This window comes from Corynebacterium auris (assembly GCF_030408575.1).
In the GTDB taxonomy this organism is placed as follows: Bacteria; Actinomycetota; Actinomycetes; order Mycobacteriales; family Mycobacteriaceae; genus Corynebacterium; species Corynebacterium auris.
In genome coordinates this window covers 54729-167920 of record NZ_CP047047.1, presented here as the reverse complement: position 1 = coordinate 167920, position 113192 = coordinate 54729, and the positions used below count along the sequence as shown (strand labels likewise).

Genomic DNA, 113192 nt, shown 5'->3' with positions numbered 1-113192 from the left:
ACGCCGTCGCGCACCGCGGTCAGGGCAGCAGTGAGCCTATCGACGTCCTCGGGGTCCGTTGCGAGCAAATGGAAGGCGATCCGTTGGGCGCTTTTGGGGCCGACCCCGGGCAGCCTGGACAGCTCGTCGATGAGGTCCTGCAGCGGTCCTTCGAACATTCGGGTGCCCTCCTTTAACGTTGAAAAAGCCCGGCCGCTTCCGGCCGGGCGGGTGCGCGTTGCGCTAGATGATGCCGCCGAAGGGGATCTCGCCGGGGCCCGGCTGCGGGGCGCCGCCCTGCTGCAGGTTGGTCAGCGGGCCGATCTTCTGCTGCGCCAGCTGGCCTGCCTTGGTGTGGGCGTCGCGGTACGCCGCGAGGATGAGGTCCTGCAGGGTCTCCACGTCCTCCGGGTCGACCGCCTCGGGCTTGATGGTCAGGTCGGTGATTTCCGCGCCGCCCGTCATGGTGACGGTGACGAGCTCGCCGCCGGCGCTGCCGGTGACGGTCGCGGCGAGGAGCTCCTCCTGCGCCTTCTGCAGTGCGGCCTGCACCTCGGCGGCCTGGCGCATCAGTTCCTGCATGTCCGGGGGCAGGTTCGGGGTGGTCATGGCAGATGGAGCCCTTTCTTTGTTGGCCGTAGACGTTCGCCGCCCATTGTAGCGGGCGCGCGGACACGCCTCAGAGCGGCTTGGCCCCCAGTTCGGCGGCGAGGAGGTCCATCGCCACGGCAGTCGCGTCTCGCCGGTCCCGCTCCCCCGCCTCCTGCGCTTGGTGCGCCATGTCGCGCTCCTCGTCCTCCCGGGTGTACTCCGGGGTGTGTTCCTCGGGCGGGGGCGGGGGGTCGTACTCGTCGTCGGCGGGCTCGGGCGGAAGCGTTATCTCCTCGGCCTCCCGGCGCGCCCGCTGGGCTGCCCTTTCACTCGCCGCGGCTGCGGCCGCCTGCCAGCCGTTGGCGGGCTCGGGGCGTTTCCGCTCGGGGGCCGGCGCAGGCTCCTCGGGCTCGGGCTCTGACTTTTCCGTCGGGTTCGAGCGCGGGTTCCACACCTGGCGCGGCTGCGCCGCGGGAACAACGCCGGCCTTGGCGGGGTCGGTGCCCACGACGCAGCGCACCTTGATGGTGGCCTCGAGGTGCTCGGAGAAGACCGCCGCGATGTCGCGGTTGTGTTCGAGGGCGTTGATCCGCTGCGCCAGCGCGCCGGTGTTGTGGCCGACCACAAGCGTGTCCTCGTCGAAACCGAGCGGCGTAGCCTCGGTGAGCATGATTTCGGCGGTCTTGTTGCGTGCGCCCACGGATTGACGCAGCGTGGTCCACTCGCGGCGCACCCTGTCGAATAGGTCGCCGGTATCCGGCTGCTGCGTGGGCTGTTCGCTTTGCTGCGGCTCGGGCGCCGTGCGCGGGGCGGGCGTGGAGGAGCTGCGCACCTCGCGGTTGGCTGCTGCGGCGGCAGCAGCGGCGGCTGCCGCCGCGCCGGTGCGCGGCTGGGTGACGGGGGCGGGGGCGTCGGGGGCGAGCTGCGGCTCGGCAGCGGGGCGCTGCGGGCCCGGCGCCTCGGCGGCAACTTCGGGGGCTGTGATGAGGTGGGCCATCATGACCTCCAGCAGCAGCCGGGGGCTGGTGGCGCCGCGCAGGGAGGACATGCGCTCGTTGACCTGGGAGGCGAGCTCCGCCAGCTCGTGGCCGCTGAAGCGCTCCGCCTGCTCGCGCAGGATCTCGGCGCGCTCGACGGGGGCGTTGACCAGCCCCTGGGAGATCGCGTCGGGAACGGTGCGCAGCACCATCAGGTCGCGCAGCCGGTCCAGCAGGTCGAGCGCGAACTTGCGCGGCTCATGGCCGGCCTCGATGATTTCATCGACGGTGCGAAACATCAGGGAGGCGTCGCGGGTGGCCAGGGCGTCCACGATGGCGTCGACAAGCGTGAGGTCCGTCACCCCAAGGAGCGGGAGAGCGGCCTGGTAGGTGAGTCCTTCGGGCCCTGCCCCCGACAGCAGCTGGTCGAGGATGGACAGGGTGTCGCGGGGCGAGCCGCCGCCGGCCCGGATGACCAGCGGGTAGACGCTGTCTTCGACGTGAGCGCCCTCCTCGGCGACGACACCCGTCAAAAGTCCGTGCATCGCCTGCGGGGTGAGCAGGCGGAACGGGTAGTTGTGGGTGCGGGAGCGGATCGTGTTCAGCATCTTCTCCGGCGCGGTGGTGGCGAAGATGAAGATGAGGTGCTCCGGCGGCTCCTCCACGATCTTGAGCAGCGCGTTGTTGCCCTCCTTGGAGATCATGTGGGCCTCGTCGATGATGAACACGCGGTAGCGCGACTCCGCCGGGGCGAAAAGGGCGCGCTCGCGCAACTCGCGCATCTCCTCAACGCCGCCGTTCGACGCCGCGTCCAGCTCCATCACATCCAGGTTGCCCGCACCGCCCGGCGCAAGCGAGACGCAGGAGGCGCACTCCCCGCACGGGGTGGAGGTGGGCCCGTGGACGCAGTTGAGCGAGCGCGCCAGGATGCGCGCCGAGGAAGTCTTACCGCACCCGCGCGGGCCCGAAAACAGGTACGCGTGGTTGATCCGCCCGTTGTCCAGAGCGGCGGACAAAGGGCGCGTGACCTGCTCTTGGCCGATCACTTCACCGAAAGTTGCGGGGCGATACTTCCTGTACAAAGCCACGGCGACAAGCTTAGCCCATCGCCCGGACACGACTTACGGGTACATGAAGTGCGCCGCTAGCTTGCTTCTGCAGCACGGATGAGCTCTTCCACAAGCTTTGGCACCGCCGTACTGGGAGCGGGGCCGATCTCATTCCAGTTAGCTGTGCTGACGTTGCGGGACGCCGTTTCATACTCTTCCACTGGAAAATCGGCGGCGAGGTGTTTATCCGACCCCGCTTGGAGCGCTCCATGTTCGCGAAGCCCGGCGGTAAGAGCGCCGACCTCCATTTCACGCCCCCGAATATCCGCAAAATGGGCGAGTAGCCACACCTCGAAGCACCGATTCGACACTGCAAACAAGCACTTTGTGCCGCCCGTGGTGCTCTTGCGCGCTTTATTGAATCCTTGCTGAAACTGCTGCGGGCTCGAGTCATCGACGTCGACAACAAAGCAGACTCGGTCGTACGGGGCAGCCTTGTCGTTGGCCATGTTATACCTAACTTTGTCAACGATTTTTTCGGGTGAGTGCGGTTCGACAACGAGGTTCACACCGGGGATTCGAAACGTGCTTTTTAGACGTTTGAAGTAATCGAGCTCGGTAGCCTGACCTTGCACCACTATGAGGTACGACGGCTGTGTAGGACGGCTTCCCTTGGGCCTTCTCCTTTTCCGCATATGCTACTGCCCCCTTGCTTCACTTGTGCCGTACTTACGCCGCAGCGCAGCGAGGGCCTCCACGAGCTCACTGCTGCCAGGGATGGGTACGGCCCCATAGACTCCCTGGAGGTAGCGCTTCTCGACGTTATGGGCCTCGCGCACAGCAAACTCGTCAAGCGCGACAAGCTCCGAGCGGGATTCGCTCTTGGTGGCAAACCACACTTCGCCGTGGTGGAGGGCGGCCTGTGGGTGTCGGCCGATGAGCGAGGTGTCATGCGAACCGAAAAGTAGTTGGGCGCCGAGGGGGTTAAGGTCGGAATTATCGAAGTAGGAGACAAGCTCACGCACGAGCAGCGGGTGGAGTGAGGAATCGATCTCGTCGATAGCCAGCACACCGCCGACCGCCAGCGCGAACAGCGCTGGTACGGCGAGATCAAGCCACGTGCGTGTGCCCAGGGATTCGTCCGCCTCATCAAGGTAGAAACTCTGGTCGCATCCGTGATGCTCGAAGCGGAGGTACTGCAAATACTCGATAATGTCGTCCGCCTTCACCACCTCTGCGTCATGGGAGTCGCCGCCACCCTGCAACAGCTCCTGAATACGCCGCACCTCCGGAGGCACTTCGGCTTCTTCAATGCCCACGTCACGCACGCCAACATCCGCGACGCGGATGACCGTCTTCACAACTCCCAGCCAGTGGGGGTCGCGGTGGGCAAGCTCGATGAGCCATTGGTGCCTGTTGTGACGATCGTTCTCCCCCGTGATCAGGGGCAGCATCCTTCCCCACCAGTCGATGGCCGCCGCGTGTCTCCCCGGATTTTTAACCGTGGCCCACGCGGAAAATACGAGCGACCAGCTGCGCAGAAACTGCTCAATGTTTTCCTTCGCGGCTTGGTGCAGGCCCGCGCGCTGGCCGAAGGTAATCTCGTTGCGCTCGCGGTTGAAGATGCTGCTGAACCTTCCCCGTTCGTTGGCGTCAAGGCTCTCCGAGACAACTCCGCCGTTGTCCACGACCAGGATCCAGCGGTACCTGACATCATTGGCCACGTACTCGACATCGAATCGGGTCGGGCTCGCCTGCTGCAGCATGTGGGGATCACGCAACCGCCGTACGTGAGCTTCGCTGGTGAGCGAATGGATGATGGCGGTGCGCAGCAGGGACAGCGGCAGGAGGATGTTCGATTTTCCAGACGCGTTAGGGCCGAAGATGCCCGCCCTGCGCCAGGTGTTCTCAGTCCAGGATTCGCCTTTGCGGGGACGCAGCGTCTTAAAGCTGCGGCGCTGCATGTCGAGGACAGCCTCCTTGCCGAAAGAGCGGTAATTCTCGACCGCCAGAGAGAGCAACATGGCTCGATGGTACATTTCGCGCGGAGATCCTGCACAAGAAGTGCAAAATGCGCTCGTAAAATTACTCCTCGCGATACCAGTCCCCCACCCGCACGCCGCGGCGGCGCAGGCGGCGCTCCAGCACGGCCGCGCCCTGGGCGGCGGCAATCTGGCGCTCCTCCTCCGTCAGGGCCACGAGCTCGAGCAGCAGCGTGAGCTGGCCCGGCTCGGTGTAGGTGGGGGTGCCGCGCTCGAAAAGCTGGGGCTCGCGCAAAAAGCCGTGGCGCACCGTCGGCTCCCCCGCCACGGCGAGGTCGTCGATGAGGCCCTCCAGCAGCACGCCGGGCTGGGCGGCAAGCCCCTTATCCACCAGCTCGCGCGCGGCGGCGGCGACGGCCCTGGCCTGCACGAACGGCGGCTGCGCGGCGGCGCACACCAGCTCGCAGCGCACCGCGGTGGACGGGTCGGAGTCGAGCGTCAGCCCGGTGTCGACGCCGCTGAAGCCCACCGTCATCGCCGCCGGCCGGCCCGCGAGGGTGGCCGAGGCGGTGGGGGTGGCGTCGATAAGCGAAAGGCTGAAGCCCTCGCCGAGCGAGGCGAGCCATGCGACGGCCTCGTCGCCCGTCACTTAGGCACCAAGCTTCTCGACGCCCGCCAGCAGCACACAGGTGGCAACGCCGTCCATGGCCTCGGTGACCTCCTCGAGCGGCGGCATCGAGGGGGCAAGCCGGATGTGGCGGTCGCGCGGGTCCTTGCCGTGCGGGAACGCCGCGCCCGCCTTGGTCAGCGTGATGCCCGCCTCCTTCGCCAGCTCCCACACGCGCGTGGCGGTGCCGTCGAGAACGTCGAGCGAGATGAAGTAGCCGCCCTCCGGGGTGGTCCAGGAGGCGACGTTGTACCCGCCTAGGCGGTTTTCCAGCACCTCGATGACCGCCGCGAACTTCGGCGCGAGCGAGTCCGCGTGCTTGCGCATGAGCGCGCGCACGCCCTCCGCGTCGCGGAAGTAGGCGGCGTGGGCGAGCTGGTTGGCCTTGTTCGGGCCGATCCCGCGGATCCCGGCGATGGAGGCGTACCAGTCCAGGTTCTCCTTCGAGGAGGCGAAGAATGACACGCCGGAGCCCGCGTGCGTGATCTTGGAGGTGGAGCTCATGTACCAGAAGCGGTTCGGGTTGCCCTTCTCCGCCGCGAGCGCAACGACGTCCGGGTTGTCCGGGAACTCGTCGGTGAGCGTGTGCACGGCGTAGGCGTTGTCCCACACGACGCGGAAGTCGGGGGCTGCCGTTTCCATCGCGGCGAGGCGCTCCGTGATTTCGCGGGAGTAGTTCACACCCGTGGGGTTGCCAAAGATGGGCACCGCCCACATGCCCTTGACCTGCGGGTCCTGCGCGAGGTTCTCGATGGCGGCGATGTCCGGGCCGTCCTCGAGCACCGGCACGGAGACCATCTCGAAGCCGAACCTTTCGGTGATGGAGAAGTGGCGGTCGTAGCCCGGCACCGGGCAGATCCACTTCACCGCCTCCTCCTCGCTCCAGGGCCGCTGCGAGTCGTTGTTGCCGAAGGCGTAGGACCAGGAAATCAGGTCGAACATGATGTTCAGCGAGGAGGCATCCGCCGCGACGAGGTTGTCGGCCGACACGCCGAGCACCTCCGCCCAGATGTCGCGGATGTCGGCGATTCCGACCAGGTTGCCGTAGTTGCGCACGTCCGCGCCGGTTTTATCGCGGTAGTTCTCCCGGCCCGGCAGCTCGAGGATCTCGTTGCTGAAATCGAGCTGTACGCTCGAGGGCTTTCCGCGGGTCAGGTCGAGGTCGAGGTTCCTCGCCTTGAGGTCCTCGTAGCGGGCGCGGACGTCGGCGGCGAGCTGCTCCAGCTCATTGGGCTCAAGGTCAAGCAGGGACATGGGGCATCACTTCCGTCTGGTGGGTTGCGTGAAAAAGGTCGCCTATATAACTGTCCCATGTATGCTACCCGCCGCGCGCGCACCTTTGCGGCCCCCGCAGGGCTCGCTTTTCGACGCCCAGCCCACCGCCCTACGCGGCTACGCCGACGGTGTGCCGCTCCAGCGCGCGGGCGCATGCAGCCGGGTCATCCACCGTAAAGCGCAGCGGCTTTTCCGCCCGCGGTGCGCGAGAACGTTGGCCGGGCCGGCATGGATCGGCAGCGCGCCGTCCAGGAAGTGGACGCCGAATGTCCGGGCTTCCTGCGTGGGCGCGGACTGCAGGATTTTCACGCCGGTCACAGATTCCGCGCTGACGGTCTTGATCGGGGGCCCCAGAACGGAAACCCGCAGGCTGTCGCCGTCAACCCGGGCCCCGACGTTGAACAGGGCCAGCACGGCCACGATGAGGGCGCACACGATGAAGGCTCCGCGCTCGTTAGTGGTGAGGAAGTAGATGCACAGCGCAAGCGCCACGAGGGCGATCGCGACTCGGCTAGGGGTGTATCCGAATACTGTTGAGCGGTACGTATTTGCGGCCATGGGTCCCACCCACTTTCCTTTCGGCTTCTATCCAGGAGCGTTTGTTCCAGTGTGCTGAACAATTCCCTCGCAGTGCCGAGATCGCGCAGGCATATATTCATCGCGGGCGAAGAGCCGCCGCGCGCCGGGGAAAAATAAAGGGACCCCACGCACCTGCCAGAGCTCGCTGACCCTTGCTGCGTTCCCGCCCTGGGGGAGTTCACAAGATAAGCACCGCGTGGGATCCTGCCCCACACTCTAGCGGCTCGCCGGAGGGCACACAAAAAGCTCGCCGGCTAACGGGCGGAGCAGCGATTTTGTTTCCGCTCGGCGTGTGCAGTAGAGTAATCCCCCGACGCCAACGGCGTTTCTCATGGAGGATTCGACTAGCGGCCTATGTCACACGCCTGGAACGCGTGCGGGTAGCAATACCCTCGTGGGTTCAAATCCCACATCCTCCGCCCCTGCCCCGCCCCGGTTTTCGCCGGGGCGGGATTGTTTGTTTTAGCGCCGGTCAGAGCAGGAAATACGTGGTCCGCTTTCCACGCCCGCCGTCCATGCCCACCAACCCGGCGTCGAGGAGCGAGTTGACGGCGTAGCGCACCTGGTTTTCGGACAGGGTCGTGGCCGAGTGCATCTCCGTGATGCTCTGCTGCCCGCCCGACTTGAGCAGCCGAATGACCTGCGGGACGTTTTTGCCCAGTTTTTCCAGCTCGGCGTCATCGGCGGTGAAAACGGCGGCGAAGGGGGCCTCGCCGGTTGTGGCGCCCTTGGGCAAAAGCCCCTTCTCGGCAAGGCCGCTCACGCTTTCCTCCAATGCCTTGTCCGCGCACCACGGAAACTTCGTGCGCAGCTGCTGCAGCGAGATGTCCTCCCCGCGGCGCGCCATGACGAGGATGTCCTCCTGCACGCGTGTGAACGGACCAGGCAGGCCATCCACCCAGTCGCGGTCCTCGCGGCTCAGCCTGGGCGCGCGGGGGAAGACAACCCGGAAGGCCGTCCCCTCGTCAACGAAGCGCGGCCTGGCCAGCCCGGCCTCGTGCACGGCCCGGAGCATGTCGACAATTCCCCCGCCCGCGGCCCCCACCAGGGGCGCACCGTCGTCTGTGCCCAGCAGGCGCGCGATACCGTACAAGCGCTGGTTGACGGGGGCTTTTGCCCGATCCGCCTCCTCCAGCTGGCGCGTGGTCAGGTTCTTCAGGCCCCCGGGGCTCGTGATGGTGAGCTCGTTGTCGCTCAGGCGAATCTCCACCTGCCTGCCGGCGTCGAGGGAGACGCCCAGGTCTCGGTGGATGAAGGCGTTGGACAGCGCCTCCCGGACGGCGGACAGCGGCAGCTCCAACTCAGCGTGCGGCTGCTCCCCGGCGCCCGGGCCGGTGTTGCTGCGCACCCACTCGAGGCTTTCTTCCACCAGTTCCGGCAGCGGGCCGACGAAGCGGGCGGGGTGATCCGCCCCGCCGGTCACGTGCGCCGTTGCCCCCAGCGCCGGAAATGCCGATTGCGGGAGGAAACCCACGGCGTAGAGCCCGGCGCGGCGAACGCTTCCGCCGCTTGCGGTGACGCTGAGCACCTCGAGAACCCGCGCGTCCTCCTCGACGCCACCGAGCCGGCGGACTCCCTGCCTGGCGCTGGCGAGGAGGGCGTCGGTCAGTGCGTCGTCAAGCGCCCCGCGTCCCAGGCCCTCTACAACGACCGCGTCTGCCGGCTGCCGCTCCGCGGTGGTGCGCTTTGCCAGCTCCATCATCCGCAGGTCGTCCGTGCTCATGGCGCAATCTTTGCCCGCCTGCCGGTTGTACGCCCTGCCCTGGTACAGCGCGGGCTTGAGCGCGTCTATGAGGGGAACCACGGTGACGACGAGCACCGTCGAGCCATCGACCACCACCGAGTGGAAAAGAAGGTGCGGCGCAGGCTCCACCGCCTTTCGGCACAAGGCGTCTACAGCTTCCTGCGCCGCGTTGCCGTCGTGAACGCCGGTGACCTCGAAGTTCGCTTCCTCATCGACCCCGAGCACGATCGTGCCCCCGCTCGGCGTATTCGCGAACGCGCACAGCGTTCGCCCCAGCGATTCGGGCAGTCCCCCCGCCACCCGCTTGCACGCAATCGGGGTGGTACTCGCCCCGAAGGCACGCAGATCCTCCAACGTTGCAGCGACCGTAGCGCTATTCCACTTTTCCGCGACCATAATGTGAATATTACAAACCGAAGTAAGGCCCTGCAATCGTTTTTCACACTTTAACGAACCGTTATCGAAGCAAGGGCGCGGGTATCCGGTCGCGCTTGTCCGCTGGACTCAACGCTGATCATCGGTACAACTTGCTTGTCGACGCCCCTCCCATGCGTTCCGGCCCTAAGGTCGACGCCGCACCACTTTGAATCAATGCCGTCGAAATCCGCACCATACCCAACCATGACCAAGGACGAACGTCGCGCCACTTCTATGAATCTGTATCTTGGCCGTCTGGATAGAGACGTAGCTCACTTAGGTTAGCCGGCTGTCCGACTAGAGGGACATCCAAATACCTTATGCCCACGTCTACTAACACGTGCCCTTCAAAAATCTACACAAGTCCTAGACAGATTCCGCTGAAACAGGGGACCTTTTCTCGACGTGAACATCAGCGCAGTGCGACTCGGATGAGCTCTTGGATTGGAGGTGCCAAAGCTACGTGACCCAGGACCCCTGCAACCGTGCCAACAACAGCAATCAGGACCGCGAGGACCAGGCCGGCCCCTGTGAAGAATGCGGAGCCTTGCGCAGCTTGGGAAGAAGTATCGAGCGATGACGACCCCGACGACCCCAGAGAAGACTGTCGCGTCGGCGCTGGGGCAATCACAATCCTCTCGCCGTTTGAGAATTCGACCACCGTATTGCCTTCCGCATCCAGGTACTGACGCTCGATGGAGAGTGACGCGCTCGGAATCGTAACAACGGTGCCGTCCGAAAACTTGAGTATTGTATTACCAGCATCGTCTTTATACTGGTCGACTATTTTCGCTGGCTCACCAGGCTCACCCTTGGGTCCCCGTTCACCAGGCTCACCCTTGGGCCCCTTGGGTATTTCGATACGCGACCCATCATTGAACTCAATGACTACGGCGTTTTCGGTTTCCTCTACCGCAGCAATCTTCCTATTAGGGGGAACTACGATCTCTTGCCCAGTCGATAGCTTTATCGTCGTTGAACCGTCTTCATTCTCGGTAACCGAAAGAATCTCGATTGTTTCGGTATCCGCGAGCGCTTCTAGCATGAGTTCTCGCGCGTCGGCCAACTCGTCGGCAGACGGGATGCTCTGCCCTGCATCAGGCAAGCAGGCTTTCAACTCTTCATACAGGTAGAAGTAGTCGAACTCCTCACTAATAGGCCTGCAGGAACGCCCGAAATGGACAGCCCGCTCATTATGCTGCAACCGAACCAGCCGGGTCCCATTCTCATGCTCAAAGACGTTCCATTCGATGTTTCCCATCATCGGATCCGACTGCGCTTGATTCAGCAGCGGATACGTCTCGTAGTTAAACAATTCACCGGGCCGAAACTTTTGGTTTGCTCCGATCTCTGGTATTGCCAAAACCGCGTTAAACGGCGTGAGAATCTCGTTGTGACTGAACAGCAGCTGCCCAATCTCGTCATTGTTCGCAGACGCGTCGATACCTGCAAAAATTTGCCGGAGAAGGGGTAGCCCATTGGCATTCGAGTGATCCTGCCCCTCGAGCCCAACACCCCGTTTATAGAATTCATCAATGGCAGTGCATTGCTGAACCGACCGATACATTTCCTCGGCTCCTGGAATCGCGGGGAACTCTCCCACTCCAGCAGCTTCGCGCTCGACAGACATCAATTCTGCGAATGCGCGCGCTTCGAAAAGGTCCCGCGCTTGCCCACCGCAGTATCCATAAAGGGAGGGTTTTCGGGAGCCGTGGAGCTGCTCAAATACCTGGTCCGCATGTGGTGCGACCTGCGCTGTCCAGTTTTCCGGTATATCCTTTACCGCCTGATAACCCGGATCAGTTCGCAGATAGGTTTGGCGACGCTGCTCCGCAGGCGATTCGGGTACATCCTGATTTTGCAGCACTTCCTTATTTTGCGCCACTACATCCGGGATTTGGGCAGCGACAAGATCACTAGATGAGAGCTGCCCCGCGAAAATCTCGGCTGTTTCTATCGAGCGCGCTTTCGTTGAAGCCTCCAACCGCATCGACGCCTCAGGCCTTGAGAGTAGCTCTTTATTCCTTGTAGCAAATCGGTTTGCGAGCTCCCGCGACTCCTGCCTGCCAAGTTCAGTTAGATCCCCGCCCCCGATCTGGTTATGAATTGCTCGGAGCTGCCGAAGGTAATTTTCGACTTCTTTCCCCAGCTCGGTTTGCGTCGCGTCGGACCACGGAGTAGATCGCCCCGCAGATTCGAGGCTGCTTATCAGCCTGTCATAGTAGCCCGTGTCGCTTGCTGTACGGGATCCATGTCGAGCAAATAGGACCGAATAGGACGGGGAAAAGTTACCAGGCTCTTCCTGCAACTCCGTTGGGAGACTCGAAGCGGCGTTAGAGTTCTCATAGGATGTATTGGACCCGGTAAAGGACGGGTCAGTTCGTGCAGAAAACTCGCCCGAGTAATCATTAGCTTGCGCCGGCGCGGCAGTTAAGTGCTGTAAAGCGATCGCGGTACCGAGAAAAATCGCAAGTGATACTTTACCCCTACCCATGCTTCTCCCATCATACAGGCAGTTTTTCTATACTCGAAGCCAAGGAATCTTGTTGGCTTTTTTCACTGTGTCCGCAGTCAGTATAAGAGCCCCCCGCTGATCTGCATCCCGAGCAGTGGTAACCGTGCAATATTTAACTTAGTATTCACCGTTTGTTGGGCGCTTCTAGAACCGGCTAAGAGCAACTATCGAGAAACGAGCGTGGCCTTTCATTGAGGGGTACTCGGTTTCGTGGAAAGCCCCGCGCTTCCCGCTTTGCCACGCTGCCCCTAAAAGCAGCGTTCCACGTGAAACCTCTAGCTGTACTTCCCCGTGACGTTGTGAACGCGTTGTGCGGGGGTGAGGCCTCCGATAGCGGTGTGGGCTCGATGGTAGTTGTACTCGTGGATAAACTCCGCGTGCGTCTGCTGTCGGGCCTTTTCGCTGGCGTATGGGCGGATGTAGGCCCATTCCTGCATCAGGATGCGGTTGAACCGTTCTACTTTGCCGTTGGTCTGTGGCCGGTACGGCTTGGTGTAGACATGCTTAATCGTGCCCAGGGCAGCGTTGAACGCCGTGGAACGGTAGCAGGCACCGTTATCCGTCATCACCCGGGTCACGTCGATGCCTTGCTCGGTGAAGAACTGGCAGGCGCGCCGCATAAACCCGGCGGCGGTGTGCTTCTTCTCGTCAGGAAGGATCTCCGAGTACACCATCCGTGAGTAGTCATCCACGGCGTGATGCAGGTAGGAATATCCCCGCCCCGCGGGCGCACCAGCCTGTCTTTGTGCGTTGCGGGCGCGACCTGCCCGGCGATCCTGTTCAGAGCCACGCCCGTGCACGCGCCAGCCGCCACCGTCGGGGATGCGGCCGAGCTTTGTGATGTCTGCATGGATCATGTCCCCGGGTTGGCTGCGTTCATAGTGCACTGGTGGTGCTGTGCGCACCGGCAGGCCGGTGGCCTGGTCGATGCAGGCTCGTTTCGGCATGTTGTAGCGTGCCAGCACTCGACCAACCGTGGAACGGGGAATTCCCAGGTGGTAGCCAATACGGTGTGGGCCCCACTGGCGGGTAAACCGCAGTGTGATGATGCGGCGCTGGGTGCGCACCGGCAGCTGGTGCGGGCACGTGCGGGGACGGTGTGACCGGTCAGTGAGCACTTCGCCACGGCGTGCCCGGCTCACCCACCTGTTGACGGTGGCTGGTCAGACCTGGAAGCGTTCAGCGACTCGGCGCTGCGTCCATCCGTGGGTGATGGCCAGCTCAACCATCCTTGCTCTGCCGGTCGGGGTCAAAGGTGCGTTACGGTGTGTCATGGAAGCCTTCCGGATCGGTGTTCGTGTGGATACCTACACCTCTACCGGAGGCTTCCCCTTTTCGTTCACACCGTTCACAACCTCCCGAGGAAGTACATCTAGCGCCACACCCACGGCTCGCGCGGCAGGCCCTTCGGCTCGAACACCTCGAGCAGCTCAGCGGCCGAACCGACGCCTTCGCACCCGATGGAGCGCACGATCTCGGCCCACGCCGCCCCCAGCCCCATCTCGCGCAGGGTCACCGCCCCGTCGCGCTTGGCCAGGCGCTGACCCAAGGCGTTGACCACCAGCGGCACGTGCACATACGCGGGCTCTACGTAGCCCAACAGGTGCGCCAGGTACGCTTGGGCGGGCGCGGAGCTGAGCAGGTCGTCGCCGCGTACTACCTGGTCCACGCCCTGCTCGCCGTCGTCGACCACGACGGCGAGGTTGTAGGCCCAGTCGCCGGCCTGGGCCTGGTTGAGGTTGCCGCCGCGGCGCAGGATCACGTCGTCGACGGGGCCCGTGACCTCGCCGTGGTAGACGTCCCGCACGGTCCACTCCCGCGCGGAGGCCCGCAGGCGCAGCGCTGGCATGCGGCCGGCTTCGGCGAGCTCGTGGCGTCGTAAAGCTCTCTGCTCCTCCGTCAGGTCCCTGCAGGTCCCGGGGTACATGCCGGGCCGGGCGTGTGGGGCGCTGGCGGCCTCGCGGATGTCGCGGCGCGTGCAGTAGCACTCGTAGACGGGCAGGCGGGCGAGGGCCTCCTCGTAGAGAGCGCCCCGCTCGGACTGGTAGACCACCGGCGGGTCGTAATCGAGCCCCAGCGAGGAAAGGTCGGTGATCTGGCGCCGGGCCGACTCCGGCGAGGAGCGCTCCGAGTCGATGTCCTCCACGCGCAGGTAGAAGTCGCGGCCGGATCGCCGGGCGAACAGCCACGCCAACACCGCGGTGCGCAGGTTGCCAAGGTGGAGGTCGCCGCTGGGCGAGGGGGCGTATCTGCCTGCTGCCATGGGCCTAGGATATTACGGGTGACTCCTACCTCAACCCGCTCCCCGTACCCCGTGCTCGTCGCGGTGTTCTGCTCGGTGTTCCTCATCTCCAACATCACGGCCCAAAAGGGCGTGGAAATCGGCCCGCTCATCACCGACGGCGCCTTCTTCCTCTTCCCCCTGTCCTACGTCATCGGCGACATCATCGCCGAGGTGTACGGCTTCCGCGCGGCCCGGCGCGCCGTGTTCACGGGCTTCGGCATCGCGGTGCTGGGCGTCGTGTCCTTCTACATCGCCATCTGGCTGCCGCCCGCCGACTTCTACGACGGGCAGGAGGCCTTCGCCGCCGTGCTCGGCCTGCTGCCGCGCATCGTGGTGGCCTCGCTGGCCGGCTACGTGGTGGGACAGCTGCTCAACGCGTGGGTGCTGCAGAAGATGAAGGAGCGCTTCGGCACCAACAATCTGTGGGCGCGGCTGCTCGGCTCCACCGTCGTCGGCGAGTTCGCGGACACGCTCATCTTCTGCGCCATCGCCGCGGGGGTGATCGGGGTTGAAACGCCCGGGCAGTTCGCCAACTACGTCCTCGTGGGCTTCGTGTGGAAGACGCTCATGGAGGTCGTGGTCATGCCCCTGACCTACGCCGCCGTCGCCTGGGTGCGCCGCGCGGAGGCTCAGGCCGCGTAGTAGCGGCCGAGGAACTCGTCGCGGAACTCGGCGTAGCGCCCGGCGTCGATGGCCGCGCGGATGTTGTCCACCAGCCGCACCATGAACTCCAGGTTGTGCAGGGTGCACAGGGTGCCTGCCAGGTATTCCTTCGCCTTGAGCAGGTGGTGGATGTAGGCGCGCGAGTAATTCTCGGAGACGTAGCCGCCGAACTCCTCGTCCACCCCCGAAAAGTCGCGGCGGAAGCGCGCCGCGGTGAGGTTCATCCGCCCGTGAAGCGTGTACACGCCGCCGCGCCGGCCCAGCCGGGTCGGTGCCACGCAGTCGAAGGTGTCGGCGCCCGCCTCGATGGCGGTGAAGATGTCGTCGGGCTCGGAGATGCCAAGAAGGTGCCGGGGCTTATCGACGGGCAACTCGTCCGTCACCCAGCCCACGATGGTGCCCAGGTTCTCCTTCTCCAGGGCACCGCCGATGCCAAAGCCGCCGAAGCCGCGCCGACCCTCGGCGCGCGCGGCCTCGTCGAGGGCGAGCAACCCGCGCGCGGCTGCGCGCCGCAGGTCCTCGTACTGCGCGCCCTGCACCACGCCCCACAGCGACTGCTTCGGCTTACCCGCGCGCAGGGCGGTTAACCGGTCGTGCTCGGCCAGGCAGCGCTCGGCCCAGCGGCGCGTGCGCTCCACGGAGTGCTCCTGGTAGGAGCGCGTGTCGGCCAGGGTGGTCAGCTCGTCGAAGGCGAACATGATGTCAGCGCCGAGCTGGTGCTGGATCTGCATGGAGATCTCGGGGGTGAAGCGGTGGGCCGAGCCGTCGATGACGCTTTTGAAATCCACGCCGTCGTCATCAACGCGAGCCATGCGGTCCTTCTTCGCCGCCCGGATGTCGGCGTCCGCCAGCCCCGCCGTGTCCATGGCCAGGACCTTCTTGAAGCCGACGCCGAGGCTCATCACCTGGAAGCCGCCGGAGTCCGTGTACGTCGGGCCCCGCCAGTTTTCGAAGGCGGCCACTCCCCCGGCCTCGTCGACGATGTCGGCCCCCGGCTGCAGGTAGAGGTGGTAGGCGTTGGAGAGGATCGCCTGGGCCCCGGTGGAGCGCACCTGCTCCGGGGTGAGCGTTTTCACCGTCGCCTTCGTGGCCACGGGGATAAAGGCGGGCGTGGCGATGTCGCCGTGCGGCGTGTGGATCACGCCGGTGCGCCCGTGCCTGCCCGGCTCGTCCGCCAGGGTGGTGCTCACTTCGAAGCTCAGGTCCTCCATTTAGACCTTCGCCTCTTCCTTCTCGTCCTTGTCCTGCTTCTGCCCGTCCGGCTCGTCCCCGTCCTGCGAGTCCCCGTCCGGGTTGTCGCTGCGGCGGTCCTCGAACTCCCGCTCCAGCTCCGTGCCCTCGACGTCCAGGTCGGGCAGGATGCGGTCGAGCCACTTCGGCATCCACCAGGTGGCGCGGCCGAGGATGTACATCGAGGCGGGCACGAGTGCCATGCGCACGAAGAAGGCGTCGAAAAGCACTGCGGCGCCGAGCGCGAAGCCGAAGATCTGGATGAACGGCAGGGGCTGGTCGATGAAGGCCACGAACACCGCGATCATGATGATCGCCGCCGCGGTGACCACGCGCGCGCCCTGGGAGAAGCCCTCGACCGTGGAGGTCTCCACCGCCGCCACCGGGTCTTTCTCGCCGCGGTTGCGGGCCTCGAGGTACTGCTCGCGGATGCGCGTGACCAAAAAGACCTGGTAGTCCATGGCGAGGCCGAAGGTGACGCCGATGAGGAAGATCGGCATGAAGGACAGGATCGGGCCCGGGGTGTCCACCAAACCGGCGAAGCCCTCCTGGAACACCGCCACCGTCACGCCGAAGGCGGCGCCGACTGAGAGCAGGAAGCCCAGGCCGGCGACCAGCGGCACCATGATCGAGCGGAAGACCACGATGAGCAGGATGATCGCCAGGCCCACCACGATGGCCAAGTAGAGCGGCATCGCCGCGGCGAGCTCGTCAGTGATGTCCATCTGCACCGCCGTCAGGCCGGTCAGGCCGACCTCCACGCCGGTCGCGTCCTCCACCTGTGCCGCCGTCTCGCGCAGCGCCTCGGCGACGCCGAGGGTGTACTCGTCCTCCGGGCCGGCGACCGGGGTGGCCACCACCATCGCAGCGGTAACGTCCTCGTTGACGTTGACCAGCTGGGCGTGGCGCACGCCGTTGACGCTGCCGACCTCGCTGACCGCGTAGAGGAAGGAGGCCAGGGAGGCCTGGGTGGCCTGCCCGCCGACGTCGTCCGGGATGACGTCCATGTAGGGCTGGATGATCTCCGCGTCCGGGTTCACCCCGTCCGCGTCGACGATGACCAGGAACTGGGCGTTGACGCCCTCACCGAAGCCCTCCGCCAGCAGGTCGGCGGACTTGCGCTGGGTGGAGTCGCTCTCTGCGGTCGTGTCGGAGGGCAGGGCCATCTCGAGGTTGAGCACCGGCAGCGCCAGGGCGCCGAGGCCAAGCACCACCACGGTCAGCACCAGCGCCGGGAAGCGGCGCACGAAGCGGGCCCAGCTGCGGCCCAGCGACTTCTCGTCCAGGTCCTTCGCCGGGCGCTTGCCCGGCCCGGGGTTGCCGGCCAGCCCGGGGATGCGCACGGCGAAGGAGCGCTCGCCCCAGGCGCCGAGGAGCGCCGGGATGAGGGTGATGGCGATGAGCACCGCGATCGCCACGGTGCCGGCAGCCGCCAGGCCCATCCACGTGAGGAACTCGATCTGGGCGAGCGAGAGCGCGACGAGCGCGGTGAACACCGTCGCACCCGCGAAGACGACCGAGGAGCCCGCCGTGCCCGCCGCCAGGCCGGCGGCCTCGGGGGCGGGCAGTGTCTTCCTCTCCTGGCGGAAGCGCGAGAGGATGAACAGGGCGTAGTCAATGCCCACGGCCAAGCCGAGCATGACGGCCAGCACCGGGGTGACGTTGTTGAGCTCCACCCACTGGGTGGCCACGAGGATCAGCAGGGCGCCGATGCCCACGCCGATCACGGCCGTAACCACGGGCATGGTGGCCGCGACCAGGGAGCCGAAGGTAATCAGCAGGACAACAAACGCCACGGCGAGGCCGATCGCCTCGCTGCCGGTGTTGATCTCGATGGGCCCGCCGAAGCCGGGCCCGCCGGCCTCGACCTGCAGACCGGCCTCGCGGCCGATATCCATCGCTTCGTCGACGACGGCGCGCTCCTCTTCGGACACCGTCATGGCGGTCTCGGCGCCGAAGTCGAAGACGGTGTAGCCGATGCGCTTGTCATCGGAAAGCATGCGCACGTTGTAGGCGTCCGCGCGCGCGGTCTCCTCCGGCACGCCCAGCGCGGTCATCTGGCCGATCAGGCCCTGCGTGACCTTCTCGTTGACCTCGACGGGGTTGCCGAAGCGAATGGTGTTCTCAATGTCGTCGAGGTTGTCCTCGATGTACGCGATCGTCTCGTCGATCGCCTGCATATTCTCCGGGCTGTCGAGGGTCTCGCCCTCCTCCGCCGCAAAGACGAGGTTGACCGTCGGCGCCGTCGCCAACTCCCCCGCTCCCGGGAAGTTTTCGTCCAGGGTGATGAGGGCGTCGATGGACGGCGTACCAGAAATGGCGAACTCTGAGGTGAACGGCTTTGCCAGCGTGGCGGCGCCCGTCCCGGCCGCGACCAGCAGCAGGAGCCAGGTGACAATCACGCGCCACTTGTGTAGGTATGACCAGCGTCCAAGCCGGAAGAGAAGTTTCGCCATAAGTTTCCAATGTTAGTTAGGGTGAATTATTGCGTTCTGCCCTATTATATAGGGAGGCACAACAAAGCCCCCGCCGTACTGGTCGGGGGCTATGTTCCGTCTGTGGCGGTAGCGGCGGGATTTGAACCCGCGGTGGTTTTACCCACACTCGCTTTCGAGGCGAGCACCTTCGGCCGCTCGGACACGCTACCGCGTATCAGACTAACGGCTGGGCGGCCGAGGAACCAAATTTACTGGTCGTCGCGGCTGTCCTGGATCTTGCCGGCGACTTCGTTCGCCTTGTCCTTGACGGCGTCACGTGCGTCGCTCAACTTGTCCTTGACATCGCCGACAAGCTGGTTGGCCTTGCCCTCGTTCTCGAGGTTCTTGTCGTCGACGACGTTACCGGCGGCTTCCTTAGCCTTGCCCTTCAGCTGGTCGCCTGCACCTTCAAGAGCCATGATAATTCTCCTTTTCTCATCGGCTTTCGCGTTAACAGATACAACGATAGTCACTTCCGTCCACCCGCAAGTAACAATTTTATCTCAGTTCGCGCAGCTCCCCGAAGAAACCTGTGATAAGCTGCGCATTTTCTTCTTCAAGAACCCCGCCGCGCACCTCGACGCGGTGGAGGTGGCGGGGATCGCGCAGGGCGTCGAAAAGCGAGCCGACGGCCCCCGTCTTGGGCTCCCACGCGCCGAAGACCAGGCTTTTTACCCGCGCCCCGAGGATCGCGCCCGCGCACATCGTGCACGGCTCCAGGGTGACCACCAGCTCGCAGCCGTCGAGGCGCCACGCCCCCAGCGCCCGCGCCGCCTCGCGGATCGCCTCGACCTCGGCGTGGGCCGTGGGGTCGCAGTTCGCTTCACGACGGTTCACCCCGCGCCCCACCACACGCCCGGACGCGTCGAAGACGAGGGCGCCCACGGGGACGTCGTCGGGCGGAGTGCTTTTGGCGAACTCAATCGCGGCCGCCATCCGCGCCTGCGCGCGCCGTGTCGGCTCGTCGGCCCGGCTCAGTCCAGGCACTGTGCGAGCTCGTCGGAAAAGCCGATCTCCTCGGCGATGCGCTCGATGGCCACGTACGGATCGTCGTCGCCGTCGAGGAGGACGCTCAAGACCTGCTCGGACAGGCCGAGGTCGGCGAAGATGTCGAAGTCTCCGTCCGCCCAGCCGTCGATGTCGTCGAGCGTTTCCGGCTCGATGTCCGGGATGTCGATTCCCGCCTCGTCGAGCACGTCCGCCGCGAAGTCATCGTCAACGGCCATCGTGGCGTCCGAGATGAGCAGGCGGGTGCGCGAGGGGCCGGGCCGGACCACAACGAAGTAGTCCTCCTCCACGTTCAGGATGGCGAAGGCCGGCCCCTCGCTACGCAGCGCCCGCACCGCCGAAACAGAGGTGGACAGCGAGGTGAAATCGTCCTCGAACTCACGCACCACCCAGCGGCCGTCGCGGGCGGCGACGGTGACGGCGAATCCGTCCTCGTAATCCTGGCTCATGCCTAGTGAGGATAGCCGGGGTGTGCAAGACTTGTCACCGTGACTGAACAGTACCCGCAACCACTCCGGCCCCTCTGCATCATCGGACTCGGCCTCATCGGCGGGTCCCTCATGCGCGACGCCGCCGCGGCCGACGCCGCAGCGTTCGGGCACACCCTCTCGCGCTCCGGCGCGCGCCAGGCCGAGCGCGACGGCTTCGACGTCTCCACAGACCTAGCCGCAACTCTCCAGCGCGCTGCGGCGGACGACGCCCTCATCGTCATCGCCACCCCCATGAACTCCGTCGCCGAGGTCCTCGACGCCATCGCCGAGCACGCCCCGGAGTGTGGCATCACCGACGTGGTCAGCGTCAAGCGCCCCGTCTACGACCTCGTTGTCGAACGCGGACTGCAGAGCCGCTACGTCGGCGGACACCCCATGGCCGGCACCGAAAACTCCGGGTGGAGCGCCTCCCAATCCGGCTTGTTTCGCCGCGCCGCCTGGGCGGTGACCTACGACTGGGCCGCCGAACTCGACGAGGCGGGCCAGCCCGTCCCCGCCGAGTGGGCCGAGCTGTTTACCCAGGTCTGCCAGCTTGCCGCGCTCGCCGGCGCCGAGGCCGTCCCCGTCTCCGGGGCGCGCCACGACGAGGCCGTCGCCCGTGTCTCGCACCTGCCCCACGTCATCGCGGAGGCCCTGTCCATCGTCGGCGACAAGGGCGACACCCTCGCGCAGTCCCTCGCCGCGGGCTCCTTCAAGGGCGCGACCCGCGTCGCCGGCACCGACCCACAGCTGGTGCGCAACATGGTGGAAACCAACGCGGCGGCGCTCGTGCCCACCATCGACGAGCTGATCGAGCTGCTCCGCAGCGCCCGCGACGGCCTCGCCACAGGGCACCCCGACATGAAGCAACTCGCCGAGTCCGGCCACCGCGCCTACACGCGCTTCAACGCCCGCTCCGGGGCGCGCCGCGAATCCGTCTCCCCGGTGCGCATCTCCTCCCGCCCCGTCATGCGGGTCCACCCCGGCTCGCCCAACTGGGTGCGCGACCTCAAGCAGATCGAGTCCTTAGGCGCCCGGATCGAGGTGTTCTAAAGCCCGACAAACTTAAAGCCCCCGAGCGACACTTCGCTCGGGGGCCAAACGTGCGCCCGGAGGGATTCGAACCCCCAACCTTCTGATCCGTAGTCAGATGCTCTATCCGTTGAGCTACGGGCGCGGTGTGGTCGTTATCTTTGCCGACAACGAAAAGAACTCTACACCGGCCCCCAACGTCTACCAAAACGCCTGCTTGATCCTAGATTTGCAGGATGGCGCGCGCGATCAGGAAGTAGATGATAAGACCCGTCGCGTCGCAGAAGGTGGAAATGAAGGGGTTCGAAAACACGGCCGGGTCCGCCCCGACCGCCTTGGCCACGATCGGCATCATCCCGCCCACCGTCGCGGAAACCGTGCAGATCATGAACAGCGTCGCCCCGATGGTCAGGCCGATCGGCGTGGTGTAGACGAGGCTTGCGATGAGAACGCCGAGCAGGCCGAGCACGGCACCGAGCATCATCCCCACGCGCAGCTCGCGCCACATGACGTGGAAGACGTCGCGCTTTCGGACGTCGTCAAGCGCGAGCGCGCGGGTGACGGTCGTGGCTGCCTGGTTGCCCGTGTTGCCGCCTGTGCCCGTGAGCAGCGGGATAAACGCGGCTAAGACGACGGCCTGCTCGAGGGTTTCCTCGAAAACGTCGAGGACCTTCACTGTCAGCGTCGCGGAGATCGCCAGCACCAGCAGCCACACCACGCGGCTGCGCACCAACTGGGTCACCGGCGTGGACAGGTACGGCTTGCCCAGCGGCTCCGAGGCGCCGACGCGGGCGGAATCCTCGGTGTCCGCGAGCTCGACGACGTCCTGCGCCTCGTCGTAGGTGAAGATGCCCACGAGCCGGTTGTCCTCGTCGACCACAGGAACCGCAAGCAGGTCCGTGGACATCAGCCAACGCGCGGCGCCCTCGTCCTCGTCGGTGGCCTGAACCGACTCCGGCTCGTACATGACCTCGCCGACCGTTTGCTCCCCGCGGGCGCGGAAGAGGCGGCGCAGGCTGACCATGCCCACGAGCTCGCGGTCGTCGTCGATGACCGGGATGGTGTAGATCGTCTCCAGCTCCTCGACGTCGGCGCGCAGCATCTCCACGACCTCGCGCACCGACATCTGCGGCGTGACGTCCGGCACGGCGGGCGACATGGTGCGCCCCACGGTGCCCTTGCCGTAGCCGAGGACGACGTTGGTCACGCGCTGGTCGTCCTCGTCGAGGTCCAGAAGCAGCCGCTCCGCGATCTGCGCCGGCAGGTTATCGAGCAGGGCGACACGGTCCTCGGCGCCCATCGAATCGAAGTAGGCGACCACCCTGTCGTCGCCAAGCGCCGACACGAGCTCCGCCTGGTGGCCGGGATCGAGCACGTCGAACACAGCCAGGGAACGGTCCGGCGGCAGCATCCGCAGCACCTTCGCCCCGTCGACCGAGGGCATTCGCTCCACCAGGTTGGTGATGTCCCGCAGCGCCATCTCATCGAGCTGGTGCTGCATCTGCGCCAGCTCTTCCGCGCTGACATCATCGCGCCGGCCCAGGCGTCGGAACTTTTTCAAGCGCATAATTAGCGTGCTCCCTCCGGGTGCCGGGCCCCGGCAGCGCGGGGCCCGGCGATAGATCGCGGTGGTCGTCTGGTGTCGGCCCGAAGGGCCGAGCGGCGTGGGCAACCTCGCAGGGCGCACACCCTACTCATCTTTGCAGACGCGGACCCCGAAGGCGCAGCGGCCTAACCCTTCACGCCGGTGAGCGCATCGGCGTCACGCTTGCGCTGCTGGCCGACGATGATGGCCACGCCCAGCCCGCCGACGGCGATGGCCAGATACAACCACAGGTGCTCGCTGGCCACCTGGGGCACAACGGCCGGCTTCGGTGTGGTCTCCGCGGTGAGCACGGACTGCGTGTCGCGCCCGCTGATCACGCCTTCGATCCAGTCCTTGGTGCCGGCCAAGGCGGTAATCGCCGCGCTCGGCGAGGGCAGGTCCGGGTCGCCGTTCGCGGTGCCCGCGGTCGCCAGCCCGGCAAGCTTGCCGTCCAGGAAGAACGGGGCGCCCGAGTCTCCTCCCTGCATACCGGCACCGGAGGTCGAGTGGGCGTCGAGGATGGCGTTTTCGATCATCGGCACTGCCCCACCCGGCGCACCCAAACCCGGCACTGCCTCGCTGGCGGGCACGCTCAGGGTGCCCTCGGGGACCTCCATATCCGGCACTGCCTCACCCGGCGCACCCAAACCCGACACATCCAAACCCGGCATAGCCTCGCTGGCGGGCACGCTCAGGGTGCCCTCGGGGACCTCGGCCTCGTCGACAGGGATGGGAGGCCCGCCGAGCATCTCCACGATCTCCATCTCCGCCATCGGCAGCTGTCCCTTTCGCGCCATGGAGGAGCTGCTGCTCCACCCGTAGAGCGTGCCCCGGTCCCCGGGTTCGGGGACGGTGTCGGCGATTTCGGCCGGTTCGACGTCCGTGACCGGGGTGGTCAGGTGGGCCAGGCCTGCGTCGGAGACCGGGGAGAGCGCCCAGGAGTCGACGTCGTAGGTGCGGCCGCCGATGCGCGCCTGGGTGCCCTCGTTGTTGACTGATTCGAGGCAGTGGCGGGCGGTGAGCACCCACTGCTCGGCGACGAGGGTGCCCGTGCAGTCGCCGAAGTTGCCCACGCGGCCGATCCGCATGGACGCGACGGTGCGGGACTCGGCGTTGTCGGGGGCGGGTTCGCCGAACTCCAGGGCCCCCGCCGGGGCGGCGCTCAGGGCGATGATGCCTGCGCTAATTAGGCCGGCGGCGCTTTTCTTGTGCAACATGTTAAACCCTCTCTACTGCGGGCTGGGCGGTCGGCGTGACAGTCGGTGCTGCCGTCGACTTCGCGGCGGGCGCGACTGCCGGAACGGCCAGGTTGATGGCGCGGGAGACGAGCCGCTCGACGGGGCCCTGACCTGCCACTTTCCGCCACAGCGTGGCCAAAACGAGGAAGAGCACGATGAAGGCCACGGCCCACGGCGTGGAGTGCAGCGAGACGTTCTGCTGCCAAAAGAACGCTGTGATCACGTGCAGGATGTAGACGCTGAGCGACATCGCTCCCATCGCCTGCAGCGGGTAGGTCAGCGCGCCAGCGTGGCGCCCGAGGAGGAGGCACAGGTGCAGCACCACTGCGGCCACCGCGACGGAGAGCATGATCTCGCCGAGCACACCCGTGTGGCCGGTAAAACGCAGCCAGTTCGGGATGTCGGTGGTGAAGCGGAAGTAGGTGCCTGCCACGGCGACCACTGCGCCGACGGCGGTGGCCGCCCACTGCACCGCGGTCCGTTCGGTGCGGATGTAGACCTCGAAGAGCAGCATGCCGGCCAGGAAGTAGGCGATCCACGTCAGCATCGGATAGACCTGCGGCAGCGTGAACGGCGCGTAGCGCACCGTCGCGGCCGCGGCGGCCAAGGCGAACAGGCCGAGCTTCCACCACACGTTCAGCGGCGGCACCCAGGAGACGATGATCATCGTGATGCCCATGGCCACCAGGACCACCTGGATGCTGCCGCCGAGGGGCAGCAGCGCCAGCCCGATGAGCGCGATGATGCCGCCGCGGGCGACGATGCGCAGAAAGGTCGTGGTGGTGTAGGAGCGCCCGATGATCATGAGGGTCACGCCCGCGAGGATCGCAAACAGCGCGGCCGGAAGCCCGGACAAGATGACCTTGGTGCTCCACAGCAGCGAGGCCATGTGCAGGATTATCATTCCGATAATCGCTAGTGCGCGGGCGATGTCGAGGCCCGCAATGCGCAAAGGTGTGGACACCTAGCACTCTCCTTCTTAAAGCGGTGGGGCGCGGCGCGCGCGCCCCGTCGAATAGCGACCCTCTTTATGTACTCAGCCTCGCTGCCAGGGCACTGTGCTAGGTGTTGGGCATGCCTGAATTTAAATAAGTGTTTGCATAGCCTCGGTGAGTGTTAGCCGTGAAAACGCTCCACCAATTCCGCGACGTACTGTCCGGCCTCGGGCCCCTCGTAGGCCTCGACCACATCGGCGACGAGGCCCGCCTGGCGGATCTCCCCCTTATCCACCCACAAGGCGGTGGTGCACAGCTGGGCGAGGAAATCGTTGGAGTGGGAGGCGAAGACGAGGATGCCGGAGCGCTCCACCATCTCGGCAAGGCGCACGCGGGCCTTGGCCATAAAGGCGGCGTCGACGGCGCCGATCCCTTCGTCGAGAAGCAAAATCTCGGGCTCGATCGACGTGACCACGCCGAGGGCGAGCCGCACGCGCATGCCGGTGGAGTAGGTGCGCAGCGGCATGTCGAGGTAGTCGCCGAGCTCGGAGAACTCCGCGATCTCGTCGATCTTGGCCTTCATCTGCTTGCGGGTCTGGCCGAGGAAGAGCCCGCGGATGATGATGTTTTCGTACCCGGAGATCTCCGGGTCCATGCCCACGCCGAGGTCGAAGACCGGCGCGACGCGGCCGCGCACGTCGGCGACGCCCCGGGTGGGCTCGTAGATGCCGGAGAGCAGCCGCAGCAGGGTGGATTTGCCCGCCCCGTTGTGCCCGACGAGCCCGACGCGGTCCCCCTCCCGGAGGTGGAGGTTGACGTCGCGCAGCGCCTCGACGACGACGGTGTTGGAGTCGTTTCTGCCGATCGCGCCCCCAGCCGTGGACATCACGGCCTTCTTCAGCGACCGGGACTTTGCGTCGAAGATGGGAAAGTCGACGCAGGCGTTGTACGTGTCAATGGAAACCACAGTGAAATCCTTTACACCCAGTACGGCACGCGGAAGCGCCACTGGCGCATGACCACGAGCGCGAGGATCAGGCCGACGACGGTGCACGCCCCGACGATGCCCCAGTGGTAGGCGGCGAGGGGTTCGTCGATAAGCGGGGCCCTGATGATCTCGAGGTAATGGTAGAGCGGGTTGATCTCTGCGATGCGGGCGCGTTCGGCGACCTCGCCGCCCTGCTCGCGGAGGGTGGCCGTCGTCCACACGATCGGGGTGACGTAGAACAGCAACTGCACCAGCGCCTCCAGCAGCGGCGCGACGTCGCGGAACCGGGTGGCCACGATGCCAAAGAGCATGGCCACCCACACGCCGTTGATGACCAGCAGCGCGAGCGCCGGCACCGCCAGGAGCGTCTCCCAGGACAGGCGGATGCGGAAGATGATGACCAGGATCACCCAGATGACCATGTTGTGCGCCAAAAAGAGCAGCTGGCGCCACACGAGCCGGTAGACGTGCACCGACAGCGCCGAGGGCAGCTGCTTGATCAGCCCCTCGTTCTCGATGAAGACGTTCGCGCCTTCCTTGATGCAGCCGGCGAGGAAGCCCCAGATGATGAACCCGACGGTGACGTGCGGCAGGAAATCGCGCACCGGGATCTGGAAGAGCATGGAGTAGAGCAGGCCGAGCGCCAGCGCCATCACGCCGGTGGCGATGGTGATCCACAGCGGGCCGAGCGTCGAGCGGCGGTAGCGCTGCTTGATGTCCTGCCACCCGAGCTGCAGCCACAGCTCGTGCTGGCCCCAGCCGTGAGTGAGGTCGGCCCACGCCCGCCCGAGGGTCCGCGAGCGCGAGCGCGGGGTGTCCTCGGCGGCCGCCGAGGTCATCCGGGAAACGTCGGCGCGCAATTGTTTCTTGTCCTGCACGTGGCTAACCCTATCGTGTAGGCCCGCGAGAGCCGTAGCGGCGGCGCGCGGCGGGGCGCGCACCCGTCGCGGGAGCACCCTAGCAGGGGGTGTGCATCGCGGCGGACGCCCGTGCATAATTGGATTCGTTGTTTTTGCAGGGGCTTTCTCGGCATCAGTGGGAGGTGCGATCCGTGGCCTACGACGTCGCCAGCGTGCGCGGCCTCTACACCTCCCTGTCGGATGGCTGGACGTACCTCAACGCGCACGCCTGCCCCCAGATCCCGGAACGGGTCTCGGCGGCGGTCTCCCGCTCCTTCCGCATGTCGCCTGCGGTCGCGCGCCCGGAACCGGCGGGAGGTTCGCACTCGCGCCCGTTCGCGGGCCAGCCCGAGGGGCTCGCATTGCTTGACGACGCCCGAACGGCCGTCGCCGACCTCGTCGGCACCACCCCGCGCCGCGTGGCCCTCGGCCCGAGCCTCAACGCGCTGTACGCCGCGCTCGCCGCCGCAATGCGCCCAATGTTTCGCCACAACTCCACCGTGGTGCTCAACAACGCGGACAGGACCGAGCTCACGGCGGCGCTGCTGCGCACCGACGCATCCCCCCGCTGGGCGCAGGCGGACCTGGGCACCGGCGAGCTGCCCGCCTGGCAGTACGACACCCTCGTCGACGGCACGACGCGGCTCGTGTCCATCCCCGCGGCCAACGGCCTTTTGGGCAACGTCACCGCCGTCGCCGACATCGTCGACCGCGTCCGCAGCCGCTCCCGCGCATGGGTCCTCGTGGACGCCTCCTCCTACGCGCCCTACCGTCCGATTGCTGTCGACGACTGGGGCGCCGACGCCGTGGCCATCGACATCGCGGAGATGGGCGGGCCGCAGATCGCCGCGCTCGTCGTGCGCGACGAAGCCATGTTCGGGCGCCTCGACGCCCTCGGCCGCCCCGAGGCCACGGGCGCGGCGAAGCTGGCCCAGCAGGTTTCCTCCGGCCTCGCCGGCGGGGTGTCCGCTCTTGTCGAGCACTACGCCGCCCTCTCCGCGTCGGCCCCGGCCGGCCGCACCACCCGGCGCGGCCGCCTTCTGACCTCCATGGCGGACACGGCCGCCTACCTCAACGGCCTGCGCGACGACATGCACACGTTTTTGGGCACCCTGCCCGCCGTGCACATCGTCGGGGTGTCCGGCGAGGCCGCCGACGGCGCGACGATCGACCGCATCCCCCGCCTCAGCTTCGGCGTCCGCGGCGTGCCCTCGGCGACCGTCAACCAGCGGCTGTTTGCCAACGGCATCGTCGCCACACAGACCCCGACCAGCCCGCTCTTCGAGGACATGGGCGTGCCCGAGATGGGCGGCGCCGTGACCATCGGCCTCGGCCCCTTCAACACCACGGGCGACGTCGACCACCTCATCCGCGCCGTCGCCTCGCTGGCGTAGCTCGTTTTACACGGTGAGCACGATCTTGCCGGTGCGCGAGTCGGTGTCGAGGTACTTGTGCGCCTCGGCGGCCTCCGCGAGCGGGAACGTGCGCGTCACGTTCGCCGTGATACTGCCGTCCTCCAGCAGCGGCCAGACGTTTTTGACCGTGTCGGCGACAATCCGCGCCTTCATCTCCACCGGGCGCGCCCGCAGCGTCGTCGCATGCACGGATTGACGCCGCGGCATCATCCGCCCCAGGCTCAGCGTCCCCTTCGGCCCGCCTTGCAGGGCAATGACCACCAGGCGCCCGTCCAGGTCGAGGCACTTGATGTTGCGCTCGAGGTAGTCGCCGCCCACGACGTCCAAAATGATGTCGCGGCTGCCCTCGAGCTCCTCGAGGAAGTCCTTCTCCTTGTAGTTGATGAGGATGTCCGCCCCCAGCTCCCGGCAGTAATCCAGCTTCTCCTGGCTGCCGGCGGTGACGGCGACCTCGCAGCCGAGCGCCTTGCACAGCTGGATGGCGAAAGACCCGATGCCGCCGGAGCCGCCGTGGATGAGGACGCGGTCTCCCTTCTGGATCCCCGCCACCATTCCGAGGTTAGACCACACCGTCGCCGCCACCTCGACGATTCCGGCCGTGTGCTCCAGGCTGAAGCCCTCCGGCACCGGCGTGAGCTGACCCTCCGGCACGGCGACGTATTCGGCGTAACCGCCGCCGGCCAGCAGGCACCCCACCTCTTCGTCGACGCTGCGGCCGGTATCTCCCGCATCGGCGATGACCCCGGCGCACTCCAGGCCGATGATCTCGGAGGCACCCTTGGGCGGCGGGTAGTTGCCCTGCGCCTGCACGAGGTCGGCGCGGTTCACGCCCGCCGCCCTAACCTCCACGAGCACCTCACCGGGGCGCAGCTGGGGGGTGCTCACCTCGGTCAGCGCGAGGGAGCCTGGATCGTTGGGATCTGTCAGAGTGATAGCCTTCATGCCGCCCCAGATTATCGGAGTTTCGCCCGCCCGGGCTAAGATCGGGGCGCTGGAGACGTGGCAGAGCGGCCGAATGCACCGGTCTTGAAAACCGGCGAGGGTCACACCTCCGCGGGTTCAAATCCCGCCGTCTCCGCACAGTAAAGGGGTGGCCCCGCTGGCTTTGGGGGCCACCCCTTCTTCCCGCCTACTTCACCTGGTCTTCACCTGGACCCCACCTGGTCCAGCGCCTCGATGAAGCGCTCCGCCGCAGCCTCCGGGTCCGCCCACTTGTCCAGGCCGAACAGGCCGACGCGGAAGGTGGCGAAGTCCGCTCCCTCGTCGATCTTCAGCGGCACGCCCGCCGCGATCTGCAGACCCTGGGCCTTGAAAGCGGCGCCCGACTGCAGCTCAGGCGAGGTGGCGTAGAGCACCACCACGCCGTTGGACTCGTAGCCTTCCGCGGCGACGGAAACGAACCCGCGCTCGTAGGCGGCCTCGCGCACGAGGCGCCCGAGCTTGCGCTGCCGCGCGGCCAACACGTCGAGGCCAACGCGCGTGGATTCCTTCATCGCTTCCAGGTTGTGCAGGATCGTGTCCGTCGGCAGCGTCGAGTGGTACCCCGCCTTGCCCTCGCGGTACCCATCGAAGATCTCCAGCCACTTCTTCAGGTCAAGCGTGAAAGAGCTGCTTGTCGACGCCTCAACGGCCGCCCTCCCCTGCTCCCCGAGCAGGACGTAGCCCGTCGCGGGAGAGCCGGACCACGACTTCTGCGGGGCCGAGACCAGCACGTCCACCCCCGTCTCTTTCATATTCGTGAAGGAGGCACCGGCGGCGATGCAGTCGAGGACGAACAGCGCACCGCTGTCCCTGGCGATTTCACCCAAACCGCGCAGGTAGTCCTCGGGCAGGGTCAGCCCCGCGGCGGTCTCGGTGTGTGCGGTGACGATCACGTCGGGGGAGAATGCGGCTGCGGCCTCGCGCACGCTGTCCAGCTCGGGCGGGGCGAAGGAGGGGGTGGCGGACCCCGAGGTCGGCTGGGCGTTGAGGACCTTGACGTCGTTAGTAATAGAGCCGGCCTCGATGATCTGCGACCAGCGGAACGTGAAAAGCCCCGAGCGGAGGATGAGGACCTTTTTACCGCCGAATAGCTGGCGCGCCACGGCCTCCATCGCGCCGGTCCCGCCGCCCGGCACGAGGGCTGCAGACTCCGCGTTGTAGGTGGACGTCAAAAGCTGCAGTATTTCCTGCGCCGCCGCGATGAATTTCTGCGACATGTGGTTCAGGGAGCGATCGGTGAAGACCACCGAGTACTCGAGCAGGCCGTCCGGGTCAATGTCAGTGCGAGGCAGATCAGTCATACAGCCAGAGAGTAGCCCGAATCCGACCGCCCGGCAGGTGTTTCACCGCCCCAGGCCCCACGAACGGGGCGTTTTGTCACAGGCAGGCGCGTTGGGTAATATGCAACAAGGTTTGGAGACGTGCCAGAGCGGCCGAATGGGGCTCCCTGCTAAGGAGTTGCCCTCTTTGCGGAGGGCCGCAGGTTCAAATCCTGTCGTCTCCGCCACGCGCCCGTAGCTCAACGGATAGAGCATCTGACTACGGATCAGAAGGTTGGGGGTTCGAATCCCTCCGGGCGCACGCTTGCCGCTGTCATGGCTGGTTGTTTGACAGCTCTCTTCGGTCGGCCAGGGCCTCCTACGAACCCCGGGCGCAAAGTCCAATCCCTGCAAGAACTCGGCACCGCGTTTTGTCCTTAGCAGTGCAGCACGGGGAGCAGCAGATACCAGACCTCGCGCAGCCCCCCCTTTGCGCAAGCGCAGTGTGCGGGCCTCTCGGCCCTCTGCCAAACGTAGCCGGGTGAGACCAGCCACGCCCCCCCCGGGCCATAGGGCTACTTGATTAACCGCGAAAGTCCGCAATGCGGACGATCGCGAACACCACCAAGGCCGAGCCGGTCCGCAATGCGGACTTTTCCCCGCAGCTGCCGCCAGCAACAGTCCGCAATGCAGACTCACCCTAGCAATGGCCCCACTGTTAGCGGCACTTGAAAAGCAGCCCACCGCGCGAAAATTTCTCAACACCGTGGTGCGCGCCCCGCTTGAAAGCCACCCCGACAGCGCACACGGTTTTAACGAAGCAATAGCTTTGCTTCGTTGCTGAAGAGTGCCTCGCGCGATAAGTGAGCACCGCCAGGAAACCTGGCGTATCTCTAGTGGCAGTAAGAACAACGGCGACTGCCACCTGATTTCCCAAGTGGCGCCCCTTCCGCTCGGACTTGGAACCAGTCATATCCGGCCTGGAAAATAACGCTCGCCAGGATCTACGCGCCCCTAACGGTATGACGAGGATCTCCACAGTAGTGCCCGGGGAAAAACAGCACGGCACCCGGCGCCATGATGACAATTCCAGCGGCAAACGCTCTTTCCACGAGAGCGCCCCCTAGCAACGCTTGAGCTTTGGCTCACGGGGATTCGGCGACCTGCTCTCACCGTGGCGCGGTGTCCACGGTTGGGCGCGCCGGGGGCTGGTGCACAATGGAGCCCATGACTGCCCCACTGAACCCGCGCGGGACGACCGCGGCTGTGATTGTCACCCATAACCGCGTCGAGCTGCTGCGTCGCTCTTTGGAGCAGGTTGTGCGGCAGACGCACCCGGCGGAGTGGGTCATCGTAGTCGATAACGCGGCGCAGGATGAGGTCCGCGCGCTGGTGGAGGAACTCGCTGGCCAGAGGGCTGTGTACCTCGCGTCGCAGACGAACTTGGGCGGGGCGGGCGGTTTCGCGTACGGCTTTTTGCACGCCCTGGCGCTGGGCGCGGACGCTGTGTGGTGCGCGGATGATGACGGCCACCCGGCGGACGAGCACGTCCTGGCCACCCTCTACGCCGCGGCCACGCAGCACGGGCTGCACGAGGTGAGCCCGCTGGTGCTCAACCTCGAGGACCCCACGCGGCTCGCTTTCCCCCTTCGCCAGGGCCTGACCTGGAAGCGCTCCACCGCGGAGCTGGACGGCGAGTTCCTGCCGCAGTACGCCTCCTTGTTCAACGGGGCTTTGATCAGCGCGTCCGCGATGGAGAGGATCGGCGTGCCGGACTACCGGCTGTTCATCCGGGGCGATGAGGTGGAGTACCACCGCCGGCTGGCCCAGTCGGGCCTGCGCTACGGTACGGCTCTCAACACGGCCTACCTGCACCCGGACGGCTCGGGGGAATTCGTGCCCATCATGGGTGGGCGCGCGCACGCCCAGTGGCCGGACAACGAGGTGAAGCGCTTTTTCACCTACCGCAACCGCGGTTACCTCATGAATCAGCGGGGCATGCGGAAGATGAAGCTGCAGGAGGTGGTGCGCTTCGGGTGGTTTTTCCTGGTGCAGGAAAAGAACCCGCGCGGGTTTGCGCAGTGGATCAGGCTCCTGCGGCGGGGGGCGCGGGAGGATTTCCGTCGCCCGGAATAGTCGGGCGCGGGGTGATGTCCTGCTCCATCACAATCTTCGACTCTTCCCGGAAGATCACGCGGCGCTGCAGCACGAAGTTGGTCACGGTGGCCACCCCCTGGGCGATGATGAAGGAGACGGTGTCCTTGAACGGGTTGACGAGGCCGAGGGCCTGCAGCGGGGCGTCGGTGATTTGGTAGAGAAACCACTGCACCCCAAAGGTGACGGCGTACAGCATGAACACCGCGCCTGCCTTCTTCACGTTAATTTGCGCCTGGAAGGCGAACTTGGAGTTCAGTAGGTAGGCGACGATGGTGCCAAAGACCCAGCCCACGGCTTTGGCGGCGCCGCGCGACAGGGGGCTGAGTTCCGTGAGCGTGTAGGTGATGCCGAAGTCGATGATGGCGCAACCAACGCCGATGATGACGAACGGCACGAGCTGGCGCTGGACGGATTGCCGGTACTCCTTGGACACGGGCGATCAGTTTACCCCCGCATGAGCTCGCGGAAGACATCCAAACGCTCCACCGGCGCGGACTCCGCGGGCCCGTAGACCCCCAACCCAGCCAGCCTGACCAGGGAGCCGGCGCACAGAGCGCGCACCTTGTCAGCGGGGCACGGCTCCCAGCCGAGGGCCGCGAAGGTCGACTCGATGATCGCGTCCGTGGTTTCCTCGTCCGCGAAACACGCCAGGCCCAGCAGCACGCACCAGTACGCATCGCGCCCCTTCGCGGTCTGTTCCCGGGGCAGGCGGGCCGCCGTGTTTCGCGCCTGCTTGTCGACGCCCCCGCGGCGCACATCCAGGGCCTGCAAAAGCAGGACATAGTCGAACATGCGGGAGCGGGTGACCACCTCCCGCAGTTCTGGGCGCACAGAGCGCAGGACATCGGCGGCGCGGTCCTCGCCGATGAGGCGACGGTTGACCTCCGCAATGTCGAAGGGCGCGGCGCCGAAGTCGCCGGACCCGGCGATGCACACGGCGGGCGGGGTCGCCCGGTCGCGCGGGTAGAGCTCCACCAGCTGGAAGGTAAAGCGCCACAGGCCCCAGCTGTAGAACAGGGGCTCGCTGTGTCCGCGGAGGACCTCCCCGATCGTGTGGCCGGCGCGGCTGAAGTGGGTGGGGGCCGGTGGGGCGTCGTCAAGCGAAAATGCTGTGGCGAGGATGCGTTGGACGTCGCTTAGCGGCGTGGCCTCGTCGAAGCCGATGTAGCGGAAGATTTCTTCGTCCGCCACCATCGCGGACACGCGGGCGACCAGGGTGGAGCGCGCGCGCCTCGTGGCGTCGCGGCGAGCGCGGGCGAGCGCCAGGTTGATGACGGGCGCGCGGGTGCGACCTATCGCAGTGCTCATGACTACCGCCGGGAGGGGATCGCCTTCACCGCGAGGTAGCCGCCGGCGGCGAGGGCCCCTATCAGCGTCCACGGCGCCCCCACGCCGCGGCGCGCCAGCGCCCGGGCAGCGGCCCGGTGTGCCCGGGCTGCCAGAGCCGCCGCACCCAGGCCCGCCCCGGCGAGGCCGCCGATAAGAGCCCACGTCGCGGCGGGCCCGCCGGCTCTCGAGCCGCGCTCGCTGACAACCGCGGTGAGGTCGTTGGCCGGATCCTCGTCGAACGCGTTGAACACGCCGATGGCCGCGATGTTGCCAGCCACCAGCCCGGCGCGGGTAAGCCCCGTGCGCCGCGGCAGGTCGCCGGCGGCGTAGATGGCGAGGATGAAACCGGCCTGGATGAGCTGCCCGCCGAACGTGTTGTCCAGCGCGTTGTAGTCGATCTTTTCGGGTGCGTCCATACCGGCCCATCGTAGACACGCATTAGGCTGTGCGTTTATGAGAAAGCACTACAAGGGCGACGACCCCGACGCGATCCACGAGGCGGCGCAGCGCATTGAGGCCCCGTTGTCGGACTTCATGGCGCGCGTGTTCGCGGAGGAGCTGCCCTTCCTCGATTCCGCGTCCCGCACCCGCGTCTACGAGCTCCTCCGCGAGCACAAAGCGGCAGGTCGGCCGGTGATTTCCTCGCAGGAGGAACTGCCCGTGGAGATTCGGGAATTGATGGACCTGTAGGAGCGCGCCGGGGCCTCGGACTAGGCTGGGGCGCGCTGCTCATGCCCGTGCGGCGGCCCAGCCGCGAAAGCGCGGCACGCCGGGGACACACCACGCGAAGGACGCACCATGCGAAGGACTAACCAAGGAGAACGCTGAAGCACCATGCAACTTCACACAACCGTTGAATCGCTCCACGGCTGGGGCCGGACCGCCCCGTCGACGGCCCACGTCCTGTCCACCCCGGACGTCGAGGTGATCAAGAAGGCCGTCGCGCAGGTCGCCGCAGACAACGAGGCTCTTCCCGCGCACCGCCGCCGCGGCGTCATCGCCCGCGGCATGGGCCGCTCCTACGGCGACCCGGCCCAGAACGGCGGCGGCTTGGTCGTCGATATGCAAGCTTTGAACCAGATCCACTCGATCGACCCTGAGAGCGCGCTTGTCGACGTCGACGCGGGCGTGACCCTCGACCAGCTGATGAAGGCCGCGCTGCCCTACGGTCTGTGGGTGCCCGTGCTGCCCGGCACGCGCCAGGTCACCATCGGCGGAGCCATCGGGCCGGACATCCACGGCAAGAACCACCACACCGCCGGTTCCTTCGGCAACCACGTCGTCTCCCTCGAGCTCCTCGTCGCGGACGGCCGCGTGCTCCACCTCACGCCCGAGGGCAGCGAGGACGACCCCGAGGGCACCCTGTTCTGGGCCACCGTCGGCGGCATGGGCCTGACCGGCATCATCCTGCGCGCACGCATCCGCATGACCAAGACGGAGACCGCCTACTTCATCGCGGACACCGACCGCACCGACACCCTCGACGAGACCATCGCCGCGCATTCCGACGGCTCCGAGGTCAACTACGAGTACTCCTCGGCCTGGTTCGACGCCATCTCCGGCCCGCCGAAGACCGGCCGCTCCACCATCTCCCGCGGCTCCCTGGCAACCCTGGCGCAGCTGGAGGAGTTCGCCCCCAAGCTGGCGAAGGACCCGCTGAAGTTCAACGCCCCGCAGCTCATGACGGTGCCGGACATCTTCCCCTCCTGGACCATGAACAAGCTCTCGCTCATGGCCATCGGCGAGGCGTACTACCTGATGGGCGCCCCGGCCCGTAACCAGGTGAAAAACCTGACGCAGTTCTACCAACCGCTCGACCTCATCGGCGAGTGGAACCGCGGCTACGGTTCGGCCGGTTTCCTCCAGTACCAGTTCGTGGTGCCCACCGACGCCGTGGAACCGTTCAAGGACATCATCTACCAAATCCAGGCCAGCGGGCACTACTCCGCGCTCAACGTGTTCAAGCTGTTCGGGGAGGGCAACCGCGCCCCGCTGTCCTACCCGATGAAGGGGTGGAACGTGTGCGTGGACTTCCCCATCCGCTCCGGCTTGGGCGATTTCCTCGACCGCCTCGACGAGCAGGTCATGGAGTTCGGCGGGCGCCTTTACCTGGCCAAGGAGTCCCGCACCTCGGCGGAGAAGTTCCACGCCATGTACCCCGGCATGCAGGGGTGGCTTGAGACCCGCCGCGCCATCGACCCGACAGGCGTTTTCGCCTCCGACATGTCCCGCCGCCTCGAGCTCAGCTAGCGGCTGCGCCCGGCATTGAACAGCCCCGAACCCCAAGGAGAAACCACATGCTCAACGCAGTAGGCCAAGCCCAGCACATCCTGCTCATCGGCGGCACATCCGAGATCGGACTCGCGACGGTGCGCGAGCTCATCTCCCGCGGCGCCTCGCCCGACGTCACCCTGGCGCTGCGCACGCAGTCCCCGCGCACCGAGGCCGCCGTCGAGGAGCTCACCCGCGCCGGCGCCGGCGAGGTGCGCGTGGTGGACTTCCAGGCCACCGACTTCGCCTCCCACCCCGACATCATCAAGGAAGCCTTCGCGGTCAAGGATGTCGACGTCGCCGTGGTGGCCTTTGGCACCCTGGGCGACCAGGAGGCCCTGTGGCAGGATCAATCCCTCGCGGTGGAGTCCGCCCAGACGAACTACACCGCCTACGTCTCCGTCGGGGTGCTTCTGGGCCAGGCGATGCGCCGCCAGGGGCACGGCACGATCATCGCGCTGAGCTCCGTGGCCGGGCAGAAGGTGCGCCGCTCCAACTTCGTCTACGGCTCGGCAAAGGCCGGCATGGACGGGTTCTACCTGCAGCTCGGCGAGGCCCTCCGGGGCGATGGGGTCCACGTGACCGTGGTGCGCCCCGGGCAGGTGCGCACCAAGATGACCGCCGGTCTGAAAGAGGCGCCCCTGACGGTAAACAAGGAGGAGGTCGCCGAGGCCGCCGTGGAGGCCGCGCTTCAGGGTGAGCGCACGGTGTTCGTGCACAAGCTGTTCGGGCCGATCTCCTTCGTGCTGCAGCACATCCCCGCCCCCATCATGCGGCGCCTGAGCTTCTAAGGCGGCGATGTCCGGGCCGTGTGACACACTGTTATCCATGCAGTTTTCTCACACGGAAGCAGCGCCCCCGCTTCGCCCGGGCTCCGGCGCCCCGGACGCGCTGGGCTCCGGTGCCACGGCGTGGCGGATGGCCGCCGCTGTGGTCGGCGCGGGCGTTGTCTCCCTCGCGGCGTGGTTCGCCCTGCGGGTGACGTCCCTGCCCGCGTTCAACACGTCGATGGTGGCCAGGGCGCTGGCCACCGCGGGGGCGTTCGCGGTTGTCCTCCTCACGGCGCTTCTTTTGTGGCTGTGGCACCGCGACACGCCCGGCTCCCGCCCCGCCTGGCGGCGGTGGCTCACCGAGGTCGTCGCCGTGCTCTCCCCGGCCGGGCTCGTGGTGGCCTCGCTCGGCGTGCCGCTGAGCGCGACCCGGCTCTACCTCGACGGAATCCAGGTTGACCAGGGTTTTCGCACCCAGTTCCTTTCCCGCATGGCGGCGGAGCTGGGCTACCACGACATGAACTACCTGGACCTGCCCTCCTTCTACCCGTTGGGCTGGTTCTGGCTTGGCGGGCGAATGGCCGACCTGCTGGGTATGCCCGGGTGGGAGGTCTACCAGCCCTGGGCGATCGTGTCCCTCGCGGCGGGGGCGGCGGCACTGGTTCCGCTGTGGCAGAAACTCACTGGCTCCCTGCCGCTTGCCACGGCCATCGCCGCTGTGACCACGGCCGTCGTTCTCACCCTGACGCCCGACGAGCCCTACGCCGCCCTCGTCGCGCTGTTCGTGCCCGCGGCCGCCGCGATGTCCTCGCGGGCGCTGCGCGGCTCCTGGCCGGCGACGGTGGCACTCGCCGTCTACCTGGGTATTTCCGCGACGTTCTACACCCTGTTCACCGCCATTTCCGCCCTGAGCGTCGTGGTGTTCGCCCTGGTGCTCTGGGCCCGCCGGTGGCGGGACTTGACGGCCCTGGCGCACCTCGCGGTCATCGGCGTCGGCGCCTGCCTCATCGCGCTTGTCTCGTGGGGGCCGTACCTGTACAACCTGGTCTTCGGCGACTACGTGGTCAACAGCACCGCGAACCGCTTCCTGCCGGTCGAGGGCACGGTCTTCCCCCTGCCCTTCTTCGCCTTCTCCCTCGTGGGACTGCTCAGCCTGGTGGGCCTGGTCTTCGTGCTGCTGCGCTTCCGCAACCTCAACTACACGGGCCTGTTCATCGCCGCGGTGGTGTCCTACGTGTGGGCGCTGGCCTCCATGCTCGCCACCCTGGCGGGGACCTCGCTGCTGGGCTTCCGCCTCGAGGTCATCATCACGCTCATCTTCGTCACCGCGGGTGTCCTCGCGCTGCCGGAGATCCGGCTCTGGGCGGCCGACGTCGCCTTCCCCGCCCGGGAAAAGCCCGCCGCGCGCTCGATCGCCGCGACCGTCGTGGCCATCGTGATGGGCACGGCCACGCTGGCGATGGTGCAGCAGATCCCGAAGGAAAACGAGCCGCACATCGACCAAGCCTACGCCGATACCGACGGCTACGGCGAGCGCGCCGACAGGTTCCCGCCGGACCCGGGCCAGTACTACGGGGACATCGTGGACTTTCTCAGCGAGCACGGCCACGCGCCCACCGAGACCGTGGTCTACACCGACGAGATCAACTTCATGGCGTACAACCCCTTTTACGGCTTCAACGCGTTCACCAGCCACTACGCCAACCCGCTGGGTGAGTTCGACCTGCGCAACGAGGCGCTGTCGGCCTGGTCGGAGGGCTCCTTCGCCGAGCTGGCACACCCGGACGCGTTCCTCGCGGCGCTCGATGACGCACAGTGGCGCGCGCCCGAGGCCTTCATCTTCCGCGGCGACCTGGACACCCCGGAGGAGCCGTGGAAGACCCACATCGCCCACGACATCTTCCCGAGCGAGCCGAACGTGCGCTACGAGGCCCTGTTCTTCAACCCCGAATCCTTCGACTCCCCGGCCTGGGCCGTGGAGCAGATTGGGCCCTTCGTGGTCGCGGTTCGGAACTAGTGAGACGGAAAGTAGAGTTACACGACGTGACAGCACCTGAAACAGACCACCAGCCGAAGCCGGGCGGGGCCACGAAGGCGGGCGGGAGGGCGTCGTCAAGCTTTGCGGGCCTTGCCGCGATCTCCGGGCTCCTTGCGTTCCTCTGCTTCGTGCTCACCCCCCTGCTCCCCGTCAACCAGGTCCAATCCTCGCTGAGCTGGCCGCAGGGCGGCACCCTGAACTCGGTGAACGCGCCGCTGATCTCGCTGGCGCCCGACGAGATCGAGGTCACCGTCCCCCTCTCCGCGATCGACTCGCTGCGCGAGGGGCAAAGCATGATCGTGGGCACCCTGCCGGAGACCTCCACCGAGGCCTTCGACCGCGGGATGTTCATCACCTCACCCGACGGCGGGATCGTGGTCAACTCCGTCAACGAGGTGCTCTTCGAGCTCACCCCGGAACAAGTCGCCGAACTCCCCGACGACGCCGAGGTCGTGGTCACCGCCACCAGCGAGGGCACCGCCGTCGAAGTCCCCGGCACCTCGTACTCGGAGGAGGGCGAGGAGGACCTGCGTCCCCAGGTCACAGGCATCTACACCGAGCTCGAGGGGGACGCAGCCGCGCTTATCGACGGCGGACTCAGCGCCCAGGTCCAGATCAACTCCCGGTTTACCTCGACCCCCACCGCCGCGAAGATCGCCGCGATGGTGCTCGGCGCCATCTCCGCTCTTGTCGCCCTCTACAGCCTGTGGCGCCTCGACCGGCTCGACGGGCGCCGCTGGCGCTTCTTCCCCCGCACCTGGCGCACCTTCACCCCCCTCGACGCCGTGGTGCTGGCGGTGCTCGGCTTCTGGCACGTGTTCGGCGCCAACACCTCGGACGACGGTTACCTGTTCACCATGGCGCGGGTGGCCAACGAGTCCGACTACATGGCCAACTATTACCGCTGGTACGGCGTGCCGGAATCGCCCTTCGGCTCCCCCTTCTACGACCTTCTGGCGCTGTTGGCCAAGGTGTCCGGGGCGTCGGTGTGGATGCGCCTGCCCACCCTCATCGCAGGCATTTTGATCTGGTGGATCCTCTCGCGCGAGATCCTGCCGCGCCTGGGGGAGGCCATCGGGCAGCGCCGGATGGCGTACTGGACCGCCGCCTTCGTGTTCCTCGCTTTCTGGCTGCCCTACAACAACGGCACGCGCCCGGAGCCGATCATCGCCCTCGGGCTCATCGCCACCTGGGCCGCCTTCGAGCGCGCCATCGCCGCCCAGCGCCTCTTCCCCGCGGCGGTGGGCACGCTGCTCGCCGCGTTCACCCTGGCCTGCGGGCCGACGGGCCTGGCCGCGGTGGGTGTCTTCCTCATCTGCCTGCCGGCGATTTTCCGCACGATGCACCGCCGGTTGATCTACGCGCCCTGGGTGTCCTACATCGGCGTGTTCCTCGGGGTGGGCACAGCCGTGATGATCCCGGTCTTCCACGATCAGACCCTCGCCGCCGTCATCGAAGCCACCGCCGTGCGCGCCGAGGTCGGCCCCGCCCTCGAGTGGTACGCGGAGCCGGCGCGCTACTACACCCTCTTCCAGGAATCGGTCGACGGCTCGATGACGCGCCGCTTCCCGGTATTCATCCTGCTGTTTGCCCTCGCGCTGATCCTGTGGGCGCTGGCTCGCTTCGGGCGCGTGCCCGGCGCCACGCGCGCACCGGTTCAGCGGCTCGTGGCCATCATCGTCCTGAGCGCCTTCTTCTTCATGTTCACCCCGACGAAGTGGACCCACCACTTCGGCATCTTCGCCGGCGTCGGTGGCGCGGCCGCGGCGGTCGGCGCGGTGGTGCTCAGCGCCGTGGCGCTGCGCTCGGCGCGCAACCGCACCCTCGCGATCGCCGCCGTGCTGTTCCTCATGGCCTTCACCCTGGGCGGCTGGAACGCCTGGTGGTACGTGTCCTCCTTCGGCGTGCCGTGGTGGGACCGCACGGTGCAGCTGCGCGGCATCGAGGCGAACACGGTCATGCTCGCCATCGCTCTCGTGGTGCTCATGATCGGGGTGGTCCAGGGCCTGCGCCGCGACGGCGCGCTCAGCCCCGGCGAGCGCAGCCGCTGGGCGGGTGTTATGTCCGCCCCGATTGCCGTGATGTCCATCCTCATGGTGGCGTTTTCGTGCCTGACCTTCCTCAAGGCCTTCATCGACCAGGCCCCCGCGTACTCGGTGGGGATGGGCAACGTCGCATCCTTCGGCGGCAACGTGTGCGCCCTCGGCGGTGACGTCGTTTTGGAGACGGACACGAACGATTCCTTCCTCACCCCCGTCCGCGGCGTCCCCCTCGGGCGCTCGCTGGACGCCGGGGAGCAGCGCGGTTTTACCCCGGACGGCGTGCCCGCCTACATCGTCTCGGAGGCGGACAACGTGGCCACCTCCGACCCCCGCACCACCGTCGACGACGGCGCAGCCGCTGCGGTCGCGCCCGCGGATAACACCGCGACGGGCCCCGGTGACGGCGGCGGACAGGCCGACAACGCGGCCCAGCCCTCGGACGCCTCCGAGCAGGAGCAGTCCACCACCCGCACGAACACCCAGGGCAACAGGCCCGAGCACCTGCGCGGTGTCAACGGCTCGACCGTGCGGCTGCCGTTCAACCTGGACTACACGCGCGTGCCGGTGCTGGGTACCTTCTCCGACGATCCGATGGGCTCCGCCTACATCGAGACCTCCTGGTACGAGCTGCCCGCGGCCCGCGACAACGCCCCGCTGCTGGTTACCTCCGTGGCCGGGCGCATCGCCCACCACGACATCAACGGGGTGGAGCAGGACGGCAACGAGCTCATGCTCGAGTACGGCACGCGCTCCGGCGACGGCACCGTCGAGGTTCTCGGCGAGGTGGAGATGCTCGACCAGGGCCCGACCCCCTCGTGGCGCAACCTGCGCTACCCGCTCGCCGACCTTCCGGCGGAGGCCGACGTGGTGCGCCTCGTCGCCGAGGACACCTCCCTCAAGCGGGAGGACTGGCTGGCGCTGACGCCGCTGCGCATTCCCACCCTGGCCCCGCTCGGCGAGGTTCTCCCGAGCGACGAGCCCGGCCTGCTCGACTGGGCCGTGGCCTTCCAGTACCCCTGCCAGCGCACCTTCAACCACTTCGCCGGCGTGACCGAGATCCCCGAGTACCGCATCATGCCGGACGCCCCCGGTAAGGAGCAGCTCTCCGGGTTCATGGACTTCCTCGGCGGCGGCGCCCTGGCCACCGCCGAGGCCGTGAGCCACTCGTACGAGATCCCGGGCTACCTCGTAGGTGACTGGCAGCGCGACTGGGGTTCCGTGGCCCGCTACGAGCGTCGCCCGAACTCCGTGGGAGAGGAGCCGGAGGTGGCGACCATCGACCACGAGGAGGTGACCCGCACCGGCTGGTGGACCCCCGGCCCGATGAAGATCCGCGACCCCAACGCGCCCTAACCCGCGCGCGCGGCGCTCAACCCGCCACGGCGGTGTCGGGCGCCGCGTTAGAGTGGTGGGCATGAAAGACCTTTTTGAGTTTGTCAACGGCCGCTGGGTCGAGAGCCACACCATTCCCGCTGACCGTGGCATCGACGGTGCCTTCTACGCACTGCGGGACCAGGCGGAAAAGGACGTCCACGCCCTGCTGCAGGACGGCGTCGGCCGCGGCGGCGACCTTTTCTTGTCCTTCATGGACACCGAGGGCGTCAACGGCGCCGGGCTGGCCCCACTCGAGGAGGACCTGGCCCGCCTTGCCGCCAAGGATGTGGAGGAGTTCGCGGCTAACCTCGGCACGCTCGAACGCGAGGGGGTCGGCGCGCCGCTGACCTACTGGGTGGAGAAGGACTCGCAGGGGGAGAACTCCGTGGCCTACCTCGTGCAAAGCGGGCTGGGGCTGCCCGACGAGGCCTACTACCACTCCCCCGAGCACGCCGAGACGCTGGAGAAATACGGCCACCACGTGGAGCGGATGCTCGGGTTCCTCGACCCCTCGCACCTGTTCGGGTTGAGCCCAGAGATCGCGGCTAAGCGCATCGTGTCCCTGGAGACGCAGCTGGCGCACAGCCACTGGGACGTCGTGGCAGCGCGCGACGCGGTGGCCACATACAACCCGGTGGAGTTTAAGGAGCTGCCGCCGATCATCCAGACGCTGCTCGGCGCCTCGGGGTTGCAGGAGGGCCGGGTAATCAACATGATGCCCACGTTCACCGACGAGCTCGCGGGCATGCTGCGCCCCGAGGCGCTGGCGGACTGGCAGTTGTGGGGCGCGTGGAACATCCTGCGCGCGCGCGCCGGCGTGCTGCCGGAGGAGGTCGGCCGGGCCAACTTCGAGTTTTACGGCACCGTGCTCTCGGGCGCGACCCAGCAGCGCGACCGCTGGAAGCGCGGCGTGGGGCTGGCGGAGTCGCTGGTGGGTGAGGAGATCGGCCAGGGCTACGTCGACAAGCACTTCCCCCCTGCCTCCAAGCAGCACATGCTTGAGCTGGTGGACTACCTGGTGCGCGCCTACCACGAGCGCATCTCCGCGCTGGAGTGGATGGGCACCGGCACGCGCGAGCGCGCGCTGGCGAAGCTGGGGCAGTTCAACGCCAAGATCGGCTACCCCGACCGGTGGCGCGACTACTCGGGGCTGGAGTTTTCCCCCGAGGGCGCGGACCTGTTGAGCAACGTGCGCCGCGGCGCGGCCTTCGAGCACGCCTACCAGATTGACAAGATTGGTCGGCCCGCCAACCGCGACGAGTGGGTGACCACCCCGCAGACGGTCAACGCCTTCTACAACCCGGTGGTCAACGACATCACCTTCCCGGCTGCGATCCTCCAGCCGCCGTTTTTCAACCCGGAGGCGGACGCGGCCGAGAACTTCGGCGGCATCGGCGCTGTGATCGGCCACGAGATCGGCCACGGCTTCGATGACCAGGGCTCGCGTTACGACGGCCTGGGTAACCTCAACTCCTGGTGGACCGACGAGGACCGCGATCGCTTCGACGAGCTGACCGCGAAGCTGGTGGAGCAGTTCGACGGCCTCATCCCCACCGTCCTCGAGGGGCGCGAGGACATCGGCGGGGTCAACGGCAAGTTCACGCTCGGCGAGAACATCGGCGACCTGGGCGGGCTCGGTATCGCGGTGGTGGCCTACAAGCTCTACCTGAAGGACAAGGGCCTTGACGACGGCCCGGCGCTGCCCGTCGCCGATGTCGAGGGCGAGTACACCGGCTTCCAGCGCCTCTTTTTGTCCTGGGCGCGGGTGTGGCGCTCGAAGGTGCGCCCGGAGATGGCCGCGCAGCTGCTGGCCATCGACCCGCACTCGCCGAACGAGTTCCGCTGCAACGTCATCGCCGCCAACGTGCCGGAGTTTTACCAGGCGTTTGACGTCGAGGAGGGCTCGCGCGTGTGGGTCGCCCCCGCAGACAGGGTGACCATCTGGTGAGAAAGCCGCTGGAAAAGGGAGCGCCCGACGCGGCCTACCCGGAGAACGTCCAGGGCGACGCCGCCTTCAACGTCGGCGGCGTCGAGCGTCTGCTCCCCGATGCCCTGCAGCTGGAGCAGATCTGGTCGTACATGCAGGCCACGTACCCGGTCGAGGGCGAGCCCTCCGATACGTACCTGGCTCTTCTGCCCGACCGGCTGACGCACGCCGCGATGCTCATGCTCGGCTCGGCGGTGGACCACGCGATGCCGGGCGTGGCCTTCCCCGGCGACGTCCGCGTCGAGGAGACGGACCTGGGCGTGGTGTTCACGCCCTCGACACCGAGCGGGGCGTGGGCCGTCTCCTGCGCCCCCGAGCTGGGGCCGAAGGCGCGCGAGCACGCCTGGCGCCCCGAGGTCGCCGGCGCGGCGGAGTTGTCCGGGGCGCGGATTATAGACGTCGATACGCCTGGCGGCGCCGCAGCCGCCGTCGCCTCCGCCCGCGAGCACGGTGCGACCCGCGTCACGCTGTGGGGGCTCGGCTGGCTTGCCGCGGCCGACGCCGACGCGACCGTGCTCACCTTCCCCTCGCGGGGCGGCGGCGCTGACTACGTGCAGCACCGCGAGGACTACTTCACCCGCGGCTTCGTCTCCACACCCGAGCAGGCGCGGCGCCGGGTGCGCGACGTCGCGGAGTTTTTGCGGCGCGGGGCCTCACCCCGCGGGCCCCACTAGAGGTCCAGGATCGAGTCGGCCTCGCTGAACTCCTCGGGCGCGGGCTCCTCGACCTCGCAGAGGGTGAGCTTCGCGCCGGTCGCGTCGGCGGCGAAGAGGAGCGGGCCGAAGGGGCTGGCCGCAGGACCGGCGGTGACGGTGCCGCCGAGGCCCTGCACGCGGCTTGCGGCTGCGGCGACGTCGGGCACGCCGAGGAAGGCGTCCCAGTAGCCGGCCATATCCCGGAAGCGTTCCTCGTTGGACAGGTCGCGCAGGCCGAGGAAGGGGGCGCCGTCGCGCAGCGCGATGTAGTAGTCGGCGCTGTAGCGGACCTCCCAGTCGAGCAGCTCCCCGTAGAAGTCGATGCACTCCTTCGCGCTGCCGGCAGCGACGTACTCGTGCCACACAGCCGTACCGGGCTCACCGGCGGCGATGAACTGCTCCTCGCCCGCTGGGCGGATCAGTCCGAACATGGCGCCGGAGGGGTCCGCGCACAGGCTCATCTCGCCGAGGGCGACCTCGGAGCTGGCCAGCACGGTTCCGCCGAGCCTCTCCACGGCCGCGCGGTCGCGCGCCAAGTCCCGGGTGAAGAAGTAGACGACCCAGGTGTCGGTGGCGGTGGCGGTGGCGCCGTCGCGCTGCGGAATGAACCCGGCGACCGGCAGCCCCTCTTTGCGGGCGATGCGGTAGGCGTCCTCGGAAATGTCCCACCCGAGCAGGCGGGAGTAAAAGTAGGTGGACTTCAGCGGCTGGGAGGTGGCCAGGTCTATCCAGTAGGGCATGCCTTCCACGGCCTCGAATGCGGGCATTTACAGGTTCCTCCACTTTTCCGGGTCGAAGTCGTCGTTGGCTGTCCGTTCGTCGAAGTAGTCCTCCCCATCAGCGCCCGCCACCACGATGACGGTGGCGCCGGAGACGGTGACCGTGTCGGCGTCGTGAAGCGAAAAGCCCCGGGAGGTGACCACCTCCCCGTTGACCGCAACCTCGCCGGCGCTGATGAGCTCCTTGGCGTGGCCGCCGGTCTCGGCGAGGTTGGCGAGTTTGAGGAACTGGCCGAGCTTGATCGACTCTCCGCTGATGGCAACGTCCATGCGCACCAGCTTAGCGGGCAGGTAAAGTCGCCCCCATGTATCCCGCCGGACGCTGGTACCTGCCCGACAACCACCCGGAGGCCGACGCGCGGCACCTGGCGACCTGGGGTCTGGTGCGCGAGTTCAACGCGCTGGCGAACACGGACCCGGCGCGCTCGCGCGAGCTGCTGTGCGGGATGTTTCCCGCCAGCGAGTCCCTCCCCGAGGTGTGGGCTCCACTGCACCTCGAGTTCGGCGTGAACACGCGCTTCGGCGCGGGCTGCTACATGAACTTCAACTGCACCATCCTGGACATCGCGCCGGTCACCATCGGCGCGCGCTGCCTGTTCGGCCCGGGCTGCCAGCTCATCACCGTCGACCACCCGGTCGCCGACCACGTCAAGCGCGCCGAGGGCTGGGAGAAGGCGGAGCCCATCACCATCGGCGACGACTGCTGGTTCGGCGCGGGCGCGATGGTCATGCCCGGGGTGAACGTGGGTGAGCGCTGCGTCGTCGCGGCGGGCGCGGTGGTCACGCGCGACCTGCCGGCGGGTTCGCTGGCCGCGGGGGTGCCCGCCGTGGTCAAGCGCGCGCTCTCCCCGGAAGGCTAGCGTTCCGCCTGGTCAACGGGCATAATGTTGAGCGTATCGATGTTGACGTGCCCCGGCAGGCTGGCCACCCAGCGGATCGCCTCCGCGACGTCGTCCGCCGTGAGGTTGAGCTTGCCCTCGTAGACGGCGCTGGCGCGCGCCGCATCGCCGGAAAAGCGGTTGAGGGAGAAGTCGGTTTTCACCCGGCCCGGGTCGATCTCCGTGACGCGGATGCCGTTGTCCGCCTCCTCCCGGCGCAGCGCGCGGGTGAGCCCCCGCAGCCCGTACTTCGCGGCGTTGTAGCCGGAGCCGCCTTTGTACGCGTCGGTGCCAGCGACGGAGCCGATGTTGATCACCAGCCCCCGCGACGCCTTGAGCTGCGGGTACAGTGCCTTGATCACGCGCGCGGTGCCGAAGACGTTGGTCTGGTACATCCACTCCCAGTCGGCCTCGCTGGCGTCGCGCAAAAAGTCCAGCCCCTTCGCGCCGCCCGCGTTGTTGACCAGGAGATCGACGCGGTCGAGCTTTTTCGCAAGCTTGTCGACGCTCCCCTGGTCCGTCACGTCAAGCTCCACCGCAACTCCCCCGATCGCGCTGGCGACCCTTTCGCAGAGCTCCAGCCTCCGCGCCGCCACGTACACCGTCCACCCGTCCTGCGCCAGCGCCCGCGCGGCCGCCTCCCCGATGCCCGCCGAACCGCCGGTGACTACTGCAACTTTGCTCATGCCCTGCGAGTCTACGACGGATACACCTGCCGCATGGTGATGTTGATGCGTCCTTCCGCCACCCCCGTGTGCTCCGGTCCTGTGCCGGGGCGCGGCGCGCTCACGCCGTGCTTTGCCCGGCGCGCCGGCCCGCCGAACACGAGCGCGTCGCCGGACATGAGCACCACTTTGTGGCCCTCGATGCGGAAGGTGGTTTCCTCGCCGATCGAGAGGCTCACCACCGGGTTTTCCGCCTCCTCCTGGGCGTCGACGTGGTCCCCCATCCCCGCGCCCGGCGGGTAGAAGTTCACCAGGGCGGTCTCCACCGTCATGGGGGTCAGCACAGGGTCGAGCTTGCGCGCCTCGGCGATCACCGCGTCCGCGATCGCCTGGTAGTTCTCCGGGATGGGCGGGACCTGCGCGCCGTCCACGTTCTGGGTCAGGCGGTACGGGTTGGTGGCCCAGAACCAGCCCAATGACATCAGGTAGGCCTTCATCTGGTGCTGGCCCACCTGGGGGCGGCGCATGGCAACCGGGGTGCCGGCGACGCCGCGGGCAATCGAGCGCGCCTGCTCCACCAGCTGCGCCTGGGTGTCCGGGGAGAGGAAGGAGGGCAGGTGGACGACGCCTTCGGCTAAGCGGCTCGGGGGTCGGGGGAGGTCTGTGGCGTCGAAAAGCATGCTCACAGGCTACCCTCGGTGCCATGGAGAACAAGGTAAACATCGTCGCGGTCGTGGCCACGATCGCCGCCGTCGTGGCCGCGGCTTTCCTGCTTTCCGAGGGCAACTGGCTGGGCCCGCTCGTGGCCCTGGCGGCGTGCCTTGTGGCGCTCTTCGCCGCCCTCCGCGGCAGCAATTACCGCAGGTAGAACGTGTCCACCACCTCGTAGCGCGGCCCGCCGCCGCGGCCCTGGCCCAGGTGCGACTCCACGAGCGCGACTTCGTCCGCGGTGAAATCGGGGCCGCGGTAGACACTCAGGGCGTGGGCGTGGTCGGCCATGAGCCAGCCGTCGCGGCCCCGGGCGACGGTCACGTGCGCGCGCTGGCGGTGGCGCTCGGCGGGATCGAGCAGGCAGTCCGCCATCAGATCACGCAGGTGCTCCTTGTCCCCGCCCACGCCGACCCACAGGGTCCGGCTGTTGAAGCACCCCGCCCCGGCAAGGTGCAGGGTGAGCGGGCGGCGGAAGGCGGTGGCCTGCGCCAGGGCGTTGCTGACGCGGCCCGCGTCGTTCGGCTGGTCGCCGTAAAAGGCCAGCGTGATGTGCCAGTTATCGGGCTCCGTCCAGCGCAGCTCTCGGCCACGCAGGGGACGCAGGGCTGTGACCAGGTGCTCCCGTGCGGCGTCGGGAAGCAAAATCGCCGCGAACAACCTTTTCATGCCTAGCGAGGCTACCCCACGGCACACAAGCCGCATTTCCCCAGGAAGTTGTTTGAGGCGCCGGAAAACACCCGCCGCAACAACTCTGCAACAACTATTGTTGCCGGGGGTGCCAAAAAGCGCCATACCTGCACCTCAGCGAGTTGTTTGGAGTTGTTTTACCGCCCAACTACTCCGATCCACTTCGTCCGCGGGCCGCGTTGAGGACCCGAAGGATCAATCCGCGCCACTCCGTCCTGGCGCAACTGCCTGAGCAGCTGAGTGACAGTGGAGCGTTCAAGCCCAAGCGCCTCTGCTGCATCTGCGGCGTACACCGGCTCCCCCTGGGCGAGCTTGGAACGCAGCCACTCGATCGCGGGAACACTCGGCAGGTCATCATCCGCAGTTGACTCGGCGGGTGTGGCCACCGCCGCCCCCGCCGCCCATTCGTGAGAACCGCCCAGTCGCTTCACAATCCCGTGTTCCTGGAGGGTTTCCATCAGCTCGGCGGCCTCGGGAGCCGACACTTGGGTGAGCGATTCCACCTGCGCTCGGGTAATGCGAGGCGCATCCCACAGACGCTTCAGCACAATGAGCGTATTGACGTTTGACACCACTTCCGCTGGCACAGTTGCCTCCAGCTTGTGCAGCATAGTGATGAACCCGACGTCCGGCGTGCCAGCGGACAGGATGACCTCCACAAAAGTATCCTCGGCGCGCACCACTGGGACGTCGCGCCCAGAACCGATCATCGCCGACCACATTCGGTCGAACCCACGGGAGGATTCTTCCGCCAGACCCAAAGCACGCATCGCTGCCATCAGGCGGCTATTGCGGGGTACGGATTGCGTCGTCAGCAAGTGCTCTTTGTCCACACCTGGCGGAAGCGATCCCGGCGACCAGATCTTGAGCGTTCGCGGAGACTGGTCAACGACCACAGGACGGCTGAGCTGCCAATCCCGGTGAATGAACGCGTTGGTGACAGCCTCATCGATCGCCTGAGCGGGAAAGCGCGGGATTGCTGTTTCCTGCCCATCGGCAAAATGCACCCGCTCAATCTCTTGCGAGGCGCGCTCCCCGATCAATCGGCGCAACTGCGGTAAGGCCACGATGAGAGGCTGGCTGATCTCCGTCACTTGCGGGTCCGCCCCAACAATGGGGCGCCACAGGTACTGAACCGTCAGGGACGGAGGCTCCGCCGCCCGCAGGAGAATGTCGGCCGCCCGTTTCAGACTTTGTCCGTCCCCATGCACCAAACCCAGCTCGCGGAGCAACCCAATAGTTGTGCTCGGGGCGAAGGAGGTGCCGTCGGTACGGCTTCGCTTCGCCCTGACCAGACGTCGCGCTTCATCGATGACCGCCAGCTCCAGGTCCTCGACCGCAAAAGGCGATGCGCCGTTGGAGTAATCGGGGTTTGCTCGCTCGCGGGCGATAGCTGTGCGTTCTTGCTCGCTGAGCGTCTCGCAGTCTGTGTGCCGCCTTCGCTTTGCGCGGCCATCGGTGCGCGTATACAGGCTCAAGGCCTCCGGTACGCGGATGACCACGAGCCGTTTGCCGCGGAAATCGACGGCCGACGCTTCCACTCTGAGATTCGGTCTCGTTCCCCCGAAGATCTTTCTCTCGATCCAGTCGGTGTCGAGGTCGGTGCCGGTAAAACCATCGGGGCCGCCCACCTTGTCACTGATGCCCACGACGATATGCCCCGTTGCAGCTTCGCCGTTCGCGAGGCATATCGCCTCGTCGATAAGCTTCTCCGTAAGTGCCGCGGCGGGGTTTCCTCCGATTTTTTTGCCGTGGGAGCTGTGCACCGTGCGGCTCGGGTCCTCTTTGATCTCAACTGTTTCGGACTCAACCTCGCCTGCCGGGCTCCCCAGCCAGATCGTCTCGAGTGCCTCCTCGAGTTCTGGCGGTAGCTGCGCCCTGTAGCGGCTGCCCGCTGCGTACTCCATGGCGCAAAGTCTACAGACCACAGCCTGCATTTCCCCAGGAAGTTGTTTGAGGCGCCGGAAAACACCCGCCGCAACAACTCTGCAACAACTATTGTGGCCGGGGGGTGCCAAAAAGCGCCATACCTGCACCTCAGCGAGTTGTTTGGAGTTGTTGGCGCTACCCTGTCATTGATGCTTCCCTTCGGCCTCGCCGCCATTGGAGATGACCTACCCGTCTCCGCGGCGAGCGGCGATCTGGCTGCCCTGAGCCCCTGGTCATCGAGGGCCCCTGGCCGTCGGGGCCCCGCCCGGCACCGGCCGCAGCCGCGTAACCCACAACGGCGGGATTCACGCATCCAATCTCCGTCGGTGGGCTACTTCTCAAGCGGGCCTAACAACACGAATAGCGCCAGGCCTCGCCCCCCATAGCCTGCCACCTTCCCACTACGGACGACCCCTGCGCGAAATGGAGACTCCATGCAAAAACGATGGACAGCAATAATCGCAACGATCGCACTGGCCGTCCACATCCCCATCACCAGCGCCGCGCAAACACAAACAGCGACACTGACGGTCTCGAATTCTTCCACCGAGACCCTCACCATGACTGGACATGCTCTCGGCACTGATCCATCCGGTGCCGTAGAAGGGAGCTCATCGTGAAAGGCATTCGTCTGTCCGTATTTGTGCTGGTCCTCGTCGTCAGCTGCCTTGTGATCGCGTATTCCGAGTCCCCCGGTCATCCCGGCGCCCTCATTGGTTTTGCTGGTCTTGTCGTCGCAGGAGTTTTGGCGGTTCTCCACTTTCTGCCCAAGCGGGACACCGAAGTAGCGCCCCGCCTGACGGCCTCGGAAGTTGATGCACTGCGAAACGTCGCCGACCGCGAAGGTGAAGCGAGCGCCATGAGACAACTGCGCGAAAACCACCCGCACGTCAGCGTCGTACCCGCCAGGGCTGCTGTGCGCGGGTTCGTCCGTTAGCGTGATGCATCCGTGACTTCCGACGTGGGGCCTCACGATTGTGTGAGGCGGCCCGCCTACCTTGATGAGCGGCTCGCACAAGCCTCGCCGGATCCTTCTCTCCCCCGGCAGGGCCGTACCAGCCCACCGACTACCCTGTTCCCCATGCACCCTTTCAACCTGGACGCCATCGGCGCGGGTTTGCCGGTCAGCCGGGTCATCGGTGACCTGCCCAAAGAGGGCCCCCTGGTCGTCGAGGCCCCGCCCGGCACCGGCAAGACCACGCTCATCCCCCCGGCGGTGAGCAACCTGAAGGGGAAAACACTGGTCACGGCCCCCCGGAGGGTGGCGGTGCGCGCCGCCGCGAACAGGCTGAAACAACTGGACACCCAACCGGGGACAAACCGGGTGGGCTACTCCATCCGCGGCGAGCACACGCCGGGCGAGCTGGTGGAGTTTGTCACTCCGGGCGTGCTGCTCAACCGGCTTATCAAAGATCCCGGCCTCGAGGGCGTTGGCGCCGTGGTCATCGACGAGGTGCACGAACGCCAGCTGGACACCGACCTGGTCCTGGCCATGTGCATGGAGCTCGCGGTCCTGCGCGAGGACTTCTACCTGGCCGCCATGTCCGCCACCCTCGACGCCCAGACGTTTGCGGCGAACATGGGCGCGCGCATCCTCAGCACCGAAGCGGTGACCCACCCGCTGGAGGTGAGCTACGCGCCGCACCCGGGGCGCACCGAGGGCACCCGCGAGTTCTACCGGCACGTCGCTGAGCTGGCCCAACGCGGCACCCAAAGGACGCTCGTGTTCGTGCCCGGCGCGCGGGAGGTTGACCTTGTCTGCCAGCACCTGGATGACGCCGCCCCGCTGCATGGGCGCCTCGGCAGCGCGGAGCAGGACGAGGCACTCAACGGTGGCGCCCGGGTGGTCGTGGCCACCTCCATCGCGGAGTCCTCGCTGACGGTGCCGGGGGTGCGCCGCGTTGTCGACGCGGGCCTTGCGCGCGTGCCCCGGCGCGACGCCGCCCGCAACATGACGGGCCTGGTCACGGTCTCGGCGGCGAAAACTAGCGCCGACCAGCGCGCGGGCCGCGCCGGCCGCCTCGGCCCCGGGGAGGTGGTACGCGCCTATTCGCACACCGACTACCAGCACTTCCAGGCCGACATCGCCCCGGAGATCACCACGGCGGACCTCACCGCAGCGGTGCTGACCATGGCGGCGTGGGGCTCGCCGGACCTGCCCCTTCTCACCGCGCCGCCCGAGCCCGCCCGGCGCGCAGCCGCCGAGACGCTTCGCCTGATCGGGGCCCTCGACGGCGCCGGCGCCATCACCGGCCTGGGCGAACAGCTCGCCCGCATGCCCGTGGACCCGCGCCTGGGCGCGGCACTCGTGCGGCACGGCTCGGGGGCGGCGCCGACTGTCGCCGCGCTTGCGGAGGGGATGAGCGGGGACATCAGCACCGCGCGGGCATCGAAGCGCCAGGTGGACAGGCTGGCCACGCTGGTCCGCCAGACGCCGGCCGTAGCCGCGGGAGACGTCATCGCCACCGCCTTCCCCCAGTGGGTGGCGCGCCGCGTCGGCGAGGAGTACCTGCTGGCCAGCGGCACGCGCGCCCGCCTCGGCGTCCCGCTGGGCGCGCCCGAGTGGATCGCGTGCGCCGAGGTGCAGCTCACCCGCGGCGGCGCCGTCATCCGCTCGGCCGCCCCCATCGAGTTCCCGGAGCACATGGTCACCGCCGAAACGAGAGCTTCGCTTATCGACGGCTCCGTCCGCGCCCGGAAAGTCACAGCCGTTGGCGCGATCGAGCTGACCTCCACCCCGATACGCCTCGACCCGGCCGACGCCGCCGAGGCGTTGCAGGGGGTCGGATTCGCCGATTTCCACCTCGACGAGGCGGCGCGCGAGCTGAAGGAACGCCTCGACTTCCTGCACGAGGTCCTCGGGGAGCCCTGGCCGGATGTGGAGCAGGGCGACTACTCGCCGGAGGTGGCCAGGTTGGCGGAGGGGGCGTCGATAAGCGAGCTCGACATGCGCGCCGCGCTCATGCGGCAACTGCCCTGGCCCGAGGCCGCGCGCCTCGACGAACTCGCGCCCGCCCGGCTCGAGGTGCCCAGCGGCTCGCACCCGCGCGTCAGTTACGCCACCGGGCGCCCCGTCGTGCGCGTCAAGCTGCAGGAGTGCTTCGGACTGGCGGAAAGCCCCACCGTCAGCGGCGTGCGGGTGCTGTTCCACCTGCTCTCCCCCGCCGGGCGCGAGCTGGCGGTGACCGATGACCTGCGCAGCTTCTGGGACGGGCCCTACCAGGATGTCCGCAGGGAAATGCGGGGGCGCTACCCCAAGCACCCCTGGCCCGAGGACCCGTGGACAGCGGTAGCCACTGCGCGGACGAAAAAGCGAATGTGAGGCGCTTTACCCCCGCTATTTATTTCCGGCGCGAAAAAGCCGCCCGGAAACGCCCGCGGCGCACCACGGCGCCCGCTACCCTTGGCCCATGGCCACCACCCCGAGGACACACACCGACCCGGCCGGGATCCCGCTCGGCGGCATGAAGATCGGCACCGCCTCCGCCGGGTTGCAGATCGAGGGCTCGCCGCAGCCCAGCAACTGGAGCGAATGGGCAGCCGCCGGCAACATCGCCGACGGCACCACCCCCGAGCCCACCACCGACCACTGGCGGCGGTGGCGGGAGGACAACGAGCTCATGGAGCGCCTCGAGTACCCCATCGCCCGCGTCGGCGTGGAATGGTCGCGCGTGGAGCCGCACCCCGGGGAGTTCGACGAGCAGGCTCTGGCCCGCTACGCGCAGGAGTACCGCGACCTGAAAAGCAGGGGAATCGAACCATTGGTCACCCTCCACCACTTCGGGCAGCCGCTCTGGCTGGAGCGCCGCGGCGGGTGGACCAGCCCGGAGGTCGTCGCCCTGTACCTCCGCTACGTCAACCGGGTGCTCGACGAACTCGGCGACATCGTCAGCGACTGGGTGACCATCAACGAACCCAACGTCTTCGCCACCGAGGCCTACCTCTTCGGCTCCACCCCACCCGGCCGCGGCGGCTACCGCGCCGTGCGCACCTGCCTGCAGAACATGGCCGCGGCCCACCTGCAGGCCTACGAGCTCATCCACGAGCGCGTGGATAACGCGAAAGTGACCTTCGCCCACCACAAGCGCGTCTTCGCCCCCGCCAACCGGGCGAACCCGCTGCACCGGGCTCTCACCCCGCTGGTGGAATACCTCTTCCAGGGCGCGCTGGAGAAGGCCTTTTACCGCGGCGTGTTCGACCCCGTCCTCGGGCGCCCGCGCGCCCTGCCCGAGGGATTCACGCCCGAGGGGGTCTACGCCGACGCCATCGCCATCAACTACTACTCGCGCACCGCGGTCAAGGGGCTAAACGACGCCACATTCCCGAACCGCCCCACCAACGACCTCGGGTGGGAGATCTACCCGCGCGGCATTGTCGAGGTCTCCGCGCCGCTCGCCCGCGAGTACGGGCTGCCCATCTGGATCACGGAAAACGGCACCGCCGACAACAGCGAGTCCTTCCGCTGCGGCTTCGTCCTCGACCACCTGGAGGAGCTCGCCCGCCTCAACGCGGGCCTGCCCTCGCGCGACGGCGCCGAGCAAAAGGCCGCGCCCGTGGAGCGCTACTACCACTGGTGCTTCGTGGACAACTGGGAGTGGTCCGAGGGCATGGCGCAACACTTCGGTGTGGTGGCGCTCGACGACAACCTCGACCGCCACGTCAAGCCAGCCGGCTACATGCTGCGCGACCTCAACCGCGCGGGCGCCATCACGCCCGAGATCGAGGCGACCTACCGCGAGCCCACGGCCAAGAACACCCTGGGCGCGGAGTAGGCGGGGCCGGCGCCATGGCAACAACCGTCGCGCAGCGCGAACCGGGGGCGTTTTTCCGCAAGTTCGCGCTGGCCTACTTCGGCACCTGCCTCGTGTGGGTCGCCCCCTCCCAGCTCCTTCTGGCCAACCAGATGATCGCGGTGCGCCCCGACGACTACGAGGGCGCCCTCGCGCTGCTGATGATCTGCGGCGGTGCCACCGCGGTGGTGGCGAGCCTGGTCGTCGGCCTGATCTCGGACCGCTCGCGGCTGTCCAACGCCTCTGGGATGGCGCGGCGCTGGGGCAAGCGCTTCCCGTGGATCCTCCTTGCGGTCCCGTTGGCGTCGATAGGCATGCTCGCGATGTCCACAACCCCCGGCTACTGGCCTTTGGTGGTGCTGTGGTGCCTGGTGCAGTGCTTCGTGGCCTTCATGACGAACAACCTGTTCACCATCACCGCCGACGTGGTGCCGCAAAAGCGCTTCGGGGCGATCTCGAGCGTGTTGGGCGTGACCTACGTCCTCGGGCTCGTCGGTGGCACAGCGGTGGCCAGCCTCGTGGACCTCACCTGGGCCTACATCATCATCGCCGCCGTGTTCCCCTGGCTGGTGATCCAGCTGGGCTTCGGGCGCGGCGCCATCGACCCGGCAGTGCACCACTCCACGCTCGACCAGCAGGCGGAGCTCGGTGCCCTCGTCTTCAGCAGCGGCGGCGGCACCGACGGCGACGAAAACGCGACCGAAGCCCTCCCGGCGGGTGCCTACCGCAACTACTGGACGGTCTTTGTCACGCGCTTTGTCATGCACGCCACGCAGTACACCGCGCTGTTTTACCTGCTGTACTACCTGCGCGACCACATCGGTGTGAGCGACCCGGACACGTGGGTGCTCATCCTCACCGTCGTTTTCGCCGCGGTCACCATGGCCGCCGCCGCGGTGACCGGCGTGCTCTCCGACAGGCTGGAAAGGCGCCGCGTGTTCCTCATCGTCGCCGCCCTGACCATGGGGCTGGCCACCGTCCTCATGACCTTCGCCGCGGGCGTTGGCACCGTGGTGGTGGCCGCCGCCGTGCTGGGCCTGGCGTGGGGTTTGTGGTCCGCGGTGGAGCAGGCCACCATCAACGAGTCACTGCCGTCGAAGCTCAATCGCGCCCGCGACGTCTCCATCATGACCCTCGCCCAAGGCATCGCGAACATGCTCGCCGGCCTCCTTGCCGCCACGGCGCTGCGCTTCCTCGGCGGCTACCCCGGCCTGTACCAGGCGTGCACCGTCGCCTGCGTCCTCGCGGCCGCGCTCGCGCTGACGATCCGCTCCTCGCGGTAGGTGGCGCGCTTCCCACGGGCACGCCTCTGGACTGAGGAGAAGCCTCGACCCGCCCCTGAGCGTGGGAGCCGCCGAGCTACCGCTGCCGGAGTGGCCGCGGTGCGCTTCCCGCACGCCTCCGGCTACCCCTTGAACTGGCCGGTTACACCCGGCGCGAGGTTCGTGTACACGTGCTTGTGTTCCTGGTACTCGGCAAGCCCGGTGGGGCCCAGTTCCCGGCCGTTGCCGGACTGCTTCATTCCTCCCCACTCGGCCTGCGGCAGGTAGGGGTGGAAGTCGTTGATCCAGATGGTGCCGTGGCGCAGCTTGCGCGCGACGCGCTCCGCCTTCCCGGCGTCGGTAGTCCACACAGCACCGGCCAGCCCGTACTCGGTATCGTTGGCAATCTCGACCGCCTCCTCCTCGGTGGTGAAGGTCTCGATGGTCACCACGGGCCCGAATGCCTCGTCGTGGACGCAATCCATCTCGCGGGTGCAGTTGTCCAGGATGGTGGGCAAGTAGTACACCCCGGCGGTGAGGTCGGTCTCGCCTGTGCCGTGGCCGCCCGTGTTGTCCTCGGCGGTGGGTGTACGCCCTCCGGTGAGCACCTTTGCGCCCTGCTCGCGGGCCGTATCTACGTAGGCGGCGACCTTGTCGCGGTGTGCGGACGAGATCAACGGGCCGGTCTCGGCGACGCTGTCGCGCGGGCCCCCGATCTTGATCAGCGCGGTGCGCTTGGCCAACTCCGCGACGAACGCGTCGTGGATGCTTTCTTCCACAACGATGCGCGAGCCTGCCGAACACACCTGCCCGGAGTGGAAAAACCCTCCGGTCATGGCGTTGTCCACGGCCGTGTCGAAATCCGCGTCGGCGAAGATGACGTTGGGGTTCTTTCCGCCCAGTTCAAGCGCCGCGCGCTTGACGGTCTCGGCGGCGTTTTTCGCAATGATCCTCCCGGTCGCCAGCCCGCCTGTGAAGGAGACCATGTCCACGTCCGGGTGCTGGCTCAGCGGGTTGCCGCAGGCCGCGCCCGCGCCGGTGATGAGGTTGCCCACCCCGGCGGGCAGGCCAGCGCGCTCCAAGATGGTCATAAGCATCATCGCGGTGTGCGGGGTGAGCTCGGCCGGCTTGAGCACGAAGGTGTTGCCGGCCGCCAGCGCCGGGGCGACCTTCCAGCTGACCTGCAGCAGCGGGTAGTTCCACGGGGTGATGAGGGCGCACACGCCCACGGGTTCCGCGTCGATACGCGAACGCACCGTGTCGCTGCCCGGGTCCACCACCCTGCCCGCCTCGTGCGAGGCGAGGGTGCCGAAGTAGTCGAAGGCGCCCGCGATGTCGTCCATGTCGATCAGGGATTCCGCGTAGCGCTTCCCCGTGTCGGCCGACTCCGCGGCGGCCAGTTCCTCGGAGTGCTCACGGATCATCTCGGCGACGCGCAGGAGCAGTTTGCCGCGCTCCATGGCGGGCACGGCCGACCACTCGCCCTTGTCAAAGGCCTCGCGCGCGACCTTGATCGCGCGGAGTGTGTCCTCCTCGCCTGCCTCTGAGACGGCTCCGACGGTCGAGCCGTCCGCGGGGTTGACGATGGTGCGGGTCTCGCCGCTTGACGCGGCCTGCCACTCGCCGCCGATAAAGAGCGACGCCGGGGCGCCATCTGTGAGGGTGCCGCGCAGCAGCTCTGACGTCGGATCGATAAGAGGGGTCAAAATTAAGTACTCCAGTCAGTCCGGGGTTGATCGGTATGGCACGTCCTGCCACACCACTCCAGGGTACGAATCGGGCCGGTTACGCGTCCTCGGACCACTCGCGAGCGGGCTCCACCCCGTCCGTGACGTCGGAGGTGCCGGGCAGATCACGTTGGATGTGCAGGAACTCGAGGTGTCGCTCGTAGAGGTCGAGCACGTTGTTGATCAGTTGGTTCTGTGTGTACCCGAAGACGTCGTAGCCCAGCGATCCCGTCCGGTCGAACACCTCCAGGCGGTAGTACACCTCCCCGTCGCCGGCGTTGCGCGTGAACGAGGGCACTGGATACTCCACCGGATAGATCTGGTAGCGGAAGTCCTGCTCAGTGCCGAGCGCCACGGTGAGGTCGAGCTGGGACACGCCCAGACCAGCGACGGGGCTGCTGACCAGCACAGCCTCGATGCCCTGCTTTTCCAGCTCGTCCGTGACCTGCTCGAGGGCTGGCCTGCCCACGCGCTCCAGGTACTCCTGGGCGTGGCTCGCGCTGGGCCACGTGGAGGCGCGGCGCAGGCGCTGGCGCCAGCTCTGGGGCTGGCCGTCCGTGCCCGTCCGGCCCGACATCGCGCCGTGCAGGGAGACCAGGCGCGCGTCATTCTGGGACGCCTCGAGCCGGAAGCAGCGCACCAGGCCGAGCATGATGCCATACATCACAAAGGCGAAGGGCAGGCCCATGACCACCGTCGCGGACTGGACGGTGGCAACGCCGTCGATCTGCAGGAGCACTACCGTCAGCACGCCGACGAGTACAGACCAGAAAATGCGGGAGATGATCCCGCCGTCCTGGCGGCTGTCCGTAATCCGCGAGGTAAAGTTGGACAGCACTAGGGCGCCGGAGTCGGCCGAGGTGATGTAAAGCAGCAGGCCAATCAGCGTGGCCAGCCCGATGAGGAAGGTCGCTCCGGGGTAAGCCGCGAGCAAGTCGTAGAAGCCTTGCTCCGGGGCGGCGACGGTGGTCTCGCCGAAGGCGGTGTCCCTTTCATTGATCACTCGGTCAAGTGCGGAGTTACCGAAGAAGCTCATCCAGGCGAGGATGAAAAGAAACGGGATGGTGAGCACGCCGACGACGAACTGGCGCAGCGAGCGCCCTCGCGAGATGCGGGCCAGAAACAGGCCTACGAAAGGCGCCCACGCGACCCACCACGCCCAGAAAAACAGCGTCCAGCTGGATAGCCAGGCGTTGACCGCCTCCTGGTCCTCGGCGTAGGCGAACGTCTGCATGGTCATGCTCGGGAACCTGGAGATGTAGTCTCCGATGTTCATAACCAGCGCGTCAAAGAGGAAGGCGGTCTTTCCGGCGAAAACCACCCATGCCATGAGCAGGAAGGCGAGCAACACGTTAATTTCGCTGAGCATTTTAATGCCCTTGTCCACCCCGGAGACGGCGGAGAACATCGCGACGATCACGCTCACCGCTACCAGCGCGATCTGCGCAGCCACCGTCTGCTCGATGCCGAACATGAGCTTCAGCCCGTAGTTGAGCTGCACCACGCCGATACCCAGCGAGGCGGTGATGCCGAAGACGGTGCCGAGCACGGCCGCGATGTCGACGGCATCCCCGATCGGGCCGTGGATCCGCTTGCCCACGAGCGGTGCGAGCGCACTGCGGATCGCCAGAGGCATGTTGAGCCGGTAGGCGTAGTAGCCGAAGGCCATCCCCATCAGGGCATACATTGCCCACCCCGTGATGCCGTAATGAAACAGTGCCCACACAACGGCCTGTTCGGCGGCCTCGCGCGACTCCGGAGTGAGCGTTGGCGGGGCGAGGTACTGCGTGACGGGCTCCGCCACGGAGAAGAACATCAGGTCCACGCCGATGCCCGCCGCGAACAGCATCGCCGCCCAAGAGAAGAGGCGGAACTGGGGGCGCGAATGGTCGGGGCCAAGGCGGACGGAGCCGACCCTCGACAGCGCCACCCAGATCACGAACACAACCACGACCGTGCTGGTAAGGATGTAAAACCATCCGAGGTTGGTGGAAATCCACTCGGTCACCAACTCCAACGTCTCCGCGGCGTCTTCGCGCGCGATCCACGCCCACAGCACGACGGCCAGCACGCCCGCAGCTGCAGTGACGAATACGGGCCAGTTGACTTTCGGGGCCTCCACGGCGCCCGGCGTGTAGGCATCGGCACTGCCGACACGGTAGGACCCGATGATCACCTCCGGCCGGTTATCCGGTTGCGCACGGCTGATTCCCTCGCCTACAGGCTGCTCTCCCTCAGGCCTTCCCATACGTGTTCCCCGGCTCCTTACCTCAGCGCGGTGGCGGACCGCGCGCAAATGTGTAAACGCTACCCGTCCCTCCCGCGGCGGTACCGGGGACTTGGGCAGCCTGCGACCTTTCAACGGTACACAAACGCCAGCGCAGGAAAACAGAGGACACAGGTTTTTTCACCAGGAGCTGGGGCGCCGCCAGGAATATCGACCGTTCGGCCACGTCAACGGCGTATCTGGTAGTGTGGGCCGCCGTGCGCGATGCCGATGATTGAACGGCGTCCGCTTTTTGCTCTCACGAGAGCGCGCCGGCCGCTGCAGGATGCCCCGGCTACCACGTGATGAAGGGAAGAAAAAAACTGATGGCGTTGAGGGGTTTTCTGTCCTCCGTTTTCACCAAAATCCACAACGACACTGAGGGTGAGACCGTGGAGGATCGCCGCCGCGACGTGGTAATTGTCGGCGGCGGCTCCGCGGGTTCAGTCCTGGCCAACCGCCTGAGCGAGGACGCGGACACGCAGGTGATGGTGCTCGAAGCGGGCCGCATGGACTCCCTGTGGGAACTGTTCATCCACATGCCCTCCGGCTTTTCCTTCCCCATCGGCAACAAGCGCTACGACTGGATGTACGAGACCGAGCCGGAACCCGAGATGAACGGCCGCCGCGTCCCCCACGCCCGCGGCAAGGTCCTCGGCGGTTCCGGCTCCATCAACGGCATGATTTTCCAGCGCGGCAATCCCATGGACTACGAGAAGTGGGGGGCTCTTCCCGGCATGGGCAACTGGGATTACGCGCACTGCCTGCCCTACTTCAACAAGATGGAGACAGCTAAGGCCGCCGACCCGAACGACCCGCGCCGCGGCCACGACGGCCCGCTCTACCTCTCCCGCGGGCCGGCCACCACTCCCCTGTTCCAGGCGCTGTTCAAATCCGTGCAGGAGGCGGGTTACCACCTGACCAACGACGTCAACGGCTACCGCCAGGAGGGCTTCGCCCCCTTCGACCGCAACATTAAGCACGGCGCCCGCGCCTCCTCAGCACGCTCCTACATCCACCCAGTGAAGAACCGGAAGAACCTCGACATCCGCACCAGGGCTTTCACCACGCGTGTGCTTTTCGACGGCCACAGGGCCGTCGGCGTCGAATACGAGTGGAAGGGTGCCACGCGCCGCGTCTTGGCCGACAAGGTGATCCTGTGCGGCGGGGCGATCAACACCCCGCAGCTCCTGCAGCTGTCGGGCGTTGGCCCCCGCGAGCTGCTGGAGCAGCATGGCATCGAGGTAGTCAAGGAACTGCCCGGAGTGGGCGAAAACCTGCAGGATCACCTGGAGGTTTACATCCAGTACGAGGTGGACACCCCGCACTCCTCCCAGCCGTACCTGCGTAAGTGGCGCTGGCCGCTGATGGGCCTGCAGTGGCTTTTGACCAAGAAGGGGCCGGTAGCCACCTCCCACTTCGAGGCCGGCGGATTCGTGCGCTCGAACGACGACGAGGACTACCCGAACCTCATGTTCCACTTCCTGCCCATGGCGGTGCGCTACGACGGCACCCCTGCGAAGGTAAAGCACGGTTTCCAGTGGCACGTGGGCCCGATGTTTTCAGACACGAAGGGCTGGGTACGCATCCAGTCGGCCGACCCACACGCCAAGCCCAAGATGTTGTTCAACTACCTCCGCACCGAACAGGACCGCCGCGAGTGGGTCGAGGCGGTCCACAAGGCGCGCGAGTTGATGGCCACCGACGCGATGGCCGAGCACGGCGCCCGCGAGTTCTCCCCCGGCTCGGCCGTTCAGACCGACGAGGACATTCTCGAGTGGGTGCGCAACGACGGCGAGACCGCGCTGCATCCCTCGTGCACCGCGAAGATGGGCCCGGCCGAGGACGAGATGGCGGTCGTCGACCCCGAGACCATGCGGGTCCACGGCACCGAGGGGCTTTACGTGGTGGACGCGTCCGTCATGCCGATCATCACCAACGGCAACATCTACGCCCCCGTGATGATGCTGGCCGAGAAGGCCGCCGACCTGATCCGCGGCCGCGAACCGCTCGCGCCTTTGAACCTGCCTTTCTACCAGGCCAAAAAGGGCATGCCCCTCTACGCCGAGGGCGAGAAGGTACGCGACCACAAGGAGGCGATCCCCGGCGCAGACCACTAGCAGTAATTCCTTGTGGCTTGGTAAGCGCATTATGCCGGGTATGGCCCGACATACGCACCAAGTACGGGCCAGCCGCTGCAGCCGAAACACTGAAGCGTCCTGGTTTCCGTTCCGCTTGCTAAACGCCCAACCACCGAGCGTCTGAGTGTTGGCAGTAGGAGTCCCCCGTCTCCTGTGGAGTGATATACCCCAATGATGCCCACCACCGGTGGGCATACATCGGCCCCGTCTTGTGCAGACCGTTGACCGCTACAACCAACGCGTTGTCGTAGGAGTCGCCGACAGTACTGATAGAGGGCTCAATCCCAGCTTCGCCAAGTGCTTCACCGTAGCGGATCGGCACATACTGAAAGCCACGATCTTCGTGGTGGATAAGCCCTTTTGCACGAAGGACACCAGCGTGAAACAGTTCCAGCAGCAATTCATCGGTGCGCATACTCGCCCGAGTCGCCACACCGGCAATCGCGCGGGAGTACGCGTCAGTGACAAACGCGGTGCAGCCAAAACCCAACAGGGTGCATACATAGGTGATCGCAGCGACCCACAACCGGTGCGGTGCTTGCGCAGTGAAGCCACGGTTAACCGGATCAGGACGACAATCCGGCACGTTGGCCCGACGTGGTGTAATCGATGCGCGCGCATGCCTGCGCCCCCTCAATATCACAACCGATACCCCGGCCGGCGCGCTGCATGGCCTTCCGCATCGGGCGTACCCCGTAGACGCTTCAGGTTGTCCTTGTAGCCCTTCACTAGTTCGGCAATGAGCAGCGCCCCGACATTCTCCTGGCCGGCTGGGCCCTGCGTTCTCCCCGCCCTGCATCCGCGTGATGTGATAAATCCACAGGTAGCCTCGAGCCCGAAGCGATCGCGATACGTATCGGTGTATTCGGTCATCTTCTGGTGGGACGGCCGAGTTCCGTTGCGGAAAAGCTGCCACGGCCTTGGGGTCTCGTTAGCCCTGTGCAGGCGTTTATCGGCTGACTCGCCGGAACTGAACTCGACGTCGTGTGACGGCCTATAAGGCTTAAACCGATTACTCGGCGTGTGCGCGCAGATGCCGAGCTTGTCACCAATCTCTCTAGAATTAATCGGCACCGAACCCAGGACGCTTCAAGGCCACATCGCCTTCGTTTTCCGCCCCTAAAGTTATCGGTCACAGCTGAGAAGAATCACCCGGCTCCAGTTGGCTTCTTTTTACATGCCGGTAATGATCAGCCGCCAAACCAGCAGCCACCAGCATCGCAGCCGAAGCCAAAAGATTTTGGCTTGGTAGCACTAAAATGCCCCCGATTCCCATCAGTACGGAAGCAACCAAGTACAGCTTTGCCATGTTCACCTCACATTCACTCCCCGTCCCTTGATCAAGAGTTGAAGCAGTACTCGGCTACCCCAGCAACGCCGATAATCTCAGCACCGAGGTCACGGAGTGCACCGCCGGTACGCTGTATGCTCGGCCAACTGAAATTGTGCGCCCTCAACTGCGGAACCGCAGCCTTGAGCCCACCAAGCTGCTGAATGTAACGTTTAATCTTGAGGATCTTTGCGACGGGGATCAAAGTTGAACCGATCGCCCACGCGATTGCCCCGGCGCAGGCTGCTTCCGTAGCCCAATATGGAACAACAGTTGTATTGAGATACTTTTCTCGAACCCATTCTGCGGTGGCTTCGTCCCCTTCAGCCAGCACCTCGTCTGGAATCGAATCCACAATGTAGAGGAATTCTTCGACTTGGTCATTGGAAATTCCAAGATCAGTGTGCGCAGCCGTGGGGGTCATCGACGCGGCGTGAGGATTATTGCTTTGAGCCCCGATCGCTGGTGTGTGTGGCGTCAGTAATATCGACGCAGACAACAGGCAAACTGAGACGCGCTTCTTCATGAGAGACCTCCAAGGAAACCTATATGTACAGAGCAATGAAGCCGAACCACACGTTGTGCGGTGGCGCAGTTCCACGGAGCGCCCCTCCACTCCCTGGTGAGCACCCCGCTTTTTTAGATTAGAGATGACCCGCGCTTTTCCCGGCTCACTTGCGCGTTTTTTACACGAAAGTCTAAAAAACGGGTACGAAAGTACCGGCTTCCTTGAGATTCGGAGGTCTTTCCTGTACCAGGGGAGCGTCCTATTTAATAAATTGGGGCGCACCAAGTATTCTTGTCCTCCATGACGACCGCGCATAAGACGCACACGGTGACCATGTGGACGCTGGTCTCCCTGATCATCGGCTCGACCATCGGGTCGGGTATCTTTGCGCTGCCGCAAAACATCGCCTCGGTGGCCAGCCCGGGCGCGATGCTCGTCGGCTGAGTCATCGCGGGCGTGGGCATGCTCTCCATCGCGTTCGTGTTCCAGGTGCTCGCCCGGCGCGAGCCGCACCTGGATTCCGGCGTGTACTCCTACGTGCGCGCCGGTTTGGGCGACTTCATCGGCTTCACCGCTGGGTGGGGCTACTGGCTGGGCTCGGTGATGGCGCAGGTGGGTTACGCCACGCTGTTCTTCCGCACGCTGGGCTACTACATCCCCGCGCTGCGCAACCAGTGGGTACTGGCCGTGGCGGTATCCGCGCTGACCTGGCTAATCTTCGCCGGCCTGTCGCGCGGGATCAGGCAGGCGGCGGTGCTGAACCTGGTGACTACTGTTGCCAAGCTCGTGCCCATCGTGAGCTTCATCGTCCTCGTGGCCTTCCTCGGCTTTTCCTGGGACACGTTCACGCTGGATTTTTGGGGCGAGCGCTCCGGCATCCCGCTGAGCCAGCAGCTGCAGGGCATCATGCTGTTTACGGTGTGGGTCTTCATCGGTATCGAGGGAGCGTCGGTGTATTCCAAGCAGTCGAAGACACGCCGCGACGTCGGCCGCGCCACCGTCATCGGCTTCCTCTCTGTGCTGTTTTTGCTGGTGGCGGTGTCCGCCCTGTCCTACGGCGTGCTCACGCGCGAGGAGCTGGCGGCGCTTCCGGAGAACTCGATGGGCGCGGTCCTCGAGGCCGTGGTCGGCCCGTGGGGCGGGGCGCTCATCTCGCTGGGGCTGTGCCTGTCGGTGCTGGGCGCCTACGTGTCGTGGCAGATGCTGTGCGCGGAGCCGCTGGTGATGATGGCGGGCGACCGCCTTTTGCCCAAGAAACTGGCCGTCACGAACCGCCGCGGCGCCCCGTGGCTGGCGCAACTGGTCTCCACCGCGGTGATCCAACTCTTCGTCATCATCTTTTTCGCCTCCGAGGCCTCCTACAACGCGATGGTCCAGCTGGCCACCATCATGTACCTGTTGCCCTACATCTTCTCCTCGCTCTACCTCATGCTGCTTGCCGGTCGCACCGCACGCCGCCGCCGCTTCGAGGTGACCACGCCTGGTGAGAATCGCCGCCATTTCCTCCTCGGCACGCTCGCCTTCGTTTACTCCGTGTGGCTCATCTACGCCGCCGACCCCGTCTACGTGCTGCTCGGCGCGCTTGCGGTCGTGCCGGGGCTGCTCCCCTACGTGCTCACCCGCCGCGCGAACGGCCAGCGCGTGTTCAACCCCTTCGAGTGGGTGGTGGTCGCCGTCGTCATCGCCGCCGCCACCTTCGCTATCGCGGGGCTTATCGACGGCACACTCACGCTCACCTAACCACCCACGCGCGTGCCCTCCGCGCCGCTCAGCATCGGCCAGACCAGCCGGGCGATGTAGCGCGCGTGCTTCTTCGGGTCGCCGAACTCGAAGGCGGCGCGGACGAGGATGCTGCCCACCACCATGGTCACGATCGTGCGCGCGTCCACGCCCGGGGCGAACATGCCGCGCTCGACGCCTTTGCGCACGTAGACGGTCAGGCCGTTGAGCACCTCGTCTGTCAGCCTGTCGCTCCACTCGTCGACGTACTCCTCGCGGCTGGCCAAGAGCGAACCGATCAGCCGGATGCCGATCTCCTCTTCGAGGTGCTCCTGCAGCCGCACGAGGAACGCCTCGAACTCCTCGTACGTCTCCGGGTAGCTCTGCGGGATGCGGATGACGACGTTCGATAGGGCGTCGGCAAGCATCTCCTTGCGGTCCCCGTAGCGGCGGTAGATGGTGGTCTTGGCCACCCCTGAATGCGCGACCACCGCGTCGATCGTCACCGCGTTGAAGCCCTGCTCGCGCGCCAACGCGAGCACCGAGCGGTAGATCTTCTCCTCTGTCGCCTGCCGGCGCTTCGGCCGCTGCCCGGCGGCGATCGGTGTTCCAGGTGCCATTGCCACACTATGACACAGATTCGTAGCGCCTAAGTATGGTTTGCGGAACTAATCCACTCCTGCCACCCGAGCCGGGTGCACAGCACCACAACGAGCACCAAAAGAGCCCACCGCACCAGGCGCGAACCGCCTGCCAGCACCGTGCGCGCGCCCAGCTGGGCGCCGACGACGTTCGCCACCGCCAGCGTCAAAGCGAGGGGCCACACGACGTAGCCGCCAGCGATGAACACAGCCAGCGCGCCCAGGTTCGTCGCTGTGTTCACCACCTTCGCCATCGCCGCCGAGCGCAAAAACGCGTGGGCGAATACGGCGGTGAGCCCGAAGATGAGGAACATCCCGGTGCCGGGGCCGAAGATCCCGTCGTAGAACCCCACGGCGGCGGTGACAGCGGCACCCGCCGCGATCCGCCGCCCCGTCTCTCGCGGCTGCCCCACCCCCGCGCCGAAGGCGGGGCGCGCCGCCACAACCACCCCCACCGCGAGGAGCAGCACGAGGATGACCGGGCGGATGACGGTGTCGCTCACCAGCGACACCGCGAGCGCCCCACACGCGGAGAACACCCCGGCCACCACCGCGTAGGCCCGGGTGTAGCCGGGGACGCCGATCCTGCGCACCATCGTGACGGCCGCCGAGGCCGTCCCGGTCACCGCGGCGACCTTGTTGGTGGCCAGCACCGCCGCCGCGGGCATGCCCGTCACCGACATGAGCACGGGGACGAGCACGAGCCCTCCCCCGCCAATCACGGCGTCGACCCAGCCCGCGAGCGCGGCCGCGCCCACCAGCGCCGCGATGCCCACCGCACCCACCCGCTTCCCGCCTTCATGGAGCGTGAGGGTGCACGAACGGTAGAATCAGCCCCCATGAATCGCTGGTTCGTTGTCGCCCCCGCCTCCGTGGCGTTGGGGTGGCTCCTGAACTACCTGCACGTCCCCGCCGCGTGGATCCTCGGCGCGATCCTCTGCTCCGGCGCGATGGCCCTGGGCACTGGGCGCGACCTCAAGGTGAACACGCACTTCTACGCCCTGTGCCGCGGCATCATCGGCGTGCTTGCCGCCGTGCCGCTGATCGGTATCCCTGCGGGCGTGCTCGTGCGCTTTCTGCTCCCCGGGCTCGTCGTCGCGGCCGTCACCATTGGCCTCGGCTTCCTCGCCGGCTACCTGCTCTCCCGCTTCGGGAAAGTGAGCAGGGAAACCGGCATTTTGTCCATGCTCGCGGGCGGGGCGTCGATGATGCCTGTCATCGCCCAGGAGCTCGGCGCCGACATGCGCTACGTCGCACTCACCCAGTACCTGCGGCTGCTCACCGTCTCCATCACGCTTCCGCTGGTGACCTCGCTCATGCAGACGCCTGCCGACACCCCGCCGGTCGCCGAAACGCCCCCGTGGTGGATGTGGCTGCTGGTCCTCGCCATCGCCGCTGGCGCCGGGCCGCTGGCCGAGAAGGCCCACATTCCCGTCCCCAGCGTCTTCGGCCCCCTGCTGGCCACCATTCTCATTGGGGCGCTCACGCCGGTGGCGGTCACCGTCCCGGCGGCCCTCGCCGTCGTGGCCTTCCTTTCCATCGGCTGGGTGTGCGGCGGCGGGCTGTCCGTGCCCTCGCTGAAGCACTTCGGCTCGCTGTTGCCCCTGACCGTGGGCTGCATCCTTGCCATGATGGCCATGTGCGCGGGGCTGGGCGGGGTCATCGCGTGGTGGCTCGACGTCTCCTTCTTCGAGGGGTACCTGGCCACCAGCCCCGGCGCGATCGAAACGGTGCTGGCCCTGTCCGCGGAGGGCGGGGCCGGGCCAGCCGTGATCACGCTGCAGCTGATCCGCCTCATCGCCATCATGCTGGTCGCCGCCTACCTGCCGCAGATTGTGCGGCGGGCGACGGGCGACTGATTCGTGTTTTCGGGGGGACTAGTACGAGGCGGGCGGGTCGCTGGCCGGGAAGCTCTGGTCGATCTGCTCGTCCACGAGCTCATCCTGGTCCAGGGTGCCCTTTTGGTCCTGGCCCTTCTGGTCCTGGCCCTTCTGGTCCTGGACCTTGTCGGTTTCGGTGTTCTTGGTGTTCCGGCGGTCGTTCTTGTTCGATGGTGTCGTGCTCATCGCTTACTCCTCCTCTCCCATCATGTGCGCCCGAGGCTACACGCTTCGGCCGCGCGGCTGCAGCGCGCTAACCGCGCAGGAGTTCGTGCGAGAGCAGCGCCATCGGCATAGAGCCGAGCGCCAGGGCGCGGTCGTGGAACTCGCGCAGGTCCATGCCCTTCGCCAAGGCGTCGTAGCGCAGTTGCAGCCACGCGCGGTAGCCCACGGCGTAGGAGGGCGCCTGGCCGGGCCACCCCATGTAGCGGTCGAGCTCGAAGGCCAGGCCGGTTTCGGGGAGGGCGGCGTTGTCGCGGAGGAAGGCCTTGGCGTACTGCGCGTCCCAGGTGCCGGTCTTGTCGGGGGTCTTCTTGCTCAGGTGGACGCCGATGTCCACGGCGACGCGGGCGAGGCGCAGGCGGCGCGAGCTGAGCATGCCCAGGCGCGTGGCCGGGTCCTCGAAGGCGCCGACTTCGCCCATGAGCTGCTCGGCGTAGAGCGCCCAGCCCTCGCTGTGGGCGGAGTTCCAGTTCACGGCGCGGCGCCACAGGTTGAGCTCGGTGCGGCGCGTCAGCGCGATGGTCTGCTGCAGATGGTGGCCGGGGATGCCCTCGTGGAAAACGTGGGACCTTTCCTGCCAGGAGTGGAAGACGTCGCGGCCGTCCGGGACGGACCAGCGCAGGGTGCCGGGGCGCAGCAGGTCGTCGCTGGGCGCGGAGTAGTAGACGCCGCCGGTGCCTTGGCTGTCAACGGCGAAGCCGATCCTGCCGACTTCTTCGGGGAGGGTGAAGCAGTCGCGGGCGGCGGCGACGGCCTCGCGGGTGGTGCGTTCCATCCAGTCGCGCAGCTGGTCGGTGCCGCGCAGGGTGTACTGGTCGTCTTCGTTGAGGCGTCGATAAGCGCCTTGCACCGTGCAGTCGGAGCCGAACATCGAGTGGGCGATGTCGAGCTGCTGCGAGGCGGTCTCGCGCAGGTCCTCGATGACGTGGGAGTAGACCTCGTCCAGGTCCACCTTGGTGCCCAGGAAGAACTCGGAGAAGAGCTCGTAGCGCTCGCGGCCGACGCTGTCGCCGTACTCGGCCTGCGGGGAGAGCTCGGTGGAGAGCCAGTCCGCCATCTCCTGGAAGGCGGCCTTGGCGTCGTCGACGACGCTGCTTTCGGGCGGGACGCCGAGGCGCTCCAGGAAGGAGTCGTCGTCGCCGAGGGCTTCGCACTGGTTGATCACGGCGTCGATCTGGCGGTGGGTGGACACGTTGCCCTGGCTCGCCGCCTCGGCCAGAGACTCGCGGTAGCCCTCAAGGGCGGTGCGCACGCGCGACAGGCGCGCCTCGACGTTCTCGAAGTCCTCGGCGGTGACCCTGGGCATGAGCGCGAGGGCGTCGCGGATCTGCTGGATCGGCGAGTCGATGTTATTGAGCATGCGCAGGTACTCGCCGCGGTGGTGCAGCTCCAGCTCCAGGGTCATGCGCTGGCGCAGGATCGCGGCGGTGAGGTGGTCGACGGCGTCGAAGTCGTCCTCGTCGTCCGAGTCGTCGGTGGCGTCATTGAGCGCGTCGACGTCGGCGACGATGTCGCGGACGCGGTCCGCCACGGAATCCCAGTAGGAGGGGCTGAAGTCCTGCAGCTCGTGGTCGTGGCCGTCCACCCCAACGCGGGTGGCCAGGGTCGGCGACAGCGCCGCAAGGTCGTAGACGAAGTCTTCGCAGGTGGCGTCGAGAAGCGACGGGGTCCTTTCGGGGCCAGCGGAGTCCTCTCCACGCGCGTCCATGGTCGTGGCAAATCGCGTGCCGTCCTGGGCATCCACACTCATGAGCGGAAAGTCTAGTGAACGGTCCCGCATTTGCCCACCTGAGTTTAAGGTGGGGTCATGGGAACGCGGGGCAGCGAGACGGCGTACGAGCAGGCAGCCAGCATTTTGGCAGAGGCGCAGCACATCGAGGTGTTTACGGGGGCGGGCATGTCGGCGGACAGCGGCATTGCCACCTACCGCGACGCGGTGACGGGCCTGTGGGAAAACGTGGATCCGACCGCGCTGGCCTCCGTGGACGCGTGGGCCGAGCGCCCGGAGGAGATGTTCGCCTGGTACCTGTGGCGCGCCTCGCTGGTCAACGCGGCGGAGCCGAACGCCGGCCACCTGGCTGTCGCCGAGTGGGCGCGCACGCCCGGCAGGCGGGTGACGGTGACCACGCAAAACATCGACAACCTGCACGAGCGCGCCGGTTCCGAGGGTGTGGTGCACCTGCACGGCTCGCTGTTCGATTTCCGCTGCAGCATCTGCTCGCGCCCGTGGCGCGGCACGCCGCCTTTCCCCGAGGAGCCGGTCGCGGCGATCGCCCCGCCGGAGTGCCCGCTGTGCGGCAACCTGGTGCGCCCGGGCGTGGTGTGGTTTGGCGAGGCCCTGCCGCACCGGGAGTGGGACGAGGCCCAGCGGCGCATGGCGGAGGCGGACGCCGTGGTCATCGTGGGCACCTCCGGGGTGGTCTACCCGGCGGCGGGGCTGCCGGTGGAGGCGTACTGGCGCGGGGTACCCATCATCGAGGTCACCCCCTTGCGTACCGAGCTGTCTCGCATCGCCAGCATCGTCATCGAGGACACCGCCGCGAACGCCCTGCCCAAACTCCTTTTCTAGACCCCTTATCTCGACTCCATGGACAAAGCGGTCTATTAGGACGCTAGAATATGTGACATGATCGCAACCGGCTCCGTCTTCTCGCGCCCGAGCACCCCCGCAGCAAAGTGCCTCCATGTGATCCGGCTGCGGGAAGTGACGTCGAGAAGCGAGCTCGTCAGCGCGACCGGACTGTCGCAGCCGACGATCACCCGCGCCATTGCCGCGCTCATCGCGGCGGGTTACGTCACGGAGCGCGCGGACCTCATCCGCGCCAAGGGGCGGGGTCGGCCCACGATCCCCCTGACGCTCGGCTCTCCGCGCGCGCTCCACGCCGGCATCTCCGTCGGCACCCTGTCCACATACGTGGCGCTGTTCAACCTGCGCGGGCAGGCGCTGCGCAGCATGGACATCGACATCCCCGTCGCGCGCCTGAGCGAGGACACCTTCATCCAGCACATCATGGCGGGTCTCAACCGGCTGCGCTCCGGGCTGGACAGGCCCCTGGCCACGATCGGGGTGACCACCTCGGGCACAGTCACGGGCGACGGCGTGGTCTACGCGCCGAACCTGAACTGGCACGGTGTGAAGATCGGCGCGCAGATGCGCGAGCAGTTCGGGGTGCCGGTCGCGGTGACCTCGGCCGCCGCCGCGATCGTCGGCAGCGAGGCGCAGTCGCGCGACACTCTCGACAGCCCCGGCATCATGGCGTTGTTCGCGGACGACTCCATCGCGTGCGCCGTCGCCTCCGGCCAGGAGGTCGTTCCCGTCCCCGTCGCACGCGAGGACCTCACCACGCAGGGCCTCATCAGGGCCATCGGCATCCCGGGCATTCGCACGCTTAACGACGCCCTCACCAGCGCCCACCGCACCGCCACGCGCCCCGCCCTCAACCGCCGCGCCCAGCAGCTCGGCGAGCTGACGGCCCAGCTCTACGAGCAGCACACCCCGGCGACCGTCGTGGTGGCCGGCTCCGCCTTTATCGACGACCCGCTCGCCCCCGCCCCGTTCGCGCGGGCGGTGCGCGAGAGCACCCCCGCGGGCACGCAGGTGAGCCTGCGCATGATCCCCACCCACCGGGAGGTGGTGCGCGACATCGCCCGGGCCGTGGCGCTAGACCTCGTGCTTCGTGAGCCCCTTGCGGTGGCGCTGCCCTAGTTCGACGTAGTGCGCCGCGTGCGCCAGGCGGTCTGCGCGCGTGGCCTCGTCCAGGCTCTTGCGCACCTTGGCCGGTACCCCGGCGGCCACGCTGTAGGGGGCGATGTCCTGGCCCTCGAGGACAACCGCGCCGCCGGCGACGATGGAGCCCTCGCCGACGCGGGCGCGCGAGAGCACCGTGGCGCTCATGCCGATCAGGCAGGCCGCCTCCACGTGGCAGCTGTGCACCATGGCCATGTGGCCCACCGTGACGTCGTCCTCGAGCACCGTTTCCGCGCCGGTGTCGACGTGGATGACCGTGCCGTCCTGGATGTTGGTGCGCGCGCCGATGCGGATGCGCCCGACGTCGCCGCGGATGACGGCGCCGGGCCAGATGTTGGCGTCTTCCCCGATGATCACGTCGCCGATGATCGTGGCCTCGGCGGCGACGTAGGCGGTGGGGTGGATGGTGGGGCGGGTCCCCTCAAAGGCGTAGATCACGGCGTGCTCCTTGTGCTGTTGCGGTTGGGCCCACCTTACCCGCAGCGCCGATATAGACTATCCGGTCTACTTATGTTCACGAACGCCGATCTACCGTTTTTGCGCTACGTGGTGTACTGTTCCGGTCCGAGAATACAATATACAGACCGAACGGTCTACTAAGCGAGGAACGTTATGCACCTACCAAAATGGGCCACCGGCTTCGGCGCCCAGGTCATCGCCGGCCTCATCGTCGGCCTCATCCTCGGCTTCATCGCGCGCGGCGCGGAGGTCGAATGGCTCACCCAGACGCTGTCCTGGGTCGGCTCCGCCTACGTGCAGCTGCTCAAGCTGCTCATCCCGCCGCTGGTGTTCACAGCCGTGGTCACCTCGGTGGCCAACCTGCGCAAGGTCGCCAACGCCGCGCGCCTAGCGGTGACCACGCTCATCTGGTTCGCCATCACCGCCTTCGTGTCGGTGCTCATCGGCATCGGCGTCGGCATGCTCCTGCAACCCGGCGCGAACTCCACCGTCAGCCCGGAGGCGGCCGCCGAGCCCTCGACGACCGGCTCCTGGCTGGGCTTTGTGCAGTCCGTCGTGCCCGCCAACTTCCTCGGCCTGACCGGCGAGGTCACCGACGACGGCGGCGTCTCGCTGACCTTCAACGTCCTGCAGATCCTCATCATTTCCCTGCTCATCGGCGTCGCCGCGGTGAAGGCCGGCGCGGCCGCCGAGCCCTTCCTCGAGTTTTCCGAGTCCCTGCTCAAGGTCATCCAGGTGGTGCTGTGGTGGATCATCCGCCTCGCGCCCATCGGCTCCGCCGCGCTGATCGGCCGGGCCGTGGCCTCCTACGGCTGGGAGGCCCTCGGTTCGCTGGGCATGTTCGTGTTGGCCATCTACCTGGGCCTCGCGCTGGTCATCTTCGCCCTCTACCCCGCGGTGCTGGCACTCAACCGCCTGCCCGTGGGCGGGTTCTTCCGCCGCGTGTGGCCGGTGACCACCCTCGGCTTCGCCACCCGCTCCTCCATGGGCGTCATGCCCGTCAACCAGCGCACCGTCGAGGAATCCATGGGCGTGCCGCGCGAGTACGCGTCCTTTGCCATGCCGCTGGGTGCGACAACGAAGATGGACGGCTGCGCCTCCATCTACCCGGCGATCGCCGCCCTCTTCGTCGCGCAGTTCTACGGCATCCCGCTGCACTTCACCGACTACATGCTCATCGTCATCGTCTCGGTGCTCGGCTCCGCCGCCACCGCGGGCACGACCGGAGCGACAGTCATGCTCACGCTCACCCTGTCCACCCTCGGCCTGCCGCTGTCCGGCGTGGGCCTGCTTCTTGCCGTCGAGCCGATCGTCGACATGGGCCGCACCGCCGTCAACGTCACCGGCCAGGCGCTGGTGGCGGCGGTCGTGGCCAAGCGCGAGGGCATCATCGATGACTCCGCGTGGGAGGACAACGCCACCACCACCGCCGCCGAGGCGCGCGTGTGATAATCAGGCTGTTTAGGCGCGGGACTCGACGATCTCGCGCATGAGCCGGGCCGCCTCCGAGGGGGTGCGGCCCACCTTCACGCCCGCGGCCTCCAGGGCCTGCTGCTTGCCGGCCGCGGTGCCGGAGCCGCCAGAGACGATCGCCCCGGCGTGTCCCATGGTCTTGCCCTCGGGGGCGCGGAAGCCCGCGATGTAGGCGACGACCGGCTTGGTCACGTGCTCCTTGATGTACTCCGCAGCGTACTCCTCCGCGTCTCCGCCGATCTCACCGATCATGATGATGTACTCGGTGTCCGGGTCCTCCTCGAAGGCGCGGATCGCGTCGATGTGCGTGGTGCCGATGATCGGGTCGCCGCCGATGCCCACGCCGGAGGAGAAACCGATGTCGCGCAGCTCGAACATCATCTGGTAGGTCAGGGTGCCGGACTTAGACACGAGGCCGATCGGGCCCTTCTTCGGGGCGCTTTCCGCCGGGATGATGCCGGCGTTCGACTGCTCCTGGCTGATAATGCCGGGGCAGTTCGGCCCGATCAGGCGCGTCGTACCGGACTTGCGCGCCAGGGCGTGGAACTCGGCGGTGTCTTTCACCGGAACGCCCTCGGTGATGACCACGACCAGCGGGACCGCAGCCTCGATGGCCTCCACCACCGCGTCGCGGGTAAAGCGCGCCGGAACGAACACGACGGAGACGTTCGCCCCGGTCTCCTTCACGGCCTCCGCCACGGAGCCGAAAACGGGGACCTCCGTGCCGCCCTTGAAGGAAACGGTCTCGCCGGCCTTGCGGGGGTTGACGCCGCCGACCACGACGGTGCCGGAGTCCAGCATGCGCTGCGTGTGCTTCTGCCCCTCGGCGCCGGTCATTCCCTGGACGATGACCTTGGAATCAGAGTTGAGGAAGATCGACATTTACTTGGTCCTTTCGGCTGCGGCCTGGTCTGCGAGCTCGGCGACGCGCTGTGCCGCGCCGTCCATGGTGTCAACGCGCTCGACGAAGTCGAGCGCGGCCTCGTCGAGAATGCGTCGGCCCTCCTCGGCGTTGTTGCCGTCTAGGCGCACAACGATCGGCTGGGGGTCCTCGCCCGCCTCGCGCAGGATGTCCATGGCGCGGACGATGCCGCTGGCCACCTGGTCGCAGGCGGTGATGCCGCCGAAGACGTTGACGAAGATGGCATCGACCTGCGGGTCGCTCAGGATGACGCTGAGGCCGTTGGCCATCACGGTCGCGTCCGCGCCGCCGCCGATGTCGAGGAAGTTCGCCGGGGCGGGCGCGGTGGGCAGGTCCTCGCCGACGTAGGCGACCACGTCGACCGTGGACATGACCAGGCCGGCGCCGTTGCCGATGATGCCCACGTTGCCGTCCAGCTTGACGTAGTTCAGACCCAGCGACTGGGCGCGTACCTCGAGCGGGTCGGTCGCGGAGTTGTCCACGAACTTCTCGTGGTCGGGGTGGCGGAAGGCCGCGTTGGCGTCGAGGGAGACCTTCGCGTCGAGGGCGATGATCTCGCCGTCGGTGGTCTTGACCAGCGGGTTGATCTCCACCAGCTGCGCGTCCTCGGCGTCGTAGACGGCGTAGAGGCGCTGCATCACGGGCACCAGCTTGTCCGCCTCCTCCTCGCTGAAGCCGGCCTCGCGGGCCATCTCGCGGCCTAGGTCCTCGGTCAGCCCCTCCAGCGGGGTGAAGTTCTTGCGCACCAGCGCCTCGGGGCGCTCCTTTGCCAGGGCCTCGATGTCCACGCCGCCCTCGCGCGAGAGCATGGCCAGGTACTTGCGCCCCGGGCGGTCCAGCAGGATGGAAAAGTAGTACTCCTCCGCGATGTCCGCCCCCTCGGCGATCATCACCCGGTGGACGGTGTGGCCCTTGATGTCCATGCCCAGAATCTGCCGGGCGGCCTCGACGGTTTCCTCGGCGGAGCGGGCCAGCTTCACGCCGCCGGCCTTGCCGCGCCCGCCGGTTTTCACCTGTGCCTTGACAACGACGAGCTCGGAATCCAGCTCGTCCCACGCCGCGCGCGCCTCCTCGGTGGAGGTGGCCACGCGCGCTTGCAGAACCGGTACCTTGTGGTTCGCCAGCAGCGCCCGGCCCTGGTATTCGTAAAGATCCATTGTGTGGTGCAGTCCTTTCGCAACCGTGCCTATAACGCAGACCACTTTATCTACATCCCTGGACACGCGCTTTGGATGCGTTACAGCCCCAGCTCCGCCAGCACGCTGCCGAGTGCATCACCGACATTGGCGCGCCACAGCGTGCTCACCTTCTGGTCCGCGCGCCCCGGCCCGCCGTTGATCACTGCGACGGGCTTGTCCTGCTTCAGCGCGTCGAGGACGAACTTGTAGCCGCTCATCACCGCCAGCGAGGTGCCCACGGCGAGCACGCTTGCCGACGCCTCAAGCCAGCCGTTCGCCACTTCCCGGCGCTCTTTCGGCACCGCCTCGCCGAAGTACACCACGTCGGGTTTGAGCCGGTGGCCCCCGCAGCGCACGCAGCTGATCATGCGGAAGCGTTCCACGTCACTGGCGCGCAGCTCCACGTCGCCGTCCGGGTTGATCATCGAGCCGGTCACCTCGACCGATTCGAAGAAGTCGGGGTTGGCGGCGGTCAGTCGGGCGTCGAAAAGCGAGCGTGTCTCCTCGAAGCCGCAATCGAGGCAGACAACGTGGTTCATGTCGCCGTGGAGGGCCAGCAGGCGGCGCGTGCCGGCCTGGGTGTGCAGGCCGTCGACGTTCTGGGTGACCACGCCGGTGAGCAGCCCGGCGCGCTCGAGGCCGGTGAGCGCGAAGTGCGCGCGGTTGGGCGAGGCGGCGCGCATGAAGCGCATGCCCACGAAGGCGCGCGCCCAGTAGCGGCGGACCTGCTCGGGGGCGTGCGCGAACTCCTGGTAGGTCATCGGCCGGCCCTTGGTCAGCCGCCCGCCCTTCGAGCGGTAGTCGGGGATGCCCGATTCCGTGGACATGCCGGCGCCGGTGATCACGAGCACTCTGCCGCGCGCCAGCTGCTCGGTGACCTGGCGCAACGCCCGGCGCGGCTCAGTCGGCGTGGCTGTTTCCACCACGACGCGCTGAATGGAGCGCACCGCGCTGCGGTGCGCCATAGCGATCGCCGGGTCGGCGAAGTGGGTCCTGTCCTCCATCACACCGAAAGCGTAGCGGCTAGCGGAAGGGCACCTCGCCGATCGTGCGACGCAGCTTCCTCGTGCGCAGCCGCTCGGGGTTTTCCGCCAGGCGCTCCATGGCGCGGACCGCGCACATGACGTGCGCCTCCTTGGAGTTGGAGTAGAAAGCCTGCGCCGCGGCGGGCAGCTTGGGCACGGCGTGCAGGGGCAGGTCGGAGACGGCGAGCAGGGTGCCGTAGGGCACGCGGTAGCGGTAGCCGTTCGCGGCGAGGGCGCAGGATTCCATGTCCACGGCCGCGGCGGTGGAGCCGCGGAGCCATTCCCACAGGTCGCGTGGGGTCTTCCACTCCCAGTTGCGGTCGGCGGCGGAGAGCACCGTGCCGGTGCGCATGAGCTCGGCGTCCTCGCCGTAGACCTCGCGTACCGCCTTTTCCAGGGTGCGCTGGATCTCGGGCACGGCGGGGATGGGCGAGTCGGGGCGGATGTATTCGTCGAGCACGCCGTCGTGGCGCTCGTAGGCGTTGCCCAGGATGAGGTCGCCGATGCGCATGCGCCCGTCGAGGCCGGCGCAGTGGCCGATCATGATCCACGCCTCGGGGCGCAGCACCGCAAGCGAGTCGGTGATGGTTTTGGCGTTGGAGGGCCCGACGCCGATGTTGATCATCGTGATGCCGTCGCCCTCCGGGGTGATGAGGTCGTAACGCGGCATCTGGTAGCGGGAGGCGAGGTCGAGGTCCTCGAAGGCGACGGTATCGGAGACGGTCTCCCCGCTGGGCAGACGCAGGGCGCTGTAGCGCGAGGCGGGGTCGGCCAGCTGTCGCAGCCCGAAGCGCACGAACTCGGTGACGTGCATGGCGTAGTTGGTGAACAGGATGTACTTCTGCAGCGAGTCCACCTCGATGCCGGTGTAGTGCTCAAGGCGCGCGCAGGCGAGGTCGAAGCGCTGCGGGCCGAAGTGGAACAGCGGCTTTTCCGCGCCGTGGAAGGCCTCCCACGCCCCGTCGACGATGGCGTCGTGCACCGAGTCCAATGTCGGCCGGGGGATCGCGTGGGCGCCGTCGGGGCGGGAGATACCGCGGATGTACTCGGGCGGGATGCGCACGTCAGAGTAGTCGACGCTGATCTCGGTGTCGTAGTTCGCGCACAGGGCGCCGAGCTGCGCGCGCAGGTAGCCGGCCATGAGGTCGGGCCGCGATACAACGGCGGAGTACACCCCGGCCTCGTCGACGTAGCCGAACGGCTCCGTGCGGTCGATGGGCACCCAGGTCTTGATGTCCACGCTGATCTTGGGGTAGCGCACGTCGTCGTAGCGTTCGTAGCCCCCCGAGTCCACGACCTCGCGCGCGAGCTGGCACGAGCGTTCGTAGAGCGCAATGAGCTTATCGACGGCCCCATCCACGTCCACTGCATTCACCATGCCTCCCCACCCTACGTGCGTCCCACTATTGTTGGGGCCCATGGCAATGGCGGATGCGGCCCGGTGGGTGGAGGCGCGGGTGCGGCGCGCGGGAGTGCGCCGGAAAGCAAGCGCGTCCTGGCTGCCCGCCCCCACCGGCTTCACCGGCTACGGCAGCACCAGCCGGGCCCGGGTAGTGGGCCGCGTACTCATGGCTGACCCCGATGCCCCGGCGCCCTCCTCCCGCCTGCAGCGCGGCTACCGGCAGTTTTTGACAACCCCGGTGCCCGACATTCCCGTCACAGTGAGCCTCGGCGCGCGCACCGTGCACACGCGCACGGACGACCAGGGCTACGTGGTCGCCCTCATCGCCGACCACGGGTGCCAGCCCGGCTGGCACGATGCGCTGCTCAGAGTCCCGCTCTGCGCCCGCCCCGCCCGCGCCCCCGTATGCGTTATCGCCGACGATGTCACCCACGGCGTCATCTCCGATATTGACGACACGATCATGGTGACCCAGCTGCCGCGCGCCCTGCTGGCGGCGTGGAACTCCTGGGTGCTGCGCGCCACCAACCGCCGTCCCGTCGACGGCATGGCCGAGTTTTTGCGCGCCGCCCGCGGCCCCGGAGAACCCGTGTTCTACGTCTCCACCGGGGCGTGGAACACCTATGGCATGCTGCACGACTTCATGCTGCGCCACGGCTTCCCCACCGGCCCCATGTTGCTGACGGACTGGGGCCCGACCCCCACGGCGCTGTTTCGCTCCGGCCCGGAGCACAAGCGGGTACAGCTGCGCAACCTGCTCATCGACTTTCCCCGCATCACCTGGACGCTGGTGGGCGACGACGGCCAGCACGACCCGATGATTTACTCCAACCTCGTCGCCGAACACCCCGGGCGCGTGAAGCTTGTGGCGCTGCGCGAGCTCACCGCCCCGCAGCACCTTCTGGCCCACGGCACGGCCTCCACGATGGAGCAGCCCGGCGACTACCGCGGCGTGCCCGCCATCCACGGGGCGGACGGCCACGAGCTGCTCGCGCGGCTGCGCGGGCTGGGGTGCTAGCGTTCCGAGCGGCGTCGGCGCGCGAGGACAATGCCCAACAGAACCATCGCGAGGCCAAGCAGGGCGATGGTGACCACGTTCGCGCCGGTGCTGGCCAGTCGGGGGACGTCCCCTGGCTGCCCCTCGCCGGGAACTGGTGCCCCGGGGGTGGGAGTGTCACCGGGGGCAGGTGTCGGGCCCGGACCGGGCATTGTACTGGGCGGTTGCGGTGGAGTTGTGGTCGGCGGGGTCGACGTTGGAGGGGTCATCGTTGGCGGTGTCGCCGGTGGGGGTGTCGCTGTTGGAGGGGTCGTCGTTGGAGGGGTTCCGGGCAGGGGGCTTTTCGCCCTGATGGTGACGTCGTATAGCCACTGCGTCTCAGTCGCGTCCCCGATGGGCAGGGTGATCAGGAAGGGGCCGCCGTAAAACCAGGTGTAGCCGGGCCTGTCGGGCGGTGTTTCCACGACGTAGTACAGGCCGATTGGCAGGTCCGTGAAACGGGCGGTACCGGTCGAATCGGTCGTGGCGGTGTAGCGCGGCCCGTTTGCTGCTTGCCGTGCCTCATCGAGGCTCATTGCCCGAGCTTTCTCCCACCCACTAGCGGTGGTGAGATCGACGCCTTCCACGCGGCGGAGCTCAAACGTGAAGCCGGCGAGGCCGCCGTCGGGCAGCATGTTGGGCGGCGGATCGTCGTAGGGGTTGCGGGGCGATTTTGTGATGGTCAAATCGACGGAGCGGGTGGAGTCGATGGCTTCGACGGCGACGTTGTCGGTCTTGCCTGTCACTGTCCTTGCTTCCGCCCCTGGCGCGAAAGCTAAAGCTCCGGCGACGAGAAGCACCGCGATTTTAGTTTTGTTCACTGCTCTTCTCCTTCGAGCTGGCCATTGTGCGTCGGATCCACCAGATCAAGGCGACCGCAACTGCGAGCGCTACGGCCAAGACCAGCCACATCCACCATTGCATGGTGAAACCGCCCGCATCCGCAATGATCTGCTCGTCCTCCGGGTCAAGAGGCACCCGCTCCGCGTGGACAAGCAATCGGTGAGTGTTGATGCCGTACGGGGTGCAGGTGATCAACGTGAGAAGGTCGCGACCCTGCTGTGCCTTGAGGGAGTCAGTTTCGTTGGGAAGCACCGTCTCGATGTCATACACCTTGTACTTCATCTTTTCGCCGAAGGTGCTGACGTAGATGTCATCGCCCACCTGTACTTCCACCAGGTTGTCCCAGAGCGTGGCATTCGTGATCCCGGTATGCCCGGTGATTACTGCGTGCATACCCGCCCCGCCGACGGGTAAGGCACTGCCGAAGAGGTGCCCTAGGCCCTTTTGCAAGGTCCGTTCGTCGGTGCCGTGGTAGACAGGGAGCTTCGAGTCGATTGCGGGAATGGTCACCTGACTCATGGCGGGCTGGCCGGAGAGCTGCTGAAGGTACTCCTGGTAGGCGCCGTTGTCTTTGCTCACGCGCGCGAGCCACGGGTCAAGGATCGGCCCGTCGGTGTGTGTTTCGTTGTACGCGCGGGCATCCACGAGCGTGCGCTGGATCAGCTCGGGGTCCTCCGCCTTTTGCTGATCCATGATCTCGTCGTACTGCTGCGCCACGTTGCGCTGAACATAGTTGTTCCACTGCGACGCGACGACCGGGTACAGCATGACGGCAAGGCCGAGGATGATCAGGAGCGCGGGCACCACAATGCGGCGCAGGACGGAGTGTCCGGCCGACGCGGCCCGGTGTCTGCCGCCGGCAGTGCCGTTGGGCATAGTGGTGCTCATGAAATCTCCCGAGTGAGGTGGTGGGTGTGCAGTTGTTGGAAAAGGGGCCGGGGTTTTCCTTCCCCGGGGAGGGAGGGGCGCGATGCGGCCCCTCAAGTGCCCCGGCCGAAAACGGCCGGTGGCTTTAGCCCTTAGGCCTCGGCCGAGTTACGGCGGGCTGCGTAGACACCGCCGCCGATGATCCCGGCGCCGACGAGCAGCAGCAGGGCGACGCCCGCGCCACCGGTGGCCGGCAGCGTCGGAGTGCTGGACTGGACGTTGGCGACGTTGATGCTCTTCAGCGGGACCGTCTGGCCGACGACGCGGGTTTCTGCGCGCGTCAGGCTGACCTCGATCGGCTGCGTCAGCCGCGCGTAGCCTGCGGGGGCTTCGGTCTCCAGAAGGCAGAAGCTGGGCAGTTCCGCTTCCTCATTGTTGGCAAAGTCGGTGACGTGGAGCCCATCGATGGTGAACGTGCCGTCCGCTCCCGTGGTCCAGGACCTTGCGCCGCCCACGGTCAGCGGCTCCTCGTCCGCAACGCCTTCGGCGGTGCAGTTTTCCGTCTGGTAGAGCTCAAATTCCGCACCCTGCAGGCGGGTCTCCTCGTTGCCCTGGACGTGCTTGACCACCCGGAGCTTAGCCAGGTAGGTTCTGACCTGCTGGTTATCGGTTTGGAACTCGTGGTTCGTGTCGCCCTCGCGGGTGAAACCGGTGGTCTGCGTCTCGTTGACGATCTCGCCGTCGCCTTCATCGATAGCCAGGAGGTCGGCCTCGAGGTTTACCACGACCTGCTGGCCCGAGTTAGCCGCCAGCAGAGCCAGACCAGCTGCAGTGAAGTCGATGGTCTTTTGCGCCCTGCCGTCCTGAGTCAGGGTGTCGTTGACCGTATAGTGGAGTTCAGGAGTGAGCGCCTGGTTAGTACCGGAGATGGACACGGACTGAACCGTGACATCGCCCAGCTCGGTCGGGTTGTAGCGGTCGTGGATCTGGTACTGGCCCAGCGTCTGGCCCTGGGGGACCGCCGGGATGGTCGAGCGGATCTGGTACTCCACGGTGTCCCCGACGTTGTCACCCTGGTCGTCAGAGGAGTCGACGACGCTCTTCTGCGTGGTCAGCGAGGTGTTCTTGGGGTAGACAACGGGGTTGTAGTTCCACGTCCCAGCGTTGTTCTCGTTCTGCTGCGTGAACGGCACGAACACGATGAATGCAGAGCCCGGAACCACGGAGCCAGCGGGAATCTCCTGGCCGCCGACAGACACCGTGCCGGTGATGGACTCTTCAACCAAGTAGGCGCCGACGGACAGGTCCTCGAACTGCACCTGGCCGGCGGCGTTCGTCGTACCGGTGCGGCGGTCGGCCGGCAGCGGCGAGAGGTTCTCCGCGGCGGTGGCCGGCGTCATTTGAGCGAGTGCGGCGAAGCCCTCGGCGGTGGTGATATCGCGGTTGATCCTCGTCGCGGTGAACGTCACGCCCTGGAGGGGGGCACCCGACGCCTGGGGGTCCACGGCGCCGGTAGCTTCGCGGAGCTCGGTCGGGTTCAGGCGCTTGTTGATGGTGATCGATCCGGTGCGGCTGGGGTCGATGTTGGCAGCCGGCACGCTCGGCTGGCCAGGAACTTGGGGAGTGTCCTGCGCGAACGCGATCGGGGCGGTGGCGGCAGAGGACGCCAGGGCGATGCCCACCGCCGCGCAGGCGGCGACGGTGCGGGAAGAAGCGACGAATCGCATGGTGAAACTCTCTTTCAAAGCATGCGCGCAAAGGCGCGGGAAAAGGGGGGTGGCCCGCTACGGGGGCTCGGGTGCGTGACCTATCGGCAGGTGTGCACGGTGCGGTCGCGATCTGGGCCAGCTCGGGACCAGCATGCGTGGCTGTGGCAACTCATGTCTTAGATGTCCTTTCGGCGTGCGGTTAGGCTGCCTACGAGTACGAGGAGCGCGGAGATGAGAGCCCACGGCAGGTACCCGTTACCACCGGTCTTGGGCAGGTCGCCCTGCCTGAAATCGGCGATGGTGATGTACGCGCTGCGCGGGGATGCCCCGTCGTGGTCTGGGTCGGTCACGAGCCCAATTGCGTGGAGGTTGTCCGCCACGTCGACTCTGGCGTTGCCGCTGTCATCGTTGGTGATGGTGAACGCGATGGGCTCCGGCAGCAGCGAGTAGCCCTCCGGCGACTGGGTCTCCACAAGGTAGTACTGCGTGCCCTTGCGCAGCCCCGACGCGGAGTAGAGCCCTTCGTTCGCGGTGTCCGGGGTGTTCATCACGGCGACAACCTCGCCGTTCTCGGCACGGACCTCAAAAGCTGCACCGGCCAACGGCGTAGTGCGATTGTCGTTGCCAACCTTCTGCAGGAACAGCGTTACTGTTTCGTCCCTGACAATCGGACCGCACGCATCGTCCGCTGCGCTTCCGCCCGGATAGGTCACACTCGCCTCGTTGAACAAGCCCTGACGAGGAGAGCCGGCTTGGCATTCGGCCGTGGAAAAGTCCGCGCCCTGGGGCGGAGCCGAGTAACGGAGAGTCACACGGTAGGTATGTGTCTCTCCCGGTCCGATCCTTCTATTCTGCGCGAGCGGGAAGCGAATACTCTCCTGGTTCTGTGGTTTGCCCAGGGTAGACCAGCCACCGTCGGGGAACACGACGGTGCCGCCCTGCACCTCGACCAGCCGAGAGAACTGCGGAGACTCAATAAGGTTGTAGGTGCTCGCGTTGTTCGGGTCGCGGTTTCTCACCGTGATGGTGTACTGGATCGTCCTGTCCGTCGACCCCGGCACCGGTTGGCTGGAATCAACCCCATCGATGACCCCGTCGCCGTTGACGTCAACGACGGTTTTCTCGACCACAATTTCGCAGGCGCCGTCCGAAGCCATGTTGTTCTGCGTGCTCTCGTCTCTTTCGTTGCCCAGCACGGACGCAGTGTTGCTGACACAAGCGTCGTTGCTCGCCGAGTACCCAGCCGTCAAACGGAATGTCGCAGTTTGCCCAGCTGCCAAGGGACCGTGCAGCGCAACAACGGTATTCCCGCGCGTCGACTGGGTCTGGATCCAACCGCTGGCGTCGCCCTGCACCTGAACGTTGGTGTAGCTGGCGGGAACCTGATCAACGACGTTGAATCCGGACGAGCCACAGGGGCCATGATTGGTCACGGTAATGTCCCACGTGGCCACGCCACCTTGGAGAGAAACCAGCCTCTTCGCTATCCCCAGGTCCGTTGGGGGAACGACGAGCGCGTTCGAGGCAGCGTCGTTCGATTGCGAGGTCGGGGAGGGCGCCACGGAGACAAGCCGGGCCTTGAAGCTCGTGGGCGTCGAGTCATAGATCTCGATCTGATACGAGGTGTTTGCCGAGTTCAAACCGAAACCTAGGTTTCCGTTCGGGAACGTCCAGGCCGTGCCGTAAAGACCGCTGGGCATGGTCCGGCCGAGCGGGCCCTGAATGCCCGCCATATTGAACTCAGTCACGGAACCATCGGCAATGTTGATACGCTCCAGGATGGTCGTGTTGTTGCGCATGCCGTAGATGTAGCCGTCGGAGCTGTCTCCAAAGAACGCGTAGTCGTTGGAGCGCAGACGGGCCGTGATTCGGTTGGCCCACCACTGATTGCTTGTATTCGCGTTGACGTTCGATAGGTCCAACGTGTAGCGGTCTCCCGTACCGGAGAGGGAAGCGTTGCCGAAGATGAACAGACCGTTTGCGGTGATCACGCCGGAGGTGATGCCACCCCACAGGTCGTTCGGCCATGTGCCAACCCGCTGCTGCTGGATCCCCTCGATCTTTCCGAGGTCCTGCACGGAGCCGTTCTGCGGGGAGATGCGCAGGAGGTGGCCTGCGGGGTAACGGGGGTCCTCGTCGTAGGTGTTCGCGTTGCCCGACATCGACGCGGGGGTCCGGATGCGGCCCTGGCTGACGGCGTAGAGGTAACCGTCTCTCGGGTTGTACGCCAAAGCGTTATACACCCAGTTCGTAACAGGCCCGACCGTTTCGAACGTCGTGCTGCCGTAAACTTGGCGGTACAGCTGGGTTGTATTGCGGTCGTTGAACGTCGCGTCCGGGTTCGTGTGGGCGGACGCGCTGACCCACACGGTGCCGCCTCGGGGCGCGCACCGACCGCCTGGCCGAGTCGGGTCGAAGGACGGATCCGGACCGCCGGGTGGGGGCGGGGGCGTGGAGGTACCGCCGGTATTGCCCGTAACCGTCAGCCTCGCCTGGTTGCCCTGCGGGGGGTTGCTGCTCTGGGAGTTACTCCACGTGTAGCGAATCGTGGTCTGCGTGTTCGCGGGTACCTCGAGGGTGGTGGGGCGATTATTGGAGTCACTGAAGGTGAACGTCACCTCCGGCCGAAAGCTGACGTTCTGGCGCGCGTTGAGCTGGTGCCCGATAATGGCGTTGACGTAGACGACGGGGCTACCCGTCGCACCGCTTCGCACCGGGTAGCGCCACCCGACGTGTTCACCCGGGGCCGGGTTGTTTCGGTCCGGCCGCACACCGTAGTAGAGCTGGCCGTAAGGGCACGAGACTCGGGTGCTCCGCCCATCACACAGAAAAATTGGGGTCCGCTCGGCTGCCGGCACGGCATCGCTGTTAATAACCCCGCTGATGTTGAACGCGAAGGCGTCGTCGCTGGTGAAGCTGCGTTGGAAGGCCAGCCCGTTCGGCCGGAGGTACTCGTACGTAATGCTCGAAATCACTGCGCCCTGCGAGCCCCCCAGGTCGAACCGGTCCTGCCATACCCGGTTGTCGAGTGCCGTCAACGTGTGGGTTGATGACGCCAGGGGGCCGGGGTCCCGATTCCACGGAGATGCGTAGACATTTGGCCCCGCCGCCCGTGCCGCATACGGGGTTGGTTCTGCAGCGTAGAGGGACAGCGCGATCGGCAGTGCTTCACGCAGCAGCGTAGAAAGGGAGGCTACCTCTGCATTCTCCGCCTCGGCGTTTCGGGGCTCGCCGTCGGCAGCGGCGCGCGCCTGACCGGGCTGCTCCGGTTCCTCTGTCGCCGTGCCGCTCGACTCGGAGCCGTCCCCGGTGGTCTCCTGGACCTCGGGCTCAGAGTGGCTTACGTAGTAGCCGTACACCTCGTAGTCGTAGCGAGAGGCCGGCTCGGCGGCGTTGTCGGAAAAGGTCACCTCGAGGGTGTCACCGGGCTGCAGAGCCAGCGTGGTGCTGCCGTTGTGAGATTCCGCCAAGTCGACCTCGAGCGACTGCCCGCCCCCGGAGCAATCGCGGCATTCACGGAAACCGGCGCCGGAGGTGGCGGCGTTGCGCGAGACGGACCAGCTGCCGTCAAAGTCCGCGGGGAGCGTGGAGGTTATCTCGACGCGGGTGATCACCAGGTCTCGAGATGGTTGGCCGTCTCGGGCGGTGAAGGAAACGGAATGCTCAACCGGCCCAAACAGACGCGTGGTTGTGGTGTCGTCATAGTCCGTTCCGGCCTCAAGCCTTGTTTCCCCAGCGACGGCGGACTCTGCAGGCGTTCCCGTCTGTGCCTGCGCTGCGCTCTCGGGCACGACAACCACCGATGCCGTAAAGACAGCGAAGACGAGCAGCAGTGCCCGCCAGGCCGATCCGCTCGATCGGTGGGCGTTGTATGTGTCGCACGCGTGGATTCGCAACGTGAGAACCTTCCCTCACCCTGTGAATCTGCCGCAGAAATCGTCTACACATGCCGAAATATAACGCCATGCGAAGAGGAGCGCCGGAAAACTCGTGGGTGAAACTGTGAAGGGAGAGTTATAGCCTTATGCTTCTCAGCCCTTCACTATTGACCTTTATGTTGACTTGGCATTCAACTGTGCCTCGCCGTACTTTACCTGTCAGAAGGCTAGAAGCAATTGATCGCATCACTTTTTGGCTGGGCTGGCTCCTGCGACGGCCCAAACATACATAAAGCTTCGTTTATCGCCGCTGCATACGCAGCGCAATATCACTTATAGGTACGATTTAAATTGGTCTCGCGACTGGGTACCCCCGATAGTGACCTTCGTTATATATTCAGCGTTCTGCGAGCGCAATCGCCCTCATCGAAAGGCCACCTAAAAAAAACTTCGTGCGCTAGCAGTCATGTAGCGCCACCGCACGGCGCGTACCAGTGGGTATGGGACGCGTGATCTCTCCCCCCCCCAACGCGCTAGTGGCGCGCCCGCTTCGCCAGGACGCTGCCCAGGCTCTGGATGCCCTGGACCACGATGACCAGGATGATGACGGTGATGAGGATGACCACCGAGTCGAATTGTTGGTAGCCGTAGGAAATGGCGAGGTCGCCGATACCGCCGCCGCCGATGGTGCCCGCCATGGCCGTGGCGCCGATGAGGGTGACCGTCGCGGTGGTCAGCGCGAGGATGATGGAGGGCTTCGCCTCGGGCAGGAGGAAAAGGCGGATCGTCTGCCAGGTTGACGCCCCCATGGATTCCGCCGCCTCATAGATGCCGGGGCTGATGTCCAAAAACGCGGACTCCAGCAGCCGGGCGATGAACGGCGCGATGAAGATGGTCAGTGGCACAAGAGCCGCGGTTGTGCCGATCGCAGTGCCCACCAGCGCCCTGGTGAAGGGGACGATGGCCACCATCAGGATCACGAAGGGCAGGGAGCGGACGATGTTGACCAGCACGTTGAGTACCGAGTAGGCAACGCGGTTGCCCCGCAACGCCCCGGGGCGGGTGAGCACGAGCGCGAGCCCCAGCGGGATACCGAGGAGGCTGCCCGCGCCCAAGGAGACAAGGACCATGTAGAGGGTTTCCTGACCGGCCTGGACGTACTGGTCGAACGTCACGCTGGAATCGAGCAGATTCATGGGGTAGAAACCTCCTCCGCCGTGGTGGCCTCGTCGTTGAGGGCAGTGGGATCGAAGGGCCGCGACAGGCCCAGGGTTAAGTTGTGCACAACCTCGGCGCGCAGCTCAAAGGAGTCCGCGCGGATCAGTGCCGGGGCCTCGTTGGCCGACTGCGCGACGCTGGAGAGGATGTCCTGCGGCGCGTGGGTTGTGCTCACGCGGATGACGCGGGGGTAGGCGTGCTGTTCGCCCTCGTCTCCGCCGGGGGCCTGGGGCGCGGCCGAGCCCACGAAGTCCTTCGTCACCGGCGCCTGCGGGCGCATGAAAATGTCGCGGGCCGGGGCGGCCTCCACGATCGCGCCCGCGTCGAGCACGGTGATCCAGTCCGCGAGGCGGGCGACAACGCTCATCTGGTGGGTGATGATGACGATAGTGATACCCAGCTCCGTGTTGATCTCAGAGAGCAAGGCGAGGATCTGCGTCGTGGTCACCGGGTCGAGTGCGCTGGTTGGCTCGTCGCACAGCACGACCTGCGGGTTGGTCACCAGCGCCCGCGCGATACCGGCCCGTTGCCGCTGGCCGCCGGACAGCTGCGAGGGGTAGTGCTCGGCGCGGTCCCCCAGCCCCACCAGACCCAGAACCTCGGCGACGCGGGGGCTGCGCGCGGCGTTCTTCTCGCCGGCCAGAACGAGCGGCATGGCCACGTTCTCCGCCACCGTCTTCGAGCCGAGGAGGTTGTCGGCCTGGAACACCATCGGCACCGAGCGGCGCAGCTGGGAGAGCTGCTTGCGGCCGAGCCGGGACGGGTCCTGGCCGAGGACCTCGACACTGCCCCGGGTGGCGCGCTCCAGCCCGTTGATCGTGCGCAACAGGGTGGATTTGCCGGCCCCGGAGGTGCCGATGATGCCGTGGATGGAACCACGGGCGACGGCGAGGTTTATTCCTTCGAGGGCGTTGAAGCCGTCGAAGCTCTTCGTAACGTCGTGGAACGTGATGATGGGTTCGTTGGCCATGTCGCTTTAGTTGTAGTCCGGGATGTACCAGTAGCCGTTCTCGTTTTCCTCGGCCATGAACTGCTCGAACTCCGGCGACTGGTAGGCGTCGGCGACGTCCTGGGCCCACTGCGAGTCCACCTGTTCCTCCTGCGTCGCCGCGACGAGGATCAGCTCCGGCCGCAAGTTCTCCTGGAAGTGGCTCCAGTCCTGGTTGACGTTGGAGGAATAGGAGATGGACCCGGGGATGACGGCCCAGTCAACGTCGTCAAGCGCGCGCGGCAGCTGCGCCGAATCCATCGGGCGGATCTCCAGCTGGTGGATATTGTCCTCGATGTCCGCCTCGCTCAGCAGGGCCCGGTCCGCGTCGGGCTTGAGCGTGACCCAACCGGCGTCGACGAGAATGTTGAGCGCGCGGGACTTGTTCGACGCGTCCTGGGGGATGCCCACGCTGTGGCCCTCCGCAACGTCATCGAGGCCGGCGTGCTGCTTGGAGTACAGCGCCGAGGGGACCGTGGGCACCTCGATAATGGCAGCGAGGTTGGAACCGGTCTCGTCGTTGAAGACCTCCATGTACGCGCTGTGCTGGTCCACGATGAGGTCGTTGTCACCCTCAGCCACCGAGGTCTCCGCCTGCTGCAGGTCGGAGAAGTTGGTGTACTCCAGCGAGTAGCCCTGCTCCTGCAGCAGAGGGTCAATGCCCTGCTGGAAAAGCTCGGAGTAGGGCCCCGGGGAGGTGGCGACCCGGATGGTGTTGGCGTCGTCCTCTGCGGACGAGCACCCGGCCAAGGCCAGGGCGGAAGCGAGGACACCGGCGGCGAACTTCTTAGAAACAGACAAGGTGGTCTCCTTAGGTGCGGCAACGTACGTGACACCCAAGGTAGACACAACAGACTTTTTAGTCAAAGACTAATGTACAAGTCTGTCTATAATTTCTTAGCGCTCCAACCACTCCGAACGGAACAACCCGTGGCGCGAGCACGCGGCCTCCCAACCGAAGGGGTTGATCTTGACCACCATGCGGCGCCCGCACAGCGGGCAGACCCGCGGGGCGTCGTAGGGCCGATCCGCGCGCACGCTAAAAGTCACCGAGCCGGACAGAATGGCGTCGGCAAGCTCCGTGCTCTCGGGAACCCTCACGTTTAGAGGGCCTTGATGGTCTCTTCGAGCGGGGTGATGCCCAGGTTGCGGCGCGGGGCGATCCTGTCCACCAGGTCGCGGTCTCGCTCGATCGGGCGGCCCAGGGTGGTCAGGTAGTTACCGCCGATGATGGCGTTCGCGCCGCCCAGCAGGCCGGCCTCCGTGCCGTCGTCGCCGAGCGCGAGCTCCGTGCCGCCCGCGAAGCGCAGCTGCGCGGTGGGCATGGCCAGGCGAAACGCCGCGACCGCGCGCAGCGCCTCGCCCTGCGGGACGAGCGGGCGGTCCGCAAACGGGGTGCCCGGGCGCGGGTCGAGGAAGTTCATGGGCACCTCGTGCGGCTCCACCGCGGCGAGCTGCGTGGCAAACTCCGCGCGCTGCTCCAGGGTCTCGCCGAGCCCGATGATGCCGCCGCAGCAGGTCTCCATGCCCTCCGCGCGGACGAACTCGAGGGTGTTCTTGCGCTCCTCCCAGGTGTGGGTGGTAACCACGTTGGGGAAGAAGGAGCGCGCCGTTTCAAAGTTGTGGTTGTAGCGGCTCACACCCATCTCGCGCAACTGCTTCGCCTGCTCGCGGGTGAGGATGCCCAGCGAGGCCGAGATGGAGATGTCCACCTCCGCCGTGATCGCGGTGATGGCCTCGCGCACCTGGTCCAGCAGGTTCTGGGTGGGGCCCTTCACGGCGGCGACGATGCAGAACTCGCTCGCGCCCATCTTCTCGGACTGCTTCGCGGCCTCCACCAGCTCGGCGATGTTGAGGGTGACGGCGCGCACCGGCGACTCGAACAGGCCGGACTGGGAGCAGAAGTGGCAGTCCTCGGGGCAGCCGCCGGTCTTGAGCGAGATGATGCCTTCCAGGCTCACCTCCACACCGCAGTGGCGGATGCGCACCTGGTGGGCGAGATCGAGCAGCTCCTGCAGGTGCTCGTCCGGGATCCGGAGGACCTCCAGCAGCTCGGCCTCGTTGAGGCCTTCGCCGTTCTCAAGGACCTTGGTGCGGGCGACGTCGAGGATCGATGCAGACATGTCTTGAACTCCGTTCAGTTGGGGTGGCAATACTATAACCCATCGCCTGAACGGTGTTCAGCGTTTCGCTGTGCGGCGCGCTAACGTCGGAGCATGGCTTCCTCCCTTACAGACTCAACCCTGGACCTGCTCAAGGAGCTCATCTCCAACGCCTGCGTCAACGACCTCACCGCCGATTCCGGCCACGAGGTGCGCAACGCCGACACCCTTGCGCGCTTCTTCGACGGAACCGACGTGAAAGTGCAGCGCTTCGAGCCCCACCCCGGCCGCGTCTCCATCGCCTTCACCGTCGAGGGCAGCGACCCCGACGCGGAGCCGCTCACCCTGCTCGGCCACACCGACGTCGTGCCCGCCGACACCGGGAAGTGGACGCAGGACCCCTTCGCCGCCGACGAGGTGGACGGGCGCATCTACGGCCGCGGCGCCACCGACATGCTCTACATCACCGCCGCCATGGCGGCGGTGACCAGGGAGGTCGCGCTCGCCGACACGCCGCCGCGCGGCACCCTCACCTTCGTCGGCTGCGCGGACGAGGAGGCCCGCGGCGGGCTCGGCGCGGGCTGGCTCGCCGAAAACGCCGCGGACGCTTTCAGCTGGAAAAACTGCCTCTCCGAGGAGGGCGGCTCCCACCTGCCGGTCGCCGACGGCTCGGACGCGATCGCCGTGGTCGTCGGCGAGAAGGGCGCCGCGCAGCGCCGCCTCACCGTCCGCGGCGACGCCGGACACGGCTCCATCCCCTACGGCCGCGAATCCGCCATCGCCCTCATCGCCGAGGTGGCCCGGCGCGTCGCCGCGCTTGAGCCCGAGGTGCGCTCCGACGACCTGTGGGAAAACTACGTGCGCGCCTTCCGCTTCGACCCGGACACCGAGCAAGAGCTCCTCGAGGGGCGCAACTACGACGCGCTCGGCGACCTAGCGCGCAACTCCCACGCCATGAGCCACCTGACCATCTCACCCACCGTCCTGCGCGCCGGCTCCGCCATTAACGTGCTGCCCTCGACGGCCTACCTGGAACTGGATATCCGCCCCCTGCCCGGGCAGACCCAAGAGGACATCGACGCGCTGCTGCGCTCCGGGCTGGGGGACCTCGCCGAGCGCGTCGAAATCGAGCACCTCATCACCGAGGACGCCACCGTCTCCCCCGCCGAGGGCCCGCTGTTCAGCGCGATCGTGGACACCATCGGTGAGTTCTTCCCCGACGTCCCCGTCGTCCCCATCCTCTCCGCCGGCGGCTCCGACCTGCGCTTTGGCCGCCGCCAGGGCGGCGTGGGCTACGGCTTCGCCCTCCACCGCACGGCCACTCTCGGCGGGGTCCTGGACCAGCTGCACGGCCACGACGAATACGTCGAGGTCCAGGACGTCGAGCTGACGGCCCAGGCATACCGCTCGCTGGTGCGCCGCTTCCTCGGGGCGTAGGTTTACGCTACTGCCCCGCCGACCAGCGGTGGAGCGTCTCCCCGCCCGCGCTGACGCGGATGCCGGGGGCGGGGGTAAGCCAGGCGTCGATAAGCAGCTCGTGCTCGGCGTCGAAGCTGCGGATCGAAATGGTCTCGTTGGTCTTGTCCACCACCTCCACGCGCGCGCGGGTGAGCCACGGGTTGCGCCGGCGCAGGCCGATGAGCGCCTGGTGCTGCTCGAAAATCCAGCCGCCCAGCGGGGAGAGCTCGGCGGGGCTGGCGGGAAGTTCGGGGCGCACGGCGTCGTCCGCCGCGAAGCCTTCGGAGCGCAGGCCCGTGAAGCCCTGCTCGTCGCCGTAGTAGATGCTGGGCATGCCGGGCAGCACCATCACCAGGGCCAGCGCGAGGACCGCGCCGTCCGGGCCGACGGTGCTGGCGATGCGGTCGACGTCGTGGTTGCCCACGAAGGTGTTGGGCAGCGTTTTCTCGCACACCGCGCTGTGGCGGCCCAGGGCGTGGTCGAGCTCCCAGAAGTTCACGTCCTTGATGGAGGACCACAGCGCCTTCCACAGCTCGTACTGGGTGACAGAGTTCAGCGTGGCGGCCTCCGCGATGCCCGCGTAATCGCCGTGGATGACCTCGCCGAGAAACAGCGCCTCCGGGAACTCCTCGCGCACCCGGGCGAGGACCGCGCGCCAGAACTCCGGCGGCACCGCGTACGCCACGTCGAGGCGCCAGCCGGCGATGCCGCGGCGCAGCCAAAACGCCATGACGTCGGCGACGAGGTCCACCACGCGCGGGTCGTCGTGATGCAGGGTGGCCAGCTCCTCGTGGCCCTCCCAGCTCGACCGGCCCGCCAGACCGTCCGCCACCGCGGGGTGCGTGCGCGCCACGTGGTTGAACACGCCGTCGAGCACGAGGTTGATCCCGCGGCTGTGGCACTCGCGCACCAGCCAGTCGAAGTCTGAGTCGTCGCCCAGGCGGGAGTCGATGGCGTAGTGCTCGAGGGTGTCGTAGCCGTGGCCGACGGACTCGAAGATCGGCCCGAGCAGCAGCCCGTTGCAGCCGAGCTCAATGAGGTAGTCGAGCCACGGCCCCAGCGCGCGCAGGCGGTGCCCGGCGTCTTTCCCGTCGCGCTCGCGCACGGGCGCGCCCGTGGCGCCGAGCGGGTAGACGTGCCACCAGATGGTCTGCTCGATCATGTGCTCTTCGCCCTATCAGTCCTGCTCAGAGCGGCGCTTCAGCTCGTCCATGCGCTTGCGCCAGCCGTCGGCGATCTCCTCGTAGCGCTCGTCGTGGGGCAGCATGCCGCGGTGGGTGAGCGTCACGCGCGTCTCGTCGCCCTCGCCTTCCTCGAGCTCGAAGATGATGTCGGTGCCGCTCCACGAGGTGTCCTCGTCCTCGCCGTTTTCCGGCTCGGCGTGCCAGACCAGCCGGTCGCCATCGCTCGCCTCCTCCACGGTGAAGCGGGCGTGCTGCTCCTCTTCGTCGAGCTTGAACGCGTCGCCCCGTTCGTCTGCCTTGCCCTCGATCGTCGCGTTCTGCCACCACTCCTTGGGGTTGGAGATCGCGCGGTAGACCTTCTCGCGCGAGGCAGGCACCTCGAAGGAGGTGGAGAAGTCCTCGATGGCCTCCACGGAGGTGCCGTCCGAGAACTCGTAGTCCAGCATCGCGCCGTCCGGGTCGTAGATTTTCACCTCGCAGCCGGCGTCGCGGAATTCGCGGAAGCCTTCCTTAATGAGCATCCGCCCCGCCTTGTTGAAGCTGGTCACGTGCGAGACGTCGAGGACAAGGTAGTCCGTCTCCAGCTTCATGTCCGTCAGGTCGTGGATGATCTTCTCCGCCGCGGTGAAGTTGATCAGCCCCTGCAGCTCCACCACCGTGCGGTCGCGGCCGCGGTCGACCGACTTGATGCCCGGCGCGGCGTAGTAGTCCGAGGACATGAGGTTCAGCCCGAAGGTCGCGGACAGCTGCCGGAAGATCTCCACGCCGCGCACGGAGTTGCCCTCCTTATTGAGCCGCGGGCTTAGCGACGCAATACCCAGCTGCCCCGGCATCGTGCCGATCAGCCCCCCGGACACGCCCGACTTCGCCGGGATGCCCACGTTGACCATCCACCGCCCCGAGCCGTCGTACATGCCGCACGAGGTCATCACAGCCTGCGTGACCCGGCACGCTCGCGCCGAGAGCACGCGCTCCCCCGTCACCGGCTGCACCCCGCCGTTGGCGAGCGTGGCCGCCATGATGGCGAGGTCCTTGATGGTCACCAGGATCGAGCACTGCTGCGTGTAGCTGTTGACGGCGTCGTGGGCTTCGTCGCTCAGCATGCCGAACTCGCGCAGGAGGAAGGCGATGGCGAAGTTGCGGTGCGCGGTGGTGATCTCGTGCTCCACGAGGTCCTCGTCGATGCTCAGCTCGCGGCCCGCCAGGCGGGAGAAGAACGAGCGGATGATTTCCACCCGCTGCTCCACCGTCTCGTCGGGGCCGTTGATCAGCTGGTTTACCGTGATCGCGCCCGCGTTGATCATCGGGTTGGAGGGGATGTGCGTCTCCTCGTCCAGGGACAGCTCGTTGAACGCCTCGCCCGAGGGCTCCACGCCCACCCGCTCGTGCACGGTGTCCGGGCCGAGCTCCTCCAGCGCCAGCGCGTACACGAAGGGCTTGGCGATGGACTGGATGGAAAACTCGTACTCGTCGTCGCCCACTGAGTACACGTGCCCGGTGGCGGTGCACACGGCAAGCCCGAGCTTGTCCGGGTCCGCGTTCTTGAGGTCCTCAATATGGTCCGCCACCTCGCCGCCGTCGCGGTCGCGCACGTTGTCGAGGATGCGGTTCAGGTATTCGGGCACAGGAGTAGTCATGCGGGCCAGTGTAATGACGACGCGCTGGTCGGGTTGCGCGCTCGATCATGCCGTTAAGCATGGGGTTCGGGGGCGCTTTTTGTTCACCTGACGTTTCCGGTGCCTCGTGTGCCGCGCCATGGCGGCAGGACCCTGCATTTGCCCAGCTCAAATGCCGTTTACCCCAATTCGGGGGAGGGTGCGCCAGGTCACTTTCCTGTGAATGGGCGGCGGCCCGGCGCCGCCCATTCAGAACACGGCCGGCACAGCCCCACCTCCGGGAGCTGGAGAAACCTATTAGATATTACTTATTGGACGTTACATATTCCATTAACCTGTTAGTCTTTTCTACGAAATCTTTCACAGCGCTACCCCAGCGTATCTCTATCCCCGCCGCAGTTGTTTTAATCTCAAAAGCGCAAGAACGTCCACCCCTTCACCAGAAAGGACAACACCATGTTCGAGTCATTCATCGATATCCTGGAGACGATCTTCAACTTCGGCGTCCGTCTCCTGCGCCTGCCCGTCGAGGCCGGCCAGCAGCTCTCCTCCATCCTGTCCTCCACTAAGTAAGGACGGGTGTAGAACACCCCAGGGCCGCTTCCCCGCTGCGGGGGGCGGCCCGTTCTCTATGCGCTCGTTCTCTATGCGCCCGTTCTCTATGCGCTCGGGCGCACCTCGCCCGACTTGGGGTTATCGCGGAAGCACCACCACGTCACCAGCGCGAACACAACCGCTGCTCCGAGCAGAAGCAGCAGCACGGAGTTGTAGGCCCCCACGTATGCCTCGTTGTAGCCCGCCACCTCGAGGTTGCGGGCCAGCCAGACCGGCAGGAGCGAGCCGGTGACCGAGACGGTGAGCAGGGTGCCGAACTCGTAGGAGACCTCCTCCACCCCGGCCGCCATGCCGGAGCGCGACATCGGCGCCGCCCCGATGATGGCCACGGAGGCGACCGACATGATCGAGCCTGCGCTCCACCCCAGGACGACCAGCGCAACGACGAAAACCACCAGGTTGTCGGCGCGGGAGGCCCAAGTAGCCAGGGCGAGGCCCGCTGCGGCCGCGGTAAAGCCACCCGCGACGAGGGGCAGGAAACCGACGCGGTGCAGGTTCGCCCCGCCGAGCACGGAGGCCGGCAGAGCCGCAGCCGCCATGGCGATGAGAACGGTACCGGCCTGGAGGGGGGTGAAGCCGTCGACAAGCTGGAGCCTCTGCGTCGTGTTGAGCTCGGTGCCAGCCATAACCACCATGCCGCCGGCCGCCGCAACCACACCGCCGGTGAACAGGCGCGAGCGGAAGATGTCGAAGGTCAAGAGCGGGTCATCGAGCTTTGTTTGGCGACGCCCAAACAGCGCCCCGCCCACCAGTGCCGCCGCCGCGACGGCGAGCAGCAACGCGATCGAGCGCTCCGGGTTGGCCGCCTCCTTGATCGTGGCCGTCAGGCCCGACAGCGCGACCAGGGCATAGATGGAGGAGATGACGTCCCAGTGCTTCGCCGGGTTGGGCACGTTCTCGGGCGCGAGCGCGAGGGTGAGCAGCAGCGCGAGCACCACGATGGGCACGTTGATGAGGAAGACGGAGCCCCACCAGAATGCCTCGAGCAGCGCGCCGCCCACCAGCGGTCCGAGTCCGGCGCCGACGACCGCGACCGAGCCCCAGATACCGATGGCGGTGTTGCGCTCCTGCTCGTCCGGGAACGTCAGGCGGATCAGGGCCAGCGTCGCCGGCATCATCGTCGCCGCGCCCACCCCGAGCAGCGCCCGCGCGCCGATGAGCGCCAGCGGCGACGGCGAGTACGCCGCCGCCAGCGAAGCCACCCCGAAGATCACCAGCCCGATAACGAACATGAGGCGGTGGCCGATCTTGTCGCCCAGCGCGCCGGTGCCCAGCAGCAGGCCGGAGAGCACGAGCGGGTAGGCGTTGATGATCCACAGCGCCTCAGTGGTCGAGGTTTCCAGCTGCGCCTCGAGCGTGGGCAGCGCAGTGTAAAGGATGGAATTGTCCAGGCCGATCATGAACAGGCCCAGAGAAATGACAGCGAAAAAGCCCCAGCGCTGGGCGGGCGTCGACAAGTTGCTCATGGTAAAAAGTTGACCGAAAAATACGTGGTAATGCCCCATACCATAGTCCCCAGCGCTATGCTGGTCGAAGCGCCGGACTGGGTGTTATGGGGCGTCCCCCTTTTTATTGGGGCGTTTTCCGGATAATGGACCACCGGCGCACGGCACGGGCCTTGCGCCCAAGGAGGTTCGAGTCCTCTTTACCCATCTCTCTCCGCGCCGCCCGGGACGTCGCGTTCTCGGGGCCTGCGGCCCGGCACCGACTCACGCCTGCGGGCGCGACAACGCGCCAGTGCCCCGCCCCGGGAACGCCCCGCGCGGCGCGGACCATACACACCTCACGACACACTCACGACACGCTCACGATACGAAGGCACGGTGGTGGCAATGTTTTCCGGTCTTTTCACCCGCCAATACGACCTCGAGGCCTGGCAGCCCTCCTTCCCGCGCAGCCCCGTCCCCCGGCCGGGCCACATCGTGCTGCGCTCCCGGAACGGGGAGGTCACCGCGTTGCGACGCCCCGGCCTCGCCCGCCCCTCCGACCTGTTCCAGCAGGTGGACCAGCGCCGCCGCCAACTCTCCTTCGCCCCGCAGCGCATCCCCACCGCCGAGGGGCTCGACGTGACGCTCACCTTCGTGCTCACGGTGCGCGTCGCCGACGCCGTACGCTACGTCAGCGCCTCGGCCGACCCGGCCAGCGAGGTGTACCTGGCGGCGCAGATCGCGCTGCGCGAGCTGATCTCTACCACCCAGCTTTCCGAGCTCATCGGCACCCGCATCGACCTCTCCCCCGTCGCCTCCGCCGCCGCCACGGCGGGCCTGGACGTCGGCCTCGCGGTGGAGGACGAAGTCCACCTCAAGGACCTCTCGCTGCCGTACGCCGTCTCTGAGGCGCTGAGCCAGGCCGAAGTGGACAAGCTCACCGCCGCCGCCGACCTCGAGCGCGCCCGCACCGAAGTCAAGATCACCCGCGCGCGCTTGGGCACGGCGAAGGTCCTCGAGCAGAACCCGCTGCTGGCCAAGATCCGGCTCTTGGAAGCCCTGCCGCCCGGCACGACGCTCGAGGTGCGCGACTCCTAGCCGGCTACCTGTCCTCCTCTTCCAGGTACACGGGGATCGTGCGCACGGCTGCGACCACCACGTCGTGCACCTTGAAATCCACGGCGTGGAGCGACTCCCGCAGCTCGCGCAGTTGCGCGACCGACGGGTCCTGCCCCTCGTGCGGGACGGCGAAAAGCTCGACGTGGAACACGTGGCCCTCGTCGCGCACGCGCGCGGCCGCCGTGTCCACCCAGTCCGTCCCGCGCGCGGTCTGCTCGATGCGCTCGATCAGCGGGTGCGGGGCGCCGTCCAAGTCGGTCGCGCGGGCGTCCGTGAGGTCGAGCATGGCGGTGCGCAGGTTAAGCACCCCGTCCCGCACGATGGAAACGGCCACGATGGACGCGGCAACCGCGTCCATCCACCACAGGCCCACACCGATCCCCAGCACACCAACGATGGTGGACGCCGAGGTCATCCAGTTCGCCTTGTTCATGTCGGCGTCGGCGTAGAGAACCTTGTCGTGCAGCGGCTCCGCCAGCTTCAGCTTCATCCGCCCGAGGATCACCGGCGGGATCCCCGTGACCACGAGTACCGCCACCATGAGCCACCCCAACCACACGCTGTGGCCAAAGAGCACCACGGTGCCGATCGGCGGTTTTTCCTGCCCGACCAGCCCCTTCACCGCACCGTAGAGCAGCAGAATGCCCATGGCCAGAAGCGCCGCCCCGGCGACGACGTGTCCGACCTCGATGGCGCGGTGGTGGCCGTACGGGTGCTTGGCGTCGGGGCGCTTCTTGATCACCCGCGTGCCCACAAGGAACGCGAGGGGAGGAAGGAACGACAACAGGTCCTCGAACCAGGCGGTTTTCATGGCCTGGGATTGCCCGGTGACCAACCCGACCACCGTCACCGTCACCGCGAGGACGAGCAGGCTCAGGAGGTTAAGCCGCACCGCCCGGCGCAGCACCTCACCGACCTCTTTCGGCAGCACCTCGACGCCCGAGCCGGTGCTCGCCTCGTTGACGGTGCCCATCAGATCTCCCCCGCCTCGCGCGCCAGGTAGCGCTCCAGGGCGACCAGCAGCTTGTTTTCGCCCATCGGCACCGCCATGACCATCTTCTCTTTCTCCCCCGCCGCGCTCTCCACGGTGGTGTACGGCCTGGTCAGAGCGACGGTGTCCGACCACGGCGAGGACGCGGTCAGCCCGCCGATCATCACGTCGGCCTCGCCCTTATCCACCCAGTCGGCGAGCACGCTTTCGGGGCCCACCTTCCACTCCACGTCCGCGCCGATGGAGTCCGCGAAACCGCGCACCACATCGGCCTCGACGCCCGTGACTTCCCCCGTGCCGTCGTCCACAACGGCCCAGGGGTGGTGCTCGGAGACGCCGACCACGAGGGTGGCGCCGCGGGCGCGGTCATAGGTTCCCTCGGAGTCGGCGGGGATCGACCCGCAGGCGCCGAGAAGCGAGGCGCCGAGGGCGAGCGCCGCCATCCGTAGTGTTCTTCGCACCGCGTTGACCTCCAGTTTTCCCGTGCCCGGCAGGCAGCTTCCGCCGCCCGACACATAGCTATTGTTTTATACCGCGAAGAGCACACGGCGGGAGAAATCGTGGCGCGCCCAGTGTAGCCGTGATTACTCTCGAACCCGTACCGTCGCATGAAAGGTTCCTTATGAAAGCCCTCACCTGGCAAGCCGCCCGCACCGTCAGCGTCGAAGAAGTCCCCGACCCCACAATTATCGAGCCCACCGACGCCATCATCCGCGTCACCTCCACCGCCATCTGCGGCTCCGACCTCCACCTCTACGAGGTCCTCGGCCCGTTCATGGACAAGGGCGACATTATCGGCCACGAACCCATGGGAATCGTCGAGGAGGTCGGCTCCGCGGTGACCAACCTCTCCCCCGGCGACCGCGTCGTGGTCCCCTTCAACGTCTCCTGCGGCCACTGCTACATGTGCGAGCGCGGCCTGCAATCCCAGTGCGAGACCACTCAGGTCCGCGAGTACGGCAGCGGCGCCACCCTCCTCGGCTACTCCCGCCTCTACGGTTCGCTGCCCGGCGGCCAGGCCGAGTACCTGCGCGTCCCGCATGCCGACTACGGCCCCATCAAGGTCCCGAACGTCGGTGAGGACGAGCGCTTCCTCTTCCTTTCCGACGTGCTGCCCACCGCCTGGCAGGCAGTCCAGTACGCCGACGTCCCCGACGGCGGCACCCTCGCCGTGCTCGGCCTCGGCCCCGTCGGGCAGATGTCCGCCCGCATCGGCGCACACCTGGGGTACCGCGTCATCGGCGTCGACCCCGTCCCCGAGCGGCGCGCCATGGCCGCCCGCCACGGCATCGAGGTTGTCGAGGGCGGCGAGGGTGCCGTCGATAAGCTCCGCGAGCTTAGCGACGGCCGCGGACCCGACTCCGTCATCGACGCCGTCGGCATGGAAGCCCACGGCTCCCCCGTCGCCGGCACCGCGCAGGCCGCGGCCGGCCTACTGCCCTCCGCCCTCGGCCGCGCCGCCGTGCAGAAGGCGGGCGTGGACCGCCTCGGCGCGCTCTACACCGCCATCGAGGCCGTGCGCCGCGGCGGCACCATCTCACTCAGCGGCGTCTACGGCGGGATGAAGGATCCCATGCCGATGATGACGCTGTTCGACAAGCAGGTGCAGATGCGGATGGGCCAGTGCAACGTGCGCAACTGGACCGACGACCTCCTCCCGCTCGTCGACGACCCCTCCGACCCCCTCGGCGTGCTCGACCTGAGAACCCACACCGCGCCGCTTGACGACGCCCCAGCCATGTACGAGAAGTTCCAGAAGAAGCAGGACGGCTGCATCAAGGTCGTCCTCAAGCCCTGAAAGGACTAATCCATGCGAATTGATTCGCAGAACCTGGCCCGCCTCGCCCTCGGCGCCTTCATGAGCTTCGCCGGCACCAGCCACCTCACCTTCGCCCGCAAGGACTTCCAGGCCCAGGTGCCCGACTGGTTCCCCTTGAACAAGGACCTCGTGGTCCTCGGCTCCGGCGTCGCCGAAATCGCCCTCGGCGCCTCCCTGCTCGCCCTGCCCCGGCAGCGCACGCTGACCGGAACCGCCCTCGCCGCGTTCTACACCGCGATCTTCCCCGGCAACATCGCCCAGTACGCCGAGCGCAACGACGCCTTCGGCCTGGACACCGACCGCAAGCGTCTGGCCCGCCTGTTCGGGCAGCCCGCGCTCATCGCCGCGGCGCTGTGGGCGGCGGGCATGCCCGGGTCCGGCGGGAAGTAGGCCGGCTTCGGGCATACCCTCGGGCCCATGACACCGAAACGCGTCAGCGTCGTGCTCTTCGACGGCTTCGAGCTGCTGGACGTCACCGGCCCCGTCGAGATCCTGGCGCGCCTCGAGGGCCTTGACGTGCAGCTGATCTCCCCGGACGGCGCGGCGGCGCGCAGCAGCCAGGGGGTCGACATCCTGGCCCACGCCAGCTTCGCCGACATGAACGGCGATGTGCTGCTCGTCCCCGGCGGGATGGGCACGCGCGCCCTGGTCTCCGACGCAAGATTCCTGGCTGAGCTCGCGCGCATGTCCCGCGCGGCCACGATCACGGCGTCGGTGTGCACCGGAACCACGCCCAGCACCATCACGATGAGCGCCGGGCAACGGTAGAGAGCTGAAGTGAACCCTGCTGTCGTCAACGCACACAGCAGGCGCAGCCACCCCGATCGAAGAATCTGCGGGTGGTGCACCGTTTACGGCAAAGTGCAGTCAGCATCCTCCTGGCCTGGCGTTTGTCACACTTACAGTCCCTCGCGCGTCAAGAGGGCATGAACAAGATACCCCCTTCCCCCATCCACAAGAGATTCTCCGTTGCAGCACTCGCGCTCGAGGCGGCCTCGCGAGCCGTTTCCCGTGAGACCCGGATACTGGTCCAGCTGCGCGCCAGTTTTCTCAACGGCTGCGGGTACTGCATTGATATGCACACGAAAGAGGCCCGCAAGTCAGGCTGGAGCGAGCAAAAAATCGCGATCCTACGGGACACCGCGCCGGGTGAATGGCAGGCAGGTGATATGAGCGAGAGAGAACGACTCATCCTCGAGTTCACCGATGCCGGCACCCTCCTCTCCGAGACTCCCCTGTCCTACCGGGAGAACATCCGGGAGCGTGTACATAACGAATTCGGTCCGGAGACAACCGGCGAGCTCATCGCCGCGATCACCGCCATCAACATGTGGAACCGGATCGGGATACTATCCGGAAAGTGAACAGCGCACAATGGCGGGAGCGACAGGCGTGGCTGATCAGCCTGGCGTACAGCATCACCGGCAGCTTCCATGATGCAGAGGACGCAGCGAGCGAGGCCTGGCTCCGCCTCGCCAATGCCGAAAATATTGACGATCCCGAGGCTTGGTTGACAACGGTCACTGCACGCACCGCCTATGACCTGGTACGCGCACCCGCACGCGCCCGCACCGACTATGTCGGCCCCTGGCTGCCCGAGGTGGCTACCACAGAAAGTGGCCCGGAGGACAGGGCGGTAACCACCGAGAATCTCGACCGAGCTTTCAGCCGCCTCATCCAGGATCTCTCACCGGTCGACCGAGTCTTGGTCGTTCTCACGCAGGCAGCGGGATTCTCTGCCGCCGAAGCAGGTAAGCTCACGGCGCTTACCCCGTCTGCGGTGCGTAAACGGATCTCCCGCGCCCGTTCGATCCTGCGGGAGCCTGAGGGGGCGCCGCGGGTAGCGGACAAGGAGACTCTGCGAGCTCTGGCGGAGAAACTGAATCGCGGCGAACTCGAAGCGCTGACGGACATTTTGTCCGAAGGCGCGGTGCTCTGGACTGACGCGGGAGGCACCGCACGCGCGGCCCTCAACCCGATTCGCGGCAGGGATAAGGTGACGCGATTCCTCGCCGGAATCATAGGCCGGTGGGGAATGCCACGCTTCAGGGTGGATGACGCGATCGGTGGTCCGGTACTGGTGGCGGAATCGATCGACATGACGCGAGCGGTGACCCTGGAAATCGTCGGCGGGGGAATTACCGGGATCCAGGTGCAGCAGAACCCGGGGAAGCTCAGGCTACGGGGCCGGGCGCTGGGAGGGCGTCGTTAAGCGATGCGCTGGTGACATTTGTCATCTGCATCCGTGACAAACGGCTGGTTCGCCCCGGGTTTAATGGAGGGTAGGAATTTGGAAAAGGAGCCCTACACATGCCCTCGAAGTACACGCCTTAAGTTGAAGCAGCGTGCCATCGAATTGGTGCTGCATGCGCAAGCTGACCCTGCTACGTCTCGTGGTGCGATATCCCGCATCGCTGTCGAGCTCGGAATGAGTAAGGAAACTCTGCGCGGCTGGGTCCGCGCTCATAAACAATCCGGCGCGGCAACCCCGGCTGAATCGGTGGATCTGGCAGCGGAGAACCGCAGACTGCGAGCTGAACTGATTGAAGCGAAGCGCGCCAACGAGATTTTGAAAAGAGCATCAGCTTTTTTCGCGCCCGAGTGCGAGCGCCCACACAGGTAGTCGTCCGGTTCATCGACGACAACCGGGAGGAATTCGGGGTCGAGCCGATTATTCGCGCCTTGGCGGCAACCGACGCGAAAATCGCCCTGAGCACCTACTACGCCTACAAATCCCGGCCTGAATCATCTCGATCTATCCGCGACCGACAACTACGCAACACTTTGCGTGCCATCTACGACGACAACTACTCCTGCTATGGAGCGCGCAAACTTTGGGCTGAGATCAATCGCCAAGGTGACTTCGGTCACGTCGCCCGGTGCACCGTCGAGCGCCTCATGGCACTCGAAGGCATCCGTGGTATCCGGCGCAGGAAGAAAAAGCCCTCCACCCGCAGCGCTGCCCCCGATAACTGCCCAGTCGACTTGGTCGAGCGCGACTTTGTGTCGATGCGCCGAACCGGCTGTGGGTCGCGGATATCACATACATCCCCACGCGTGTCGGGTGGGTATACGCCTCGTTCGTCCTCGACGCGTATACCCGGGAGATTGTTGGCTGGCCCATCACCAACCACATGCGCACATCGCTGGCTAAAGACGCACTTGACATGGCCTTGTCAGCGCGCCTGCGCGCCGGTGAAGATGTCTCCGGTCTGATCCATCACTTTAGACAGGGGCGTGCAGTACAGGTCGGTCGTCTACGGAGAGACCTTGGCCCAGTCGCAGGTTATCGCTTCGGTTGGCTCGCGGGGAGACTCCTACGACAACGCGATGGCAGAAGCGCTGAACTCAGTGTTCAAAGCTGAACTCATCGACCGTAGGACCTGGCCGGGGCTGCGAGACGTTCTCGTCGCGGCGTCGACATGGGTCGGCTGGTACAACAACCGTCGTGTGCACTCGGCGCTAGGGTACCGCCCACCGAACCAGGTCCATCAGGAATACACCGCCGCGAACACCCAAGCGGCCTAATCGACAACAATAGGACCCTCTACAAAACTCGGGGCTTGAGAGAATGGTGTGGACGCGCTCTGGCGGTGTCTGCGCTGGGTCCTGTTCCCATGGTCGGAGTGTTTCGAGCGCGCGCAGGTGTTCGGCGAAAGCACGAATGCGTGGCGCGATGACTCCGACAACAGTTTGACCCATCATATTACCTGCTCCCGCAAGTGTGAGCCCGGCCCTTCGCGGAGAGGCGCGATCGTTGGGATGACCAGAATGAGGAACAGCAGGAGCCAGGATGCGAGCAAACCGGTAAGCATGCTGGGCAGAGGCCACACCACAACGGAGGTACCGCCGAGAGTAGCCGCCGACACGAAGGCGCAGACCAAGCCGCCGATGACCACCGGGACGACTGCCGTCACTGCGGCGGTGGCGGACATTGCGAGGCTTTCAGCGGCGATGAGAATGTGGACCTGGCGAGCATGCATGCCGGCTGCTTGGAGCAGCGCGATCTCGCGTCCTCGTCCGTGGGCCGAGAGAGCGACAACTGCCGCGCTCGTGGCGAGCATTGACACGGCGATAACAGCAACGATCGTCCACACGTCGGTGAGATCCGTCGGGGTGCCGGGCTGAAGTATCTGGGTCATCGCGGCCACCGAGTTCACAGCGCACAGCAGCAGGCCGATTCCGCCGAGACCGCCAGCCAGCGGGGCAATCGTCGTGGCACTGATTTGTGCTCGGGCAGCCGCGGCTCGCGTGCCCAATGCCGAGATCACCAATCCTGTACTCGTGAAGAGCTTGTGGAGGATCCAGAAGACAGATCTGACAATCTCGGGACAGAACAGGTAGACAGCGATCAGCGCCGAACTACCGGCGTTGATCGCGAGGTTGAACATCGGGCCGGGGCCAGTGGAACCGAGCTGGGAGGCAAAGCTCGACGCCACGACCAGCGCCGCGGCGACCAACAGAAAGAACGACCCACAGATGATCCGGAAGACCGTCGAGGGGCTACGCTGGACGGGTGGATGGAACGTGCGCAGGGCGACGCTGGGTTGAATACGGGATGCCCGCCGGGCAGGTAACAGTCCACCGACCATGGTGGTGACGACACTGACGAGGATGATCGCCATAGGAGCCCAGGCTGCGATGGTAAATCCAGGCAGGTTGACCGCGGACGATACGGCCGTATTGAACGCCGGTATCGCCCAGAAGCTCAGGAGACTCGAGACGAGGGCGCCAAGGATTGCACCGCAGAGACTGACGAGGAGCAGAACGAGCAGAGCGGACCGGAACACCGTTCGTGGAGATGCTCCAAGGAGGAGCCAGAGCGCATGGGAGTGACGGGTGGCTTGGATACTTGCTCGGCCGACCACGGTCAAGGCAACCCAGGAGACGAGGGCGATCACCACGTAGATGGTGACCGAGAGAATCTGGAATTCCGCGAGGGGAACGCTGGCATTGGAGACCGCGGTACGGAACTGCGGTGTCGTCGTCCAAGCGAATTGATTGATGCAGAGTCCGATCATTATTGCAATCACGGTAACGACAGCGATGGCGGGTGCCCACTGCCGCCATTCGTCGGCAAACATTCTCAGAACGTAGCGTTGCATGGGCTCAAGCTCCGAGACCGGACATGATGTGCAGCAGATCCTGGCTGGTGGTGCGACCGACTGTCTCAACGGTGCATCCATCGCGCATCACGATGACTGTGTCAGCGCAGGCCGCTGCTTCTAGGTCGTGAGTAACCATGACGATCATCTGCCCGTCATCTGCCATTTGCCTTAACGTGTGGAGGACGATGCCGGTGCTCTGGGAGTCGAGTGCGCCAGTCGGCTCATCTGCGAAGACGATGCCGGGCCGCCGGGCGAGAGCGCGACACAACGCGGTCCGCTGCTGTTCGCCACCGGAGAGCGACCTCGCAGACGCGCGGCGACGATGGCCGAGACCAAACGATTCGATGAGTTGGTTGATCGTGTCGCGGGGCACCTTCGCCCGGTCGAGTTGGAATGGAAGCGCAATGTTCTCTTCGACGGTAAGGAACGGAACAAGGTTGTACTGCTGGAAAACGAATCCGATTTGGGTCCGAAGCATGCTCGCACGTCTGTTTGACGATAAGCGGTAGATGTCTTGCCCGTTAATAGTCACTGTTCCCGACGTCGGTTCATCGAGGCCGCCGAGGCACATCAGCAATGACGACTTTCCTGAGCCGGAATGCCCCACCACCGCCGTCAGACCACCACCGTGGAGATCGAGGTTGCATCCGCGCAGGATCTCGGTCGTGCTCGGCCCCGATTTCACGACTCGTCGAAGGTCTGTGGCGCTGAGCGTGGTGGTCAAGGAAGTTCCTTTCGTGAGTTGGGTGGTGGGCACGATTCTGACTACGTGTGCACTCCGAATCGCGCCCACCGGTTGTGAGCGCGCCTTAGCAATTGCCCCACGTGATCGAGCTGGGCCAACCCGGGCACTCTGGGGCGAACAGGGCGATATCTCCCGGTGCGAGCGGACCCTCATCGCTCCAGTCGAGCAGGCTCAAAAGCCCGCGTGCGATCTCCTCGCGCAGCCCGATATCAGAGAGAGCTTCGATTCCCCGAACTCGCTCGTTGAACACTTCTCTTCTGGTCGCCGGCAACACATCGACCGTGGCGCTGCGGATCGAGGTGCGCACCGAGTCGGGCACAGCAAGGGACTGTACTCCGCTGTTGAGCAACTGTTCGATCTTCCAGGCGTTGCCCTGGTCGGTAATCGTGGTCTGGGGGTAGATCAGGTCCAGTTTCAGCATTCCCATCGACCACTGATCAGCAGCAACGCCGGTCAAGCCAAAATAGGGTTCGTACCCGGGAGCGCCCTGCTGGCAGCGCCAGTCGGGGTCCATGCTGTGAGCGAATTCGCAATCGATGAAAACCGGTATGGTTCCGTCCCGCATGATGACGTTCTTGGGATGAATATCGCCAAGCAACCATCCCGCATCGTGTACGGCGGCCAGCGCGCGGTCCAGGCGTTCGACAGTTGAGGCGAGCCAATTCACGAACGCCCTGTCGCGAAGGCGCCACGGTGCCGGTCGAAGTACCGGGGTGCGGGTCATCCATTCGCGTTTGAGATCATGCCCCCGGACGTGTTCCATGACGAGGAACCTGTGCTCCCATGCGGTGAATGACCCGTAATAGGCTGGAACGCAGCCCAGCCCTTGTAACCCTTCGAGCACCTCGGCTTCATGCTTCAGCCTGGTCACTGCGTCGGTTCCGTCGACGTCCAAACCCGCGTGCGGGCGGGCTTCCTTCAAGACGATCAGCGTGCCCGCCGACACGTATTCGTCCGTAGTGGCTTCAGCGAGGTATACCCCTCCGCCATTGGAGAAATGGAGCGCAGAGCGCATCGTAAAGGGGAAGTGAACCTCTTCGTCACCGGTCGATGCGGCCACTTTTTCCGGCAAGACAGCCCACTCTGGGGGCGTGTATGCCGGCCGGCGAAGGTCTTCGACTTCATTGCCCTCTGGGTCGATCAACGTTGAAACGAACGGAGCGTCATCGGACGGCGGCACGAAGGCGCCATACCGGAAATAGACCGGGCCGGATCTCCATCGCCTGTCGGAGAGAATGTACGGCCCTTCATTACCAGCGAGGACCGCGTCAAGCCCCTCAAGCGCGGACGTGAACTCCCCATCAGAACTCGGGTAGACCGTGATGAATTTTCCGGCAGCAGACCGGTCCGCATATTTGCTGTTCTGGGTCAGGAGGTCGCGGGCGGATGCTAGATGTTTGAACGGCAGGCCGGTGCTGAAGCAAAATCGCGCCACGGATGTGAGCACGGTGTTAGCGTTCTCGGATGTCGCCGATATATGAATCTTCCATCCCTGCCTCGGGAACGGCCACTCATCCGGGATCCAATTGATCCACGGGTGAGTAATTTTCGAACTCCACCCGGCTGGCGCATGAGTTGAGACGTCGAAGACCCCATCTGTCTGGTCAATCTCCGCAGGAGCATAGAAGGGGTTCCCTGGCTGGCAGTACCGCAGATACTGAATATCAAGTGGCATCGTTTCACCCTTCCCCGTTCTTCAAATTCCAGCGGTCGATGTGTGGTTTACGCTATGCCGGTGTGCGAAATAGCACATCTACCCATGGTCACGACATTCTCATGACCACAGTCATGGGCGCACAGCTGTCAGCGAAGCTAGGTTTAACGGCATGGTTTCGTTCCACGCGAGTGTCGAGCGCACGCTAGTGGTGCTCCAGGCAGTCGCGCTCTGTTGCCTGCTCACAGCAGCGGTCCTGGGCATCGCAGACTCCGCGCAAACAGGAAGCGAGCTCTTCGTCGCTCTCACGTGGCTGGCACTCGTACCGATAATCACCGCTCTCTGGACCTTACGTCCGTGCATGGTTCGCGTCGGCCATGGAGTCGAATGGACAATACTGGCCGTCGTTCTGGCCACTCCGGTCGCCGTCTTCGGCACCCTGGACTTCACGATCCCCGTCCTGCTTCTGGTGGTCGCGTTCGCGGTCATTGACGTTTCCCTCAGAGCCGGTATTTACGCAACCATTTGGATCTCGTGCGTCGGATTCGCACTGCATGTACTCAGCAACACGGGGTCGTGGGATGAGTTCCTCGTCGGCGCGGCACAGGGCCTGATCAACGTCGTTCCCGTCGCTGTGCTCTTGTGTTTTGGGATCGCGCTGGGCCTTTCGCTTCGCAGTTTTGAACAACGTCGGCATGATGATCAGCAGGTGATTGATCGTCTGCGCCACGCCGCGGAGATAGAAAAGGAGCTCCTTCTTTCCGACGAACGAGCACGAAGCGCCAGGGAACTTCACGACGGGCTTGGTCACCGACTCACCCTGATTTCGATGAGCCTTGAGCTCGCTGAAAGAATGCGTGGAGCCGATGTTGACCAGGCGTGGGAAGAGATCCGCACCGCCAAAGACACCACCAGTGATGCTCTTGCCGAAATGCGCATGTGGGTGCGTGCACTGAACCCAGTCCGCGATGCCGGTGCCCGAGGGCTTGCCGCACTTGAACTCATTGCCGAATCTTTTCGAGGCACCGGCCTGACAGTAGACGTCTCCGGGGATGAAGCCTCAGACCACGAACTCGCCAGTGACGACGCGGTCTCGCTGCTGATCTACCGCGCAGTACAAGAGGGATTGACCAACGCCCTGCGGCATAGCCGCGCCCGAACAGTGCGCATCTTCCTCAGCGTGGAGGCCCGCCGCCTGAAGCTTGCCATCATCAATGACTTCGGACGGGTTTCGGCAACCAAGCTGCCAGAAGCAGAACCCGAGTTCGGGTTCGGATTACGCGGCATCTCCGACCGCGCCGCAGAGCACGGCGGCTCCATGCGCGCACGCCGAATCAGCGGCGAGTTCCACCTCGACGTCATTGTGCCACTCGGTGGTTCTGGAGTAGCCGATCGAGAGGAGACCCCGTGACCGACTCAAGAGCGACACGAGTACTGCTGGTCGAAGACCAACAACTGATACGTCGCGGCCTGACCCTGCTCCTCGGCACCGTCGGCGGGATCGATATCGTGGCCCAGGCACCGGACGGGAAGACCGCACTCGAAGCGTTAGCCAAAGAAGACGTGGATGTGGTGCTCACCGACGCACGGATGCCCGGTATGGATGGCGTAGAACTTACAGCACAATGCGCCGCCCTTTACCCTGGGCTGCCGGTCTTGGTCCTGACCACTTTCGATGATGATGCGCTGGTGCAGTCGGCACTTGCTGCCGGCGCGTCGGGTTTCTTGCTCAAAGACACATCTGTCGAGGGACTCACCGCTGCATTACACGCGGTTATTGACGGCGGGATGATCCTCGATCCACGGGTGGCGAAGGCAGCGATACGCCCTAGGGATTCCCACGACGAACCGTTGGCGATTCTCACTCGCAGTGAACGCACGGTGGCCGAACTCGTTGCCCGTGGGCTGACAAACACTGAGATCGCCCAGACTCTCGTCCTCGCCGAGGGAACCGTCAAGAACCATGTCTCGGCACTCCTGCGAAAACTCGCCGCACGGGACAGAACAGCGTTGGCGCTCACATTGTATAAAGCATTAGGCGATTGATTCCTCCAGTTCAACATGCCGCCGCCTGCTCCACCTGGACATAACTATTGGGATACGCGCCCGCCCGGGCTGGTCGAGGAATGAGGCGGCTGATCCTGCACGAGCTCACTGATTTCTGGAGGTCCAGGTTTCCGGTTCGGGTTCGCCGTTATTGGTCGACATCTTTGCGAAGACGCCCGGCCGGCCCTCGGCCCATCACTCGGGGCTCGGGACGCTGCGCGGAGCCGAGGGCTTCGAGCCTCGCACCTGACCAGCTGGCGTCGATGTAGGCGAACCGCCGACTATGTTCCCAGCCTTCAAAGCAGGGAGTCCCTTGACGCCGACCCATTCCTCGATGGTCTCAGGCAGGCACGAAGTTGTTCAGAAGACCGAAATGGTAGCGGTGTGGTGAGTATCTGGTAGCGCCTGAGTGGGTACCCGGTAGCGGTATCTCACTCAGGCGTTGCCGGTTGTTATGCGATGGTGGTCAGGCGCATGTTTGGTCCTTTGTCAAGCCCCGAGTTTTGTAGAGGGTCCTATTGTTGTCGATTAGGCCGCTTGGGTGTTCGCGGCGGTGTATTCCTGATGGACCTGGCGGGGTGGGCGGTACCCCAGCGCCGAGTGCACACGACGGTTGTTGTACCCGCCGACCCATGTCGACGTCGCGACGAGAACATCTCGCAGCCCCGGCCAGGTCCTACGGTCGATGAGTTCAGCTTTGAACACTGAGTTCAGCGCTTCTGCCATCGCGTTGTCGTAGGAGTCTCCCCGCGAGCCAACCGAAGCGATAACCTGCGACTGAGCCAAGGTCTCTCCGTAGACAACCGACCTGTACTGCACGCCCCTGTCTAAAGTGATGGATCAGACCGGAGACATCTTCACCGGCGCGCAGGCGCGCTGACAAGGCCATGTCAAGTGCGTCTTTAGCCAGCGATGTGCGCATGTGGTTGGTGATCTGCCAGCCAACAATCTCCCGGGTATACGCGTCGAGGACGAACGAGGCGTATACCCACCCGACACGCGTGGGGATGTATGTGATATCCGCGACCCACAGCCGGTTCGGCGCATCGACACAAAGTCGCGCTCGACCAAGTCGACTGGGCAGTTATCGGGGGCAGCGCTGCGGGTGGAGGGCTTTTTCTTCCTGCGCCGGATACCACGGATGCCTTCGAGTGCCATGAGGCGCTCGACGGTGCACCGGGCGACGTGACCGAAGTCACCTTGGCGATTGATCTCAGCCCAAAGTTTGCGCGCTCCATAGCAGGAGTAGTTGTCGTCGTAGATGGCACGCAAAGCTTTGCGTAGTTGTCGGTCGCGGATAGATCGAGATGATTCAGGCCGGGATTTGTAGGCGTAGTAGGTGCTCAGGGCGATTTTCGCGTCGGTTGCCGCCAAGGCGCGAATAATCGGCTCGACCCCGAATTCCTCCCGGTTGTCGTCGATGAACCGGACGACTACCTGTGTGGGCGCTCGCACTCGGGCGCGAAAAAAGCTGATGCTCTTTTCAAAATCTCGTTGGCGCGCTTCGCTTCAATCAGTTCAGCTC

Annotated in this window: 100 protein-coding genes, 6 tRNA genes, 1 other RNA gene and 5 pseudogenes (2 of these 112 cut by a window edge); 41 read left to right on the top strand and 71 right to left on the bottom strand. The window is 66.4% G+C overall.

Annotation, left to right across the window (positions count from 1 at the left end; translation table 11 throughout):
- From recR to ffs, 9 genes are all read right to left on the bottom strand, one after another.
- A protein-coding gene (gene recR, locus CAURIS_RS00815) for a recombination mediator RecR (RefSeq protein ID WP_290342344.1) crosses the window boundary here: on the bottom strand, positions 1-158 show its start. It extends 469 nt beyond the left edge of the window; the window shows 158 of its 627 coding nt (coding positions 1-158); its start codon is at positions 156-158; the stop codon falls past the left edge of the window.
- A 64-nt stretch (positions 159-222) separates the two neighbouring features.
- On the bottom strand, positions 223-588 hold the full coding sequence (locus CAURIS_RS00810) for a YbaB/EbfC family nucleoid-associated protein (protein WP_290342343.1): 366 nt from the start codon (positions 586-588) through the stop codon (positions 223-225).
- A 70-nt stretch (positions 589-658) separates the two neighbouring features.
- Positions 659-2635, bottom strand: a complete 1977-nt coding sequence (locus CAURIS_RS00805; RefSeq protein ID WP_290342341.1) for a DNA polymerase III subunit gamma and tau — start codon at positions 2633-2635, stop codon at positions 659-661.
- Positions 2636-2691: 56 nt separating this feature from the next.
- The gene (locus CAURIS_RS00800; RefSeq protein WP_290342340.1) at positions 2692-3291 is read right to left on the bottom strand and encodes an RloB family protein; all 600 of its coding nucleotides are present in this window, start codon (positions 3289-3291) and stop codon (positions 2692-2694) included.
- A gap of 3 nt (positions 3292-3294) precedes the next feature.
- A complete protein-coding gene (locus CAURIS_RS00795; protein WP_290342339.1) occupies positions 3295-4620 on the bottom strand; it encodes an AAA family ATPase in 1326 nt (441 codons plus the stop codon).
- 61 nt (positions 4621-4681) lie between these two features.
- A complete protein-coding gene (locus CAURIS_RS00790; protein WP_290342338.1) occupies positions 4682-5227 on the bottom strand; it encodes a suppressor of fused domain protein in 546 nt (181 codons plus the stop codon).
- Positions 5228-6499 (bottom strand): aspartate aminotransferase type Ic, encoded by a 1272-nt coding sequence (locus tag CAURIS_RS00785; protein ID WP_290342337.1) that lies wholly within the window; start codon positions 6497-6499, stop codon positions 5228-5230.
- Between the two features lie 138 nt (positions 6500-6637).
- Positions 6638-7012, bottom strand: coding sequence for a hypothetical protein (locus CAURIS_RS00780; protein ID WP_290342336.1), 375 nt, complete (start codon positions 7010-7012; stop codon positions 6638-6640).
- A gap of 199 nt (positions 7013-7211) precedes the next feature.
- Positions 7212-7308: signal recognition particle sRNA small type (ffs, locus tag CAURIS_RS00775), an RNA gene on the bottom strand.
- Between the two features lie 124 nt (positions 7309-7432).
- On the opposite strand from ffs, the gene CAURIS_RS00770 reads away from it, so the two are divergent.
- Positions 7433-7518, top strand: a tRNA-Ser gene (locus tag CAURIS_RS00770).
- Positions 7519-7571: 53 nt separating this feature from the next.
- On the opposite strand, the gene CAURIS_RS00765 is transcribed toward CAURIS_RS00770, so the two are convergent.
- The 4 genes and pseudogenes from CAURIS_RS00765 to gluQRS all read right to left on the bottom strand — a co-directional run bounded on the left by CAURIS_RS00765 (position 7572) and on the right by gluQRS (position 14038).
- Complete coding sequence (locus CAURIS_RS00765) at positions 7572-9239, bottom strand: RNA/DNA-binding domain-containing protein (protein ID WP_290342334.1); 1668 nt, start codon at positions 9237-9239, stop codon at positions 7572-7574.
- Positions 9240-9672: 433 nt separating this feature from the next.
- Entirely contained in the window at positions 9673-11754 is a 2082-nt protein-coding gene (locus tag CAURIS_RS00760) for a histidine-type phosphatase (RefSeq protein ID WP_290342333.1), read from the bottom strand.
- A gap of 296 nt (positions 11755-12050) precedes the next feature.
- Positions 12051-13049: pseudogene (locus CAURIS_RS00755) on the bottom strand (IS481 family transposase).
- A gap of 98 nt (positions 13050-13147) precedes the next feature.
- Positions 13148-14038, bottom strand: a complete 891-nt coding sequence (gluQRS, locus tag CAURIS_RS00750) for a tRNA glutamyl-Q(34) synthetase GluQRS (RefSeq protein ID WP_290342332.1) — start codon at positions 14036-14038, stop codon at positions 13148-13150.
- A 9-nt stretch (positions 14039-14047) separates the two neighbouring features.
- Here gluQRS and CAURIS_RS00745 point away from each other — a divergent pair, with 9 nt between their 5' ends.
- Complete coding sequence (locus CAURIS_RS00745) at positions 14048-14701, top strand: queuosine precursor transporter (RefSeq protein WP_435384050.1); 654 nt, start codon at positions 14048-14050, stop codon at positions 14699-14701.
- Here the strand turns inward: CAURIS_RS00745 and tgt are convergent.
- The 6 genes from tgt to CAURIS_RS00715 all read right to left on the bottom strand — a co-directional run bounded on the left by tgt (position 14689) and on the right by CAURIS_RS00715 (position 19886).
- Positions 14689-15933, bottom strand: a complete 1245-nt coding sequence (gene tgt / locus CAURIS_RS00740) for a tRNA guanosine(34) transglycosylase Tgt (protein ID WP_290342330.1) — start codon at positions 15931-15933, stop codon at positions 14689-14691. The two genes, CAURIS_RS00745 and tgt, sit on opposite strands and share 13 nt — an antisense overlap.
- On the bottom strand, positions 15934-18408 hold the full coding sequence (locus tag CAURIS_RS00735) for an MMPL family transporter (protein ID WP_290342329.1): 2475 nt from the start codon (positions 18406-18408) through the stop codon (positions 15934-15936).
- Positions 18409-18511: 103 nt separating this feature from the next.
- Positions 18512-18599, bottom strand: a tRNA-Ser gene (locus CAURIS_RS00730).
- Between the two features lie 39 nt (positions 18600-18638).
- Positions 18639-18848: a CsbD family protein gene (locus CAURIS_RS00725; RefSeq protein WP_290342327.1), complete on the bottom strand. Its 210-nt coding sequence runs from the start codon at positions 18846-18848 to the stop codon at positions 18639-18641.
- Positions 18849-18927: 79 nt separating this feature from the next.
- Positions 18928-19365 (bottom strand): nucleoside deaminase, encoded by a 438-nt coding sequence (locus CAURIS_RS00720; protein WP_290343399.1) that lies wholly within the window; start codon positions 19363-19365, stop codon positions 18928-18930.
- 38 nt (positions 19366-19403) lie between these two features.
- Positions 19404-19886, bottom strand: a complete 483-nt coding sequence (locus CAURIS_RS00715) for a tRNA adenosine deaminase-associated protein (RefSeq protein ID WP_290342326.1) — start codon at positions 19884-19886, stop codon at positions 19404-19406.
- Between the two features lie 111 nt (positions 19887-19997).
- Here CAURIS_RS00715 and CAURIS_RS00710 point away from each other — a divergent pair, with 111 nt between their 5' ends.
- Entirely contained in the window at positions 19998-20960 is a 963-nt protein-coding gene (locus CAURIS_RS00710) for a prephenate dehydrogenase (protein ID WP_290343398.1), read from the top strand.
- A gap of 51 nt (positions 20961-21011) precedes the next feature.
- On the opposite strand, the gene CAURIS_RS00705 is transcribed toward CAURIS_RS00710, so the two are convergent.
- From CAURIS_RS00705 to wzm, 6 genes are all read right to left on the bottom strand, one after another.
- A tRNA-Arg gene (locus CAURIS_RS00705) sits at positions 21012-21084 on the bottom strand.
- A 78-nt stretch (positions 21085-21162) separates the two neighbouring features.
- Positions 21163-22506 (bottom strand): magnesium transporter, encoded by a 1344-nt coding sequence (mgtE, locus tag CAURIS_RS00700; protein WP_290342325.1) that lies wholly within the window; start codon positions 22504-22506, stop codon positions 21163-21165.
- Positions 22507-22670: 164 nt separating this feature from the next.
- A complete protein-coding gene (locus CAURIS_RS00695; protein ID WP_290342324.1) occupies positions 22671-23741 on the bottom strand; it encodes a trypsin-like serine protease in 1071 nt (356 codons plus the stop codon).
- A gap of 1 nt (position 23742) precedes the next feature.
- Entirely contained in the window at positions 23743-24726 is a 984-nt protein-coding gene (locus CAURIS_RS00690; protein WP_290342323.1) for a DUF418 domain-containing protein, read from the bottom strand.
- 152 nt (positions 24727-24878) lie between these two features.
- Entirely contained in the window at positions 24879-25664 is a 786-nt protein-coding gene (gene wzt / locus CAURIS_RS00685) for a galactan export ABC transporter ATP-binding subunit Wzt/RfbE (RefSeq protein WP_290342322.1), read from the bottom strand.
- Between the two features lie 11 nt (positions 25665-25675).
- Complete coding sequence (gene wzm, locus CAURIS_RS00680; protein WP_290343397.1) at positions 25676-26524, bottom strand: galactan export ABC transporter permease subunit Wzm/RfbD; 849 nt, start codon at positions 26522-26524, stop codon at positions 25676-25678.
- A 212-nt stretch (positions 26525-26736) separates the two neighbouring features.
- Between wzm and CAURIS_RS00675 the strand changes: the two genes are divergently transcribed.
- A complete protein-coding gene (locus tag CAURIS_RS00675; protein ID WP_290342321.1) occupies positions 26737-27978 on the top strand; it encodes an aminotransferase class V-fold PLP-dependent enzyme in 1242 nt (413 codons plus the stop codon).
- Between the two features lie 6 nt (positions 27979-27984).
- Here the strand turns inward: CAURIS_RS00675 and CAURIS_RS00670 are convergent, their stop codons facing one another.
- Positions 27985-28941, bottom strand: coding sequence for an NAD(P)H-quinone oxidoreductase (locus tag CAURIS_RS00670; protein ID WP_290342320.1), 957 nt, complete (start codon positions 28939-28941; stop codon positions 27985-27987).
- A gap of 51 nt (positions 28942-28992) precedes the next feature.
- Between CAURIS_RS00670 and CAURIS_RS00665 the strand changes: the two genes are divergently transcribed.
- Positions 28993-29077 (top strand) — tRNA-Ser (locus CAURIS_RS00665).
- Positions 29078-29144: 67 nt separating this feature from the next.
- Here the strand turns inward: CAURIS_RS00665 and CAURIS_RS00660 are convergent.
- Positions 29145-30281, bottom strand: coding sequence for an aminotransferase class V-fold PLP-dependent enzyme (locus tag CAURIS_RS00660; RefSeq protein ID WP_290342319.1), 1137 nt, complete (start codon positions 30279-30281; stop codon positions 29145-29147).
- A gap of 114 nt (positions 30282-30395) precedes the next feature.
- Between CAURIS_RS00660 and CAURIS_RS00655 the strand changes: the two genes are divergently transcribed.
- The 3 genes from CAURIS_RS00655 to glfT1 all read left to right on the top strand — a co-directional run bounded on the left by CAURIS_RS00655 (position 30396) and on the right by glfT1 (position 32375).
- Positions 30396-30487 (top strand) — tRNA-Ser (locus tag CAURIS_RS00655).
- A 1-nt stretch (position 30488) separates the two neighbouring features.
- Positions 30489-30561 (top strand) — tRNA-Arg (locus tag CAURIS_RS00650).
- A gap of 896 nt (positions 30562-31457) precedes the next feature.
- Positions 31458-32375, top strand: a complete 918-nt coding sequence (glfT1, locus tag CAURIS_RS00645) for a galactofuranosyltransferase GlfT1 (protein ID WP_290342318.1) — start codon at positions 31458-31460, stop codon at positions 32373-32375.
- On the opposite strand, the gene CAURIS_RS00640 is transcribed toward glfT1, so the two are convergent.
- From CAURIS_RS00640 to CAURIS_RS00630, 3 genes are read right to left on the bottom strand one after another with little or no spacing between them, the layout of a single operon-like run.
- Complete coding sequence (locus tag CAURIS_RS00640) at positions 32326-32829, bottom strand: GtrA family protein (RefSeq protein WP_290342317.1); 504 nt, start codon at positions 32827-32829, stop codon at positions 32326-32328. The genes glfT1 and CAURIS_RS00640 overlap by 50 nt on opposite strands.
- An 11-nt stretch (positions 32830-32840) precedes the next feature.
- Positions 32841-33704: a hypothetical protein gene (locus CAURIS_RS00635; RefSeq protein ID WP_290342316.1), complete on the bottom strand. Its 864-nt coding sequence runs from the start codon at positions 33702-33704 to the stop codon at positions 32841-32843.
- A 2-nt stretch (positions 33705-33706) separates the two neighbouring features.
- Positions 33707-34141: a hypothetical protein gene (locus CAURIS_RS00630; RefSeq protein ID WP_290342315.1), complete on the bottom strand. Its 435-nt coding sequence runs from the start codon at positions 34139-34141 to the stop codon at positions 33707-33709.
- Positions 34142-34178: 37 nt separating this feature from the next.
- Between CAURIS_RS00630 and CAURIS_RS00625 the strand changes: the two genes are divergently transcribed.
- From CAURIS_RS00625 to CAURIS_RS00595, 7 genes are all read left to right on the top strand, one after another.
- Positions 34179-34415, top strand: coding sequence for a hypothetical protein (locus tag CAURIS_RS00625; RefSeq protein WP_290342314.1), 237 nt, complete (start codon positions 34179-34181; stop codon positions 34413-34415).
- 144 nt (positions 34416-34559) lie between these two features.
- A complete protein-coding gene (gene dprE1, locus CAURIS_RS00620) occupies positions 34560-35975 on the top strand; it encodes a decaprenylphosphoryl-beta-D-ribose oxidase (protein ID WP_290342313.1) in 1416 nt (471 codons plus the stop codon).
- A gap of 47 nt (positions 35976-36022) precedes the next feature.
- Positions 36023-36787 (top strand): decaprenylphospho-beta-D-erythro-pentofuranosid-2-ulose 2-reductase, encoded by a 765-nt coding sequence (gene dprE2, locus CAURIS_RS00615; RefSeq protein WP_290342312.1) that lies wholly within the window; start codon positions 36023-36025, stop codon positions 36785-36787.
- A gap of 37 nt (positions 36788-36824) precedes the next feature.
- Positions 36825-38783 carry an arabinofuranosyltransferase gene (locus tag CAURIS_RS00610; protein WP_290342311.1) on the top strand — a complete coding sequence of 653 codons (1959 nt, stop codon included), beginning with the start codon at positions 36825-36827 and terminating at the stop codon, positions 38781-38783.
- Between the two features lie 26 nt (positions 38784-38809).
- The gene (locus CAURIS_RS00605; protein ID WP_290342310.1) at positions 38810-42199 is read left to right on the top strand and encodes an arabinosyltransferase domain-containing protein; all 3390 of its coding nucleotides are present in this window, start codon (positions 38810-38812) and stop codon (positions 42197-42199) included.
- 61 nt (positions 42200-42260) lie between these two features.
- Entirely contained in the window at positions 42261-44168 is a 1908-nt protein-coding gene (locus tag CAURIS_RS00600) for a M13 family metallopeptidase (protein WP_290342309.1), read from the top strand.
- Entirely contained in the window at positions 44165-44881 is a 717-nt protein-coding gene (locus tag CAURIS_RS00595; protein WP_290342307.1) for an alpha/beta hydrolase, read from the top strand. Before CAURIS_RS00600 ends, CAURIS_RS00595 begins: the two co-directional genes overlap by 4 nt.
- Here the strand turns inward: CAURIS_RS00595 and CAURIS_RS00590 are convergent.
- Positions 44878-45669, bottom strand: a complete 792-nt coding sequence (locus tag CAURIS_RS00590) for a VOC family protein (protein ID WP_290342305.1) — start codon at positions 45667-45669, stop codon at positions 44878-44880. The genes CAURIS_RS00595 and CAURIS_RS00590 overlap by 4 nt on opposite strands.
- A complete protein-coding gene (locus CAURIS_RS00585; RefSeq protein ID WP_290342304.1) occupies positions 45670-45951 on the bottom strand; it encodes an RNA-binding S4 domain-containing protein in 282 nt (93 codons plus the stop codon).
- 35 nt (positions 45952-45986) lie between these two features.
- Between CAURIS_RS00585 and CAURIS_RS00580 the strand changes: the two genes are divergently transcribed.
- On the top strand, positions 45987-46541 hold the full coding sequence (locus tag CAURIS_RS00580; protein ID WP_290342302.1) for a sugar O-acetyltransferase: 555 nt from the start codon (positions 45987-45989) through the stop codon (positions 46539-46541).
- Here the strand turns inward: CAURIS_RS00580 and CAURIS_RS00575 are convergent.
- The gene (locus CAURIS_RS00575) at positions 46538-47245 is read right to left on the bottom strand and encodes an SDR family oxidoreductase (RefSeq protein WP_290342301.1); all 708 of its coding nucleotides are present in this window, start codon (positions 47243-47245) and stop codon (positions 46538-46540) included. The genes CAURIS_RS00580 and CAURIS_RS00575 overlap by 4 nt on opposite strands.
- A gap of 11 nt (positions 47246-47256) precedes the next feature.
- Positions 47257-47904, bottom strand: a complete 648-nt coding sequence (locus CAURIS_RS00570; RefSeq protein ID WP_290342300.1) for an alpha-ketoglutarate-dependent dioxygenase AlkB — start codon at positions 47902-47904, stop codon at positions 47257-47259.
- Positions 47905-47927: 23 nt separating this feature from the next.
- On the opposite strand from CAURIS_RS00570, the gene CAURIS_RS00565 reads away from it, so the two are divergent.
- Positions 47928-48092, top strand: coding sequence for a hypothetical protein (locus CAURIS_RS00565; protein ID WP_290342299.1), 165 nt, complete (start codon positions 47928-47930; stop codon positions 48090-48092).
- Here CAURIS_RS00565 and thpR read toward each other — a convergent pair.
- Together thpR and CAURIS_RS00555 are read right to left on the bottom strand one after the other, a co-directional pair.
- Complete coding sequence (gene thpR / locus CAURIS_RS00560) at positions 48080-48601, bottom strand: RNA 2',3'-cyclic phosphodiesterase (protein WP_290342298.1); 522 nt, start codon at positions 48599-48601, stop codon at positions 48080-48082. The genes CAURIS_RS00565 and thpR overlap by 13 nt on opposite strands.
- Before the next feature lie 158 nt (positions 48602-48759).
- Positions 48760-50529: an RNA/DNA-binding domain-containing protein gene (locus CAURIS_RS00555; protein ID WP_290342297.1), complete on the bottom strand. Its 1770-nt coding sequence runs from the start codon at positions 50527-50529 to the stop codon at positions 48760-48762.
- A 638-nt stretch (positions 50530-51167) separates the two neighbouring features.
- On the opposite strand from CAURIS_RS00555, the gene CAURIS_RS00550 reads away from it, so the two are divergent.
- The 4 genes from CAURIS_RS00550 (at position 51168) to CAURIS_RS00535 (ending at position 56624) form a co-directional block, all read left to right on the top strand.
- Complete coding sequence (locus CAURIS_RS00550) at positions 51168-51488, top strand: hypothetical protein (protein WP_290342296.1); 321 nt, start codon at positions 51168-51170, stop codon at positions 51486-51488.
- Between the two features lie 144 nt (positions 51489-51632).
- The gene (locus CAURIS_RS00545; protein WP_290342295.1) at positions 51633-53873 is read left to right on the top strand and encodes an ATP-dependent RNA helicase; all 2241 of its coding nucleotides are present in this window, start codon (positions 51633-51635) and stop codon (positions 53871-53873) included.
- Positions 53874-53961: 88 nt separating this feature from the next.
- Entirely contained in the window at positions 53962-55323 is a 1362-nt protein-coding gene (locus tag CAURIS_RS00540) for a glycoside hydrolase family 1 protein (protein ID WP_290342294.1), read from the top strand.
- A 14-nt stretch (positions 55324-55337) separates the two neighbouring features.
- A complete protein-coding gene (locus tag CAURIS_RS00535) occupies positions 55338-56624 on the top strand; it encodes an MFS transporter (protein ID WP_290342293.1) in 1287 nt (428 codons plus the stop codon).
- A gap of 122 nt (positions 56625-56746) precedes the next feature.
- Here the strand turns inward: CAURIS_RS00535 and CAURIS_RS00530 are convergent, their stop codons facing one another.
- Both CAURIS_RS00530 and betT read right to left on the bottom strand, forming a co-directional pair.
- Entirely contained in the window at positions 56747-58309 is a 1563-nt protein-coding gene (locus CAURIS_RS00530; RefSeq protein WP_435384010.1) for an aldehyde dehydrogenase family protein, read from the bottom strand.
- A 79-nt stretch (positions 58310-58388) separates the two neighbouring features.
- Entirely contained in the window at positions 58389-60578 is a 2190-nt protein-coding gene (gene betT / locus CAURIS_RS00525) for a choline BCCT transporter BetT (RefSeq protein WP_290342292.1), read from the bottom strand.
- 344 nt (positions 60579-60922) lie between these two features.
- Here betT and betA point away from each other — a divergent pair, with 344 nt between their 5' ends.
- Positions 60923-62716, top strand: coding sequence for a choline dehydrogenase (gene betA / locus CAURIS_RS00520; protein WP_290342291.1), 1794 nt, complete (start codon positions 60923-60925; stop codon positions 62714-62716).
- Between the two features lie 118 nt (positions 62717-62834).
- Here the strand turns inward: betA and CAURIS_RS11575 are convergent, their stop codons facing one another.
- The 3 genes from CAURIS_RS11575 to CAURIS_RS00510 form a co-directional block, all read right to left on the bottom strand.
- The gene (locus tag CAURIS_RS11575; protein WP_353959267.1) at positions 62835-63536 is read right to left on the bottom strand and encodes a DDE-type integrase/transposase/recombinase; all 702 of its coding nucleotides are present in this window, start codon (positions 63534-63536) and stop codon (positions 62835-62837) included.
- A 333-nt stretch (positions 63537-63869) separates the two neighbouring features.
- Entirely contained in the window at positions 63870-64046 is a 177-nt protein-coding gene (locus CAURIS_RS00515) for a hypothetical protein (protein WP_290342290.1), read from the bottom strand.
- Between the two features lie 31 nt (positions 64047-64077).
- Positions 64078-64593, bottom strand: a complete 516-nt coding sequence (locus CAURIS_RS00510; RefSeq protein ID WP_290342289.1) for a hypothetical protein — start codon at positions 64591-64593, stop codon at positions 64078-64080.
- A 282-nt stretch (positions 64594-64875) separates the two neighbouring features.
- Here CAURIS_RS00510 and CAURIS_RS00505 point away from each other — a divergent pair.
- A pseudogene (locus CAURIS_RS00505) lies at positions 64876-66315 on the top strand (amino acid permease).
- Here the strand turns inward: CAURIS_RS00505 and CAURIS_RS00500 are convergent.
- Entirely contained in the window at positions 66312-66914 is a 603-nt protein-coding gene (locus CAURIS_RS00500) for a TetR/AcrR family transcriptional regulator (RefSeq protein ID WP_290342288.1), read from the bottom strand. The pseudogene CAURIS_RS00505 and the gene CAURIS_RS00500 overlap by 4 nt on opposite strands.
- 29 nt (positions 66915-66943) lie before the next feature.
- Positions 66944-67720: a TSUP family transporter gene (locus tag CAURIS_RS00495; protein WP_290342287.1), complete on the bottom strand. Its 777-nt coding sequence runs from the start codon at positions 67718-67720 to the stop codon at positions 66944-66946.
- A 54-nt stretch (positions 67721-67774) separates the two neighbouring features.
- Between CAURIS_RS00495 and CAURIS_RS00490 the strand changes: the two genes are divergently transcribed.
- A complete protein-coding gene (locus CAURIS_RS00490) occupies positions 67775-68794 on the top strand; it encodes an AbrB family transcriptional regulator (protein ID WP_290342286.1) in 1020 nt (339 codons plus the stop codon).
- 18 nt (positions 68795-68812) lie between these two features.
- Here CAURIS_RS00490 and CAURIS_RS00485 read toward each other — a convergent pair whose 3' ends face one another.
- Together CAURIS_RS00485 and CAURIS_RS00480 are read right to left on the bottom strand one after the other, a co-directional pair.
- Positions 68813-69001 (bottom strand): hypothetical protein, encoded by a 189-nt coding sequence (locus CAURIS_RS00485; RefSeq protein WP_290342284.1) that lies wholly within the window; start codon positions 68999-69001, stop codon positions 68813-68815.
- Positions 69002-69068: 67 nt separating this feature from the next.
- Positions 69069-70787, bottom strand: coding sequence for a DUF885 domain-containing protein (locus CAURIS_RS00480; RefSeq protein WP_290342283.1), 1719 nt, complete (start codon positions 70785-70787; stop codon positions 69069-69071).
- A 57-nt stretch (positions 70788-70844) separates the two neighbouring features.
- On the opposite strand from CAURIS_RS00480, the gene CAURIS_RS00475 reads away from it, so the two are divergent.
- Positions 70845-71606 carry an NAD-dependent deacylase gene (locus CAURIS_RS00475; protein WP_290342282.1) on the top strand — a complete coding sequence of 254 codons (762 nt, stop codon included), beginning with the start codon at positions 70845-70847 and terminating at the stop codon, positions 71604-71606.
- Positions 71607-71663: 57 nt separating this feature from the next.
- On the top strand, positions 71664-72743 hold the full coding sequence (locus CAURIS_RS00470; protein ID WP_290342280.1) for an ROK family transcriptional regulator: 1080 nt from the start codon (positions 71664-71666) through the stop codon (positions 72741-72743).
- Here the strand turns inward: CAURIS_RS00470 and CAURIS_RS00465 are convergent.
- Positions 72699-73223, bottom strand: a complete 525-nt coding sequence (locus CAURIS_RS00465; protein ID WP_290342279.1) for a gamma carbonic anhydrase family protein — start codon at positions 73221-73223, stop codon at positions 72699-72701. The genes CAURIS_RS00470 and CAURIS_RS00465 overlap by 45 nt on opposite strands.
- Before the next feature lie 174 nt (positions 73224-73397).
- On the opposite strand from CAURIS_RS00465, the gene CAURIS_RS00460 reads away from it, so the two are divergent.
- Positions 73398-74693, top strand: coding sequence for a dicarboxylate/amino acid:cation symporter (locus CAURIS_RS00460; protein ID WP_290342278.1), 1296 nt, complete (start codon positions 73398-73400; stop codon positions 74691-74693).
- Positions 74694-74705: 12 nt separating this feature from the next.
- Here the strand turns inward: CAURIS_RS00460 and sucD are convergent, their stop codons facing one another.
- The 4 genes from sucD to amn all read right to left on the bottom strand — a co-directional run bounded on the left by sucD (position 74706) and on the right by amn (position 79220).
- Positions 74706-75599: a succinate--CoA ligase subunit alpha gene (sucD, locus tag CAURIS_RS00455; RefSeq protein WP_290342277.1), complete on the bottom strand. Its 894-nt coding sequence runs from the start codon at positions 75597-75599 to the stop codon at positions 74706-74708.
- Positions 75600-76796, bottom strand: a complete 1197-nt coding sequence (sucC, locus tag CAURIS_RS00450) for an ADP-forming succinate--CoA ligase subunit beta (RefSeq protein ID WP_290342276.1) — start codon at positions 76794-76796, stop codon at positions 75600-75602. It lies immediately after the preceding gene.
- Between the two features lie 80 nt (positions 76797-76876).
- Positions 76877-77821, bottom strand: a complete 945-nt coding sequence (locus CAURIS_RS00445; RefSeq protein ID WP_290342275.1) for a Sir2 family NAD-dependent protein deacetylase — start codon at positions 77819-77821, stop codon at positions 76877-76879.
- Positions 77822-77840: 19 nt separating this feature from the next.
- Positions 77841-79220, bottom strand: coding sequence for an AMP nucleosidase (amn, locus tag CAURIS_RS00440; RefSeq protein WP_290342273.1), 1380 nt, complete (start codon positions 79218-79220; stop codon positions 77841-77843).
- A gap of 40 nt (positions 79221-79260) precedes the next feature.
- Here amn and CAURIS_RS00435 point away from each other — a divergent pair, with 40 nt between their 5' ends.
- The gene (locus tag CAURIS_RS00435) at positions 79261-80262 is read left to right on the top strand and encodes an App1 family protein phosphatidate phosphatase (protein ID WP_290342271.1); all 1002 of its coding nucleotides are present in this window, start codon (positions 79261-79263) and stop codon (positions 80260-80262) included.
- On the opposite strand, the gene CAURIS_RS00430 is transcribed toward CAURIS_RS00435, so the two are convergent.
- From CAURIS_RS00430 to bioB, 9 genes are all read right to left on the bottom strand, one after another.
- Complete coding sequence (locus CAURIS_RS00430; RefSeq protein WP_290342270.1) at positions 80259-81101, bottom strand: SpaH/EbpB family LPXTG-anchored major pilin; 843 nt, start codon at positions 81099-81101, stop codon at positions 80259-80261. The two genes, CAURIS_RS00435 and CAURIS_RS00430, sit on opposite strands and share 4 nt — an antisense overlap.
- On the bottom strand, positions 81088-82011 hold the full coding sequence (locus CAURIS_RS00425; RefSeq protein WP_290342269.1) for a class C sortase: 924 nt from the start codon (positions 82009-82011) through the stop codon (positions 81088-81090). Before CAURIS_RS00425 ends, CAURIS_RS00430 begins: the two co-directional genes overlap by 14 nt.
- 131 nt (positions 82012-82142) lie before the next feature.
- A complete protein-coding gene (locus tag CAURIS_RS00420; RefSeq protein WP_290342268.1) occupies positions 82143-83717 on the bottom strand; it encodes a SpaH/EbpB family LPXTG-anchored major pilin in 1575 nt (524 codons plus the stop codon).
- Positions 83718-83875: 158 nt separating this feature from the next.
- Entirely contained in the window at positions 83876-87490 is a 3615-nt protein-coding gene (locus CAURIS_RS00415) for a DUF6923 family protein (protein WP_290342267.1), read from the bottom strand.
- A 620-nt stretch (positions 87491-88110) separates the two neighbouring features.
- On the bottom strand, positions 88111-88773 hold the full coding sequence (locus CAURIS_RS00410; protein WP_290342266.1) for a methionine ABC transporter permease: 663 nt from the start codon (positions 88771-88773) through the stop codon (positions 88111-88113).
- Positions 88770-89765, bottom strand: a complete 996-nt coding sequence (locus CAURIS_RS00405) for a methionine ABC transporter ATP-binding protein (protein ID WP_290342265.1) — start codon at positions 89763-89765, stop codon at positions 88770-88772. The genes CAURIS_RS00410 and CAURIS_RS00405 overlap by 4 nt, the downstream gene beginning before the upstream one ends.
- A gap of 6 nt (positions 89766-89771) precedes the next feature.
- Positions 89772-90584: a MetQ/NlpA family ABC transporter substrate-binding protein gene (locus CAURIS_RS00400; RefSeq protein ID WP_290342264.1), complete on the bottom strand. Its 813-nt coding sequence runs from the start codon at positions 90582-90584 to the stop codon at positions 89772-89774.
- A 96-nt stretch (positions 90585-90680) separates the two neighbouring features.
- A complete protein-coding gene (bsaP, locus tag CAURIS_RS00395) occupies positions 90681-90884 on the bottom strand; it encodes a biotin synthase auxiliary protein BsaP (protein WP_290343402.1) in 204 nt (67 codons plus the stop codon).
- 2 nt (positions 90885-90886) lie between these two features.
- A complete protein-coding gene (bioB, locus tag CAURIS_RS00390; RefSeq protein WP_290342263.1) occupies positions 90887-91906 on the bottom strand; it encodes a biotin synthase BioB in 1020 nt (339 codons plus the stop codon).
- Positions 91907-91999: 93 nt separating this feature from the next.
- On the opposite strand from bioB, the gene CAURIS_RS00385 reads away from it, so the two are divergent.
- On the top strand, positions 92000-93322 hold the full coding sequence (locus CAURIS_RS00385) for a M20/M25/M40 family metallo-hydrolase (RefSeq protein ID WP_290342262.1): 1323 nt from the start codon (positions 92000-92002) through the stop codon (positions 93320-93322).
- Between the two features lie 7 nt (positions 93323-93329).
- Here the strand turns inward: CAURIS_RS00385 and CAURIS_RS00380 are convergent, their stop codons facing one another.
- From CAURIS_RS00380 to CAURIS_RS00370, 3 genes are all read right to left on the bottom strand, one after another.
- Positions 93330-94505 (bottom strand): alpha-amylase family protein, encoded by a 1176-nt coding sequence (locus CAURIS_RS00380; RefSeq protein ID WP_290342261.1) that lies wholly within the window; start codon positions 94503-94505, stop codon positions 93330-93332.
- 15 nt (positions 94506-94520) lie between these two features.
- Entirely contained in the window at positions 94521-96164 is a 1644-nt protein-coding gene (locus CAURIS_RS00375) for a glutaminase (RefSeq protein WP_290342260.1), read from the bottom strand.
- A gap of 638 nt (positions 96165-96802) precedes the next feature.
- The gene (locus CAURIS_RS00370; protein ID WP_290342259.1) at positions 96803-98224 is read right to left on the bottom strand and encodes an MFS transporter; all 1422 of its coding nucleotides are present in this window, start codon (positions 98222-98224) and stop codon (positions 96803-96805) included.
- A gap of 366 nt (positions 98225-98590) precedes the next feature.
- Here CAURIS_RS00370 and CAURIS_RS00365 point away from each other — a divergent pair, with 366 nt between their 5' ends.
- Positions 98591-99283, top strand: a complete 693-nt coding sequence (locus tag CAURIS_RS00365; RefSeq protein ID WP_290342258.1) for an SPFH domain-containing protein — start codon at positions 98591-98593, stop codon at positions 99281-99283.
- A gap of 4 nt (positions 99284-99287) precedes the next feature.
- Here CAURIS_RS00365 and CAURIS_RS00360 read toward each other — a convergent pair whose 3' ends face one another.
- Positions 99288-100277 (bottom strand): cation diffusion facilitator family transporter, encoded by a 990-nt coding sequence (locus CAURIS_RS00360; RefSeq protein WP_290342257.1) that lies wholly within the window; start codon positions 100275-100277, stop codon positions 99288-99290.
- Entirely contained in the window at positions 100277-100738 is a 462-nt protein-coding gene (locus CAURIS_RS00355; RefSeq protein WP_290342256.1) for a transporter substrate-binding domain-containing protein, read from the bottom strand. Before CAURIS_RS00355 ends, CAURIS_RS00360 begins: the two co-directional genes overlap by 1 nt.
- Positions 100739-100917: 179 nt before the next feature.
- On the opposite strand from CAURIS_RS00355, the gene CAURIS_RS00350 reads away from it, so the two are divergent.
- The 9 genes and pseudogenes from CAURIS_RS00350 (at position 100918) to CAURIS_RS00320 (ending at position 105642) form a co-directional block, all read left to right on the top strand.
- The gene (locus CAURIS_RS00350; protein ID WP_290342255.1) at positions 100918-102093 is read left to right on the top strand and encodes a zinc-dependent alcohol dehydrogenase; all 1176 of its coding nucleotides are present in this window, start codon (positions 100918-100920) and stop codon (positions 102091-102093) included.
- 12 nt (positions 102094-102105) lie between these two features.
- A complete protein-coding gene (locus tag CAURIS_RS00345) occupies positions 102106-102504 on the top strand; it encodes a DoxX family protein (protein ID WP_290342254.1) in 399 nt (132 codons plus the stop codon).
- Between the two features lie 27 nt (positions 102505-102531).
- Complete coding sequence (locus CAURIS_RS00340) at positions 102532-102882, top strand: DJ-1/PfpI family protein (RefSeq protein WP_290342253.1); 351 nt, start codon at positions 102532-102534, stop codon at positions 102880-102882.
- A gap of 158 nt (positions 102883-103040) precedes the next feature.
- Positions 103041-103478 (top strand): carboxymuconolactone decarboxylase family protein, encoded by a 438-nt coding sequence (locus CAURIS_RS00335; RefSeq protein WP_290342252.1) that lies wholly within the window; start codon positions 103041-103043, stop codon positions 103476-103478.
- Entirely contained in the window at positions 103475-104326 is an 852-nt protein-coding gene (locus tag CAURIS_RS00330; protein WP_290342251.1) for a sigma-70 family RNA polymerase sigma factor, read from the top strand. The genes CAURIS_RS00335 and CAURIS_RS00330 overlap by 4 nt, the downstream gene beginning before the upstream one ends.
- 123 nt (positions 104327-104449) lie before the next feature.
- On the top strand, positions 104450-104737 hold the full coding sequence (locus CAURIS_RS00325; RefSeq protein ID WP_290342250.1) for a transposase: 288 nt from the start codon (positions 104450-104452) through the stop codon (positions 104735-104737).
- Positions 104716-104994, top strand: a pseudogene (locus tag CAURIS_RS11570) (IS3 family transposase); the annotation flags it as partial. The gene CAURIS_RS00325 and the pseudogene CAURIS_RS11570, both read left to right, overlap by 22 nt.
- Positions 104995-105086: 92 nt before the next feature.
- Positions 105087-105251: pseudogene (locus tag CAURIS_RS11565) on the top strand (DDE-type integrase/transposase/recombinase); the annotation flags it as partial.
- Positions 105252-105351: 100 nt separating this feature from the next.
- Positions 105352-105642, top strand: coding sequence for an integrase core domain-containing protein (locus tag CAURIS_RS00320; RefSeq protein WP_290342249.1), 291 nt, complete (start codon positions 105352-105354; stop codon positions 105640-105642).
- A gap of 173 nt (positions 105643-105815) precedes the next feature.
- On the opposite strand, the gene CAURIS_RS00315 is transcribed toward CAURIS_RS00320, so the two are convergent.
- The 3 genes from CAURIS_RS00315 to CAURIS_RS00305 all read right to left on the bottom strand — a co-directional run bounded on the left by CAURIS_RS00315 (position 105816) and on the right by CAURIS_RS00305 (position 109642).
- Positions 105816-107198, bottom strand: coding sequence for an FtsX-like permease family protein (locus CAURIS_RS00315; protein WP_290342248.1), 1383 nt, complete (start codon positions 107196-107198; stop codon positions 105816-105818).
- A 25-nt stretch (positions 107199-107223) separates the two neighbouring features.
- Positions 107224-107946, bottom strand: a complete 723-nt coding sequence (locus tag CAURIS_RS00310; protein WP_019193637.1) for an ABC transporter ATP-binding protein — start codon at positions 107944-107946, stop codon at positions 107224-107226.
- 85 nt (positions 107947-108031) lie between these two features.
- A complete protein-coding gene (locus CAURIS_RS00305; RefSeq protein ID WP_290342247.1) occupies positions 108032-109642 on the bottom strand; it encodes a class III lanthionine synthetase LanKC N-terminal domain-containing protein in 1611 nt (536 codons plus the stop codon).
- A gap of 151 nt (positions 109643-109793) precedes the next feature.
- Here CAURIS_RS00305 and CAURIS_RS00300 point away from each other — a divergent pair, with 151 nt between their 5' ends.
- Positions 109794-111032: a sensor histidine kinase gene (locus CAURIS_RS00300; RefSeq protein WP_290342246.1), complete on the top strand. Its 1239-nt coding sequence runs from the start codon at positions 109794-109796 to the stop codon at positions 111030-111032.
- A complete protein-coding gene (locus CAURIS_RS00295; protein ID WP_290342245.1) occupies positions 111029-111667 on the top strand; it encodes a response regulator transcription factor in 639 nt (212 codons plus the stop codon). The genes CAURIS_RS00300 and CAURIS_RS00295 overlap by 4 nt, the downstream gene beginning before the upstream one ends.
- A gap of 528 nt (positions 111668-112195) precedes the next feature.
- On the opposite strand, the gene CAURIS_RS11560 is transcribed toward CAURIS_RS00295, so the two are convergent.
- The 4 genes and pseudogenes from CAURIS_RS11560 to CAURIS_RS00290 form a co-directional block, all read right to left on the bottom strand.
- Positions 112196-112393, bottom strand: coding sequence for an integrase core domain-containing protein (locus tag CAURIS_RS11560; RefSeq protein WP_353959266.1), 198 nt, complete (start codon positions 112391-112393; stop codon positions 112196-112198).
- Positions 112359-112676, bottom strand: a complete 318-nt coding sequence (locus CAURIS_RS11555) for a DDE-type integrase/transposase/recombinase (protein ID WP_353959265.1) — start codon at positions 112674-112676, stop codon at positions 112359-112361. Before CAURIS_RS11555 ends, CAURIS_RS11560 begins: the two co-directional genes overlap by 35 nt.
- 167 nt (positions 112677-112843) lie before the next feature.
- A pseudogene (locus CAURIS_RS11550) lies at positions 112844-113122 on the bottom strand (IS3 family transposase); the annotation flags it as partial.
- A protein-coding gene (locus CAURIS_RS00290) for a transposase (RefSeq protein ID WP_290342096.1) crosses the window boundary here: on the bottom strand, positions 113101-113192 show its 3' portion. 196 nt of this gene lie beyond the right edge of the window; only the last 92 of its 288 coding nucleotides appear in the window; the start codon falls outside the window, past its right edge; its stop codon occupies positions 113101-113103. The pseudogene CAURIS_RS11550 and the gene CAURIS_RS00290, both read right to left, overlap by 22 nt.

Excerpts from the sequence above, each read along its gene's own strand:
- CAURIS_RS00580 (WP_290342302.1), top strand. The coding sequence starts at position 45,987 with ATGTATCCCGCCGGACGCTGGTACCTGCCCGACAACCACCCGGAGGCC.
- CAURIS_RS00810 (WP_290342343.1), bottom strand. The coding sequence starts at position 588 with ATGACCACCCCGAACCTGCCCCCGGACATGCAGGAACTGATGCGCCAG.
- CAURIS_RS00360 (WP_290342257.1), bottom strand. The coding sequence starts at position 100,277 with ATGGGCACCGTCAACGAGGCGAGCACCGGCTCGGGCGTCGAGGTGCTG.
- CAURIS_RS00380 (WP_290342261.1), bottom strand. The coding sequence starts at position 94,505 with ATGATCGAGCAGACCATCTGGTGGCACGTCTACCCGCTCGGCGCCACG.
- CAURIS_RS00610 (WP_290342311.1), top strand. The coding sequence starts at position 36,825 with ATGCAGTTTTCTCACACGGAAGCAGCGCCCCCGCTTCGCCCGGGCTCC.
- CAURIS_RS00385 (WP_290342262.1), top strand. The coding sequence starts at position 92,000 with ATGGCTTCCTCCCTTACAGACTCAACCCTGGACCTGCTCAAGGAGCTC.
- CAURIS_RS00545 (WP_290342295.1), top strand. The coding sequence starts at position 51,633 with ATGCACCCTTTCAACCTGGACGCCATCGGCGCGGGTTTGCCGGTCAGC.
- CAURIS_RS00435 (WP_290342271.1), top strand. The coding sequence starts at position 79,261 with ATGGCAATGGCGGATGCGGCCCGGTGGGTGGAGGCGCGGGTGCGGCGC.
- CAURIS_RS00785 (WP_290342337.1), bottom strand. The coding sequence starts at position 6,499 with ATGTCCCTGCTTGACCTTGAGCCCAATGAGCTGGAGCAGCTCGCCGCC.
- CAURIS_RS00725 (WP_290342327.1), bottom strand. The coding sequence starts at position 18,848 with ATGGCTCTTGAAGGTGCAGGCGACCAGCTGAAGGGCAAGGCTAAGGAA.
- CAURIS_RS00420 (WP_290342268.1), bottom strand. The coding sequence starts at position 83,717 with ATGCGATTCGTCGCTTCTTCCCGCACCGTCGCCGCCTGCGCGGCGGTG.
- CAURIS_RS00570 (WP_290342300.1), bottom strand. The coding sequence starts at position 47,904 with ATGCTTTTCGACGCCACAGACCTCCCCCGACCCCCGAGCCGCTTAGCC.
- CAURIS_RS00355 (WP_290342256.1), bottom strand. The coding sequence starts at position 100,738 with ATGGCGGCGCTCGCCCTCGGCGCCTCGCTTCTCGGCGCCTGCGGGTCG.
- CAURIS_RS00445 (WP_290342275.1), bottom strand. The coding sequence starts at position 77,821 with ATGGAGGACAGGACCCACTTCGCCGACCCGGCGATCGCTATGGCGCAC.
- CAURIS_RS00470 (WP_290342280.1), top strand. The coding sequence starts at position 71,664 with ATGATCGCAACCGGCTCCGTCTTCTCGCGCCCGAGCACCCCCGCAGCA.
- CAURIS_RS00410 (WP_290342266.1), bottom strand. The coding sequence starts at position 88,773 with ATGAATCTGCTCGATTCCAGCGTGACGTTCGACCAGTACGTCCAGGCC.
- CAURIS_RS00715 (WP_290342326.1), bottom strand. The coding sequence starts at position 19,886 with ATGAGCCAGGATTACGAGGACGGATTCGCCGTCACCGTCGCCGCCCGC.
- CAURIS_RS00365 (WP_290342258.1), top strand. The coding sequence starts at position 98,591 with ATGTTTTCCGGTCTTTTCACCCGCCAATACGACCTCGAGGCCTGGCAG.
- CAURIS_RS00370 (WP_290342259.1), bottom strand. The coding sequence starts at position 98,224 with ATGAGCAACTTGTCGACGCCCGCCCAGCGCTGGGGCTTTTTCGCTGTC.
- CAURIS_RS00585 (WP_290342304.1), bottom strand. The coding sequence starts at position 45,951 with ATGGACGTTGCCATCAGCGGAGAGTCGATCAAGCTCGGCCAGTTCCTC.
- CAURIS_RS00540 (WP_290342294.1), top strand. The coding sequence starts at position 53,962 with ATGGCCACCACCCCGAGGACACACACCGACCCGGCCGGGATCCCGCTC.
- CAURIS_RS00565 (WP_290342299.1), top strand. The coding sequence starts at position 47,928 with ATGGAGAACAAGGTAAACATCGTCGCGGTCGTGGCCACGATCGCCGCC.
- glfT1 (WP_290342318.1), top strand. The coding sequence starts at position 31,458 with ATGGAGCCCATGACTGCCCCACTGAACCCGCGCGGGACGACCGCGGCT.
- CAURIS_RS00475 (WP_290342282.1), top strand. The coding sequence starts at position 70,845 with ATGGGAACGCGGGGCAGCGAGACGGCGTACGAGCAGGCAGCCAGCATT.
- wzm (WP_290343397.1), bottom strand. The coding sequence starts at position 26,524 with ATGACCTCGGCGGCCGCCGAGGACACCCCGCGCTCGCGCTCGCGGACC.
- CAURIS_RS00710 (WP_290343398.1), top strand. The coding sequence starts at position 19,998 with ATGCGCGACGCCGCCGCGGCCGACGCCGCAGCGTTCGGGCACACCCTC.
- betT (WP_290342292.1), bottom strand. The coding sequence starts at position 60,578 with ATGGGAAGGCCTGAGGGAGAGCAGCCTGTAGGCGAGGGAATCAGCCGT.
- CAURIS_RS00425 (WP_290342269.1), bottom strand. The coding sequence starts at position 82,011 with ATGAGCACCACTATGCCCAACGGCACTGCCGGCGGCAGACACCGGGCC.
- tgt (WP_290342330.1), bottom strand. The coding sequence starts at position 15,933 with ATGGAGGACCTGAGCTTCGAAGTGAGCACCACCCTGGCGGACGAGCCG.
- CAURIS_RS11575 (WP_353959267.1), bottom strand. The coding sequence starts at position 63,536 with ATGCAGGGCGGGGAGAACGCAGGGCCCAGCCGGCCAGGAGAATGTCGG.
- thpR (WP_290342298.1), bottom strand. The coding sequence starts at position 48,601 with ATGAAAAGGTTGTTCGCGGCGATTTTGCTTCCCGACGCCGCACGGGAG.
- CAURIS_RS00335 (WP_290342252.1), top strand. The coding sequence starts at position 103,041 with ATGAACAAGATACCCCCTTCCCCCATCCACAAGAGATTCTCCGTTGCA.
- CAURIS_RS00795 (WP_290342339.1), bottom strand. The coding sequence starts at position 4,620 with ATGTTGCTCTCTCTGGCGGTCGAGAATTACCGCTCTTTCGGCAAGGAG.
- CAURIS_RS00480 (WP_290342283.1), bottom strand. The coding sequence starts at position 70,787 with ATGAGTGTGGATGCCCAGGACGGCACGCGATTTGCCACGACCATGGAC.
- CAURIS_RS11560 (WP_353959266.1), bottom strand. The coding sequence starts at position 112,393 with ATGGCAGAAGCGCTGAACTCAGTGTTCAAAGCTGAACTCATCGACCGT.
- betA (WP_290342291.1), top strand. The coding sequence starts at position 60,923 with ATGGCGTTGAGGGGTTTTCTGTCCTCCGTTTTCACCAAAATCCACAAC.
- gluQRS (WP_290342332.1), bottom strand. The coding sequence starts at position 14,038 with ATGGCAGCAGGCAGATACGCCCCCTCGCCCAGCGGCGACCTCCACCTT.
- CAURIS_RS00350 (WP_290342255.1), top strand. The coding sequence starts at position 100,918 with ATGAAAGCCCTCACCTGGCAAGCCGCCCGCACCGTCAGCGTCGAAGAA.
- CAURIS_RS00315 (WP_290342248.1), bottom strand. The coding sequence starts at position 107,198 with ATGTTTGCCGACGAATGGCGGCAGTGGGCACCCGCCATCGCTGTCGTT.
- CAURIS_RS00555 (WP_290342297.1), bottom strand. The coding sequence starts at position 50,529 with ATGGAGTACGCAGCGGGCAGCCGCTACAGGGCGCAGCTACCGCCAGAA.
- CAURIS_RS00765 (WP_290342334.1), bottom strand. The coding sequence starts at position 9,239 with ATGGTCGCGGAAAAGTGGAATAGCGCTACGGTCGCTGCAACGTTGGAG.
- CAURIS_RS00485 (WP_290342284.1), bottom strand. The coding sequence starts at position 69,001 with ATGAGCACGACACCATCGAACAAGAACGACCGCCGGAACACCAAGAAC.
- CAURIS_RS00340 (WP_290342253.1), top strand. The coding sequence starts at position 102,532 with ATGACACCGAAACGCGTCAGCGTCGTGCTCTTCGACGGCTTCGAGCTG.
- CAURIS_RS00630 (WP_290342315.1), bottom strand. The coding sequence starts at position 34,141 with ATGGACGCACCCGAAAAGATCGACTACAACGCGCTGGACAACACGTTC.
- CAURIS_RS00515 (WP_290342290.1), bottom strand. The coding sequence starts at position 64,046 with ATGGCAAAGCTGTACTTGGTTGCTTCCGTACTGATGGGAATCGGGGGC.
- amn (WP_290342273.1), bottom strand. The coding sequence starts at position 79,220 with ATGGTGAATGCAGTGGACGTGGATGGGGCCGTCGATAAGCTCATTGCG.
- sucD (WP_290342277.1), bottom strand. The coding sequence starts at position 75,599 with ATGTCGATCTTCCTCAACTCTGATTCCAAGGTCATCGTCCAGGGAATG.
- CAURIS_RS00695 (WP_290342324.1), bottom strand. The coding sequence starts at position 23,741 with ATGTTGCACAAGAAAAGCGCCGCCGGCCTAATTAGCGCAGGCATCATC.
- CAURIS_RS00735 (WP_290342329.1), bottom strand. The coding sequence starts at position 18,408 with ATGGCGAAACTTCTCTTCCGGCTTGGACGCTGGTCATACCTACACAAG.
- CAURIS_RS00490 (WP_290342286.1), top strand. The coding sequence starts at position 67,775 with ATGAATCGCTGGTTCGTTGTCGCCCCCGCCTCCGTGGCGTTGGGGTGG.
- CAURIS_RS00460 (WP_290342278.1), top strand. The coding sequence starts at position 73,398 with ATGCACCTACCAAAATGGGCCACCGGCTTCGGCGCCCAGGTCATCGCC.
- CAURIS_RS00345 (WP_290342254.1), top strand. The coding sequence starts at position 102,106 with ATGCGAATTGATTCGCAGAACCTGGCCCGCCTCGCCCTCGGCGCCTTC.
- CAURIS_RS00625 (WP_290342314.1), top strand. The coding sequence starts at position 34,179 with ATGAGAAAGCACTACAAGGGCGACGACCCCGACGCGATCCACGAGGCG.
- CAURIS_RS00720 (WP_290343399.1), bottom strand. The coding sequence starts at position 19,365 with ATGGCGGCCGCGATTGAGTTCGCCAAAAGCACTCCGCCCGACGACGTC.
- dprE2 (WP_290342312.1), top strand. The coding sequence starts at position 36,023 with ATGCTCAACGCAGTAGGCCAAGCCCAGCACATCCTGCTCATCGGCGGC.
- CAURIS_RS00660 (WP_290342319.1), bottom strand. The coding sequence starts at position 30,281 with ATGACTGATCTGCCTCGCACTGACATTGACCCGGACGGCCTGCTCGAG.
- CAURIS_RS00575 (WP_290342301.1), bottom strand. The coding sequence starts at position 47,245 with ATGAGCAAAGTTGCAGTAGTCACCGGCGGTTCGGCGGGCATCGGGGAG.
- CAURIS_RS00760 (WP_290342333.1), bottom strand. The coding sequence starts at position 11,754 with ATGGGTAGGGGTAAAGTATCACTTGCGATTTTTCTCGGTACCGCGATC.
- CAURIS_RS00670 (WP_290342320.1), bottom strand. The coding sequence starts at position 28,941 with ATGAAGGCTATCACTCTGACAGATCCCAACGATCCAGGCTCCCTCGCG.
- CAURIS_RS00305 (WP_290342247.1), bottom strand. The coding sequence starts at position 109,642 with ATGCCACTTGATATTCAGTATCTGCGGTACTGCCAGCCAGGGAACCCC.
- CAURIS_RS00405 (WP_290342265.1), bottom strand. The coding sequence starts at position 89,765 with ATGGCCAACGAACCCATCATCACGTTCCACGACGTTACGAAGAGCTTC.
- CAURIS_RS00800 (WP_290342340.1), bottom strand. The coding sequence starts at position 3,291 with ATGCGGAAAAGGAGAAGGCCCAAGGGAAGCCGTCCTACACAGCCGTCG.
- CAURIS_RS00590 (WP_290342305.1), bottom strand. The coding sequence starts at position 45,669 with ATGCCCGCATTCGAGGCCGTGGAAGGCATGCCCTACTGGATAGACCTG.
- bioB (WP_290342263.1), bottom strand. The coding sequence starts at position 91,906 with ATGTCTGCATCGATCCTCGACGTCGCCCGCACCAAGGTCCTTGAGAAC.
- CAURIS_RS00300 (WP_290342246.1), top strand. The coding sequence starts at position 109,794 with ATGGTTTCGTTCCACGCGAGTGTCGAGCGCACGCTAGTGGTGCTCCAG.
- sucC (WP_290342276.1), bottom strand. The coding sequence starts at position 76,796 with ATGGATCTTTACGAATACCAGGGCCGGGCGCTGCTGGCGAACCACAAG.
- dprE1 (WP_290342313.1), top strand. The coding sequence starts at position 34,560 with ATGCAACTTCACACAACCGTTGAATCGCTCCACGGCTGGGGCCGGACC.
- CAURIS_RS00635 (WP_290342316.1), bottom strand. The coding sequence starts at position 33,704 with ATGAGCACTGCGATAGGTCGCACCCGCGCGCCCGTCATCAACCTGGCG.
- CAURIS_RS00375 (WP_290342260.1), bottom strand. The coding sequence starts at position 96,164 with ATGACTACTCCTGTGCCCGAATACCTGAACCGCATCCTCGACAACGTG.
- CAURIS_RS00600 (WP_290342309.1), top strand. The coding sequence starts at position 42,261 with ATGAAAGACCTTTTTGAGTTTGTCAACGGCCGCTGGGTCGAGAGCCAC.
- CAURIS_RS00535 (WP_290342293.1), top strand. The coding sequence starts at position 55,338 with ATGGCAACAACCGTCGCGCAGCGCGAACCGGGGGCGTTTTTCCGCAAG.
- CAURIS_RS00500 (WP_290342288.1), bottom strand. The coding sequence starts at position 66,914 with ATGGCACCTGGAACACCGATCGCCGCCGGGCAGCGGCCGAAGCGCCGG.
- CAURIS_RS00510 (WP_290342289.1), bottom strand. The coding sequence starts at position 64,593 with ATGAAGAAGCGCGTCTCAGTTTGCCTGTTGTCTGCGTCGATATTACTG.
- mgtE (WP_290342325.1), bottom strand. The coding sequence starts at position 22,506 with ATGCGCTTGAAAAAGTTCCGACGCCTGGGCCGGCGCGATGATGTCAGC.